The organism is Photobacterium sp. HL06 (assembly GCF_059552575.1).
In genome coordinates, this window is the sequence record NZ_CM183914.1 from 228,977 (window position 1) to 343,430 (window position 114,454).

Annotated in this window: 107 protein-coding genes, 11 tRNA genes and 10 rRNA genes (2 of these 128 cut by a window edge); 95 read left to right on the plus strand and 33 right to left on the minus strand. The window is 49.9% G+C overall.

Annotation, left to right across the window (positions count from 1 at the left end; all coding sequences use genetic code 11):
- Nucleotides 1-61 carry the 3' portion of a malic enzyme-like NAD(P)-binding protein gene (locus AC51G0_RS01070; protein WP_496300334.1) on the plus strand. Its footprint begins 1,190 nt before the window's first position, so the window shows 61 of its 1,251 coding nt (coding positions 1,191-1,251); its start codon lies beyond the left edge, outside the window; its stop codon occupies nt 59-61.
- 86 nt (nt 62-147) lie between these two features.
- Here AC51G0_RS01070 and metJ read toward each other — a convergent pair whose 3' ends face one another.
- A complete protein-coding gene (gene metJ / locus AC51G0_RS01075) occupies nt 148-465 on the minus strand; it encodes a met regulon transcriptional regulator MetJ (RefSeq protein WP_075762976.1) in 318 nt (105 codons plus the stop codon).
- Nucleotides 466-650: 185 nt separating this feature from the next.
- On the opposite strand from metJ, the gene AC51G0_RS01080 reads away from it, so the two are divergent.
- The 3 genes from AC51G0_RS01080 to metF all read left to right on the plus strand — a co-directional run bounded on the left by AC51G0_RS01080 (nt 651) and on the right by metF (nt 5,448).
- Nucleotides 651-1,820, plus strand: a complete 1,170-nt coding sequence (locus AC51G0_RS01080; protein ID WP_496300335.1) for an O-succinylhomoserine (thiol)-lyase — start codon at nt 651-653, stop codon at nt 1,818-1,820.
- Entirely contained in the window at nt 1,817-4,234 is a 2,418-nt protein-coding gene (locus AC51G0_RS01085) for a bifunctional aspartate kinase/homoserine dehydrogenase II (RefSeq protein WP_496300336.1), read from the plus strand. The genes AC51G0_RS01080 and AC51G0_RS01085 overlap by 4 nt, the downstream gene beginning before the upstream one ends.
- Nucleotides 4,235-4,545: 311 nt before the next feature.
- The gene (metF, locus tag AC51G0_RS01090) at nt 4,546-5,448 is read left to right on the plus strand and encodes a methylenetetrahydrofolate reductase (protein WP_496300337.1); all 903 of its coding nucleotides are present in this window, start codon (nt 4,546-4,548) and stop codon (nt 5,446-5,448) included.
- 91 nt (nt 5,449-5,539) lie between these two features.
- Here metF and AC51G0_RS01095 read toward each other — a convergent pair whose 3' ends face one another.
- Both AC51G0_RS01095 and ppc read right to left on the minus strand, forming a co-directional pair.
- On the minus strand, nt 5,540-6,109 hold the full coding sequence (locus tag AC51G0_RS01095; RefSeq protein WP_496300338.1) for a PadR family transcriptional regulator: 570 nt from the start codon (nt 6,107-6,109) through the stop codon (nt 5,540-5,542).
- 471 nt (nt 6,110-6,580) lie between these two features.
- Complete coding sequence (gene ppc / locus AC51G0_RS01100) at nt 6,581-9,211, minus strand: phosphoenolpyruvate carboxylase (RefSeq protein WP_496300339.1); 2,631 nt, start codon at nt 9,209-9,211, stop codon at nt 6,581-6,583.
- Between the two features lie 653 nt (nt 9,212-9,864).
- On the opposite strand from ppc, the gene argC reads away from it, so the two are divergent.
- The 4 genes from argC (at nt 9,865) to argH (ending at nt 14,901) form a co-directional block, all read left to right on the plus strand.
- Nucleotides 9,865-10,878 (plus strand): N-acetyl-gamma-glutamyl-phosphate reductase, encoded by a 1,014-nt coding sequence (argC, locus tag AC51G0_RS01105; protein ID WP_496300340.1) that lies wholly within the window; start codon nt 9,865-9,867, stop codon nt 10,876-10,878.
- A gap of 11 nt (nt 10,879-10,889) precedes the next feature.
- Nucleotides 10,890-11,669 carry an acetylglutamate kinase gene (gene argB, locus AC51G0_RS01110; protein WP_496300341.1) on the plus strand — a complete coding sequence of 260 codons (780 nt, stop codon included), beginning with the start codon at nt 10,890-10,892 and terminating at the stop codon, nt 11,667-11,669.
- A gap of 93 nt (nt 11,670-11,762) precedes the next feature.
- The gene (locus AC51G0_RS01115) at nt 11,763-12,977 is read left to right on the plus strand and encodes an argininosuccinate synthase (protein ID WP_496300342.1); all 1,215 of its coding nucleotides are present in this window, start codon (nt 11,763-11,765) and stop codon (nt 12,975-12,977) included.
- Nucleotides 12,978-13,023: 46 nt separating this feature from the next.
- Entirely contained in the window at nt 13,024-14,901 is a 1,878-nt protein-coding gene (gene argH, locus AC51G0_RS01120) for an argininosuccinate lyase (protein WP_496300343.1), read from the plus strand.
- A gap of 68 nt (nt 14,902-14,969) precedes the next feature.
- On the opposite strand, the gene AC51G0_RS01125 is transcribed toward argH, so the two are convergent.
- From AC51G0_RS01125 to AC51G0_RS01135, 3 genes are all read right to left on the minus strand, one after another.
- Nucleotides 14,970-15,239, minus strand: a complete 270-nt coding sequence (locus AC51G0_RS01125; protein ID WP_496300344.1) for a DUF3624 domain-containing protein — start codon at nt 15,237-15,239, stop codon at nt 14,970-14,972.
- Between the two features lie 137 nt (nt 15,240-15,376).
- Complete coding sequence (locus tag AC51G0_RS01130; RefSeq protein ID WP_496300345.1) at nt 15,377-16,828, minus strand: dihydrolipoyl dehydrogenase; 1,452 nt, start codon at nt 16,826-16,828, stop codon at nt 15,377-15,379.
- A gap of 120 nt (nt 16,829-16,948) precedes the next feature.
- A complete protein-coding gene (locus AC51G0_RS01135) occupies nt 16,949-17,677 on the minus strand; it encodes a glutathione peroxidase (protein WP_496300346.1) in 729 nt (242 codons plus the stop codon).
- A 172-nt stretch (nt 17,678-17,849) separates the two neighbouring features.
- Between AC51G0_RS01135 and oxyR the strand changes: the two genes are divergently transcribed.
- Entirely contained in the window at nt 17,850-18,752 is a 903-nt protein-coding gene (oxyR, locus tag AC51G0_RS01140; RefSeq protein ID WP_496300347.1) for a DNA-binding transcriptional regulator OxyR, read from the plus strand.
- 92 nt (nt 18,753-18,844) lie between these two features.
- On the opposite strand, the gene AC51G0_RS01145 is transcribed toward oxyR, so the two are convergent.
- Entirely contained in the window at nt 18,845-21,388 is a 2,544-nt protein-coding gene (locus AC51G0_RS01145; RefSeq protein WP_496300348.1) for a penicillin-binding protein 1A, read from the minus strand.
- 145 nt (nt 21,389-21,533) lie between these two features.
- Here AC51G0_RS01145 and pilM point away from each other — a divergent pair, with 145 nt between their 5' ends.
- The 9 genes from pilM (at nt 21,534) to AC51G0_RS01190 (ending at nt 30,509) form a co-directional block, all read left to right on the plus strand.
- Nucleotides 21,534-22,544 (plus strand): type IV pilus biogenesis protein PilM, encoded by a 1,011-nt coding sequence (gene pilM, locus AC51G0_RS01150; protein WP_496300349.1) that lies wholly within the window; start codon nt 21,534-21,536, stop codon nt 22,542-22,544.
- Nucleotides 22,541-23,134: a PilN domain-containing protein gene (locus AC51G0_RS01155; protein WP_496300350.1), complete on the plus strand. Its 594-nt coding sequence runs from the start codon at nt 22,541-22,543 to the stop codon at nt 23,132-23,134. The genes pilM and AC51G0_RS01155 overlap by 4 nt, the downstream gene beginning before the upstream one ends.
- A gap of 2 nt (nt 23,135-23,136) precedes the next feature.
- Nucleotides 23,137-23,733 (plus strand): type IV pilus inner membrane component PilO, encoded by a 597-nt coding sequence (locus AC51G0_RS01160; protein WP_496300351.1) that lies wholly within the window; start codon nt 23,137-23,139, stop codon nt 23,731-23,733.
- Nucleotides 23,726-24,265 carry a pilus assembly protein PilP gene (locus tag AC51G0_RS01165; protein WP_496300352.1) on the plus strand — a complete coding sequence of 180 codons (540 nt, stop codon included), beginning with the start codon at nt 23,726-23,728 and terminating at the stop codon, nt 24,263-24,265. Before AC51G0_RS01160 ends, AC51G0_RS01165 begins: the two co-directional genes overlap by 8 nt.
- Before the next feature lie 17 nt (nt 24,266-24,282).
- Nucleotides 24,283-25,995 (plus strand): type IV pilus secretin PilQ, encoded by a 1,713-nt coding sequence (locus AC51G0_RS01170; RefSeq protein ID WP_496300353.1) that lies wholly within the window; start codon nt 24,283-24,285, stop codon nt 25,993-25,995.
- Nucleotides 25,996-26,324: 329 nt separating this feature from the next.
- Complete coding sequence (gene aroK / locus AC51G0_RS01175; RefSeq protein ID WP_496300354.1) at nt 26,325-26,843, plus strand: shikimate kinase AroK; 519 nt, start codon at nt 26,325-26,327, stop codon at nt 26,841-26,843.
- A gap of 19 nt (nt 26,844-26,862) precedes the next feature.
- A complete protein-coding gene (gene aroB / locus AC51G0_RS01180) occupies nt 26,863-27,942 on the plus strand; it encodes a 3-dehydroquinate synthase (RefSeq protein WP_496300355.1) in 1,080 nt (359 codons plus the stop codon).
- Nucleotides 27,943-27,956: 14 nt separating this feature from the next.
- The gene (locus AC51G0_RS01185) at nt 27,957-29,564 is read left to right on the plus strand and encodes an AAA family ATPase (RefSeq protein WP_496300356.1); all 1,608 of its coding nucleotides are present in this window, start codon (nt 27,957-27,959) and stop codon (nt 29,562-29,564) included.
- A gap of 108 nt (nt 29,565-29,672) precedes the next feature.
- Entirely contained in the window at nt 29,673-30,509 is an 837-nt protein-coding gene (locus AC51G0_RS01190; protein WP_496300357.1) for a Dam family site-specific DNA-(adenine-N6)-methyltransferase, read from the plus strand.
- Here the strand turns inward: AC51G0_RS01190 and AC51G0_RS01195 are convergent.
- Nucleotides 30,506-30,727, minus strand: coding sequence for a DUF2970 domain-containing protein (locus AC51G0_RS01195; protein WP_496300358.1), 222 nt, complete (start codon nt 30,725-30,727; stop codon nt 30,506-30,508). The two genes, AC51G0_RS01190 and AC51G0_RS01195, sit on opposite strands and share 4 nt — an antisense overlap.
- A 152-nt stretch (nt 30,728-30,879) precedes the next feature.
- On the opposite strand from AC51G0_RS01195, the gene rpe reads away from it, so the two are divergent.
- From rpe to AC51G0_RS01235, 8 genes are all read left to right on the plus strand, one after another.
- Nucleotides 30,880-31,554 (plus strand): ribulose-phosphate 3-epimerase, encoded by a 675-nt coding sequence (gene rpe, locus AC51G0_RS01200; protein ID WP_496300359.1) that lies wholly within the window; start codon nt 30,880-30,882, stop codon nt 31,552-31,554.
- A complete protein-coding gene (locus tag AC51G0_RS01205; protein ID WP_496300360.1) occupies nt 31,554-32,243 on the plus strand; it encodes a phosphoglycolate phosphatase in 690 nt (229 codons plus the stop codon). Before rpe ends, AC51G0_RS01205 begins: the two co-directional genes overlap by 1 nt.
- A 97-nt stretch (nt 32,244-32,340) precedes the next feature.
- Nucleotides 32,341-33,357 carry a tryptophan--tRNA ligase gene (trpS, locus tag AC51G0_RS01210; RefSeq protein WP_496300361.1) on the plus strand — a complete coding sequence of 339 codons (1,017 nt, stop codon included), beginning with the start codon at nt 32,341-32,343 and terminating at the stop codon, nt 33,355-33,357.
- Nucleotides 33,358-33,493: 136 nt separating this feature from the next.
- Entirely contained in the window at nt 33,494-34,069 is a 576-nt protein-coding gene (locus AC51G0_RS01215) for an aminodeoxychorismate/anthranilate synthase component II (protein ID WP_496300362.1), read from the plus strand.
- A gap of 411 nt (nt 34,070-34,480) precedes the next feature.
- Nucleotides 34,481-35,695, plus strand: a complete 1,215-nt coding sequence (locus tag AC51G0_RS01220; protein ID WP_496301833.1) for an aspartate aminotransferase family protein — start codon at nt 34,481-34,483, stop codon at nt 35,693-35,695.
- 143 nt (nt 35,696-35,838) lie between these two features.
- Nucleotides 35,839-36,855: an arginine N-succinyltransferase gene (gene astA, locus AC51G0_RS01225; protein ID WP_496300363.1), complete on the plus strand. Its 1,017-nt coding sequence runs from the start codon at nt 35,839-35,841 to the stop codon at nt 36,853-36,855.
- A 17-nt stretch (nt 36,856-36,872) separates the two neighbouring features.
- Nucleotides 36,873-38,330 carry a succinylglutamate-semialdehyde dehydrogenase gene (astD, locus tag AC51G0_RS01230; RefSeq protein WP_496300364.1) on the plus strand — a complete coding sequence of 486 codons (1,458 nt, stop codon included), beginning with the start codon at nt 36,873-36,875 and terminating at the stop codon, nt 38,328-38,330.
- A gap of 46 nt (nt 38,331-38,376) precedes the next feature.
- Nucleotides 38,377-39,171: a DUF1338 domain-containing protein gene (locus AC51G0_RS01235; protein WP_496300365.1), complete on the plus strand. Its 795-nt coding sequence runs from the start codon at nt 38,377-38,379 to the stop codon at nt 39,169-39,171.
- A 71-nt stretch (nt 39,172-39,242) separates the two neighbouring features.
- On the opposite strand, the gene AC51G0_RS01240 is transcribed toward AC51G0_RS01235, so the two are convergent.
- The gene (locus tag AC51G0_RS01240) at nt 39,243-39,437 is read right to left on the minus strand and encodes a hypothetical protein (protein ID WP_496300366.1); all 195 of its coding nucleotides are present in this window, start codon (nt 39,435-39,437) and stop codon (nt 39,243-39,245) included.
- 249 nt (nt 39,438-39,686) lie between these two features.
- On the minus strand, nt 39,687-40,319 hold the full coding sequence (gene crp, locus AC51G0_RS01245) for a cAMP-activated global transcriptional regulator CRP (RefSeq protein WP_036801200.1): 633 nt from the start codon (nt 40,317-40,319) through the stop codon (nt 39,687-39,689).
- A gap of 272 nt (nt 40,320-40,591) precedes the next feature.
- Between crp and AC51G0_RS01250 the strand changes: the two genes are divergently transcribed.
- Nucleotides 40,592-40,996 carry an OsmC family protein gene (locus tag AC51G0_RS01250; RefSeq protein ID WP_496300367.1) on the plus strand — a complete coding sequence of 135 codons (405 nt, stop codon included), beginning with the start codon at nt 40,592-40,594 and terminating at the stop codon, nt 40,994-40,996.
- 310 nt (nt 40,997-41,306) lie between these two features.
- On the opposite strand, the gene AC51G0_RS01255 is transcribed toward AC51G0_RS01250, so the two are convergent.
- The 4 genes from AC51G0_RS01255 to AC51G0_RS01270 form a co-directional block, all read right to left on the minus strand.
- Nucleotides 41,307-42,176 (minus strand): phosphoribulokinase, encoded by an 870-nt coding sequence (locus tag AC51G0_RS01255; protein ID WP_496300368.1) that lies wholly within the window; start codon nt 42,174-42,176, stop codon nt 41,307-41,309.
- Between the two features lie 164 nt (nt 42,177-42,340).
- Complete coding sequence (locus tag AC51G0_RS01260) at nt 42,341-42,559, minus strand: YheU family protein (RefSeq protein ID WP_496300369.1); 219 nt, start codon at nt 42,557-42,559, stop codon at nt 42,341-42,343.
- Between the two features lie 380 nt (nt 42,560-42,939).
- A complete protein-coding gene (locus AC51G0_RS01265) occupies nt 42,940-43,911 on the minus strand; it encodes a hydrolase (RefSeq protein ID WP_496300370.1) in 972 nt (323 codons plus the stop codon).
- 19 nt (nt 43,912-43,930) lie between these two features.
- Nucleotides 43,931-45,331, minus strand: coding sequence for an aminotransferase-like domain-containing protein (locus AC51G0_RS01270; RefSeq protein ID WP_496300371.1), 1,401 nt, complete (start codon nt 45,329-45,331; stop codon nt 43,931-43,933).
- A gap of 128 nt (nt 45,332-45,459) precedes the next feature.
- On the opposite strand from AC51G0_RS01270, the gene AC51G0_RS01275 reads away from it, so the two are divergent.
- A complete protein-coding gene (locus AC51G0_RS01275; RefSeq protein ID WP_496300372.1) occupies nt 45,460-46,059 on the plus strand; it encodes a LysE family translocator in 600 nt (199 codons plus the stop codon).
- A 6-nt stretch (nt 46,060-46,065) separates the two neighbouring features.
- On the opposite strand, the gene AC51G0_RS01280 is transcribed toward AC51G0_RS01275, so the two are convergent.
- Both AC51G0_RS01280 and AC51G0_RS01285 read right to left on the minus strand, forming a co-directional pair.
- A complete protein-coding gene (locus AC51G0_RS01280; protein WP_496300373.1) occupies nt 46,066-46,512 on the minus strand; it encodes a TIGR02444 family protein in 447 nt (148 codons plus the stop codon).
- Between the two features lie 17 nt (nt 46,513-46,529).
- Complete coding sequence (locus tag AC51G0_RS01285) at nt 46,530-48,455, minus strand: ABC transporter ATP-binding protein (RefSeq protein WP_496300374.1); 1,926 nt, start codon at nt 48,453-48,455, stop codon at nt 46,530-46,532.
- 238 nt (nt 48,456-48,693) lie between these two features.
- Here AC51G0_RS01285 and kefG point away from each other — a divergent pair, with 238 nt between their 5' ends.
- From kefG to slyD, 4 genes are all read left to right on the plus strand, one after another.
- Nucleotides 48,694-49,263, plus strand: coding sequence for a glutathione-regulated potassium-efflux system ancillary protein KefG (gene kefG / locus AC51G0_RS01290; protein WP_496300375.1), 570 nt, complete (start codon nt 48,694-48,696; stop codon nt 49,261-49,263).
- Nucleotides 49,253-51,055, plus strand: coding sequence for a glutathione-regulated potassium-efflux system protein KefB (kefB, locus tag AC51G0_RS01295; RefSeq protein WP_496300376.1), 1,803 nt, complete (start codon nt 49,253-49,255; stop codon nt 51,053-51,055). The genes kefG and kefB overlap by 11 nt, the downstream gene beginning before the upstream one ends.
- Before the next feature lie 55 nt (nt 51,056-51,110).
- Nucleotides 51,111-51,320 carry a YheV family putative zinc ribbon protein gene (locus AC51G0_RS01300; protein ID WP_496300377.1) on the plus strand — a complete coding sequence of 70 codons (210 nt, stop codon included), beginning with the start codon at nt 51,111-51,113 and terminating at the stop codon, nt 51,318-51,320.
- A gap of 135 nt (nt 51,321-51,455) precedes the next feature.
- Nucleotides 51,456-52,022, plus strand: a complete 567-nt coding sequence (slyD, locus tag AC51G0_RS01305) for a peptidylprolyl isomerase (protein ID WP_496300378.1) — start codon at nt 51,456-51,458, stop codon at nt 52,020-52,022.
- A gap of 137 nt (nt 52,023-52,159) precedes the next feature.
- Here the strand turns inward: slyD and AC51G0_RS01310 are convergent, their stop codons facing one another.
- Together AC51G0_RS01310 and AC51G0_RS01315 are read right to left on the minus strand one after the other, a co-directional pair.
- Nucleotides 52,160-52,381, minus strand: a complete 222-nt coding sequence (locus AC51G0_RS01310) for a SlyX family protein (protein WP_496300379.1) — start codon at nt 52,379-52,381, stop codon at nt 52,160-52,162.
- A 19-nt stretch (nt 52,382-52,400) separates the two neighbouring features.
- On the minus strand, nt 52,401-53,378 hold the full coding sequence (locus AC51G0_RS01315) for a WD40 repeat domain-containing protein (RefSeq protein ID WP_496300380.1): 978 nt from the start codon (nt 53,376-53,378) through the stop codon (nt 52,401-52,403).
- 194 nt (nt 53,379-53,572) lie between these two features.
- Here AC51G0_RS01315 and fkpA point away from each other — a divergent pair, with 194 nt between their 5' ends.
- From fkpA to AC51G0_RS01510, 39 genes are all read left to right on the plus strand, one after another.
- A complete protein-coding gene (fkpA, locus tag AC51G0_RS01320) occupies nt 53,573-54,379 on the plus strand; it encodes an FKBP-type peptidyl-prolyl cis-trans isomerase (RefSeq protein ID WP_496300381.1) in 807 nt (268 codons plus the stop codon).
- Between the two features lie 240 nt (nt 54,380-54,619).
- Nucleotides 54,620-55,342, plus strand: coding sequence for a helix-turn-helix transcriptional regulator (locus AC51G0_RS01325; protein WP_496300382.1), 723 nt, complete (start codon nt 54,620-54,622; stop codon nt 55,340-55,342).
- Nucleotides 55,339-55,731, plus strand: a complete 393-nt coding sequence (gene tusD, locus AC51G0_RS01330) for a sulfurtransferase complex subunit TusD (protein ID WP_496300383.1) — start codon at nt 55,339-55,341, stop codon at nt 55,729-55,731. The genes AC51G0_RS01325 and tusD overlap by 4 nt, the downstream gene beginning before the upstream one ends.
- A gap of 24 nt (nt 55,732-55,755) precedes the next feature.
- Nucleotides 55,756-56,112: a sulfurtransferase complex subunit TusC gene (gene tusC, locus AC51G0_RS01335; protein ID WP_496300384.1), complete on the plus strand. Its 357-nt coding sequence runs from the start codon at nt 55,756-55,758 to the stop codon at nt 56,110-56,112.
- A gap of 7 nt (nt 56,113-56,119) precedes the next feature.
- Nucleotides 56,120-56,413 (plus strand): sulfurtransferase complex subunit TusB, encoded by a 294-nt coding sequence (gene tusB / locus AC51G0_RS01340; protein WP_496300385.1) that lies wholly within the window; start codon nt 56,120-56,122, stop codon nt 56,411-56,413.
- A gap of 177 nt (nt 56,414-56,590) precedes the next feature.
- Nucleotides 56,591-56,965, plus strand: a complete 375-nt coding sequence (gene rpsL / locus AC51G0_RS01345) for a 30S ribosomal protein S12 (RefSeq protein WP_128785183.1) — start codon at nt 56,591-56,593, stop codon at nt 56,963-56,965.
- 97 nt (nt 56,966-57,062) lie between these two features.
- Nucleotides 57,063-57,533, plus strand: coding sequence for a 30S ribosomal protein S7 (gene rpsG, locus AC51G0_RS01350; protein WP_496300386.1), 471 nt, complete (start codon nt 57,063-57,065; stop codon nt 57,531-57,533).
- Nucleotides 57,534-57,611: 78 nt separating this feature from the next.
- On the plus strand, nt 57,612-59,708 hold the full coding sequence (fusA, locus tag AC51G0_RS01355; RefSeq protein ID WP_496300387.1) for an elongation factor G: 2,097 nt from the start codon (nt 57,612-57,614) through the stop codon (nt 59,706-59,708).
- 101 nt (nt 59,709-59,809) lie between these two features.
- Nucleotides 59,810-60,994, plus strand: coding sequence for an elongation factor Tu (tuf, locus tag AC51G0_RS01360; RefSeq protein WP_496300388.1), 1,185 nt, complete (start codon nt 59,810-59,812; stop codon nt 60,992-60,994).
- A gap of 249 nt (nt 60,995-61,243) precedes the next feature.
- Nucleotides 61,244-61,435 (plus strand): bacterioferritin-associated ferredoxin, encoded by a 192-nt coding sequence (bfd, locus tag AC51G0_RS01365; RefSeq protein ID WP_496300389.1) that lies wholly within the window; start codon nt 61,244-61,246, stop codon nt 61,433-61,435.
- Between the two features lie 543 nt (nt 61,436-61,978).
- The gene (gene rpsJ / locus AC51G0_RS01370; protein WP_002541412.1) at nt 61,979-62,290 is read left to right on the plus strand and encodes a 30S ribosomal protein S10; all 312 of its coding nucleotides are present in this window, start codon (nt 61,979-61,981) and stop codon (nt 62,288-62,290) included.
- Between the two features lie 14 nt (nt 62,291-62,304).
- Nucleotides 62,305-62,934: a 50S ribosomal protein L3 gene (rplC, locus tag AC51G0_RS01375; protein WP_075762925.1), complete on the plus strand. Its 630-nt coding sequence runs from the start codon at nt 62,305-62,307 to the stop codon at nt 62,932-62,934.
- Between the two features lie 16 nt (nt 62,935-62,950).
- The gene (gene rplD / locus AC51G0_RS01380; protein WP_128786456.1) at nt 62,951-63,553 is read left to right on the plus strand and encodes a 50S ribosomal protein L4; all 603 of its coding nucleotides are present in this window, start codon (nt 62,951-62,953) and stop codon (nt 63,551-63,553) included.
- On the plus strand, nt 63,550-63,852 hold the full coding sequence (rplW, locus tag AC51G0_RS01385; protein WP_075762923.1) for a 50S ribosomal protein L23: 303 nt from the start codon (nt 63,550-63,552) through the stop codon (nt 63,850-63,852). The genes rplD and rplW overlap by 4 nt, the downstream gene beginning before the upstream one ends.
- An 18-nt stretch (nt 63,853-63,870) precedes the next feature.
- Nucleotides 63,871-64,695 carry a 50S ribosomal protein L2 gene (gene rplB / locus AC51G0_RS01390; RefSeq protein WP_428452907.1) on the plus strand — a complete coding sequence of 275 codons (825 nt, stop codon included), beginning with the start codon at nt 63,871-63,873 and terminating at the stop codon, nt 64,693-64,695.
- 18 nt (nt 64,696-64,713) lie between these two features.
- A complete protein-coding gene (gene rpsS / locus AC51G0_RS01395) occupies nt 64,714-64,992 on the plus strand; it encodes a 30S ribosomal protein S19 (protein WP_005302795.1) in 279 nt (92 codons plus the stop codon).
- Between the two features lie 10 nt (nt 64,993-65,002).
- A complete protein-coding gene (rplV, locus tag AC51G0_RS01400) occupies nt 65,003-65,335 on the plus strand; it encodes a 50S ribosomal protein L22 (protein WP_107283401.1) in 333 nt (110 codons plus the stop codon).
- A gap of 19 nt (nt 65,336-65,354) precedes the next feature.
- Complete coding sequence (rpsC, locus tag AC51G0_RS01405; protein WP_128786454.1) at nt 65,355-66,044, plus strand: 30S ribosomal protein S3; 690 nt, start codon at nt 65,355-65,357, stop codon at nt 66,042-66,044.
- Between the two features lie 11 nt (nt 66,045-66,055).
- Entirely contained in the window at nt 66,056-66,466 is a 411-nt protein-coding gene (gene rplP, locus AC51G0_RS01410; RefSeq protein WP_496300390.1) for a 50S ribosomal protein L16, read from the plus strand.
- On the plus strand, nt 66,466-66,657 hold the full coding sequence (rpmC, locus tag AC51G0_RS01415; protein ID WP_007469134.1) for a 50S ribosomal protein L29: 192 nt from the start codon (nt 66,466-66,468) through the stop codon (nt 66,655-66,657). Before rplP ends, rpmC begins: the two co-directional genes overlap by 1 nt.
- Entirely contained in the window at nt 66,657-66,911 is a 255-nt protein-coding gene (gene rpsQ / locus AC51G0_RS01420; protein ID WP_428452904.1) for a 30S ribosomal protein S17, read from the plus strand. The genes rpmC and rpsQ overlap by 1 nt, the downstream gene beginning before the upstream one ends.
- Nucleotides 66,912-67,075: 164 nt before the next feature.
- Complete coding sequence (gene rplN / locus AC51G0_RS01425; protein ID WP_075762918.1) at nt 67,076-67,447, plus strand: 50S ribosomal protein L14; 372 nt, start codon at nt 67,076-67,078, stop codon at nt 67,445-67,447.
- A 10-nt stretch (nt 67,448-67,457) separates the two neighbouring features.
- The gene (gene rplX / locus AC51G0_RS01430; RefSeq protein ID WP_107283396.1) at nt 67,458-67,772 is read left to right on the plus strand and encodes a 50S ribosomal protein L24; all 315 of its coding nucleotides are present in this window, start codon (nt 67,458-67,460) and stop codon (nt 67,770-67,772) included.
- A gap of 17 nt (nt 67,773-67,789) precedes the next feature.
- Nucleotides 67,790-68,329 carry a 50S ribosomal protein L5 gene (gene rplE / locus AC51G0_RS01435; RefSeq protein ID WP_075762916.1) on the plus strand — a complete coding sequence of 180 codons (540 nt, stop codon included), beginning with the start codon at nt 67,790-67,792 and terminating at the stop codon, nt 68,327-68,329.
- Nucleotides 68,330-68,344: 15 nt separating this feature from the next.
- Nucleotides 68,345-68,650, plus strand: a complete 306-nt coding sequence (gene rpsN, locus AC51G0_RS01440; protein ID WP_496300391.1) for a 30S ribosomal protein S14 — start codon at nt 68,345-68,347, stop codon at nt 68,648-68,650.
- A gap of 35 nt (nt 68,651-68,685) precedes the next feature.
- Entirely contained in the window at nt 68,686-69,078 is a 393-nt protein-coding gene (rpsH, locus tag AC51G0_RS01445; protein WP_128786449.1) for a 30S ribosomal protein S8, read from the plus strand.
- Nucleotides 69,079-69,090: 12 nt separating this feature from the next.
- A complete protein-coding gene (rplF, locus tag AC51G0_RS01450; protein WP_496300392.1) occupies nt 69,091-69,624 on the plus strand; it encodes a 50S ribosomal protein L6 in 534 nt (177 codons plus the stop codon).
- 9 nt (nt 69,625-69,633) lie between these two features.
- A complete protein-coding gene (gene rplR / locus AC51G0_RS01455; RefSeq protein WP_068330631.1) occupies nt 69,634-69,987 on the plus strand; it encodes a 50S ribosomal protein L18 in 354 nt (117 codons plus the stop codon).
- Between the two features lie 12 nt (nt 69,988-69,999).
- Complete coding sequence (gene rpsE / locus AC51G0_RS01460; protein WP_107349865.1) at nt 70,000-70,497, plus strand: 30S ribosomal protein S5; 498 nt, start codon at nt 70,000-70,002, stop codon at nt 70,495-70,497.
- Between the two features lie 5 nt (nt 70,498-70,502).
- Nucleotides 70,503-70,682, plus strand: coding sequence for a 50S ribosomal protein L30 (gene rpmD, locus AC51G0_RS01465; RefSeq protein WP_048900858.1), 180 nt, complete (start codon nt 70,503-70,505; stop codon nt 70,680-70,682).
- Nucleotides 70,683-70,687: 5 nt separating this feature from the next.
- Nucleotides 70,688-71,122, plus strand: a complete 435-nt coding sequence (rplO, locus tag AC51G0_RS01470; RefSeq protein WP_496300393.1) for a 50S ribosomal protein L15 — start codon at nt 70,688-70,690, stop codon at nt 71,120-71,122.
- Nucleotides 71,123-71,144: 22 nt separating this feature from the next.
- On the plus strand, nt 71,145-72,470 hold the full coding sequence (gene secY, locus AC51G0_RS01475; protein WP_496300394.1) for a preprotein translocase subunit SecY: 1,326 nt from the start codon (nt 71,145-71,147) through the stop codon (nt 72,468-72,470).
- Nucleotides 72,471-72,499: 29 nt separating this feature from the next.
- The gene (rpmJ, locus tag AC51G0_RS01480; protein WP_005417265.1) at nt 72,500-72,613 is read left to right on the plus strand and encodes a 50S ribosomal protein L36; all 114 of its coding nucleotides are present in this window, start codon (nt 72,500-72,502) and stop codon (nt 72,611-72,613) included.
- A gap of 145 nt (nt 72,614-72,758) precedes the next feature.
- Nucleotides 72,759-73,115 carry a 30S ribosomal protein S13 gene (gene rpsM / locus AC51G0_RS01485; RefSeq protein ID WP_107349869.1) on the plus strand — a complete coding sequence of 119 codons (357 nt, stop codon included), beginning with the start codon at nt 72,759-72,761 and terminating at the stop codon, nt 73,113-73,115.
- Between the two features lie 19 nt (nt 73,116-73,134).
- The gene (gene rpsK / locus AC51G0_RS01490) at nt 73,135-73,524 is read left to right on the plus strand and encodes a 30S ribosomal protein S11 (RefSeq protein ID WP_005370963.1); all 390 of its coding nucleotides are present in this window, start codon (nt 73,135-73,137) and stop codon (nt 73,522-73,524) included.
- A gap of 27 nt (nt 73,525-73,551) precedes the next feature.
- Complete coding sequence (gene rpsD, locus AC51G0_RS01495; protein WP_496300395.1) at nt 73,552-74,172, plus strand: 30S ribosomal protein S4; 621 nt, start codon at nt 73,552-73,554, stop codon at nt 74,170-74,172.
- Nucleotides 74,173-74,195: 23 nt separating this feature from the next.
- Entirely contained in the window at nt 74,196-75,185 is a 990-nt protein-coding gene (locus AC51G0_RS01500) for a DNA-directed RNA polymerase subunit alpha (protein WP_128786441.1), read from the plus strand.
- A 33-nt stretch (nt 75,186-75,218) separates the two neighbouring features.
- Complete coding sequence (gene rplQ, locus AC51G0_RS01505; protein WP_496300396.1) at nt 75,219-75,599, plus strand: 50S ribosomal protein L17; 381 nt, start codon at nt 75,219-75,221, stop codon at nt 75,597-75,599.
- A 91-nt stretch (nt 75,600-75,690) separates the two neighbouring features.
- Nucleotides 75,691-76,689, plus strand: a complete 999-nt coding sequence (locus AC51G0_RS01510) for a glycosyltransferase family 4 protein (protein WP_496300397.1) — start codon at nt 75,691-75,693, stop codon at nt 76,687-76,689.
- Here AC51G0_RS01510 and AC51G0_RS01515 read toward each other — a convergent pair.
- The 14 genes from AC51G0_RS01515 to AC51G0_RS01580 all read right to left on the minus strand — a co-directional run bounded on the left by AC51G0_RS01515 (nt 76,674) and on the right by AC51G0_RS01580 (nt 92,530).
- A complete protein-coding gene (locus AC51G0_RS01515; protein ID WP_496300398.1) occupies nt 76,674-78,146 on the minus strand; it encodes a SpoIIE family protein phosphatase in 1,473 nt (490 codons plus the stop codon). The two genes, AC51G0_RS01510 and AC51G0_RS01515, sit on opposite strands and share 16 nt — an antisense overlap.
- Complete coding sequence (locus AC51G0_RS01520; RefSeq protein WP_496300399.1) at nt 78,147-78,842, minus strand: P-loop NTPase family protein; 696 nt, start codon at nt 78,840-78,842, stop codon at nt 78,147-78,149.
- Complete coding sequence (locus tag AC51G0_RS01525; protein ID WP_496300400.1) at nt 78,839-80,929, minus strand: SLBB domain-containing protein; 2,091 nt, start codon at nt 80,927-80,929, stop codon at nt 78,839-78,841. The genes AC51G0_RS01520 and AC51G0_RS01525 overlap by 4 nt, the downstream gene beginning before the upstream one ends.
- On the minus strand, nt 80,926-81,705 hold the full coding sequence (locus AC51G0_RS01530) for an OmpA family protein (RefSeq protein WP_496300401.1): 780 nt from the start codon (nt 81,703-81,705) through the stop codon (nt 80,926-80,928). Before AC51G0_RS01530 ends, AC51G0_RS01525 begins: the two co-directional genes overlap by 4 nt.
- A gap of 4 nt (nt 81,706-81,709) precedes the next feature.
- On the minus strand, nt 81,710-82,018 hold the full coding sequence (locus AC51G0_RS01535; RefSeq protein ID WP_496300402.1) for an STAS domain-containing protein: 309 nt from the start codon (nt 82,016-82,018) through the stop codon (nt 81,710-81,712).
- A 62-nt stretch (nt 82,019-82,080) separates the two neighbouring features.
- Nucleotides 82,081-83,913 (minus strand): sugar transferase, encoded by a 1,833-nt coding sequence (locus AC51G0_RS01540; RefSeq protein ID WP_496300403.1) that lies wholly within the window; start codon nt 83,911-83,913, stop codon nt 82,081-82,083.
- Between the two features lie 17 nt (nt 83,914-83,930).
- Complete coding sequence (locus AC51G0_RS01545; protein ID WP_496300404.1) at nt 83,931-85,001, minus strand: glycosyltransferase; 1,071 nt, start codon at nt 84,999-85,001, stop codon at nt 83,931-83,933.
- Nucleotides 84,998-86,440 carry a GumC family protein gene (locus tag AC51G0_RS01550; RefSeq protein WP_496300405.1) on the minus strand — a complete coding sequence of 481 codons (1,443 nt, stop codon included), beginning with the start codon at nt 86,438-86,440 and terminating at the stop codon, nt 84,998-85,000. Before AC51G0_RS01550 ends, AC51G0_RS01545 begins: the two co-directional genes overlap by 4 nt.
- A gap of 2 nt (nt 86,441-86,442) precedes the next feature.
- Nucleotides 86,443-86,781 (minus strand): hypothetical protein, encoded by a 339-nt coding sequence (locus tag AC51G0_RS01555; RefSeq protein ID WP_496300406.1) that lies wholly within the window; start codon nt 86,779-86,781, stop codon nt 86,443-86,445.
- Nucleotides 86,782-86,866: 85 nt separating this feature from the next.
- Nucleotides 86,867-88,015 (minus strand): glycosyltransferase family protein, encoded by a 1,149-nt coding sequence (locus AC51G0_RS01560; protein WP_496300407.1) that lies wholly within the window; start codon nt 88,013-88,015, stop codon nt 86,867-86,869.
- Nucleotide 88,016: 1 nt separating this feature from the next.
- Entirely contained in the window at nt 88,017-88,712 is a 696-nt protein-coding gene (locus AC51G0_RS01565; RefSeq protein WP_496300408.1) for an acyltransferase, read from the minus strand.
- A complete protein-coding gene (locus tag AC51G0_RS01570) occupies nt 88,696-90,027 on the minus strand; it encodes an O-antigen ligase family protein (RefSeq protein ID WP_496300409.1) in 1,332 nt (443 codons plus the stop codon). The genes AC51G0_RS01565 and AC51G0_RS01570 overlap by 17 nt, the downstream gene beginning before the upstream one ends.
- Complete coding sequence (locus AC51G0_RS01575; protein ID WP_496300410.1) at nt 90,024-91,394, minus strand: lipopolysaccharide biosynthesis protein; 1,371 nt, start codon at nt 91,392-91,394, stop codon at nt 90,024-90,026. Before AC51G0_RS01575 ends, AC51G0_RS01570 begins: the two co-directional genes overlap by 4 nt.
- Nucleotides 91,391-92,530, minus strand: a complete 1,140-nt coding sequence (locus AC51G0_RS01580; protein WP_496300411.1) for a glycosyltransferase — start codon at nt 92,528-92,530, stop codon at nt 91,391-91,393. The genes AC51G0_RS01575 and AC51G0_RS01580 overlap by 4 nt, the downstream gene beginning before the upstream one ends.
- Before the next feature lie 154 nt (nt 92,531-92,684).
- On the opposite strand from AC51G0_RS01580, the gene AC51G0_RS01585 reads away from it, so the two are divergent.
- The 23 genes from AC51G0_RS01585 (at nt 92,685) to metA (ending at nt 112,682) form a co-directional block, all read left to right on the plus strand.
- Nucleotides 92,685-93,617: a glycosyltransferase family 2 protein gene (locus AC51G0_RS01585; protein ID WP_496300412.1), complete on the plus strand. Its 933-nt coding sequence runs from the start codon at nt 92,685-92,687 to the stop codon at nt 93,615-93,617.
- A 497-nt stretch (nt 93,618-94,114) separates the two neighbouring features.
- Nucleotides 94,115-95,667: ribosomal RNA gene (locus AC51G0_RS01590) — 16S ribosomal RNA — on the plus strand.
- A gap of 74 nt (nt 95,668-95,741) precedes the next feature.
- A tRNA-Ile gene (locus tag AC51G0_RS01595) sits at nt 95,742-95,818 on the plus strand.
- A 43-nt stretch (nt 95,819-95,861) separates the two neighbouring features.
- Nucleotides 95,862-95,937, plus strand: a tRNA-Ala gene (locus tag AC51G0_RS01600).
- Between the two features lie 293 nt (nt 95,938-96,230).
- A 23S ribosomal RNA gene (locus AC51G0_RS01605) occupies nt 96,231-99,122 on the plus strand.
- Between the two features lie 183 nt (nt 99,123-99,305).
- A 5S ribosomal RNA gene (gene rrf, locus AC51G0_RS01610) occupies nt 99,306-99,421 on the plus strand.
- Between the two features lie 485 nt (nt 99,422-99,906).
- Nucleotides 99,907-101,459 (plus strand): 16S ribosomal RNA (locus tag AC51G0_RS01615).
- 97 nt (nt 101,460-101,556) lie between these two features.
- Nucleotides 101,557-101,632, plus strand: a tRNA-Glu gene (locus tag AC51G0_RS01620).
- A gap of 1 nt (nt 101,633) precedes the next feature.
- Nucleotides 101,634-101,709, plus strand: a tRNA-Lys gene (locus AC51G0_RS01625).
- A 30-nt stretch (nt 101,710-101,739) separates the two neighbouring features.
- A tRNA-Val gene (locus tag AC51G0_RS01630) sits at nt 101,740-101,815 on the plus strand.
- 37 nt (nt 101,816-101,852) lie between these two features.
- Nucleotides 101,853-101,928: transfer RNA gene (locus tag AC51G0_RS01635), tRNA-Ala, on the plus strand.
- Between the two features lie 300 nt (nt 101,929-102,228).
- Nucleotides 102,229-105,119: ribosomal RNA gene (locus AC51G0_RS01640) — 23S ribosomal RNA — on the plus strand.
- Between the two features lie 183 nt (nt 105,120-105,302).
- Nucleotides 105,303-105,418: ribosomal RNA gene (gene rrf / locus AC51G0_RS01645) — 5S ribosomal RNA — on the plus strand.
- Nucleotides 105,419-105,792: 374 nt separating this feature from the next.
- Nucleotides 105,793-107,345: ribosomal RNA gene (locus tag AC51G0_RS01650) — 16S ribosomal RNA — on the plus strand.
- A gap of 97 nt (nt 107,346-107,442) precedes the next feature.
- Nucleotides 107,443-107,518: transfer RNA gene (locus AC51G0_RS01655), tRNA-Glu, on the plus strand.
- 1 nt (nt 107,519) lies between these two features.
- Nucleotides 107,520-107,595 (plus strand) — tRNA-Lys (locus AC51G0_RS01660).
- Between the two features lie 30 nt (nt 107,596-107,625).
- Nucleotides 107,626-107,701, plus strand: a tRNA-Val gene (locus AC51G0_RS01665).
- A gap of 37 nt (nt 107,702-107,738) precedes the next feature.
- Nucleotides 107,739-107,814: transfer RNA gene (locus AC51G0_RS01670), tRNA-Ala, on the plus strand.
- 300 nt (nt 107,815-108,114) lie between these two features.
- Nucleotides 108,115-111,005 (plus strand): 23S ribosomal RNA (locus AC51G0_RS01675).
- A 117-nt stretch (nt 111,006-111,122) separates the two neighbouring features.
- A 5S ribosomal RNA gene (gene rrf, locus AC51G0_RS01680) occupies nt 111,123-111,238 on the plus strand.
- A 50-nt stretch (nt 111,239-111,288) separates the two neighbouring features.
- Nucleotides 111,289-111,364 (plus strand) — tRNA-Thr (locus AC51G0_RS01685).
- 8 nt (nt 111,365-111,372) lie between these two features.
- Nucleotides 111,373-111,488: ribosomal RNA gene (rrf, locus tag AC51G0_RS01690) — 5S ribosomal RNA — on the plus strand.
- Together the 16S, 23S and 5S rRNA genes with 11 tRNA genes alongside form the textbook arrangement of a ribosomal RNA operon.
- A gap of 252 nt (nt 111,489-111,740) precedes the next feature.
- The gene (gene metA, locus AC51G0_RS01695) at nt 111,741-112,682 is read left to right on the plus strand and encodes a homoserine O-succinyltransferase MetA (protein ID WP_496300413.1); all 942 of its coding nucleotides are present in this window, start codon (nt 111,741-111,743) and stop codon (nt 112,680-112,682) included.
- Nucleotides 112,683-112,737: 55 nt separating this feature from the next.
- On the opposite strand, the gene AC51G0_RS01700 is transcribed toward metA, so the two are convergent.
- On the minus strand, nt 112,738-114,018 hold the full coding sequence (locus AC51G0_RS01700; protein ID WP_496300414.1) for a cation:proton antiporter: 1,281 nt from the start codon (nt 114,016-114,018) through the stop codon (nt 112,738-112,740).
- Nucleotides 114,019-114,213: 195 nt separating this feature from the next.
- Between AC51G0_RS01700 and metH the strand changes: the two genes are divergently transcribed.
- Nucleotides 114,214-114,454, plus strand: partial view of a methionine synthase gene (metH, locus tag AC51G0_RS01705; RefSeq protein WP_496300415.1) — the 5' portion only. 3,431 nt of this gene lie beyond the right edge of the window; 241 of the gene's 3,672 nt are visible here — the first part of the coding sequence; it begins with the start codon at nt 114,214-114,216; its stop codon lies beyond the right edge, outside the window.

A 114,454-nucleotide genomic window follows, 5' to 3' on the forward strand; every position in this document is an offset into this window, starting at 1 on the left:
GGCGGTTGATTCAGGTGTGGCACAGATTGAGATGCCTATCGGTTATATGGATGACAAATAAGCCATCGCATATTTGAGATACTGAAAAACCAGCCTCCGGGCTGGTTTTTTTATGTCTGAAAGTGGCAGGCTATAGAAAGGCGAGCTTTACTCGTTGATGTCTTCGTATTTAATGCCCATTTCTTCCATCAGCTCTTTGGCTTCTGCCGGCAGGTCATCCGGGCGATCTTTCCGGATGTCATCGTCAGTCGGCAGCGGCTGGCCGGTGTAGGCATGCAGGAATGCTTCACACAACAGTTCACTGTTGGTTGCGTGACGCAGGTTGTTAACCTGACGGCGGGTACGCTCGTCAGTCAGGATTTTGAGTACCTTTAATGGAATCGAAACGGTGATTTTCTTTACTTGTTCGTTTTTCTTACCGTGCTCCGCATATGGGCTAATGTATTCGCCATTCCACTCTGCCATTTTTTACCTTCTCAGCGATGTTGGATTCAATAAATATAATATGGGGGAATTTTAGCGGGATTTACTGCCATAAGCAAAGACATATAGACGTCTAGAAGTGTTGACGTCCCTGTTGATTGTGGTTAATGTTGGTGATTAAAAGTTATTCGAAAGCAGGGCTTGCCCCCCAGACAAGGAAAGTAATTATGAGTGACAAGAAGCTTGCCACCGTCGCCGTTCGTACCGGTATTGAATCAGATACTCAGCATAATGCTGTTGTTCCGCCTATTTATCTGACCTCGACCTATAGCTTCCCACAACTGGGTGAGCTTCCTCAATATGATTATTCACGTTCTGGCAACCCGACCCGAAATATGCTTGCTGATGCCTTGTCTGAGCTAGAAGGGGGAGCGGGCGGTGTCGTCACCAGTTGTGGTACGGCAGCCATTAACTTGTTGGCTTCCGCGCTGCTGGGGCCGGAAGATTTAGTGATTGCCCCGCATGATTGCTATGGCGGAACCTACCGCCTGTTCAACACTCGGGCAGGAAAAGGTGACTTCAGGGTCGAATTTATCGATCAGGCTGATCCGGCAACACTGGCAGCGGCCCTGGCGAAAAAGCCCAAGCTGGTGTGGGTTGAAACCCCGTCGAACCCTCTGCTCCGGGTCGTTGATGTGGCCGAATTGTGCGAAAAAGCCAAGCAAGTTGGTGCCTTGGTGGCGGTTGATAACACCTTCCTGTCGCCAATTTTGCAGCAACCGATAGCCCTGGGGGCTGATTTTGTTGTCCACTCGACCACCAAATACATCAACGGTCATTCTGATGTGGTGGGCGGGGTGCTGATTTCCCAAGATGCTGAGCAGGCCGAGAATATCGCCTGGTGGGCAAACTGTATTGGGGCGACTGGTGCACCGTTTGATGCCTACCTGACGTTGCGCGGGCTGCGTACGCTGGCTCCGCGAATGAAAATGCACGAGGAAAATAGCGCTCAGGTACTGGCCTATTTGCAGACCCAGCCATTGGTTGGCCAGATATACCACCCGAGCCAGCCCGAGCATCCCGGTCATGAGATAGCCATTAAACAGCAAAAAGGATTTGGCTCTATGCTCAGTTTTGAGCTGGCCGGCAGCTATCGCCAGCTAGAGGTGTTTGTCGCCGGATTGAGTTGTTTTTCACTGGCGGAATCCCTAGGGGGGACGGAAAGTCTGATAGCCCACCCGGCGAGTATGACCCATCGCGCGATGTCTGATGAAGCGCAGGCAGAAGCCGGGATCAAGCCGTCATTACTGCGCCTCTCGGTAGGCCTTGAAGACCCAAGCGATCTGATTGCCGATTTAGATCAGGCCTTCAATAAAGCCGCGGAGGTAACCGAATGAGCCAACCTGTTCAACGTCAGCTACATAAATTTGGTGGCAGCAGCCTGGCCGATCCTGATTGCTACCGCCGGGTGGCGGAAATATTGCAGGAACATTCCAACAGCGATGATCTGATTGTCGTTTCAGCGGCAGGCAAAACCACCAATAGCCTGATCTCCTGGGTCGAGCTGCTAGGCAAGGATGGCCGCCAGGCCCATGAAGCCCTGCAGGAACTGCGTTGTTTTCAGCAGGAGCTGATTAGCGAGCTCTTAACCGGTACAGAGGCTGATGAGCTGCAGACCCAGCTCCACCTTGAGCTCAGTGAATTGACTAAACTGGGCGAGCAAGGCCTGGATGAAGCCTCGATTGCCACTATTCTAGGGCATGGTGAACTATGGTCGGCACGCTTGTTGGCGACGTTGCTTGGGCAGCAGGCGATGCCAGCAACCTACCTCGATTCACGCGAGTTCCTCCGGGCTGAGCGAGCTGCCCAGCCAGAGGTTGACCGAGCCCTGTCTTGGCCGCTGCTAAAAGCGCAGCTGGCCCAGCACAGCCAGCATCGCATGGTGATCACTGGCTTTATGGCACGTAACCAGGTGGGTGAAACCGTGTTGCTGGGACGTAACGGTTCGGATTATTCCGCGACAGTCATTGGGGCGTTGGCAGAAGTGTCGAGGGTCACTATCTGGAGTGATGTTGCCGGGGTATACAGTGCCGATCCACGCAAAGTAGGGGATGCGTGCCTGTTGCCGCTGCTACGCCTGGACGAGGCTAGTGAGCTAGCCAGGCTGGCGGCACCAGTGCTTCATAGCCGGACCTTGCAGCCGGTCGCCCAGAGTGCGATTGACTTAACCTTGCGCTGCAGCCATCAGCCTGAATCGGGTTCGACGCGGGTTGAGCGGGTACTGGCTTCGGGCCGCGGTGCCAAGATCATTACCTCGCTTGATGATGTCTGCCTGATTGAATTGGATGTTGCACGATCCCATGATTTTGAGCCGATCCTGGGTGAACTGGAGCGGACCTTGCAGCGGGCCCAGCTACAGCCGCTGGCCCAGTGTGTCGAAACTGATAAGGGGCGTATCCAGCTGGCTTACACCGGTGAGGTGGTCAACGGTGTGCTGGCATTGCTGCAAGACAGCGGTATCACAGCAGAGCTTCGCCTTCGTGATGGTTTCGCTATCGTCGCTGCCGTTGGTGCAGGGGTTGTTAACAACCCGGTGCATTGCTATGGGTTTTATCATCAGCTTAAGAATCAGCCTGTTGAGTTTACGACCGAGTTAGAGTCGGGTTTGAGCCTGGTAGCAGTGCTGCGCAAGGTCGATACTGCTCCTTTGATTGAGCAGGTCCACCAGAGCCTGTTCCAGGCCCAGAAGCGTATCGGCCTAGTACTCTGTGGCAAAGGCAATATTGGTAGCCGTTGGCTGGAGCTGTTTGAGCGTGAAAAAGAGCAGCTGGAAAAACGCCACGGTATGAGTTTTACCTTAGTGGGAGTGGCAGACAGCAGCCGACACTGGATTGATTTTCAGGGGCTGGAGCCCACCCGGGCGCTGACGGCATTTGATGATGAGGCCGTCGACTCTGCTGAGGGGGAGCTGCTTAGTGTGTTATCTGCACACCCATATGACGATGTGGTGGTGCTGGACGTTACGGCCAGTGCCGAGCTGGCGGCAAAATACCCACAGATCGCGGAAAGTGGTTTGCATTTGATTTCGGCCAACAAGGTGGCAGGCTCTGCCTCGGGGCGGGATTATCATACGGTACAGGATGCTTTTGCCAAAAGTAGCCGTCATTGGCTGTATAACGCCACGGTCGGTGCCGGGTTGCCGGTAAACCACACCGTGCGTGACTTGCGCGAGAGTGGTGACGATATCATTGCCCTCTCGGGGATCTTCTCCGGTACGCTGTCGTGGTTATTCCAGCAGTTTGATGGCTCGCTGCCGTTTTCCCAACTTATAGAGCAAGCCTGGCAGCAGGGGCTGACAGAGCCGGATCCCCGCCAAGATCTGGATGGCAGCGATGTGATGCGCAAGCTGGTGATCCTAGCCCGAGAGTCCGGCCTGGACCTCGAGCCTGAGCAGGTCAAGGTTGAATCCCTGGTTCCTGAGGAGCTGGCGCCGCTGACACTGGATGGCTTTTTTGAGCAGGCTGACGTATTGGATGAACTGCTCAACGAGCGTTTGGCTAAAGCCCAGAAGGAAGGCAAGGTCCTACGCTATGTTGCCCGCCTCGATAAGAACGGCAAGGCGGCGGTCGGTGTTGAAGCCTTACTGCCGGAACATGCATTAGCGAACCTGTTGCCATGTGACAATATTTTTGCCATCGAAAGTCGCTGGTATCGTGATAACCCGCTAGTGATCCGGGGCCCTGGCGCGGGACGGGATGTCACGGCGGGCGCATTATTGTCTGATATTAACCGGCTGGCGGCGATGCTGTAGCGGGTGTAAATAAAGATGATGGTAATAGCTAGGCTAGATGATGTTGGTGCAAACCACTGTTACTAGAAAGTTATCCAGAGCTAATCACTAACCTAGCATGGAAAACCCGCATTTTGCGGGTTTTTGCTTATTTGGTCGATGTCGGTTAAGTTGAAGATCATGCAATATGAACTTGAGAAATATTCATGTTCACTTTGTTGACATTAAATTGGTTACAAGACATTCTGGAGACATATAGACGTCTAAACGGTTATTTAATGGCGTCACCATTTAGGGAGCAGGCCAGGGGCCGGAACAGAAAGGAATAGACTATGGGGTATTCACACGCAAGTCACTTAGATGCGCTTAACCAGAACATCGCCGATATCAATGGTGACATCAATGTTTCATTTGAATTTTTTCCGCCAAGCTCTGAGCAAATGGAACAAACCCTATGGAATTCTATTCACCGCCTGAAAACATTGCAGCCAAAGTTTGTGTCAGTGACCTACGGTGCAAACTCTGGTGAGCGGGACCGTACTCACTCGATCATCAAAGATATAAAAGATCAGACCGGCCTAGTGGCGGCACCGCACCTGACCTGTATTGATGCAACACGTGATGAGCTACGTACCATTGCCCGCGATTACTGGAACAATGGGATCCGCGATATCGTTGCATTGCGTGGCGACTTGCCTGAAAAAGGGGTGAAACCTGAGATGTATGCCGCAGACTTGGTAGAGCTGCTGCGCAAAGAGGCCGACTTTGATATTTCGGTTGCCGCATACCCGGAGGTTCATCCTGAGGCGAAAAGTGCCCAGGCCGATTTGATTAACCTAAAGCGCAAGGTCGATGCCGGGGCCTGCCGAGCAATTACCCAGTTCTTTTTTGATGTTGAAAGCTACCTGCGATTCCGCGACCGTTGTGTGGCAGCCGGGATTGATGTTGAGATCGTGCCGGGCATCTTACCTGTTTCCAACATGACCCAGGCCAAGCGCTTTGCGTTGGCGAATAACGTGAAGATCCCGGGCTGGCTTGAGAAGCAATACCAGGGGCTTGATGATGATTTGCTGAGCCGCCAGATGGTCGGTGCCAGTAATGCGATAGATATGGTGCGTGTATTGAGCCGTGAAGGCGTTAAGGACTTCCATTTCTATACCCTGAACCGCGCTGAGTTGACCTATGCGATTTGCCATACCCTAGGTGTCCGTGCCGAGGCCGGGATTCAGGGCTAAGCCAGAAGCCCTCTTGCTGTTTAAATGCCCCCCATTAAAAAAGCCGCTTAAAAGCGGCTTTTTTCGTTAAGGGGTCGCGCGGTTAGCCATTTTAGCTATTGAGCGCTACCTTGCTGTCAGCACTGTCCATATCTTTTAGCTCGACCAGTACTTCTTCTGCCCAGTCAATCCACGCCTGACGGTTGTGGATACCACGGCGAAGCGTAAGGCGATCAAGGCGGGACTGGCGATCCATGTTTTTGTAGTCGCCAAAATGAACCTTTTCCAGCTCGTGGTAATGGTTCATCAGGGTGTGAGACTCTTCGATCAGTCCTTCAAGCTGCTGTTGCATCGGCACGGAATTGTGCACACCGCAAACCAGCAGTTTGGCAGAGAACTCATCACGAATGGTTGGGTTGCGAGCAGGCTCCTGGAACCACTCAAATAGTGCCTGGCGGCCTAGATCGGTAATGGAATACACTTTACGATCCGGTTTGCCTTCCTGCGGTTCTAGCTTGCAGGTCACCTGATCATTGGTAGCCATCTTGTTTAGCTCTCGGTAAACCTGCTGGTGGCTTGCCTTCCAGAAGTAACCGATGCTGTGGGAAAATTCTTTGGTTATATCGTAACCGGTTGCATCGCGGCTGCTCAGCACGGTTAATATTACGTGTGGTAGTGACATCTCTTCTATCCGTTAAAATACTACAAATAAAAAACAATCAGACAGACGTTACCCTGCGCTCTTTGGCGTTTGTTATAATCGTCTTGTTGCAGTGCCTGATCGAGATCACGTAGCATACACATCAATGTGCTCTTTATCGACACTAGATAGTGATAATAACCACTTTGGGGAACGACCAATTGTTCATCTTGTGATGTTTGTCTATATCTTAAGGTTTCCGATGCACTGCAATATATTGTGATTCACCCATGTTCACAGTGCATGGGATAACTTTAGACTATGCGACTAGTTACATTGCGTCTCATTTTTGAGCCACTGTAATAAAAAAAGTGTGAAATGGATTGGTGGTATATCAAGTGCGATGAGAAGTAGAACGGGAAAAGAAGACCTATGTGAGGCACCAGAGCCTGAGATAGAAGAAAGGCCACCCGATGGGTGGCCTCTGGATTGATATCAGGTCTTGTGGCTGAATTAGCCGGTGTTACGCATGCCCGTTGCAATACCGGCAATAGTGACCATCAGGGCCTCTTCCAGCATTGGTGACGGCTCTTCTTGCTGGCGAGTACGATAAAGTAGCTCGGCCTGGAGCATATTCAGCGGCTCAACGTAGATGTTACGCAGGCGGATCGCTTCCGCACCCCATGGGTCCTGCTCCATCAGGTGAGCACTGTTCTCGACAGTCAGTACAGCCTTGATGTCTTGCTGTAGCTGATCGCGCAGCTGCTGGCCCATCGGCCATAGAGATTGCTCGGTCAGGCGCTGATCGTAGTACTCAGCAATGCCGATGTTGGTTTTGGTATACACCATTTCCAGCATTCCCAGGCGGGTTGAGAAGAACGGCCACTCACGACACATCTCTTCTAGCTGCTGGGTATGGCCTTTATCGATAGAAAACTGAATGGCTTCACCGGCTCCTAGCCAGGCAGGCAGTAGCAGGCGGTTTTGGCTCCAGGCAAAAATCCATGGGATAGCACGTAGGCTTTCTACGCCACCTTTTGGATTACGCTTGGCCGGACGTGATCCCAGTGGCAGTTTGCCCAGCTCCAGCTCAGGTGTTGCCGCGCGGAAGTACGGAACGAACTCTTCGTTGCCGCGTACGACATCGCGGTAGGCTTCACAGGACACTTCGGACAGGACATCCATCAATTCGCGCCAGTCTTGCTTCGGTGCCGGCGGTGGCAGCAGGTTGGCTTCCAGGATCGCACTGGCATACAGGCTCAGGCTGTTGACGGCAACTTCTGGCAGGCCAAGCTTGAAGCGGATCATTTCGCCCTGTTCGGTAACCCGCAGGCCGCCTTTCAGGCTGCGCGGCGGCTGGGACAGCAGGGCAGCATGTGCAGGTGCGCCCCCGCGGCCAATAGAGCCCCCGCGTCCGTGGAACAGCGTCAGTTCCACCCCGGCTTCCTCACAAACATCTACCAATGCTTCCATCGCACGGTACTGAGCCCAGCCAGCAGCCATGACACCGGCATCTTTGGCTGAATCGGAGTAGCCGATCATAACCATCTGGTAGTTTTGGATAAAGCCGCGGTACCAGTCGATATTCATCAGCTGTTTGATCACCGACTCGGAGTTATTGAGATCGTCCAAGGTTTCAAACAGCGGGCAGACATCCATTCTGAACGGACAGCCGGCCTCTTTTAGCAGTAAGTGAACGGCCAGGACATCAGAGGCCGTGCGTGCCATGGAAATGACATAGGCGCCTAATGCTTCGCGTGGTTGCTCGGCAATGGCTCTACAGGTGTCAATGACTTCCCGAACATCTGCAGAAGGCTGCCAGTCGCGTGGCAGTAGCGGGCGTTTTGAGGCTAGCTCGCGGACCAGGAAGGCGACTTTGTCTTGCTCGCTCCATTGCTCATAATCGCCGATGCCCAGGTAGCGAGTCAGTTCAGAGATTACGTCAGAGTGGCGGGTACTTTCCTGGCGGATATCCAGGCGGACTAGGTGCACACCGAAACACTTGATACGGCGAAGGACATCCAGCAGCAGGCCGTCAGCAATGATCCCCATGCCGCACTCGTGCAGCGACTGGTAACAGGCATAGAGCGGGTCCCAAAGCTGGTCGACATGGTCGATGATGCCAAAGTTCGGGACACTCAGCCCTTTGATCTTGGCATCCAGCACGTCACGGGTATTGGTCAACTTGGCACGCAGATCTTTGAGGATGGCACGATAAGGTTCGTGTTCATCGCCTGCCAGCTCACGAACCTGGTCGTTGCATTTGACCATCGACAGTTCACTGACCAGCTCCTGGATATCGGTCAGGTATAAATCTGCCGCTTTCCAGCGTGACAGTAGCAAGACTTCCCGAGTGATGGTCGAGGTAACAAATGGGTTGCCATCGCGGTCGCCCCCCATCCAGGAAGAGAATTTAACTGGAGAGGCATCAATTGGTAGGCCTTCGCCAAGGTGATTGGTCAGCTTTTCATCGAATTGGCGCAGGAATTCTGGTACCGCCTGCCACAGGGAATTCTCGACCACGGCGAAGCCCCACTTGGCTTCATCCAGCGGCGTTGGCCGCTGCTTACGGATCACATCGGAATGCCACGCTTGGGCGATGAGCTGCTCGAGGCGTTGCTCGACACGCAGGCGCTCACTGTGTGACAGTTCGCTCAGTTCCAGCTCTGACAGGCATTTGTTGATTTGCACCAGCTTGTGGATCATGGTGCGACGGGCGATTTCCGTCGGGTGTGCCGTTAGTACCAGTTCAATATTCAGATCGCGCACGGCCTGAATAGAGTCAAACTGGCTGATCTCGCTGTTATTTAGTTTGCCAAACAGGGTGTCGATTGAGTCCGGGCTGCAGATATGCTCTTCGCAGTGACGGGACACCGTATGGTACTGCTCGGCAATATTGGTCAGGTTCAGGAACTGACTAAAGGCACGCGCAACAGGGAGTAGCTGCTCATCAGGCAGGTTTTGCAACTCATCGATCAGTTTCTCACGATCATCCTGATTTCCTGCGCGGGCAGATTTAGATAACTTACGTATAGCTTCCACTTTATCTAGCAGTGGCTCGCCATGCGCATCTTTAATGGTATTACCCAGCAGGTGGCCGAGCATACTTACGTTACTTCTTAACGCGCTGTACTTTTCGTTCATATCGCTTCCATCTCGTAATTTTGTTACATCCAATTTGCTATCGCATTAGTGACAATCTATCCGCGATCCCACTTTCAGGTCAACTTTGATTACATTTAGCGGCAATAAATCGCAGCCACCTTGATATTTGTCATGATATGAAATTTGGCTTGTAACAAATTTTCGTAAAAATGAGTCATAAGGCACGAATTTCGTGTGCTCTTTGTGCATAGTGCTTTTACTTTCAGCAAAAGTAGAGTAATAGAATAATCTTATTATGCATTATGTTGCTTTTGACAGGGTGATCTGTCTATTTATTTCTTCCTTAATAGCAAGCGGCAGAAATAAGTCACCGAATTGCTACTTTTTTCACTCCTGCTGTTGACAGCATAGGGATTAATCGGTAAACATATAAATGCAAACAAGATGAATAAAAATTTAATTGCTCTTTTGTTCTCATATTGAAGCAGAACACCAGTCAAAAGAATAGTTAAAGACGTTAAATGTAGGAAGTTATTAACATGAACCAGGCGAACATTCACAATCTGAATACCCTCCGACGACGCTAAGTCTCATCCGCCTGGTGCGCTCGTGCACCCCATCATCTGCTGTATCTGCAGCAAAGTTTCAAATACCAAGTATTTACTACTTAAAGCATTAGAACGGAATTACTTATGTTGAACACCTTCATTATCGGTGCCAGCGGTTATACCGGCGCAGAGCTGGCGAAAATGGTGCACATCCATCCTCATCTCAATCTAGCAGGCTTATATGTGTCGGCAAACAGCCTTGACGCCAATAAGCCTGTGAGTGAATTACACGGTCAATTAAAAGGTATTGTGGATTTACCCCTGCAGCCGCTGAAAGATCCGGCCGCGGTTGCAGCACAGGCGGATATCGTCCTGTTGGCTACCGCTCATGAGGTGAGTCATGACTTGGCTACAACCTTTCTTTCTACTGGCTGTCAAGTGTTTGATTTGTCAGGGGCGTTCCGGGTGCAAGGGGATGACTTCTATACTCAGTACTATGGTTTTGAACACCAGCACCAGCAGTGGCTAAAACAAGCGGTTTATGGTTTGGCCGAATGGAATAGCAAGGCGATTAAACAAGCGCAGCTGGTGGCGGTTCCGGGCTGTTATCCGACGGCTTCGCAGCTGGCGCTAAAGCCGCTGCTGGAATCCAACCTTATCGATAAAAATCAGTGGCCTGTTATTAACGCGGTGAGCGGTGTTTCCGGTGCTGGCCGCAAAGCATCAATGGTCAACAGTTTTTGTGAAGTGAGCTTGCAGGCCTATGGGGTATTTGGCCATCGTCATCAGCCAGAAATTGCTGCTCACCTTGACTGTGACGTGATTTTTACCCCACACCTTGGCAGCTTCAAGCGTGGGATCCTGGCGACGATTACGGCGAAGCTGGCACCAGGTGTTGATGCCGAAGAAGTGGCTGGGGCCATGCAGCAAGCCTACCAGAAACAAACCGGCCAACATGCCGTCAGGTTGCTGGGCGAGCAAACGGCCAGTATCCAGAATGTTGTTAATACCTGTTTCTGTGATATTGGCTGGAAGGTACAGGGTCAGCACATTGTATTAACATCTGCGATTGACAACTTATTGAAAGGTGCCTCATCTCAAGCGATGCAGTGCATAAATATTCGGAATAATTTTCCGCAGTTAACGGCGTTGGTTTAGGAGGTATCACCATGAGTCAGGTTCCTTTAGTTATTAAGTTAGGTGGTGCTGTGCTGTCATGCACTGACACGCTGGAAAAATTGTTTAATGCAATCAGCCATTACCAGGAAAAGGCCCAGCGGCCATTGCTGCTGGTACACGGCGGTGGTTATCTGGTTGACGAGCTGATGGAAAAGCTGCAGCACGAAACCGTTAAGAAAGAGGGCCTGCGGGTCACACCGAAAGAGCATATTCCCTTTATTGCAGGGGCACTGGCCGGTACGGCAAATAAAGTATTGCAAGGTCAGGCGATTAAATCTGGTGTTGCTGCCGTTGGCTTGAGCCTGGCCGATGGTGGCTTGTGCCAAATCACCGAGCTGGATCCGGAGTTGGGTTCAGTGGGCAAAGCTGCACCGGGCAATAGTGAGCTGGTGAAGCTGATTATGGCCTCGGGTTATCTACCGATTGTGAGCTCCATTGGCCTTGATGCCGATGGCGAGCTAATGAATGTCAATGCGGATCAGGCTGCTGTTGCTGTTGCAGCGGCGCTGGATGCCGAGCTGGTATTGCTGTCGGATGTAAGCGGCGTTTTGGATGGCAAAGGGCATTTGATTGCCAGCCTGACCGAAGACGAAGCAGAAGCACTGATCACCCAGGCGGTGATCACCGATGGCATGGTCGTCAAGGTACGTGCTGCCTTTGAAGCAGCCAAAGCCTTGGGACGCCCGATTGAAGTGGCGACCTGGCGCTACCCGGACAAGCTGGAAGCCTTGTTCGATGGCCAGAGTATCGGCACCAAGTTCTCGGTATAAGCCGGGCGAAAACAGAATTAACTAAGTCAGAACACCCATTATTTTAAAACGCCTGAGCGGTATGACCGTCGAGCAGGCAATCAGGAGAGCATTATGAGTAAGGTAACTAAAGTCGTATTAGCCTATTCCGGCGGTCTGGATACATCAGCAATTATTCCATGGCTGAAAGAAAACTATGACTGTGAGGTTGTGGCGTTTGTGGCCGATGTTGGCCAGGGTGAGGCGGAGCTGGAAGGTATTGAAGAGAAAGCGTTGGCTTCTGGTGCATCATCTTGCTATATCGCTGATCTTAAGGCTGAAATGGTCGCTGACTATATCTATCCAAGCCTGAAAACCGGTGCAATTTATGAGGGTAAATACCTGCTAGGTACCTCGATGGCGCGTCCGATCATCGCCAAGGCGCAGGTTGAATGTGCACTGGAAGTCGGTGCAGACGCTGTTTGTCACGGCTGTACTGGTAAAGGTAATGACCAGGTGCGTTTTGAGAGTGCCTATGCAGCACTGGCCCCTCAGCTGACAGTTATTGCCCCTTGGCGTGAGTGGGATCTGCGTAGCCGTGAGGCACTGCTCGATTACCTGGCTGAGCGTGATATCCCATGTACGGCGTCACTGGAGAAGATTTATTCGCGTGATGCTAATGCTTGGCATATCTCAACCGAAGGCGGGGTGCTGGAAGATACCTGGAACCAGCCTAATGAGCTGTGCTGGGTATGGACCAAGGATCCTGAAGACGCCCCTGAAAAACCAGAGACAGTATCAATCCTGATTGATAAAGGTGAGATTGTGGCGGTTGATGGCGAAGCGATGTCACCGCTTAGTACGCTGACTTACCTTAATGAGAAAGGTGCCGAGCACGGTGTCGGCCGTATCGATATCGTCGAGAACCGTTTGGTTGGTATGAAGTCGCGTGGCTGCTACGAAACTCCGGGCGGCACGATCATGAACGAGGCTCTGCGTGCGGTAGAGCAGCTGGTTCTTGATAAGGAATCGTTTGAGTTCCGTGAGTCAATTGGCCTGAAAGCCTCGCACCTTATCTATGATGGCCGTTGGTTCACCCCGCTTTGCAAGTCATTGCTGGCTGCTGCCGATGAGCTTGCCCAAGATGTGAGCGGTGAAGTTGTGGTGAAGCTGTATAAAGGTCAAGCTACTGTGGTTCAGAAGCGCTCGCTAAACAGCCTGTACTCGGAAGAATTTGCTACCTTTGGTGAAGATGAGGTTTACGACCACAGCCATGCTGAAGGCTTTATCCGCCTGTACTCGCTAGCAAGCCGTATTCGTGCGTTAAACGAACAGAAGAAAAATAAATAACCCAAAGCATTGAGCAAGTCGAGTAGCGAAGCATAGGAGAAGTACCATGGCACTATGGGGCGGACGTTTTAGTCAGGCAGCTGACACACGGTTTAAGCAGTTCAACGATTCACTACGTTTTGATTACCGTTTGGCGGAGCAAGACATCGTTGGTTCTATTGCATGGTCAAAGGCACTGCGTCAGGTTAATGTTCTGACGGATGAAGAGCAGCAGCGGCTCGAGCTGGCACTGAATGAGCTGAAGCTGGCAGTAATGGAAGATCCGGAGCAGATCCTGCGCTCCGATGCCGAGGATATCCACAGCTGGGTCGAGCAACAGCTGATCAGCAAAGTGGGTGATTTAGGCAAGAAGCTGCACACCGGTCGTTCACGTAACGATCAGGTGGCAACGGATCTGAAACTATGGTGCCGCCAGCAGGGCCAGCAGTTGCTGCTGATGCTCGATAGGCTGCAGAACCAGCTGGTCTCGGTAGCTCGTGATCACCAGGGAACGGTATTGCCTGGCTATACCCACCTGCAGCGTGCTCAGCCAGTGACTTTTGCCCATTGGTGCTTAGCTTATGTAGAAATGCTAGAGCGTGACCATTCTCGCCTGCATGATGCGCTTGACCGCCTTGATACTTGCCCTCTGGGATCGGGAGCACTGGCTGGTACGGCCTATCCGATTGATCGTGAGGAGCTGGCCCATAGCCTGGGTTTCCACCGGGCAACCCGTAACAGCCTCGACTCAGTCTCGGATCGTGACCATGTAATGGAACTGCTGTCGACGGCCTCTATTTCTATGTTGCACCTGTCACGGATGGCGGAAGATTTGATCTTCTATAACTCCGGTGAATCGAACTTTATCGAATTGGCCGATACCGTGACATCGGGCTCGTCCCTGATGCCACAGAAAAAAAATCCGGATGCGCTAGAGCTGATCCGGGGTAAATGTGGTCGGGTGTACGGGGCGATGACCGGCATGATGATGACGGTGAAGGCATTGCCGCTGGCCTATAACAAAGATATGCAGGAAGACAAGGAAGGGTTGTTTGATGCCCTTGATAGCTGGCATGACTGCATGGAAATGGCTGCATTGTGCTTCGATGGGATCAAGGTTAATAAAGATCGGACGCTTGAAGCGGCGATGCAGGGCTACTCGAATGCCACTGAACTGGCTGACTACCTGGTAGCAAAAGGTATTCCGTTCCGTGAAGCGCACCATATTGTTGGGGTGGCGGTGGTTGCCGCTATCGCCAAGGGCTGCGCATTGGAAGAGTTGTCTCTGGCCGAAATGAAAGAGTTCTCCGAGGTCATTGATGAGGATGTGTATCCGATCCTGACTATCGATTCTTGCCTTGATAAGCGTTGTGCCCTCGGCGGTGTTGCGCCTAACCAGGTCGATTATGCTATCGGCCAGGCCGAGAAGCGTCTTGAGAAACGCTACTCGCCAGGGGTGAAGGTACGCGGTGCTCGCCTGACTGATCTCGATGCGATTGAAGGGATGGTTGCCTACTGGGCTGGCTTGGGTGAGAACCTGCCGCGGCTGCGTAATGAATTGGTGCGTGATATTGGTTCGTTTGCTGTGGCCGAGCACCATGGTACGGTGACAGGGTGTGCTTCGCTGTATGTCTATGACTCCGGACTGGCAGAAATTCGCTCGCTGGGTGTTGAAGCCGGCTGGCAGCAACAGGGCCAGGGAAAAGCGATTGTTGACCACTTGATTGAGAAAGCGGGTCAGATGGCGATTAAGAAAGTCTTTGTGCTGACGAGGGTGCCTGAATTTTTCATGAAGCAGGGCTTTATTCCAACCTCGAAATCGCTATTGCCAGAAAAGGTGATGAAAGATTGCGAGCGTTGTCCTCGCCAGCATGCCTGTGACGAAGTTGCTTTGGAAGTTCGCCTGGATCAAGAACAGGCGATTCCGACAGTGAACGTTGCCTAAGCGGCTAGTACTGCCTTCTTCTTAACAAAAGTCCGGTCCCTGGTATTTATCCTGGTGGCCGGATTTTTTTATGGGGATTGTTGCTGGCGTTCATGCTTTCCTGCTTTTTTTAGCCACAACACGAAAGCGACGACCCAGTGAGCGAGCAATAGCAGGCTGAATGCTGTGGCAGCAAAAAGAAGGGTAATGGACTCTACCACTGCGGGAGTGGGTAAATAGAAGTAAAACCAAGCTCCCCAGCTAGCAATGCTCAGTAATGTCAGCTGAGCCATACATTGGCGGCACCGACCGAGTTTTTGTTTGAATACTTGCGCAGTACGGCAGTGACGACAACCCATGAGGCAATCCGAATCGCTTTGAGGTGGACATGATTGTACACGAAAAAAGCCCTCCGGATGGAGGGCGAATCGGTAGTGCAGGAGAGTAAGTCTGTCGTTTATTTAGTATAGGGCCTGTAATGTCATAGCCCTGCCAGTTAACAACCTGGGCCGCAGTCCAGGCAGTGCTTGATCATTTCAGGACCAAGGTGCAGTTTGGCATTCAGATCGCGCAGCGCGGTACGGACACCTTCTTCAATCACCGGGTGATAGAAAGGCATATCCAGCATCTCTGCTACCGTCATTTTATTCTGATGTGCCCATGCCAGCAGGTGCGCTAAGTGCTCGGCATTCGGGCCAATCATTTCAGCTCCCAGGAAGCGGCCAGTACCGTGTTCGCCGTAGACGTGCAGTACGCCTTTGTTTCGCAGCATGACGCGAGAGCGGCCCTGGTTTTCAAATGACACTTCACCGGTTTCGAAACAGCCGCAGTTACCGAGGCGGGTGGTGATTTCTTTATATGTCTCGCCGACCATCGCGATTTGTGGATCAGAGAATACCGCAGCAATCTTAGAACGACGCAAGCCTGCTCGGATTTCAGGGAAGCGACCTGCATTATCACCCGCGATGCGCGCCTGGTCGGCAGCTTCGTGAAGCAATGGAATTTGGTTGCTTGCATCACCGGCAATAAAGATTGAGTTTACCGATGTTTGCATGGTGTAGTGATCCGCTACAGGTACACCACGAGCGTCTAGCTCTAAGCTGGTTTTTTCAATATCGAGCTTATCGACATTAGGACGGCGGCCTGTTGTTGCTAGCACATAATCAACGGTGATTTCTTTTAATTCACCGTCTTTACCCATGTACATGATCTCAACCATATCGCCGTTGCGCTTCATGCTCTCAACTTTCACATCGGCATCAAGGTAGAATTCTTCATTGAACGACGTGTTGGCATAAGCCATGACCTCAGGATCAGTGAGTGGGCCTACCTGACCGCCAATACCGAACATAATGACTTCAACACCTAAACGCTTCAGTGCTTGACCTAGTTCAAGGCCAATAACGCCCGGGCCAAATACCGCGACAGAGTTTGGCAGGTCATCCCATTCAAATACGTTGTCGTTAATGATCAGGCGATCACCAAGCTCATTCCAAATGGCAGGGTAAGCTGGGCGAGAACCCGTCGCGATGACAATGCGTTTTGCGGTGATTTGCGTATGCCCATCAACCACAAGCGTATTGTCATCGACAAATTTTGCGTAACCAATCATTTTGTCTTCTGCCGGGATTTCATCAACACCTTCCAAAACGAATCCGACAAAGCGATCACGTTCGCTTTTTACGCGAGCCATCACTTCGCGGCCATTGATCATGATTTCACCTTGTGGATGAACACCGAAACCTGGCGCTTTTTCGATTTGGTGAACGCTTTCTGCGGCTGCGATAAGGAGTTTTGATGGCATGCAACCAACGCGGGCACAAGTGGTGCCGAATGGGCCACCTTCAATCATCACAACACTATCTGTGTGTGCTTTTGCTGCACGGTAAGTACTAAGACCTGCCGTACCACCACCAATAACAGCGACATCAACATTCAAGGTTTTCATTTCGGTATCTCCGAGCAAAATTAAAAATGGCGGGACAAATAAGAGAGAAGGTCCCGCCAATGACTCATTGGTTGTATTTTTATGGGTTGTAACTGTCGTTACTCAGTAAGAGCGTACGACTTAACCTAAGAATGCTTCTAGCGCTTCGCTACCACCGATGTGTTCACCACCGATGAATACTTGAGGCACAGTGCTTTGACCAGATATTGCACGTAGGCTTACTGTTGTTGCATCTTTACCAAGTACCACTTCTTCATACTGAAGGCCTTTGTCGATTAGGTTCTGTTTTGCTTTTGCACAGAACGGACAACCAGGTTTCGTGAAGACGGTGATTGACTCTTGTAGCTTGTGCTCTGGTGCTACGTAGTTAAGCATTGTGTCAGCATCAGATACTTTGAACGGGTCGCCTGGTTCTTCGTTTTCAACAAACATTTTTTCAACAATGCCATTTTTAACCAGCATGCTGTAGCGCCATGAGCGAGCACCGAAACCCAGGTCTTCTTTGTCTACTAGCATGTCCATGCCTTTAGAAAACTCACCGTTACCATCAGGGATGAAAGTGATGTTTTCTGCTTCTTGGTCAGCTTTCCACGCGTTCATTACAAACGTATCGTTCACTGATACACACATAATTTCATCAACACCGTGCTCAGCAAATACTGATGCTAGCTCGTTGTAACGAGGTAGGTGGCTTGAAGAACATGTCGGTGTAAATGCGCCTGGCAGGCTGAATAGAACGACTGTTTTGTTTGCGAATAGCTCATCAGTTGTTACGTCTACCCACTGGTCACCTTGGCGAGTGTGGAAAGTAACCTGTGGTACTGCTTGGCCTTCTTTTGATGCGAACATACTGTTTACCTCAATAATTCATAGTTGTATAGGTGGTTATTTGTGTCTCAACCGGAGCTTACTCTTCACTGCTCCGTTTTGATGTGATGATTATGTCGATTTTGACTTGATAGCTCTAATCGTTTGCTGCTATGGTTTTGATAGTTATTTTCTATTAATAAGATATAGAGCCATGAACATCCGGGATCTTGAATATCTGGTGGCGCTGTCCGAGCACAAACATTTCAGAAAAGCAGCCGAAGCCTGTTTTGTCAGCCAGCCCACCCTGAGTGGGCAAATCCGTAAGCTGGAAGATGAGCTGGGGGTTTCATTGCTGGAGCGCACCAGCCGTCGGGTACTTTTTACCGATGCAGGCCTGAGCCTGGTCGCCCAGGCGCAAAAAGTGCTGTTGGAAGTCAAGGTGCTGACTGAGCTGGCAAGCCATCAAGGGGAAAGTATGGCTGGGCCACTGCATATCGGTTTTATTCCGACAGTAGGGCCTTATTTGCTGCCGCATATCATTCCACAGCTCAAGGCCTCTTTTCCGCAGCTTGAGTTGTTTCTCCATGAAGCGCAAACCCACCAGCTGGTTCAGCAACTGGAAGCGGGCAAGCTTGATTGCATCATTTTGGCTGCCGTAAAAGAAACAGAACACTTTATTGAGCTGCCACTTTATAACGAACCGATGATGCTGGCGGTCCCGGAAGAACATCCGTGGGCCAAGCTGAAAACACTGGAGATGGCCCAGTTACATGGTGAAACCCTACTGATGCTGGGAGATGGCCATTGTTTGCGGGATCAGGCTATGGGCTTTTGCTTTGCCGCCGGGGCACATGAAGATGGCAGTTTCAAAGCGACCAGCCTGGAAACTTTGCGCAATATGGTTGCGGCGGGAAGTGGGATCACGTTGTTGCCACAGCTGGCCACACCAAAGGAGAAGAGCCGGGACGGCGTGAGCTATATCAAGGCCTGCGATCCGGTGCCGACGCGCTTGATCACCCTTGCCTACCGTCCGGGCTCACCTTTGCGGGCGCGCTATGAAAAAATTGCCGAGTTGATTAACCAGCATATTGCTGACCGTTTTAGTGTGGAATAAATCTGGCGTACAGGGCGGGGTAAGTACTATTGGCCTTGCGGCCCGATACAAAAAGAGCGCCGGGAAGGCGCTCTTTTTTAAGGGGGGGATAATCAGAATAGTTCGTCAGAGCTGTCTGATTCGAAAATACCGTCAGAGGCTCCTTCGCCCACCTGCTCTGTCGGCTCGGTCCCTTTTTCAAAGTACTCGAACATCGAGGTGTAATCGTTGTGGTTGCTGAGCTTGCCGGTATCTCGATCAATGCGGACTTTCACGATATCAGACGGAAGCTGCTTGCGCTGTACGGGCACATCTTCCAGGGCTTTGTCCATGAATGATACCCAGGCCGGTTGCGCTGTTTTTGCACCGGCTTCACCGCCAGAGATCTGGTTTTTGTCCAGATTATTGTTCCAGGCTGATTTACCCAGTTCACGGCTGTGATCATCAAAACCGACCCAGGATGTTGCCACAATATTGGGACCAAAACCTGAATACCAGGCATCCTTTGAGCCATTTGTGGTACCGGTTTTACCGCCGACATCACGTCGCTTTAGTACCTGGCCGCGCCAGCCTGTGCCGTTCCAGCCGCTGCCGTGACGCCAGTCGCCGCCGCCCCAGATATTGCTCTCCAGCATCTCACGGATCAGGAAGGCATTTTGCTCGGAAATAACCTGCGGCGCATAGTGTGTTTGCTGCTGATCGCTTTCGATGGCACTGCCGGTATCACCCAGCTCCTGCTCGCTGATAGCGATATCGTTAACGACGGCACGGCTGGCGGCGATGTTATTGCCAGCCTGTTGCTGCTCACGTTGGCACTCGATGTTGCAGACCACATTAGGGTTGGCTTGATACACCAGGTTGCCATATGGGTCTTCAACACGTTCTATGAAGTAGGGTTCGACGTAATAGCCGCCGTTGGCAAAGACCGAGAAGCCTTGTGCCATTTCCAGCGGTGTCAGGCTACCTGCCCCGAGGGCAATTGCTTCAGCACGTGGTAGATCTTTGCGTTTGAAGCCAAAGCGAGTCAGATAGCTGATGGTTTCGTCCAGCCCGACGCTTTGCAGTACGCGTACGGCCATCACGTTCTTTGATTGTGCCAACCCTAGACGTAGGCGTGTTGGGCCATTGTAGGTTGGTGGTGAATTCTTAGGTCGCCATGCCGTACCCATGCTCTTGTCCCAGCGGTTGATCGGCGCGTCGTTAACCAAGGTTGCTAATGTCATGCCGTTGTCCAGCGCCGCCGAGTAAATAAACGGTTTGATACTGGATCCCACTTGGCGGATAGACTGGGTAGCGCGGTTAAACTTGCTGTGGATGAAGTTGAAGCCGCCGACCATGGCCTTAACAGACCCATTGTGCGGGGACACTGCCACAAAGGCTGTGTTGGCATCGGGTACCTGGCTTAATACCCATTGCTTACCTTTCTGCTGCACCCAGACTTGCTGGCCGGGTGACAGAATGTTGGCTGCCGTTTTAGGGGCCGGGCCCTGGCGGGTATCGGTGACGAACTTACGTGCCCATTTCATCCCGCTCCATTCGATGGTGTGCTCGCCACCTTTGGTTACTACCTGGGCTGTTTGGCCGCTGACAGCAGTAACAACGGCGGCCTGTAGCTCACCGTAGCTTGGCTGCTCGTTCAGGTGTCCGGTAATCTTGTTGATATCCCAAGCCGTTTGTTCTGTTTTCCATAGCGTTGCCACTGCGCCTCTGAATCCGTGCCGCTGATCGTAGCTGAGCAGGTTGTTGATTGCTGCCGTTTGGGCAGCTTGCTGTAGTTTAGGGTCGACGGTTGTGTAGATGCGCATTCCCGAGGTATAGGCATCTTCACCGTAACGCTCAACCATCCAGGCACGGGCACGCTCTGCAAAATACGGCGCGTTTAGCTCGATTTCCGCACCGTGGTAGCGGGCAACAATCGGTTCTGAGCGTGCCTGATCCAGCTCTGCTTGAGTAACATAGCCTTCAGCGGACATACGGCCCAGTACCACATTGCGTCGGGTGGTTGCGCGATCCACCGAATACAGAGGGTTCATGGTGGATGGGGCTTTTGGCAGGCCAGCAATGATCGCAATTTCACTCAAGGTTAGCTGGCTGACCTCTTTGCCAAAATAGACCTGTGCCGCGGCCCCGACACCGTATGAGCGGTAGCCGAGGTAGATTTTGTTCAGGTAAAGCTCAAGGATTTCTTCCTTGGTTAGCAGTTGCTCGATATGGATAGCGATAAAAATCTCTTTGATTTTTCGCATCAGCTTTTTCTCGTTGGAGAGAAAGAAATTTCGAGCCAGCTGTTGGGTAATGGTACTCGCCCCCTGCTTGGCCGAGCCGGAGGTGGCGACCACAAAGGCGGCACGGGCAATACCGATTGGGTCAATACCCGGGTGGTCGTAGTAACGGCTGTCTTCGGTCGCAATGATGGCATTGATCATTTGCGGCGGAATATCGTCGAGTGTCAGTGGAATACGTCGTTTTTCACCAAACTGCGAGATCAGTTTGCCATCAGCACTGAAGACCTGCATAGGTGTCTGTAATTCAACATTTTTTAGTGTTGCAACATCAGGGAGCTCTGGCTTCACATAAAGGTAGAAACCAAAAATTGTACTGACTCCAAGGATTATGCAAATCATTGCAAGGATAAGTAATCGCTTTATGAACTTCACTTGAGAATTCCTGTTACACCATCATTCGATCGTTCAATCTATTTCAACCAATAGTATAAAGATAACTTAAATAAAATTAACGCCATAGGTTGGTGTTTGTTTGAAAAATAATTTGCTTTTCCATTATCAGGGAGCATAGCACGGTATGTTTCGTAACCCACCAATAATTGGGATTGATATTGGCCATCATAGTGTCAAAGCGGTCGTGCTGAACCCAAAGAAAGAACAATTGGAACTGGCTGCATTTGCTGAGATCGTATTGCCTTCCTCTGTTATTAACGACCAGCATAGCGTCAATACGCCAGCCTTGTTGTCAGCAATACGTAAATTAAAAAAGAGTCTTCCGTTTAGCGCCAAAAAAGTGGCACTTGCCTTACCCGACAGTGCGGTCATCAGCAAAGTGATCCAGCTTGATACCAGCTTAAGTGATGAAGAAGCGGAGTTTGCCGTTACCCAGGCGCTCAGCGCATCATCGCCGTTTCCTGTTGAAGAGTTAAGCCTGGATTTCTTCCCCTTGTCGTCGGGCACCTTTCCAGAAGCTGCGATGACGGCACCGTTTCAGGTATTCGCGGCCCGGAAAGAGACTATCGATAGCCGGATAGAGGCGGTAAGAAAAGCAGGCCTGGCACCGAAGGTGGTGGAGTTACAGACCCATGCTTTATTGTGGTTGGCCGAGCATGCCACAGAGCAGGCCACGATGCAGGAACAATGGGGGATCGTAGATATCGGCAAGCGGCGAACCGAGTTTTGTGTAAAGCCACCAGGGGCTGCGGCCTACCATCGGGAAATTGCTTTTGGCACCGGGCAAATCAGCAAAGCTGGTTTTGTTGATAACGAGGGCCCGCAGGTGTTTACCCCTGAGCCTGAGCAGGCAGAAGCCTTTACCAAGCAGCTGGCCGATCATCTCAAGCGCCAGTTTCAGCTGTATAACTCCACGCATCCGCATTCGGCCCTGAAGGGGATCTGGTTGTGTGGCGGTGGCCAATATGTGGCACTGGAAGAATTGCTTGGTCGGCTACTGGGGATTGAAGTGCAATGGCTCAATCCTTTCCGCTACTTTCCCTGCAGCAAAAAGCTGGGTGAAATTGCCCGTAATAGTTATTTCAGCCAATACGCTGTGGCTACCGGACTGGCTCTGCGGGGGATCGGGCAATGATTGCACCGTTAAACCTGCTGCCTTGGCGTGAGGAAAAGCGGAAGCAGCATAAGCAGCGCTTTTTTGCCATTCTGGGTATCGCTGTGGTGACGGTAGCTGCCATGCAATGGTTATTGGCGAGCTATACCGAACAGCAAAAAGCGCTCCAGCAGGTCAGGAATCAGCAATTGCGACAAGAGATTGCGACGCTTGAACGTCAGTTAGCCTTTTTGCCTGCGTTGGATAGACAACGGGAAGCGCTCAATAAACGGCTTGGGGTTATTAGTGATATCCAGCAAGAACGAAACCGGGCAACGCACCTGCTGAGCCTGCTACCGGGCATTGTCCCGCAGGGCGTCTACCTCGACAGTGTTTCGATGAAATCCAATCGTATCGTGATCAATGGGATCGGTGACTCTAACGGTCGCCTGGCTATTTTGTTATCCAATGCTGAAGGTTCTCTCTGGCTAAAAGATGTCGCGATGCATTCCATTGTTGCAACAAAAGGTGACAAAGAGCAGGACCAGACGAAATTTAAGGCCTCGTTCACGATGGCGCAGCCCCTAGAGCCGCGCTCCGGTGTCGCCCGCAGTCAGTCAGGAGGGCTGTAGTGATGAGTGATTGGCAGGATTTGGAGCTGGATGAAATCATTGAATGGCCGTTAGTGCCGCAATGTGTTGTTGCGCTGCTATTGGCGCTGGTACTTGGAGGGGCGGGGTATTGGTATTGGTTGACCCCATTGCAGGAAGGGCTGGCACAGCTAAAGCAAACGGAGTCAGAACTTCGCACCCAGGTTGCCCGAAGAGCCAGCCAGGTGGCTGCCTTGCCAACCGTCAGGTTACAGGTTGATGATTTGCAAGAGCGATACCAGTACGTTATTGAGCAATTGCCTGAGGAAAAAGAGCTGGCCAGTCTATTGTCTGGTGTCAATGATATAGGGATCAGAAATGGGCTCGAATTTCAACGTATTGAGTGGGCTCCTCGGATCGATCACCCGCTGTATTATGAGCTTCCCATCAATATTGCCTTTTCTGGACGCTATGAAGACATCGGCAAGTTTGTTGAATCAGTAGCAAAGCTATCGCGTATTGTGACGCTTAACGATTTTGATTTAGTCCTGGTGCGCCAGAAACAGCAACAGGAACTTCTGTCGATGAAAGTCTCTGCCAGCACCTATCGCTTTAAAGTGCCGGCAGTAAGGGGTGGGTAAGTTGAAAAAGGTTTGGCTGACTCTCCTCACTAGCTTGCAGCTATTGGGTTGCCATGCAAATGACGATTCTATTCAACACTTTATCGAGCGGGCCCACAACGAGGCTCTGGCGCAGGTCGATCCCTTGGAAGAGCAATATGAATTTGTTGCCGATAAGTTTGTGATGACCACCCCCCGTGTCCCCTTTATTCGTCCGCGTCCGGAGCTGGCAGAGAATGGAGCTGGCACAGGCAAGGCATGCTGGCAGCCGGATATACACCGGGTAAGGGGCCCGTTGGAAACCTACCCGCTGGCACAGCTCAAAATGAAAGGGGTGATCGGGGATGGCCATTTGCTCTGGGCGATCATTGCTAGCCCAGAAGGAAAGCTGGTGAAAATCCGTGACGGGCACTACCTAGGGCTTAATCATGGCAAGGTTCAGACGGTGAGTCCGAAAACTGTCGAGCTCGAAGAAATTTTGCCTGACGGTGCAGGTTGTTGGCTGAAGAGGCCTATCACATTGGCATTAATTACCGCAGGCTCTGCAGTATAGAAGGAAAAGACAAAAAGATGAAAAGTAGCTTTCCGGCGCTCATTACAGCGCAGGCCATGTGCTTAGTTGTTCTCTGTTTGTGTGTTACATCGCTGGCTCTGCCTGTAGCGGCTGCTGTTGTGGATAACCAGATCACTCACATAGATTTTGAACGGGATCAAAAAGGGCGTGGGGTACTTAGCGTCGAGCTGGCCAAAGCCCAGTCCCTGGTTGATATGCGCAAGTCGGGCAAACAACTGGTTATCGATATTGTTGATGCCGCGATCCGTGACGATATGTTGTATCTGCTGGATGTGGCTGACTTTGCCACAGCCGTGCATGCGATTGAAACATTTCGAACGGAAACGGGAACGCGGCTGATCCTCAACATGACGGATCAATTTGCCTATGATTATACCCTTAATGGTACCCAGTTAAGCGTCATGGTTGCTGGCAATACCGACGATGCCATCGCCTCCCAGGGGGGAAAAGTCACCTATAGCGGCAAGCCGATTTCGATTAATTTCCAGGATGTCCCTGTTCGCAACGTGTTGCAGCTGATTGCAGAATATAATGACTTTAACCTGGTGGTCTCCGATACCGTACAGGGAAATGTGACACTTCGCCTCGATGACGTACCGTGGCCTCAGGTATTAGACATCATCTTGCAGGCCAAAGGCCTGGACAAGCGGGTGCAGGGATCAGTGGTACTCATTGCCCCGAAGCTGGAGCTGGCTCAGAGTGAGCAATTGGCCCTTGAAGCGAAGCAAAAAGAGCAAGAGCTGGCATCATTGCGTTCGGCGATCATTCAGGTTAATTATGCCAAAGCGACGGATCTCGCTGAATTGCTGCAGGGCAGTGCTGATGGCATTAGTATGCTCTCAGGACGGGGCTCATTGCATGTTGATGCTCGAACAAATTCCTTGATTGTGAATGACCTGGCTGAAAGTATAGAGAATGTCAGGGATATTGTTTCAGCGCTGGATATTCCGGTAGAGCAGGTCCATATCGAAGCCCGGATTGTATCGATAAACGAAAAAGATATCGATGAGATTGGGGTTCGCTGGGGGCTGCTGAGCAGCAGTGGCAATACCACGATCGGCGGATCGATTGAGAGTAACCTAAATTCAGCGGGGCTGCTGGACGGCGAGGCGACAGTGGACAACTTTCTGAATGTGAACCTGGCGGCGACTCAGGCAGGCGCGTCGAGTATTGCGTTCCAGGTTGCGAAAATGGGCGACATCTTGTTGGATCTCGAGCTGTCAGCCTTGCAGGCTGAGCGGAAAGCGGAAATCATTTCCAGCCCGCGTCTAGTGACCACCAATAAACAAATGGCCTATATTGAGCAAGGGACAGAAATTCCTTACCTGGAAGCCTCGTCGAGTGGGGCGGTATCCGTGGGCTTCAAGAAGGCAGTATTGAGCTTGATGGTAACGCCGCAGATCACACCGGACGGTAAGTTGGTGCTGGATCTGGTTGTAACCCAAGATAAACCCGGAGAAATCGTCAGTACCGGCACCGGTGAGGCTGTTGCGATTGATACCCAGCGAATTGGTACCCAGGTATTGGTGGAAAATGGGGAAACGGTCGTTCTGGGCGGGATCTACCAGCACCAAATCAATAACTCGGTGAGAAAAGTCCCTTTGCTGGGCGATTTACCGGTACTGGGTGCGCTGTTTCGCCACAAATTGGAAGAGCTGGCTAAGCGAGAGCTGCTGATTTTCGTGACCCCGAAGATAGTCCTGCAGTAAAATTGGCGTTTTGTGCGTTATTCCTGCTCGGTTGTGCAACATAAAGGAGTCGTGCTTTGTAACGGGCTGTGTAACAGCTAACTTATTGTGTTTACTACTTACTTTGCTCGTTTTTTACAAAAAATATGACTTTGTTTCTGCCCGCATCGCTGTCTCAAGGTTAATTAAATTGGTAATGAGGCGCTCTAGCTATTGCCAAATGATGTCGAGTCCTGAGATAATTTTCGGTCTTATCACGAATTAAATGTGAGGAAGTTGGCGCCTCGGGCTTATTTATCGATAGCCTGCGGGCGGTGTCGTTTTATTAACCGCGCGTAAAATTGCTAAAAATGGCTGAAAAACGAAATATTTTCCTAGTTGGCCCAATGGGTGCCGGCAAAAGCACTATTGGTAGACACCTTGCTCAGCAGCTACATATGGAATTCTTTGACTCTGATTCTGTCATTGAAGACCGTACTGGAGCCGATATCAGCTGGGTATTTGATGTTGAAGGTGAAGACGGTTTCCGTGTTCGCGAAGAGGGCGTGATCGATGACCTGACCCAGGAGCAAGGTATTGTTCTTGCGACAGGTGGTGGTTCCGTTAAAAGTAAAGATAACCGCAACCGCCTTTCTGCTCGCGGTATTGTCGTATATCTTGAAACTACCATTGAAAAACAATTAGCACGTACTCAGCGTGATAAAAAGCGTCCTCTGCTGCAAACAGATGCGCCACGTGAAGTACTTGAAGCGCTTGCTGAAGAGCGAAATCCTTTGTATGAAGAGGTTGCAGACTACGTAGTGCGAACTGACGATCAGAGCGCTAAAGTGGTTGCAAACCAAATCATCAAGATGCTTGAAGAGCGTTAACCACAAAGAGAAGCTGACCATGGAACGGATCAACGTCAATTTAGGTGACAGAAGCTACCCAATCTCAATCGGCGCCGAGTTATTTAATGACCCGGCGTTGTTTTCCTCTGCCATCAGTGCCGGTCGACGTGTTGTCGTGGTCAGTAATGAAACGGTGGCGCCGTTGTATGCCGATAAGGTGATGGCGACCATCCGCTCACTACAATGTGATGTTGCATTGTTATCATTGCCTGACGGCGAGCAATACAAAACCCTCGATACATTTAACCAGATCATGACGTTCTTGCTGGAAGGCAATTACGGCCGTGATGTGGTGATTGTTGCGCTCGGTGGTGGGGTGATTGGTGACGTAGTGGGCTTTGCTGCTGCAAGTTATCAGCGTGGTGTTGATTTTATCCAGGTACCGACCACATTGCTGTCACAGGTGGATTCTTCTGTCGGTGGTAAAACCGCAGTGAATCACCCGTTGGGAAAAAATATGGTGGGGGCTTTCTACCAACCCAAAGCGGTTGTGATTGATAACCATTGCTTGAAAACATTGCCTGAGCGCGAGTTTGCAGCTGGTATGGCTGAGGTGATCAAGTACGGTATTATTGCTGACTATGACTTTTTTGTCTGGTTAGAGCAAAATATTGAAAAATTACAGGCATTAGATAACGATGCCCTGTGCTATGCCATCGGACGCTGTTGCCAAATCAAAGCTGATGTGGTGGCTGCGGATGAGAAAGAGTCTGGTGTACGGGCATTGCTGAATTTAGGCCATACCTTTGGTCACGCCATTGAAGCTGAGATGGGTTATGGTAACTGGCTGCACGGTGAAGCCGTGTCGGCAGGTACCGTACAGGCAGCGCAGACCGCCTGCCTTCATGGCCTATTGTCACAAGATGATGTCCAGCGAATTACCCACTTGCTCGAACGGGCTAACTTGCCTGTTAAAGCCCCGGGAACGATGGACTTTGATTGTTATATGAAGCACATGATGCGGGATAAAAAAGTATTGTCAGGCCAGTTAAGGCTGGTATTGCCGACGGCTATCGGTAGTGCCGAGGTCGTTGCTGATGTACCACACGATATTCTACGTCGTGTGATCCATGCTTAACGTTGTGAATCACCATGACTCGTGACACCCCAGTCGCAATGTTGGATCTGGATAGCCAGATCCAACTCCTTTCCCGCATTCAGTTTTTAACCCGTTTTAGTTCTAACCTGATCCAGGTAACCGGCCGTGAAGGTGCGGGCAAAACCTGGTTGGCACAACGCTACCTGGAACAATGGGCAGATAGCAGCAACCAGACGCTATTGCTTTGCCATCCATCGCAGACCGACAGCCAGCACCGCTCAATTATACTCAAGCAGCTTGTTGCCAAACCTGTATTCAATGAGCAGGATCCACTGCAGCAAAGTGTCGAGCGGATGCTTGGCGGCGGCGTTGCCAACCTGCTGCTGGTGATCGATGATGCCCATTTGCTTAGTGCGACCCTTGTTGCTGAATTATGGGCATTAGTACAAATGGCACAGGCAGAGCCTGGCTGGCAGATCAATGTGCTGCTCTTTAGCCAAACAGGGCGGCTTGATAAATATTTGGGTCAGGTTTCCCATGGCCAGGGGGGGACGCCTCTTGAGCTGGAAATTACTGATTTCAGCGAACAAGAAGTACAAACTTTTGTCGAAGTGATGTTTGCCAGCGATCAGCTGGATGCAAATGGAAGACGGTCGCTCAGAGAGAGGGCGGGAGCAATGCCACCGACTCCGGGGGCGCTGGTGCAATTAGATCATACGGAGCAGACAACGATGTCAGGTTCACCGTCACGTAAATTATCCTCTTTGGCGTTATTGGCCATCTTGCTTGTTGTGGTGACAGCCGGGGTGGTGTTTTTGTTTTTCCCAGCCAGCGAGCAAGGGTCAGTAACTGTACAGGGCGATAGCCCGCCGCAGGCGACTGAAGATCGCCAGGGGCCGGTACTGTCGACAGGTCGTTTTGATGAGCAGGAGATAGAGCTGCTGCCTTTGCCGGAGCTAGAGGAAGCCATACCTCTGGTAGAGAAGCCAGTTGTTGATACGGTTAGCGATGACTCTCATCGCTTGCCTCCAGAAATGTCACTGGAAGGCCTGACAGTTGGTCGTAGCGATGATAGCCAGCGGGTTGTGGTGCCATCGGATGTGGTGGATGCGATGATATCGGAGCAGGCATTGGGGGGCAGTGGAGAACAAGCCGTTGCCGATCAGGTTGTGGTTGAGCAGGCTAGTGTCGCCCAGACGGATACCGAGCAAGCTGCTGTTGAAGAACTTCAGCCTGCGCAAGCTCTAGAACAAACCGAGAATGAACCCGCCGCTGTTGTTAGCGCACCAGCCTCCACGCCTGTGGCCGATGAATCGGTGGCGGTTACCCCTGAGGCACAACCAGATGTTCAGCCGGAAAGCACCAACCCGGGAGCGGAGTTGAAAACGATTGATCAACGCCATTATGCATTGCAGCTGGCTGCGCTCAGATCCCTGTCGGCAGCCAATAATTTTATTGCAGAGTACCAGATCGTTCAGATAGCCAGTATTTATGAAACCCGCCGTGATGGTGAGCCATGGTTTATCGTTATCACTGGCGATTACCCGGATATGCTCTCGGCACGCAGGGCTGAAACTCGGCTTCCGGAAAGGTTGCAGGTCGTTCAGCCATGGGTGAAGTCTTACGCTCAGATCCACCGTGAAATTGATCGAGTGAAATAACCACAGCTATTAGCAGATATTTACGTGAATTGGTATCAGACTCGGTGTGAAATGAGGTACAATCCGCCACCTTTCGTAGCAATATCGGTTCTGGTGGTGGTTAGCTGAATGAAAAAGCATCGTGCATTCCTTAAGTGGGCTGGAGGCAAGTACTCTCTGGTCGAGGAAATCGAGCGTCATCTGCCACCTGCGCGTAAGTTGGTCGAGCCTTTTGTCGGGGCTGGATCTGTATTCTTGAACACTGATTTTGAGCAATACCTACTGGCTGATATCAACCCGGATCTGATTAACCTTTATAATCTTCTGAAAGAACAGCCTGAGACGTACATCAAAGACGTTAAGGCCTTATTCACACCAGAGTACAACCAGAAAGGGGCGTACCTGGAAATCCGCGAGGCCTTTAACAAAACCGATGATCCCTATTTGCGATCCCTGTATTTCTTGTACATGAACCGCCATGGCTTTAATGGCCTGTGCCGCTATAACAAGAAAGGGGGGTTCAATGTCCCATTTGGCTCCTATAAGAAACCGTACTTCCCGGAAGAGGAGATGTACTTCTTTGCCGAAAAAGCCAAACGTGCCACTTTTGTTTGTGAAGGCTATCACCAGACGTTTTCCCGCGCCCGCAAGGGATGCGTGATTTACTGTGATCCTCCCTATGCACCCCTGTCGACTACTGCGAACTTTACCTCTTATGCGGGGAATGGATTTAGCCTAGATGATCAGGCTGCACTGGCTGATGTGGCAGAGAAGGCGGCGACAGAGCGAGAGATCCCAGTGCTGATATCAAACCACGATACCACCTTAACCCGTCGTCTTTATCACGGGGCTGAGTTATCCGTAGTGAAAGTAAAACGCACCATCAGTCGCAATGGCAGCGGTCGCAATAAAGTCGATGAGCTCTTGGCTTTGTTTACATCTAAAGATACACAGCCAGAAAGTTAATGTGTTGCGGTAACCGAAAGGGTTATCGTAATTAACACTGCGACAAAAAACACAATAGCAATGATCCCACCAATAATAAAAGGCAGAGGGCTGCGCTGCTTAAAGTCTATTTGACGGTTGCTCTCTGACTGCACACCGAATAATGCGGCGGCAACGCTAAGTGCGATATTACTTTTCTTTTTTTGTACGGTGGGTGGTGCTTTTCCATCTTGTTTCATCTGTTTTTCTTCCCTGTTTTACAATCATCCTTCTTTGTCTTTCAAGCATAGTCACAAAACCGAACGAGATCCGTTAAGACATCGTTAATCGGATCGGGTAGAATTGCGCCGATTTTACCGACCGTATCGTATGTATCGTATAGAGGCTGAACATGAAGGACTTTTTGATCGCTCCATCTATCCTATCTGCAGATTTCGCACGTCTTGGTGAAGATGTTGAGAAAGTATTAGCTGCAGGTGCAGATGTGGTTCATTTTGATGTGATGGATAATCACTATGTGCCAAACCTGACTTTTGGTGCGCCAATATGTAAAGCATTACGTGACTACGGCATTACAGCGCCGATTGACGTTCACCTAATGGTAAAACCGGTTGATCGTATTATCCCGGATTTTGCTAAAGCGGGTGCCACCATGATTACTTTCCACGCTGAAGCAACAGAGCACCTGGATCGTACCTTGCAGCTGATCAAGGAGCACGGTTGCCAAGCGGGTGTAGTCTTCAACCCTGCAACACCGCTTCATCACCTTGATTATGTGATGGACAAAATTGACATGATCCTATTGATGTCGGTGAATCCTGGCTTCGGTGGTCAGTCTTTCATTCCGAACACGTTAGACAAGCTACGTGAAGTACGTAAGCGCATCGAGGCTTCTGGCCGTGACATTCGCCTGGAAATTGATGGCGGCGTCAAGGTTGACAATATCCGTGAAATTGCGGAAGCGGGTGCAGATATGTTTGTGGCGGGCTCTGCGATTTTCAGCCAGCCTGACTACAAAGCGGTTATTGACGAAATGCGTGCCGAGCTGGCCAAGGTCGAGCGTTAATGGCGCACTTCAAAGGCATTAAGTTTATTGCTTTTGATCTGGACGGGACGCTGCTTGACAGCGTTCCTGATCTAGCAGAAGCGGCAGACAAGACGATGCGTGCCCTAGATCGCCCAGGAGTGTCGGTTGAGCAGGTGACAACCTGGATTGGTAACGGTGCTGATGTACTGATTGGCCGTGCTTTGAGCCGTAGCCTTGAGGTGGATCCACAGCTGGACCCGGCATTACACAAAGAAGCGCGCCAGTTGTTTGACCGCTATTACGATGCTGGCGGCCATCAGCAAAGTACACTCTACCCTGGCGTAAAAGAAACCCTTGCTGCCTTTCACCAAGCAGGTGTACCGATGGCCATCGTGACCAATAAGCCGGCCCAGTTTGTCCCGCACTTGCTAGAGCAACACGGTATCAGCGACTATTTCGTGGATGTGATCGGCGGCGATACGTTCCCGCTTAGAAAGCCAGATCCCTATGCGCTGCACTGGCTGATGGAAAAACATTGCCTGGCCGCGACTGACATGCTGATGGTGGGCGATTCCCGCAATGATATCTTGGCGGCAAAAGCAGCAACATGTTATGTTGTCGGACTGACCTATGGTTACAATTATGGTCAGCCAATTAGTGACAGTGAACCGGATATTGTACTGGATCACTTTAGTCAACTGGCAGAAGTCGTTAAACTAGACAGCTAGTACGGTCAGGTTCGTGTTTACCTGGCAATAAGTTTTGAATATTAGCCAGCGGCACTCGTGCCGCTGCTTATCTTTAGTGACATAGGAAAATCCCATCATGAGTAAACCCATTGTATTAAGTGGCGTACAGCCTTCTGGCGAATTAAGTATTGGTAACTATATGGGTGCGCTGCGTCAGTGGGAACAGATGCAGGATGATTACGATTGCCAGTACTGTGTGGTTGACCTTCATGCAATCACAGTCCGTCAGGATCCGGCAGCACTGCGTGAAGCCACCCTGGATGCACTGGCACTTTGCCTCGCTGTGGGCGTTAGCCCTGAGAAGAGCACCTTGTTTGTTCAGTCCCACGTTCCTGAGCATGCTCAGCTGGGCTGGGTGCTGAACTGCTATACCCAGATGGGTGAGCTAAACCGTATGACGCAGTTTAAAGACAAGTCTCAGCGTAATGCGGATAACATTAATGCCGGTCTGTTTAGCTACCCGGTATTGATGGCGGCAGACATTCTGCTTTATGGCGCGAACCAGGTACCTGTGGGGCACGATCAGAAGCAGCACCTAGAACTCGCTCGTGATATCGCTACGCGCTTTAATAATCTTTACGGTACTGATGACAAAACCATTTTCCAGGTACCAGAACCGTACATCCCACCAGTGGGTGCGCGTGTGATGAGCCTGCAGGATCCGTTGAAGAAGATGTCAAAATCGGATGACAATCGTAACAACGTAATTGGTCTGCTGGAAGATCCTAAGGTGATCACCAAGAAGATCAAACGTGCAGTGACAGACTCAGACGAGCCGCCACGTGTTGTATTCGATATCGAAACCAAGCCGGGCGTATCTAACTTGATGGGTATCATGTCAGGTGTAACAGGCAAAAGCCTGGAAGAGATCCAAAATGAATACGCTGACAAGATGTATGGCCACCTGAAGAAAGACACAGCCGAAGCGGTAGTGGCGATGCTTGACCCACTTCAGGCGCGTTACAAAGAGTACCGTGAAGACCGTGCATTCCTGGATCAGGTAATGAAGACGGGTGCAGAGAAAGCATCAGCACGCGCAGCAACCGTCCTGGCGAAAGTCTACGATGCCGTCGGTTTTGTGCCTCGCCCGTAATCAGTATTACGTTAGAATCTTACTCGAAACCGGCCATCTGGCCGGTTTTTTAATACCAAACTGACTAATCATCGCTTGCCTTTCTCATTTCCTATAGCAAAATAGATCGCCAAATCACCCTGGAGCTGATGTATCAATGCTGCTGATTATCGACAATTATGATTCTTTCACTTACAACCTGTATCAATACTTTTGTGAGCTGGGCGCCGAAGTGAAAGTCGTGCGTAATGACGAGATTGATATAGCAGGCATTGAAGTTTTGTCCCCTTCCCATTTGGTGATCTCGCCAGGACCATGCACCCCCAATGAAGCCGGTATTTCGCTACAGGCGATCGAACACTTTGCCGGTAAGCTGCCTATTTTGGGTGTTTGCCTTGGCCACCAGTCGATTGCCCAAGTGTTTGGCGCAAAAGTGGTGCGGGCCCGCCAGGTGATGCATGGCAAGACCTCGCCAGTGGTCCACACTGACCGCAGTGTTTTTGCTGCGCTGAATAATCCGCTGACGGTGACTCGTTACCATTCGCTGGTGGTACAGGCAGATACGCTGCCTGACTGCTTTGATGTGACCGCCTGGACCGAGCGTGATGGCAAGTTTGATGAAATCATGGGGATTGCCCATAAGAGGTTGCCTATCGAGGGGGTGCAATTTCACCCTGAAAGCATTCTGACCGAGCAGGGTCACCAGTTGCTGGCTAACTTTCTTCGTCGCTGATGCAGTGGAAAAGGATTGCAGCAGGATTTTATGCTGCATAATGTCCTAACGTAGTCATTCCTCTACTCATCATGTTGCGGGGTTTTCTCTGTTTACCGAAGAGGCTAACCCTGCAAACTGTCTTATTTCCGCGATCCTTATCACCTTTCTTAACATTTATTTATCGTTTTTTCGAAACCCCTATCAGCAATCTTATGCACTTGCTGAGTGGCTGCCTGCCTTTATTTCCTATGCGGAAAAACACTTTTATCCAATGTGCTGTTAATAAATCCCCCTCAAACCCGCATAAATATGTATTCAACAGAGAGTTAGCCAACCCAAATAAAGCATAAAAAAAATATTCTGCTATTGGAATTGGTTAATAAAATGTAAATACTATGCTTAAGACGCAATACACAGAAGGAAAGGATGATGGCAATGGAGCACAAAGTAGGACGTCAGTTGTTTGATGAGGTAATGGTACCTTGTTACTCCCCAATGCAGATCGTACCGGTGAAAGGCCAGGGTGCGCGTGTATGGGACCAGGACGACCGGGAATATATTGATTTTGCCGGTGGTATCGCAGTGAACTGCCTGGGACATTGCCATCCAGTTATGGTCAATGCGCTCAAGGAGCAGGCCGACAAGCTGTGGCATTTGAGCAATGTCATGACCAATGAACCGGCGCTGCGCCTGGCGAAAAAACTGACCGAACACAGTTTTGCCGAGAAGGTGTTCTTTGCTAACTCTGGTGCCGAGGCTAACGAGGCGGCCCTGAAACTGGCCCGCCGTTACGCGGCTGATAAATTTGGCCCGGAAAAATCCGAGATCATCTCATTCCAGCAGGGCTTCCATGGCCGAACTTTCTTCACGGTAACCGTGGGTGGCCAGGCGGCCTACTCCGATGGCTTCGGCCCGAAACCGGGTGATGTGACCCACCTGGTATACAACGACTTATCGAAGCTGGCTGAGCATATGTCAGAGCGTACTTGTGCGGTGATGATGGAGCCGTTGCAGGGCGAGGGCGGGATCATTTCACCGACCCAGGAATTTATCCAGGGCGTACGCGAGCTATGCGATAAGCACAACGCACTGCTGATCTTTGATGAAGTCCAGACCGGTAATGGCCGTACGGGTGATTTCTATGCCTACCAGGGGCTGGGCGTAACCCCGGATATCCTCAGCACCGCGAAGTCGCTGGGCGGCGGTTTCCCGATTGGTGCCATGCTAACCACCTCAGAGCTGGCGACTCACTTGAAAGTGGGCACGCACGGTTCTACCTATGGCGGTAACCCGCTGGCTTGTGCTGTAGCAGAAGCGGTGGTGGATGAAGTGACCAAGCCGGAAGTGCTGGCTGGCGTTAAACAACGTGAGCAGTGGTTCCGTGAGGCACTAGATCGTATCAATGCCAAATACCCAATTTTTGACGAAGTACGCGGCAAAGGCTTGCTGCTTGGCGCGGCTCTGAACAATGAGTGGCAGGGGCGTGCCCGTGACATCCTGCTTGCCGCTGGCGAAGAAGGCCTGATGGTCTTGGTAGCGGGAGCCAACGTGGTGCGCTTTACGCCATCACTGGTGATCGACAAGGCCGATATCGATGAAGGTATGGCGCGTCTTGAGCGTGCGATTGCCAAGCTTCACCAGTAAAGCCTATCTAAGTCTTGCAGCGACTGGCAGGAGCCTGGTCGCTGCACTTGCCTGTTTTTCTGAAAATTCGAAGGCAATAAATACACTATTTGAAAACGATTAGTTAGCGGTCCTTGCCGCTACCTGCATCAGGAGGGAGTTCGATGCTGGTTATACGTCCTATTACTGAAGCCGATTTACCAGCGCTAATGCAATGCGCTGAAGAGTCCGGTCATGGTTTTACTTCACTACCGGTCAATGAAGAGATCCTACGCAACAGGATTGAGCATTCGGTTGAAAGCTTTGCCAAAGCCGTTACCAAGCCGGGGCCGGAAGGCTACCTGATGGTGGCAGAAGATACCGAGACTGGAGAGATTGCGGGTACAACAGCAATAGAAGCCGCTATCGGGCTGGATAATCCCTTTTATACCTATCATCTGAGTACTGTTGTTCACTCATCCCGCCGCCTAGATGTTCACAACGTGGTGAAAGTGCTGACATTCGGCAATGACTACACGGGTGTAAGTGAGCTGTGTACCTTGTTCTTGCGTCCGGAGTGGCGTCAGGGGCTCAATGGTCGCCTGCTGTCGAAGTGCCGTTTTATGATGATGGCCGAACACCCGGAGCGTTTTGATACTACCGTGATCGCAGAAATGCGCGGTGTTTCCGATGAAGAAGGCCATTCACCGTTCTGGGAGTGGCTCAAAGATCATTTCTTCTCGATTGACTTTACGCTGGCCGATTACCTGACCGGGATTGGCAAGAAGGGCTTCATTGCTGATCTGATGCCGAAGCTACCGATTTATGTCAATTTGCTGAGCCCGGAAGCCCAGGCGGTAATTGGCGAGGTCCATGAGAAGACCCGTCCGGCCCTGCGCCTGCTGGAAAAAGAAGGGTTCAGCTGCCGCGGTTATGTCGATATTTTTGATGCTGGCCCAACGGTTGAGTGTGATATTCGCAATATTGAATCGGTGCGTCATTCACAGCGCTGTACGGTCGCGATTGGCGAGCCGGGCAATGGCAGAGATTGCATCATCGGTAACGCTTCGTTTGAAAACTTCCGTGCCGTCGTCGGCAAGGTAGCGCTTGATAGCGAGAACGAAGTGGCGTTGATGAGCGCCGACATGGCAGAAGCATTGCAGGTACAAAACGGTGATCAGGTTCGCCTGATTGCGCAATAACAGGACGGGAGAACATCATGACACAATGGATTGCGGGAAACTGGCAGGCAGGTAATGGCGAATCGATGCAGTCACTGAACCCCTTTAGCGGTGAGGTGATCTGGCAGGGACAAGGTGCGACTGCCGAACAGGTTGAGCAAGCGGTCGCCAGTGCCCGTCAGGCACTTCTGAGCTGGCGTAAAACTGCGCTTAGCGAGCGCCAGGCCATCGTTGAGCGTTTTGCCGAGCTGGTAAAAGAAAACAGTGAACATATCGCGCACACTATCGCTGAAGAAACCGGTAAGCCGTTGTGGGAAACCCGAACGGAAGCAGGGGCGATGGTGGGTAAAATTGCAATCTCGTTGCGTGCCTATAACGAGCGTACCGGCAATAAGCAGAAAGAAGTTGCAGGGAGCCAGGCGGTATTGCGTCACCGTCCGCTGGGTGTCATGGCGGTTTTCGGCCCTTATAACTTCCCGGGCCACCTGCCAAATGGCCATATTGTGCCTGCGCTTCTAGCGGGGAATACGGTGGTATTCAAACCGTCTGAGCTGACGCCGAAGATTGCCGAAGAAACCATGAAACTGTGGCAGCAGGCTGGCTTGCCTGACGGGGTGATTAACCTGGTGCAGGGTGCGCGTTCTACGGGCGAGGCATTGGCAGGCTCCACCGGCATTGATGGCCTGTTGTTTACCGGCAGTGCCAATACTGGCCATATCCTACACCGTCAGTTTGCTGGACAACCAGGCAAGATGCTGGCACTTGAGATGGGCGGCAACAACCCGATGGTGATCTCAAATGACTATGGCGAGCTGGAAGCAACTGTCTACACTATTATTCAGTCGGCCTTTATCAGTGCCGGCCAGCGTTGTACCTGTGCCCGCCGCCTGTACCTGCCGCAAGGTGAAAAAGGTGACGAACTGCTTAAGCGCTTGGTAGCAGCCACGGCACAGCTCAATATTGATGGGCCGTTTGCCGAGCCTCAGCCATTTATGGGGCCGCAAATATCTGAAGCGGCGGCGGATGGCATCATCCGTGCACAAGCCAACCTGGTAAGCTTTGGGGGCGAGCTGCTGCTTGAAGCCAAGCGTGGCCAGGGGGCGATTGTAACCCCGGCTATAATTGAAGTGAGCCAGATTGCAGAGCTTCCAGATGAAGAATATTTTGGTCCGCTGCTGCAGGTGGTTCGCTACCAGGATCTGGAGCAGGCGGTGACGCTGGCCAATGACACCCGGTATGGTTTGTCTGCAGGCCTGGTATCGACCAGTGATGAGGAGTGGCAGTACTTTATTGACCATATCCGTGCCGGCATCGTGAATCGTAACCGTCAGTTGACAGGTGCGAGTGGTGATGCACCGTTTGGTGGGCCAGGAGCGTCCGGTAACCTACGACCGAGTGCGTACTATGCCGCTGACTATTGCGCTTATCCAATGGCATCGATGGAAGGTGAGCAAACTGAGTTACCGGCACAGCTGTCACCGGGCATCACGCTGTAAGTACTGAATGTTGCTATTTATCTATCAATAAGGGGATTGCATCATCATGGAAAGGGTCGAACAACTGTTTAACGCGCTGTGGCAAGATTATACCCAGCGACTATGTCCATCAGCGGCTCAGGTGCATGATCTGCTGGAGGAAGGCGAGCCCCTGCTCAATGACCATATCGCCCTGCGGACATTTAATTTACCCCAGGTCGGGCTCGATCGCCTGGCCGCACCGTTTATTGCTATTGGCTATAAACCTTGTGGCAAATATCACTTCGAGGCGAAGAAGCTTTATGCCGAGCATTTTGAGCACCCTAACCCACTGGCACCGAAGGTGTTTATCAGTGAGTTAATGGTAGGGCAATTCTCGTCATTGCTGCAGCAGACGGTACGCGATTTGGTGAACCAGGTACCGGAAGCGGCGATGCACGATCCCGCTTTTCTGTACGGTGGGCGGCTATGGGATCTGGATTTTGCCACCTATGAACTCCTGGCGGCAGAAAGCGAATATGCCGGATGGCTGGCGGCTCATGGATTTGGTGCTAATCATTTCACGGTTAGCATTAATCAGCTGGAGCAGTTTACCGAAATTCACGAAGTGAACCATCTGCTGCGCCATAATGGCTTTTTAATCAACGAGTCGGGCGGAGAAGTGAAAGGTAGCCCTGAAGTAATGTTGGAGCAATCTTCAACCATGGCTGATCGGGTATCGGTAAACTTCACTGATGGCGTACGGGAAATCCCAGGTGGCTTCTATGAGTTTGCCAAACGCTATCCAATGGCGGATGGAGAGCTCTACCGGGGTTTTGTTGAGGCCTCGGCCGATAAGATTTTTGAAAGTACCAATCAATAATCCAATATCTACATAAGATCCCTATATCCACGGTAGCGACTGGTTACCGTGGATATTTTTTTAGGTCGGTATTAGTGCTGGCTATCAAGCGGTGGCACCCAGGAGGTATCATGATCCTGGTGGCGGTTTGATGGGTCAAATGATGTTTGCTGCTCCAGGTAGTGGCGCTGATCACTGAAACCGGTAAGCTCGACAGTCGTAGGTAGGGTATGTATTACGGCTGGTGGCGTCGTGCCGGCGTTGGGTGCAAAGCGTTCGATATCCATATCATTACATTCCATGTTATCCCGTTCGTATCTGATACCATTTCCTCAACCGTTGGATCAGACCGCGAGGTGAATACAATTCATATGCACAATGTAGCATTAATGAGGAGGAGTGCAAGGGGACTATCGTGACCGTGGCTGCAATTTATGTTTAAGGCCGCTGTAATTATGTCTGCCGGGTATGATGGCGAATACAAAAAAAGCCGCATAATGCGGCTTTTTATCATTTTAGCTCACTGAGCTAGAGGTTTAGCGAGTACCGTATACGACGATAGTCTTACCGTGAGCTGAAATTAGATTCTGCTCTTCCAGCATCTTCAGGATACGACCGACTGTTTCACGTGAACAGCCAACAATCTGGCCAATTTCCTGGCGAGTGATCTTAATCTGCATACCGTCAGGGTGAGTCATCGCATCAGGCTGCTTCGCAAGGTTCAGCAGTGTCTGTGCGATACGGCCTGTTACATCCAAAAATGCTAGGTCACCGACTTTCTGGCTTGTCACTTGTAGACGACTAGCCATCTGAGCTGAAAGGCGCATCAGGATGTCAGGATTTACCTGAATCAGCTGGCGGAATTTCTTGAATGAAATCTCAGCGACTTCACAAGGTGTTTTCGCGCGAACCCAAGCTGTACGCTCCTGACCTTCTTCGAACAGGCCTAGTTCACCGATGAAGTCACCTTGGTTAAGGTAAGACAGGATCATTTCCTTGCCTTCTTCATCCTTGATCAATACGGCAACAGAACCTTTGACGATGTAGTAGAGAGTTTCTGCTTTCTCACCCGCATGAATCAAAGTACTCTTTGAAGGGTATTTATGAATGTGGCAATGGGAAAGAAACCACTCTAGAGTTGGATCTGTTTGAGGTTTACCTGGAACCATATTACTAACTTCCTCTGCGTTTGTTGCCCAACAACGACATCCCTATAATTTGAGGCTGGGCCTAACAATAGAATTGTTCGCCGTCTAGGATATTCAGTCAGCCGCTGGGCTGCAAGCTCACGTGAATAATTAGTTCAGAGTTTATCTGTTTTCGGCGCGTATTTCTTGATATTGATCTATCTGAAATAGGCATTTTGTAGTCATAAGTGTGCACATGATCACACAGTTGTGAGTTAGTGCCAAATCCCCCTGTTTGAAGTAAGGAGAAAGCTATGCAATCACGAGTGAAATGGGTCGAAGAGATGACTTTTCTAGGCCAGTCAAATTCTGGCCACAGCGTCGTCATGGACGGTAATGGGGGGGAGAAAGCACCTAGCCCGATGGAAATGGTACTGATGGCGGCGGGAGGTTGCAGCTCTGTGGATGTTGTCGATGGATTAAAATCTGCCGGACAGAAGATCACAGCCTGTGAAGCCCAAATTTCTTCCGAGCGCCGCGAGCAGGCTCCGCGAATTTTCACCTCGGCCAATATTCATTTTGTGGTCACGGGCCATGAGCTTGATGACGCCCTGGTGGCAAAAGTGGTTGCGGATTCGCTGCAGAAGTACTGTTCGGTCTGCCTGATGTTGGGTGAAGGGGTGGAGATGACGCACTCTTACGAAGTTATCACTGCGTAATGACTTCGGGAAGCGTATTACACTTCGTGTAAGAGGCGAGGGCGCTTCGCTTCGAGACGCGTGGAGAAGGCTTGCCTTGGCGTCGTCAGGTGACACTTTCCGTGAAGCGTAAGCGGATAAAATCGCTCTCCAAGCTATTATTTTCTGAAAATTAAAAAGCGAGAGTTTGTTGACGCTCGCTTTTTGGTTTCTACAATCTGCGCCGCTTCCCGCTTCCCGCTTCCCGCTTCCCGCTTCCCGCTTCCCGCTTCCCGCTTCCCGCTTCCCGCTTCCCGCTTCCCGCTTCCCGCTTCCCGCTTCCCGCTTTGCTTTACCCAATCTTCCCCGTCTCGATCAGCTGCTGGAGCAGTGGTCGCATGATCAGCTCCATCGCAAAGCTCATTTTGCCGCCCGGCACGACCAGAGTATTGTGGCGCGACATAAAGGATCCCTGGATCATCGATAGAAGATAAGGAAAGTCGACGTTCTTTATCCCGCGAAAACGGATCACTACAAAGCTTTCATCCAGGCTGGGAATGGCCTTGGCGCTGAGAGGGTTTGAAGTATCAACCGTCGGCACCCGCTGGAAGTTGATATGGGTGCGTGAGAACTGCGGGGTAATGTAATTGAGGTAGTCGTCCATCGAGCGGACGATTGATTCCATTACGGCTTCGCGGGAGTGGCCACGATCACGGGTGTCCCGGACGATTTTCTGGATCCACTCTAAGTTCACAATCGGTACCATGCCGATAAGCAAATCGACATGCTGGGCGACATTGGTCTCACCGTCGACGACACCGCCATGCAGGCCTTCGTAAAATAACACATCGGTATTTTCCGGCAGCTCCTGCCATGGGGTAAAAGAGCCGGGCATCTGGTTGTAAGGGACGGCCTCGTCAAATGTATGAAGGTAACGGCGGAACTTACCACTGCCATCATCACCATATTGACGGAAAAACGTTTCCAGTAACGGAAAGTCATTAGCCTGGGGACCAAAGTAGCTAATGTGCCGGCCTTGTTCTTTGGCCTTGCGGATCTCGACATCCATCTCCGGGCGGGTAAAGCGATGAAAGCTGTCCCCTTCCAGCCAGGCGGCATTAATGCTCATCATATTGAACATTTTACGAAAAGCTTCAGAGGTGGTGGACGTACCTGCACCTGAAGACCCTGTTACTGCAATAATCGGATGTTTTGCAGACATGACAAACCCTGTCGTTAACATTAACGGAAAGAGTTATTAACAGGCTAGGGGAGGAAGGTCAAGCAGAACCCGGGCTTAGAAGCCAAAAATGATACCGCTGCCCAATATGGTCATCCATAATTATTGGCAGCGCTCGTTGTCTAAGAATCTATTTAGGCGCTTATTCAGGATCTCATCTCGTGGCGTAGCTTGATGTCGACTGATTCATGGAGTTCGGAAAAGACGATCACAGCCTCGCCGGATGCAAGCTGCTGGCGGACATGCTGCACTTTTTGCTCCATCGTCAGCTCGCTCTCACCATAGTCGGTGCCTTCTCGCAGGACAAAGTGTTCAATCAGGTTTGTCAGGGTCTCTGGGTCAATATCTTGCCAGGGAATAATCATAGCGGGTTTCTAATGTTGTGGGAGATGGGCTGATTATATTGTTAATTTAGTAAATTGTAGAGCGGTTCTATGGCCCTGAGGCTCTATGGATAAACAGTTTCGAGTAACTAGGTTCTGGTGGAGCGAAAAGAAAAATGTTTGAGCCTCAATTTTAGATCGTAAAGTGTGCCTGTAGGACCATAGGACCATAGGACCATAGGACCATAGGACCATAGGACCATAGGACCATAGGACCATAGGACCATAGGACCATAGGACCATAGGACCATAGGACCATAGGACCATAGGACCATAGGACCATAGGACCATAGGACCATAGGACCATAGGACCATAGGACCATAGGATCATAGGGTTCAAGCTTTCTTTCTACGACTCTGCGCTAGTCTCTGGCAACTTTTTCAAACCACTCCGGTACCGTCTCTTCCAGCCAAAAACGCGGATTGCGCCACGAGCCGGAGACAAAACCGACATGGCCACCAAAGGGACTCAGGTGATAGTCGATATTATCAGGCAGAGGCTGGGTCGGGATCACGGCTGAGGTCATAAACGGGTCGTCGGCGGCATGAATGATCCGCAGCCGGGCTTTGACCTGCTGAAGTTTCCCAATGCCGCTGCAGCGCTGGTAATAGTCGGCGGCATCCTTGAAGCCATGCAGAGGAGCTGTTACCTGCTCGTCAAACTGCCACAGCGAGCTGATTTGCTGTACCTGCTGTGCTGGCAGAGGCATTTCATCTGGCAGAGCATCAATTTTAAGGCTGAGGTTTCTTTTCATCGAGCCTAACAGGTATTGCTGGTAGACCCTAGAAAACCCTTGCTGGATCCGATCCGAGCATGAGGCGAGGTTTAATGGCGGGGATATCACCTGTGCCGCTTCAAGCTCTGAACATACTCCCTTTTCAGCCAGATAGTTAACCAGCATATTGCCACCGAGCGATACCCCGACGGCAAAAAACGGAGTGTCAGGATACTGCCTACGTAGCCAGTCAATGAAAAAAGCCGCATCTGAGGTTTCACCTGAATGGTAGCCGCGTGGCTGACGGTTTATTTCTCCGCTACAGCCACGAAAGTGCATCATGACACCCAGCCAGCCCTGCAGGCTGGCTGCATGTAGTAATCCGTTGGCATAAGGGCTGTGGAAGCTGCCTTCAAGGCCGTGAAACAGGATCATAATGGGTTGGTTGGCCGGATGCTCCGCGGCAGGAGCTGTCCAGGCTAAATCCAGAAAATCACCATCCGGTGTTTCAATCCGTTGTTCTATCGGCGTAAACAGAGGCTTGCGGCGAAGAAAGCGTGGCAGCAAAGTTTGTAAGTGAGCGTTACGTAGCCCGCTTGCGGGCTCAAAAGGCATCATCGGCAGCTATTCCTTCTGGCTACAGGGGAAAGTCGTTCATCGGATCTTTTTCTAGCAGCTCTGCCAATATTTGCAAGCCCTGTTCCAGCTTCTGGTGGGTAAAAGGTGCGCTAATGGCCAGCCGGACTGCCGGGGGAATGGTTGCGCCTGGTGGGGTAAACATTTCAGCCGACTTGATAATCACCCCATGTTGCTCTGCTGCCTTGACGAAATCGCTGAGGCGCCAATAGTCTGGTAGTGTCAGCCAGACATGAAAGCTGCCTGTCGTGTGCTGGACTGCAAAGCGGCCCAAATGCCGGGTGACTAGCTGTTGGCGCTGGGCGATATCATGGTGTATTTGCTGCAGCACCCGATCGGCATCGCCTTTTTGGATCAGCTCACAGGCCAATCCTGTGAGTAGCGGGCTGATCATCAGGCTGTGATTGTGCAGGGCGGTATTGAGCCGCTGCTGAAGCTTTTGCGGGACTTGGATATAACCCAGCCGTAATCCCGGTGCCAGGCATTTTGACAGCCCGCCAATGTGGATCACCTGCTCTGGGGCGAGGTTGAGCATGGGCGCCGGGCGTTGCTGCGGCAGCAGGCCATTGACATCATCTTCAACCAGTAACACTTGATGCTGGCGGCAGATAGCCAGGATCTCCTCACGGCGCTGCTCGCTCATGGTGGCTGTGGTTGGGTTCTGTAGTGTCGGGGTGCAGTAGAGCATCCGCGGCTGGTACTGGCGGCAGGCGGCTTCAAGGCTGGCCGGTATGATCCCTTCATGGTCAAGTTCAACTGGCTTGACACTGACTTGCTGCTGCCTGGCGAGGCTGAGAAACCCTGGGTAGGTGACTTGTTCAACCAGCAGGGTATCACCCTGGCGACAAAATGCAGACAGGATCAGCTGGGCGGCATGCTGCCCCCCTGAGGTGAAGTGCATGCGATCAGGATCAATATCGAGGCCTTTGCCTTGCAGCCAGCGAGCAATCACCTGGCGGTGCGTACCCAGCCCTTGCGGATCATGGTATAGCATCATCTGGTTGAGCTGCTCAGGATGACGGGACAAGCTGGCCATTGCCTGCTTCAGCATCTCCGCGCGATCAATACAGGGTGGGATATTGTGGCCAAGGTTACAGGTTTCCTCTTCCTGGGCGGAGTAGTTATATACCCAGCTAGGAGTATCGTGCTGGCAGACAAAAGTCCCGGCTCCGACTCGCGCTTCTACCAGCTCCCGCCGCTCAGCCTCGGCATAGGCCCGGGTAACAGTACCGACAGTCACCTTGAGTTGGTCCGCCAGGGCGCGATGGGTCGGCAGCTTGTGCCCGGCTGGCAGTTTTCCCGATGCGATATGTTGCTCAATGGCATCGGCGATCTGGCGGTAAAGTGGTTCACCTTTGTGAGTGTCGGTTGAAGGTGTCAGTACAATGTTCATGATTGTCATGGTGACAATAAACCTTTTGATCTGGATAAATCCTGCTGTTAGGGTTCATTTTGTACGATTTAGCAGGCTTGATCAATGTGAATCGCCAATTGTACCGATACAATTTGATAGGGAGGCGTTTGAGAACAATGTGGGAATGGCAATTTATCATTTCATTGGCTGCGTTTGCGGCAACCATGACAGGGACGCCGGGGCCGAATAATTTGATGGTGACGGCATCGGGGGCCAATTTTGGTTACTGGCGGACATTGCCCCATATGATGGGGATTGGCACGGGCCTGGTCTCTATGATTGTGCTGGTGGCGGCAGGACTCGGGGTCATGTTCACCCGTTTTCCATTCCTGCATGAGCTGCTGCGTTGGGTCGGCAGTGCTTACCTGTTGTATTTGGCCTGGAAGATCGCCTCGGCCAGCTCTGCTATCCGCACCGATCAACAAAACAGTCGGCCAATGACGTTTTGGGCTGCGGCAATGTTCCAGTATGTGAATCCGAAAGCATGGATGATGTCGGTGACGGCAATCAGTACCTTCACGGTTGCGGGGGAACTATATTGGCAATCTGCGGCGCTCGTTGCCGGGATCTTTTTTGTGGTGTGTTTTCCGAGTGTTTCAATATGGGCTAGCTTTGGCACCTTGATTGGCCGCTGGTTGCATAGTGCCAAAGCTCGCAGGGTGTTTAATTCGGTAATGGGAACGCTGACGGCTGGCTGCGTGGTGATGATCTGGTAGTGCCTGTTATGGCAGGGCTTGAAGCTGGGGCAAGAGTGTTGATGCACCGAGCTGTTGGCAATAACGGGCAAGGTTGCCATTTGTAGCTGGCTCGGGGCTAGGGTATGTGAAGTGATTGAGCTGTTCGATCAGATCATGCTGCTGGCTTTTTTCCAGCTCCAGTTCGAAAGCCAATAGCTGTTGGTACCCGGCTTGATCCAGCTGTGGTTTTAACTGCTTACGCATAGTGCGATATTGCTGCAACCGGGTATCGCTAGATCTGAGCCCGGTAACTAGTGCATTGATCTTTGGATCAGCCAGGCTGATATGCTGCGTATCCAGCCAATGCAGCAATAGGGCAAGATTCACGTTGCCCTGGTAATCATTCTGCAGAGCCAAACAGGCTGGTTGGACGCCAGCCCGAGCATAGTGGCTCAGGCTGAACTGCCAATAGTCCTGCTTGCTTAGTTGCAAGGAACGAGGTGTTGGTATTAGCTGCCGCTATTGAGTTGGCTTTCCATTTCTTCCAGCTCTTCCTGCAGCTCCATCCATTCCATTTCCACCTCTTCAAGCGATGATTTTGCATCTCCCTGGCGTTTTAGCTGCTCGTTCAGGCGCACTTTGTTTTCTGCTTCATAGATCGCAGGTTCAGACAGCTGCGTCTCTGCATCCGCGACCTCTGCGGACAGCTTTTCCATCTGTTTGTCCAGCTTGTCGATTTTCTTACGCAGTGGTGCAGTTTGTTTGCGAAACTCTGCTTCTAGTCGTTTCTGCTCTTTGCGCGATGCTGCGCTGTTGTCCTTGGTTGTTTCTGGTTTGCTGTCCTGTAATTCGCGACGTTCGTTTCGCTGTTGCTCGGTCAGCCACTTGTGGTAGTCATTAAGATCACCGTCAAATGGCATTACGTGGCGATCGTGCACTAGGTACAAATCGTCAGTTGTCGCCCGCAGCAGGTAGCGGTCGTGGCTGACAATGACCATCGCGCCTTCATACGATTGCAGGGCGAGCGTCAGGGCTTGGCGCATATCCAAATCAAGGTGGTTGGTCGGTTCATCAAGCAGTAGCAGGTTAGGGCGCTGCCAGACAATCAGAGCCAGTACCAGGCGGGCTTTTTCACCACCGGAAAACGGGCCGACTTTATCGAGGGCCTTGTCACCAAGGAAACCGAAGCTGCCCAGATAATCACGGAGTTGTTGTTCGGTTGCCTGCGGGGCAATACGCGCCAAGTGTTGTACCGGCGTATCATCAAGACGCAGGGTTTCCAGCTGATGCTGGGCAAAGTAGCCAATCTTAACGCCTTGCGAGTAGGTCAGATCACCCGCTTGTGCTGGCAGCTCGCCGGACAGCAGCTTGATAAGGGTCGATTTACCGGCACCGTTGCGGCCTAACAGGCCAATCCGGCTCCCCGGGACAAGGTTAAGGCGGATTTTCTCTAGGATCAGGTTGTCACCGTAACCAGCCGCGACCTGATCCATCATCATGATGGGATTAGGCAGGGCAGACGGTTCTCTGAACTCGAAACTAAACGGGTTATCGAATTGGGCCGGTAGCACCTTTTCCATTCGCTCCAGCGCCTTGATCCGGCTTTGTGCCTGGCGTGCCTTGCTAGCCTTGTAACGGAAGCGGTCAATATACGACTGCATATGTGACATCTGCTTTTGTTGCTTCTGGTACATGGCCTGCTGCAGGACAAGCTTTTCCGCCCGTTGGTTTTCAAACGATGAATAGTTACCGGTGTAGCTGTTCAGGGTCTGATTCTCGATATGGATGATGCGGCTGACGACCGGGTCAAGGAAGTCACGGTCATGGGAGATCAGAACCAGCGTACCGCGGTAGTTCTGTAGCCATTTTTCCAGCCACATCACGGCATCCAGATCCAGGTGGTTGGTTGGTTCATCGAGTAGCAGCAGATCAGAGCGGCATAGCAGGGCCTGGGCGAGGTTCAAACGCATTCGCCAGCCACCCGAGAACTGGGTGAGGTTCCATTGCATTTGTTCTTGCGAGAACCCCAGGCCATCGAGTAGCTCTGCCGCGCGGGCATTGATGCTGTACCCGCCAATGGTATCCAGCTTGCCGTGGAGCTCGGCAACTTTGGTGCCGTTGTTCGCCTCTTCAGCGGCAGCTAAATCATGTTCTAGCTGACGGTACTCACGATCACCGTCGATAACATATTCAATGGCACGGCGCTCCAGCGCTGGTGTCTCCTGCGCAACCCAGGCGAGCTCCCAGTTGGCTGGGAACTGGCAGGTACCTGCGTCTACGCTCAATTCACCTTTTAGTAATGCAAATAAGGTAGATTTACCACAACCGTTCTTGCCCACAAGGCCGACTTTGTCGCCGGGGTGAATGGTGGCAGTGGCGTTATCGAGAAGGGCTTTACCGCCTCGTAAAAGCTGAATGTCCGAAAAGGTAATCATCGACAGTGTCGGGGTAGCCCCGCTCCGCAAAATAAAGTACACGAAATGAGCGGCAGTCTATACCAAACGGCCACTGACTGCTAACTCGATGATTATGGCCGGGCTATATTGAGAACGATATGATTATGAATGTAGATTCAGGCGATCCGCTTGAGTAACAATTATGTATGATGTGTATAGAGATAATGATAGACGTTGCGCCTGAAGGAATAATCCGCAGGAAGCTGTAAGGGAAACTATGACCATACCAGGACGGCCAAAAATTTTGGTGATTTATGCCCATCCGGATCCCCAGGAGTCGGTGGCTAATCGCGAGATGCTAAAGGGGATCGATAATCTTGAGCATGTGACAGTACATGACTTATATGCCGCTTACCCTGATTTTTTTATCGATATTAATCATGAGCGGGATCTACTCCGCCAGCATGACATTATTGTCTTTCAACATCCCCTCTATATGTATTCCTGCCCCGCTTTACTCAAAGAATGGATGGACGTGATATTGAGCAAGGGCTTTGCCCATGGTGACGGAATCGAGACCAAAGGCAAGTACTGGCGCTCGGTGATCACCACAGGCGGAGCCGCTGAGGCCTATACACCGGACGGCTATAACCGCTGTAGCATCGCTGACATTTTAAAGCCCTTCGCACTGTCTGCAGATTTATGCCAGATGGAATGGCTAGAGCCGCTAGTATTGCACTGGGCCAGGCGGATCCCGGCGCAGGAGCTTGAGCAACATGTTCAAGACTACCGTCACTGGTTGATCGCCCCGCTTGGTAGCGGCAAGGAGGCTGAATATGGCCAGTGATGTACTGTCAGTCAGTGTGGTATTTCTCGCCGCGGCAGTCGTCGCGGTGCCAATTGCCCAGCGGCTGGGGCTGGGCTCGGTACTGGGTTACCTGTTGGCGGGGATTGCCATTGGCCCGTGGGGGCTTCGCCTGATCTCTGATGTTGATGCTATTTTGCATTTTTCCGAGTTCGGGGTTGTTCTGCTGCTGTTCTTGATCGGGCTTGAGCTCAATCCCAAGAAACTGTGGCAGATGCGCAAGCCTATCCTTGGGCTGGGTGGTGGCCAGGTGGTGGTGACTAGTGCGGTTATTGCGGCTATCGTCATGGCCTGCCGCTCGTTTTTGCCTGAGATCAGCTGGCGGGATGCTGTTGTGGTCGGTATGGGGCTGGCGCTGTCTTCCACGGCCATCGCACTGCGGGTTATCGAAGAGCAGAATCTCGACGGTAGCGAAACGGGGCAGTCGGGTTTTGCCGTGTTGCTGTTTCAGGATATTGCGGTGATCCCGATGCTGGCAGTACTACCAGTATTGGCGGGAGGTGGCGGCGGCAGCTGGCTTGATTTCGCCTGGATGATCGGCGGTATTTTGGCGTTGCTGGTTGGTGGGCATTTCCTCCTTCGGCCATTGTTTCGCTGGGTGGTGGTGAGCGGGGTGCGTGAGCTATTCAATGTCGCTGCGTTGCTTCTGGTGATTGGTATTGCCCTAGGCATGCAGTCGCTAGGTTTATCGATGGCATTAGGTACTTTCCTGGCCGGCGTGCTGCTGGCAGAAAGTGAGTATCGCCATGAGCTGGAAATTGCTATTGAGCCGTTTAAGGGATTATTGCTGGGGCTGTTTTTTATCTCGGTGGGTATGGCCGTCAATCTCGGGTTGTTGCTGGAATACCCGTTGCAGATCCTGGCTGCTGTTTTTGCGCTGATCAGTGTTAAAGGGCTGTTGTTATATGGCTTGGCACGTTTATTTGGGATCCGGGCTAAATCTCGCAGCCAGATGGCTGCAATCCTCAGTCAGGGCGGTGAGTTTGCCTTTGTTTTGTTTACCGCGGCATTGGGGGAAGGATTGCTGGGGGCTCAATTGTCGGCGTTTTTGTTGGTGGTGGTCAGTCTATCGATGATGACGACCCCATTGCTCTTATTGTTGCAGGCTAAATGGTTTGCCCGCACGTTTAAGGCCGAGGAGGAAGAGCTTGAGAGCGATGTGATTGACCGTGAGCCCCGGGTGATCATTACTGGTTTCGGTCGTTTCGGCCAGGTTGTTGGTCGGTTGTTATTTGCCAATAAGATCCGGGTGACAGTATTGGAGCGAGATCCGAGCCAGATCCAGTTTCTGCGTAAGTTTGGCTATAAAGTGTATTACGGCGATGCGACTCAGCTCGATTTGCTTCGGGCGGCGGGTGCCGACAAAGCTGAAGCCATTATTATCTGTACCGATGAGCCCGATGAGGTGATGGAAGTGGTTGCCCTGTGCCAGCAGTATTTTCCTAAGCTTAAAGTGCTGGCGCGTGCAAGAAGCCGGGTTGAAGCACATCAATTACTTAGTCACGGTGTTGATAACTTCTCGCGGGAAACTTTTGCTGGGGCCCTTGATTTAGGCCGTCAGGCCCTCATATCTTTGGGTATGCACCCGTATAAAGCCAAGCGGGCTGAAGCACACTTTCGTAAACTCGATACTACAGCCTTGCAGGATTTGTTGCCGCAGCATTCTGAGGATGTTCATCTGGCATCACGATCGAAAGAAGCCCGTAAAGAGCTGGAAGAAATTTTTGACCGTGAAATGCGTGGTGAGCGTGAACGGCATAATGGTTGGGACTAGTCCGAGGTTGTTATGAATGCATGTCATAACAACCCGTTGTAAGGGAATGGGTAGAATGGCAAAGAAACGATTTATTGCCGGTGCCGTGTGTCCGGAATGTAAAAAACAAGACACGCTGCGCTGGTGGCAAGAAAACGACGTTGAGATGGTTGAGTGTGTGGAATGTCACCACACCGACCGCCGCGTTCCGCAGGCTGTAGCGGAAAGTGAACAGCTTTCGCAGCAGACCAAACAGCAAGTGATAGGGATCTTTAAACCCCAATAGCGAGCAGATATTGGCATCAAGGTGCCTTTATCCGTTATGATGCAGGGGCAGATTTATATTGAGTACCGTTTCATCGTGATTTGAGCCTGCAGCCCAGTCACGATGAAACGGTACTATCTACATATCGGAGTAAACATGAAAGTCGCTAAAGACATCGTAGTAAGCCTAGCTTATCAAGTGAAAACTGAAGAAGGCGTGGTTGTTGATCAGTCAACAGCTGAAGCACCACTAGATTACCTTCACGGTCACAACAACTTGATTGTTGGTCTGGAGAAAGCACTAGAAGGTCGCGAAGCGGGCGAAAAATTTGAAGTGACTGTTGCTCCTGAAGATGCATACGGTGAGCACGTAGAAGAAATGGTTCAGCGTGTGCCTGCTGACGTATTCCAGGGTGTTGATGAAATCACTGTGGGTATGCGCTTCCTGGCAGATACTGACCAGGGTCCAATTCCTGTTGAAGTAACAGAAGTCGACGGTGACCACGTGGTTGTTGATGGTAACCACATGCTAGCGGGTCAGACCCTGACATTTAACGCTGAAGTTGTAGCGGTACGTGCGGCAACAGAAGAAGAAATCGCTCACGGTCACATCCATCAGGGTGGCGGCTGTTGTGGTGGCGGTAGCTGCGGCGACCACGACCATGAGCACGAGCATAAAGAAGAAGGCGGTTGCGGTGAAGGCGGCTGTGGCTGTTCTCACTAAGAAGCTCTCTTCTTAAGAACTGATAAAAACGGGAAGCCTAGGCTTCCCGTTTTTTTGCTTTGCAAAAGGCTTCGCCTTGGAAGCGTATTTACACTTCGTGTAAGAGGCGTGGGTGCTTCCTGCTTCCGCCGAAGGCTCTAATAATGCGGCGGCGGTGTCTCTTCAGATTCATCGGCCATATTCGATGTCTGCATTCCTTTCACTTTACCAACCATAAATTTCAGCTGTACTCGCATCTCGTCGATTAAAAACTGCTGTGCGGTCAGCGCCTGGTTCAAATCATCAATAGTCTGTTCCTGGAAGGCCTGCTTCATCTCCAGCTCGTCAATTTGAGCCTGTAATTTCTCAATGTCAGTCATAGGGCGAATTCGTCCGGTGTTAATCTGTGGTCCAAGCCTGGGCAATGCCGGCGGATGTGCCGGATATAACCTGTCCGTCAGGAGTAATGGCGACATCATACACCACTGCTGCCGGTGGTCGAGTATCTTGTTGCGGGGCCGCTTCCCAGCGGCCGAGGTTGTCGCCGGTCGCTGTATCCCATAATTCAATGCGTCTTGCCGGAGTACCTGTTGCCAGCTGGCTGCCATCATCGGAGAAGCGGGCGCTGGATAAATTTTGCTGGCGCAGGCGAACAGCCAGCGCGGCTTGTTTCTCACCGCTGCTGAGATCCCAGATAAAGGCGTCGTTGCCGCCGTCTGCGGTTAAGGCCAGCTTACCGTCTCGTTGCAGGGCCACTCGGCTGATCCGCGAAGTATGTTCAAATTGATAGATGATCTGACCGTTGCGGGTATCCCACAGATAGGCGAAATAGTCATTGCCGCCAGATAGGGCAAATTGACCGTTAGCCGAAAGTGCCACTGAATTAACTTTTTCTTGGTGGGCAAGGAACTCTAGTCGACGTCCGCTGCCCAAGTCGATGTAAAGGGCTTTACCGTTCGATAATCCCAGCAAGATGTGCTGGCCGTTACTGGCGATATCGACATCACGGATGACCCCGTCCGAGATAGACCAAAGGCCATCTGATTGACCCCATGCGAGATCCCAAACTGCAAAATTTTGTGCTGTTGCGGTAATGGCGTAGCGACTGTTGTCAGAAATTTTACTGGTGAGAACGGTATTGTGATGTGGGTCTTGAGAACCAAAATCAGCTAACTTTTTGTTTTGCTGTAAGTCCCAGAGCACGATACCTTGTTGAGTTGAGTGCAAAATAGCAAAACGGCCGTCTCGGCTAAGGCTAAAACTGGTTGCGCCCTCGGGAGCGATATCCCAGCGTTTGGCCTCTGAGCCCGAAAAAAAGCAGCCCGTCAGGGTAATCAGTGCCAAAATAATGCTAATGACTTGTATTTTTTTGTGCATTAAGGTCTGGTTCCGGTTTGTTTTGCTAATAGATTGAGTGAGAACAATCGTATTAAGTCACTGATTAAAAAATAGGATTAGCAGTGACTTAATACGATTGATATTAGTATATTGATATAGCGAGCTTTTCACAGTAATGCTGAATAGCCGATTATAAAAATGAGGCATTCCCTCATCGATTGATGGAGAAATACATGAAACCTGTTCTAAAGATGTCTGTTTTGGCTGCGACAATCCTACTAGCGGTAGGCTGCCAAGATGAAAAAGCGGCTGAAGCAAAACCTGCAGAACCTGCAAAGGTAGAGCAGGTTGCATCTGATGCAGCCGCGCCAGCTGCGTTTGCCTCTGAAGATGAGAAAGCGGCATATGCAATTGGTGCGTCACTGGCACAATATCTGTCGGCGAACCTGGAACAGCAAAAAGAGCTAGGTTTGGATCTGGATCGTGAACAGGTGCTGGCTGGCGTCAGCGATGTGTTTGCTGGCAAGAGCCGCCTGACACCTGAAGAAACGCAGCAGGCGCTTCAGGCACTGGACAAGCGTGTGTCTGACATGGTGGCGGAACAAGCGAACGCAGAAGCTGAGAAAAACATCAAAGCGGGCGAAGAATATCGTGCTGAATTTGAAAAACAAGCCGGTGTCGTGAAGACAGATTCTGGCCTATTGTACCAGGTGGAGACCCAGGGTGAAGGCGACAAGCCAGCCGCCACTGATACCGTTAAGGTTCACTACAAAGGTATGCTAACCGATGGCACCGAGTTTGATAGCTCTTACAAGCGTAACCAACCGGCAACGTTCCCGCTAAACCAGGTGATCCCAGGCTGGACAGAAGGTGTTCAGTTGATGCCTGTCGGCTCTAAGTTCAAGTTCGTTATTCCGCCAGAGTTGGCATACGGCTCACAGGCTAACCCAAGCATCCCGGCAAACTCTACCTTGGTGTTTGAAGTTGAGCTGCTTGATATTGTCAAAGCACAGCAGCCAGCGGAAGAAGTGACACAGTAATTGATCGCTGATGACGGCTTTTGGGTACCTATAAGCCTGTCAATGACTACATAACCCGGCATCTGCCGGGTTTTTTCTATTTAAATTGCGATTGCGCCAGCCAGATAAATGTTCAGGCAGGTGTCAATATTCTGATAAACTTGCAAGCAAGATTTGAATTAATACCCATTGTATTTATTTTCATTATTCCAAGTGGTGGTGAAACTAAATAAATAGGGTTTAGCAAGGAAAATATGACAAGTGGTATCTACAGATAACTTTGGCCCAGAAGTCATGGTTGAAAGTGACTTAATTGAGCCGCGTGCATTCAGCGAACATGATTACATCATCCTGCGTTCCTATGAGGCTGTGGTTGATGGATTGGCTGCGCTGATTGGTCCTTTTTGTGAAATCGTGCTGCATTCATTAGCGGATCTGAATACATCGGCCATTAAAATCGCCAACGGTGAAAATACCGGACGTAAGGTCGGCTCGCCGATCACCGATCTGGCCCTGCGTATGCTGCGTGATATTGAAGGCTCGGAACGTAACTTTTCCCGCGCTTACTTTACCCGTGCCAAGGGTGGCGATCTGATGAAGTCGATCACTATTGCGATCCGCAATGGCGAGGATCGGGTGATTGGCCTGCTCTGTATCAACATCAACCTGGATGCACCTTTCTCCCAGATCCTGCAATCGTTTATGCCGACCGATGAGGCCAAGCAGGCAGCGTCGACTGTCAACTTTGCCAGTGACGTTGATGAGCTGGTGGATCAGACCGTTGAACGTACGATCGAAGAGATCAATGCTGATAAGAATGTTTCGAATAATGCCAAGAATCGCCAGATCGTGATGGAGCTGTACGATAAGGGTATTTTTGATATTAAGGATGCTATCAACCGGGTGGCAGAGCGGCTGAACATTTCCAAGCACACAGTTTATCTCTATATTCGCCAACGCAAGACCGAGGACGGCGAAAAATGACCTTGAATTATGTGCTGGTGGTTGATGGTCCGGCATATGGTACGCAGGCTGCCCGTTCGGCTTTTCAGTTTGCCGAGGCGCTGATTGAACAGGGGCACCAGTTGTCACGCGTGTTCTTTTACCAGGACGGTGTCCATAATGGTTCGGCGCTGTTGGCCCCGGCCTCCGATGAGTTTGACCTAGTAGCAGGCTGGCAGCAACTGGCGCAAGCCAATCAGGTTGAACTGCAGACCTGCGTTGCCGCGGCACTGCGCCGTGGGGTGGTCAGCGAGCAAGAAGCACAGCAAAACCAACTGCCGGGCCATAATCTGGCTCAGGGGTTCGAGCAGGCAGGGCTTGGCGGCCTTGCTGAGGCCATGTTAACCGCTGATCGCGTTATTCAGTTTTAAGCCCTTATCACTCAAGAGAGTCCAATGAAATCGCTAGGCTTTGTATTTCACAGCGCACCGCATGGCACCAGTAGTGGGCGGGAAGGGCTGGATGCCATATTGGCCACCTCGGCCTATAGTGAAGATCTTCATGTATTTTTTATCGGTGACGGTGTTTTTCAACTATTGAAAAACCAGCAACCTGAGCAGGTGCTGTGCCGCGATTATATTGCCACCTTTAAAATGCTTGAACTTTATGACATTGAAAATATCTATGTCTGCCAACACTCATTAATAGAGCGTAACATTGATAGCAATGAGATCGTGATTGCGGCTGAATTGCTCAGTCAGTGCGATATTACTGTCAAACTACATCAGTGTCAGCGTATTCTAAGTTTCTGAGGCCGTTATGCTCCATATCATCTCAACATCCCCTTTTCACACCCAAGCCCTACAACGTTGTCTACGCTATATAAGCCCGGACGACGAAATTTTGCTGATTCAGGATGCGGTATTTGCCGGAATTGAAAAAAATATCTGGTGTGAGGCAATAAAAAAATCAGGTGTAAAAATATATTTACTGGAAGCCGATCTCATTGCCAGAGGGTTATTGTTAAAAGCTGACATCTCTTGCAAAGTTGTTGATTATAAAGAGTTTGTACTCCTGACGGTTAAGCATGAAACTCAGATGAAATGGGCGTAAACTTCTTAATAACGCTGTATGATATTCTGGTTTTTCTCACTGTTTAAGAAATGATCACCTGATTGATTGTTGTATATATCTTGACACCTAAATGTGCGATGAATAAAATTTCGCGTCCTCCTGTTGTTGGGAGGCGGATTTTTCACATTTACGAAAGTAATTTTCAGGAGCTATTTAATGGCAACTATTAACCAGTTGGTACGCAAGCCACGTGAAAAGCAAGTTGTTAAAAGCAACGTGCCTGCACTAGAAGCGTGTCCACAGAAGCGTGGTGTATGTACTCGCGTATATACTACTACTCCTAAAAAACCGAACTCCGCACTACGTAAAGTATGTCGTGTTCGTCTAACTAACGGCTTTGAAGTTACTTCATACATCGGCGGTGAAGGTCACAACCTTCAGGAGCACTCAGTTGTTCTTATCCGTGGTGGTCGTGTTAAAGATTTACCAGGTGTGCGTTACCACACCGTTCGTGGTGCACTTGACTGTGCAGGCGTTAACGACCGTAAGAAAGGTCGTTCTAAGTACGGTGTTAAGCGTCCTAAGTCTTAATGGATTCCGTTAAGTAAGGCCAAACATTTAAATTATTTTAATTTTGAAGAAACTGAAAAGTTTTGGATAACCTGAAGAAGACAACGGAGATACATCCATGCCACGTCGTCGCGTAATCGGTCAGCGTAAGATCCTTCCAGATCCAAAGTTCAAATCTGAGCTGCTGGCAAAATTCGTTAACATCCTAATGGTTGACGGTAAAAAATCTACTGCAGAAAAAATTGTTTACACTGCACTAGAAACTATGGCTGAGCGTTCTGGTGAAGAACACCTATCAGTATTCGAAAAAGCTCTTGAAAATGTACGCCCTGCGGTAGAGGTTAAATCTCGCCGTGTTGGTGGTTCAACTTACCAGGTGCCTGTAGAAGTACGTCCAGTACGTCGTAACGCACTAGCTATGCGTTGGTTGGTTGAAGCTGCGCGTAAGCGTGGTGAAAAATCTATGGCTCAGCGTCTAGCAGGTGAAATGCTTGATGCGGCTGACAACAAAGGTTCTGCTGTTAAGAAACGTGAAGACGTTCACCGTATGGCAGACGCGAACAAAGCGTTCGCACATTACCGCTGGTAATAACGACTGGGCGCAGCAAGCAATGCTTGCTGCGCCTAAACCATACTCTAAGGTTAACCTTAGTAAGAGGATACAGCCGTGGCTCGTAAAACGCCTATCGAGCGCTACCGTAACATCGGTATCTGTGCTCATGTTGACGCCGGTAAGACAACAACTACCGAGCGTATTCTGTTTTATACAGGCCTATCTCACAAAATTGGTGAGGTTCACGACGGCGCTGCAACCATGGACTGGATGGAGCAGGAGCAGGAACGTGGTATCACTATCACATCTGCTGCTACTACGACATTTTGGCGTGGTATGGAAGCTCAGTTTCCAGAGCACCGCATTAACATCATTGACACCCCAGGACACGTTGACTTCACTATCGAAGTAGAACGTTCTTTGCGTGTACTTGATGGTGCAGTTGTAGTTTTCTGTGGTTCTTCGGGTGTTGAGCCTCAGTCTGAGACTGTATGGCGTCAGGCCGATAAATACGAAGTTCCGCGTATGGTTTTCGTCAACAAGATGGACCGAGCTGGTGCTGACTTCCTACGGGTAGTTGATCAGATCAAGAATCGTCTTGGTGCGAATCCAGTGCCAATCCAGCTTAATATTGGTGCTGAAGAAGAATTTAAAGGTGTCGTTGACCTCATCAAGATGAAGACCATCAACTGGTCGGAAGAAGATCAGGGTACAACGTTCACTTATGAAAACATTCCAGCAGACATGCAAGACCTTGCTGATGAATGGCGCATGAACTTAGTTGAATCAGCTGCTGAGGCATCTGAAGAGCTAATGGATAAATACCTTGAAGAAGGTGAACTGTCTGAAGAAGATATCAAGGCAGGTCTACGTCAGCGTACATTAAACAACGAAATCGTACTTGCGACTTGTGGTTCTGCATTCAAGAACAAAGGTGTTCAGGCAGTACTAGATGCCGTTATCGATTACCTACCATCTCCGACGGAAGTGAAAGCTATTCGTGGTGAAGATGAGCTAGGTAATAGTGTTGAGCGTCACTCATGCGATGAAGAACCATTTTCAGCGCTAGCGTTCAAGATCGCAACCGACCCATTCGTTGGTAACCTGACATTCATGCGCGTTTACTCGGGTGTTGTGAACTCTGGTGATTCAGTCTACAACTCTGTTAAAGAGAAGCGTGAACGTTTCGGTCGTATCGTACAGATGCACGCGAACAAACGTGAAGAGGTCAAAGAAATTCGCGCCGGTGATATCGCCGCTGCGATTGGTCTCAAGAACGTCACTACTGGTGACACGCTATGCGATCAAGATAACAAAGTAATTCTTGAACGTATGGAATTCCCGGAACCAGTAATTCAGATCGCGGTAGAGCCACGTTCTCAAGCTGATCAGGAAAAAATGGGTATCGCACTAGGTAAACTAGCTGCTGAAGATCCATCTTTCCGTGTAGAAACCGATAATGAGTCTGGCCAGACACTAATCTCTGGTATGGGTGAGCTTCACCTAGACATCATCGTTGACCGTATGAAGCGTGAATTCAGCGTGGAATGTAACGTGGGTAAACCTCAGGTTGCATACCGTGAAACCATTCGTGGTGCCACTGAAGTTGAAGGCAAGTTCGTACGTCAATCGGGTGGGCGCGGTCAGTACGGTCACGTATGGCTTAAGATCGAGCCGTCGGAGCCTGGTGAAGGCTTCGTCTTCGTTGATGATATTGTGGGCGGTGTCGTACCGAAAGAATATATTGGTGCGGTATCTAAGGGCGTTGAAGAGCAGATGAACAATGGTGTGCTTGCTGGTTACCCAGTAATGGACGTCAAGGCGACTCTGTATGATGGCTCTTACCATGATGTTGATTCCAACGAAATGGCGTTTAAGATCGCAGGTTCAATGGCATTCAGGAAAGGTGCGCTAGATGCGAACCCAGTTATTCTTGAGCCAATGATGAAAGTTGAAGTAACAACACCAGAAGATTGGATGGGTGATGTTGTTGGTGACCTTAACCGTCGCCGCGGCATGATCGAAGGTATGGATGACGGACCAGCAGGTCTGAAAATTATCCGTGCTCAAATACCGCTTTCTGAGATGTTCGGTTACGCAACGGATCTTCGTTCTGCTACTCAAGGTCGAGCTTCTTATTCTATGGAATTCAGCGACTACGCTGAAGTGCCAAAGAATGTTGCTGACCGAATTATTGCAGCACGCTCTTAATTTGAATATTGCGTCAGCTGCCGTTGACGCATAAAATACAAACTTCGGACGCGTCCCCTAACCTAGTAGGGGGCGTATCTTAACTAGGAAGGAACACGATTGTGTCTAAAGAAAAATTTGAACGCGTAAAACCGCACGTTAACGTTGGTACAATTGGCCACGTCGATCACGGTAAAACAACTCTAACTGCTGCTATCTGTACTACACTTGCAAAAGTGTACGGTGGTCAAGCTAAAGACTTCGCATCTATCGATAACGCTCCAGAAGAGCGCGAGCGTGGTATCACAATCTCTACTTCTCACGTAGAGTACGATACTCCAACTCGTCACTACGCACACGTTGACTGCCCAGGACACGCCGATTACGTTAAAAACATGATCACTGGTGCTGCGCAGATGGATGGTGGTATCCTAGTTGTTGCTGCAACTGATGGCCCTATGCCACAGACGCGTGAGCACATCCTTCTTGGTCGCCAGGTTGGTATCCCTTACATCATCGTATTCATGAACAAATGTGACATGGTTGATGATGAAGAGCTACTAGAACTAGTAGAAATGGAAGTTCGTGAACTTCTTTCTGAGTACGAATTCCCAGGTGATGACTGCCCAGTAATCATGGGTTCTGCTCTAGGCGCTCTAAACGGCGAGAAAGAGTGGGAAGACAAGATTGTTGAACTAGCTGAAGCTCTAGATAACTACATCCCAGAGCCAGAGCGTGCAATCGATCTACCATTCATCCTTCCTATCGAAGATGTATTCTCAATCCAGGGCCGTGGTACTGTTGTAACTGGTCGTGTTGAGCAAGGTATCATCACTGTAGGTGACGAAGTTGCTATCGTAGGTATCAAAGACACTACTACTACTACTTGTACTGGTGTTGAGATGTTCCGTAAGCTTCTTGACGAAGGCCGTGCTGGTGAGAACGTTGGTGTTCTTCTACGTGGTACTAAGCGTGACGAAGTTGAGCGTGGTCAGGTTCTTGCTAAGCCAGGTTCAATCACTCCACACACTACTTTCACTTCAGAAATCTATGTTCTTTCTAAAGATGAAGGCGGTCGTCACACTCCTTTCTTCAAAGGTTACCGTCCACAGTTCTACTTCCGTACAACTGACGTAACTGGTACTATCGAGCTACCAGAAGGCGTTGAAATGGTAATGCCTGGTGATAACATCTCTATGACTGTTACACTAATCTGCCCAATCGCAATGGACGAAGGTCTACGCTTCGCTATCCGTGAAGGTGGCCGTACAGTTGGTGCTGGTGTTGTTGCTACAATCGTTGCTTAATTTTAAGTAACCATTGAACAACTGATAAAAGGGAGCTTAGGCTCCCTTTTTTGTGCCTGCCATTTTTAGAATGAAGTAAATCACTGCTTTATAGTGCCTTGTTAGGTGGACATTGCTGTGTATATATTTTTAAAAGGGTATTCCTCTATAGCTAATAACAGATCTATCTAAAAGCGGTGCAGTTTTACGTGGTAATGGAAACCATTCTCGTTTATATTGCTTCAATCAACTTTGAAAGATGGAATTGAAATGTACGTTTGCCTATGCCACGGGATTTCCGACAAGAAAATAATGAAGCTGACACAGGAACACGGGATCACTGATGTTCGTGGTATTCGCCAAATTACCCCACTTGGCTCGCAATGTGGCAAATGTATCAGAAGTGCTAAGGAAGTCATCGAAGAGACCGTCGCGGTTACCACCCTTAAAAAAGCCAGTTAGTTTCCTTATTGGCTGGTATCCCAATTTCAATAACTCTTGATAATCCCACTCTGTTTGCTACTCATCTGTCACGACGGTAAAGATGAGTATCATAAGCTCGGACAGGAGAGGGCAGTTAACGCTGAAGATAACAAGGTGGCACCCTCTTTCGCTTGACACGAGTACGCTTATATTAAAATAGTTCACGCTTCACGCTTCACGCTTCACGCTTCACGCTTCACGCTTCACGCTTCACGCTTCACGCTTCGACGCTTCTCGCATATGATTATTTTTCCAACAGGGGTTGCGCTTAAAAGTGTGATCTGTATAATGCACCGCACTGTCTCATTGAAGACGGTTGTGAACCAATAAGCACCGAGGAAAAAATCGTTATTAATAACGGTTTTACAATGTACACTCTGACTTATGTTCGCAGTCATTAGATTGACTGACAATGTATCCAAACGGGATACTACGTTCACATAAATCAATCGGCATTCCCTCGTCTTATCGAGTGTGAGTGGCGATATTGTTTGTGTAATTTTTTATTTGGAGCTCTGTCTCATGCAGAACCAACGTATTCGTATCCGCCTAAAGGCGTTCGATCACCGTTTGATCGACCAGTCTACTGCGGAAATCGTTGAAACAGCTAAGCGTACTGGCGCGCAGGTTAAGGGTCCAATCCCACTACCTACTCGCAAAGAGCGTTTCACTGTTCTTATTTCTCCACACGTTAATAAGGACGCACGTGACCAGTACGAAATCCGTACTCACAAGCGCCTTATCGACATCGTTGAGCCAACAGACAAAACTGTTGATGCTCTTATGCGTCTAGATCTAGCTGCTGGCGTTGACGTCCAGATCAGCCTAGGTTAAGGGGAGATAAGAGAATGATTGGTCTAATCGGTCGTAAAGTGGGCATGACCCGCGTATTTACCGAAGATGGCGTTTCTATCCCAGTAACTGTGGTTGAAGTTGAAGCAAACCGCGTTTCTCAGGTTAAATCTGTAGAAACTGACGGCTACAACGCAATCCAGGTAACTACTGGTACAAAGAAAGCTAACCGTGTTTCTAAGCCAGAAGCTGGCCACTTTGCGAAAGCAGGTGTTGAAGCGGGTCGCGGTCTTTGGGAATTCCGTCTAGAAAACAATGAAGAGTTTGCTGTTGGCGCTGAGCTAAACGTTGAACTTTTCAATGACATCAAAAAAGTAGACGTTACTGGTACATCTAAGGGTAAAGGCTTCCAGGGTGGCGTTAAGCGCTGGAACTTCCGCACTCAAGATATGACCCATGGTAACTCCTTGTCTCACCGTGCACCGGGTTCAATTGGCCAATGTCAAACTCCAGGTCGCGTATTTAAAGGCAAGAAAATGGCTGGTCACATGGGTGCTGAGCGTGTAACAACTCAGAACCTAGAGATCGTACGTGTTGACGCTGAGCGCAATCTGCTTCTTATTAAAGGTGCAGTACCAGGTGCTACAGGTGGCAACGTGATCGTAAAACCAGCTGTTAAAGCGTAACGTCAAGGAGTTAGTAATGGAATTGGTAGTCAAAGGCGCTGATGCGCTAACTGTCTCCGAAACTACTTTTGGGCGTGATTTCAACGAAGCGCTAGTACATCAGGTAGTTGTTGCATACGCAGCAGGTGCTCGTCAAGGTACTCGTGCTCAGAAAACTCGTTCTGACGTTTCTGGTGGTGGTGCTAAACCATGGCGCCAGAAAGGTACAGGTCGCGCTCGTGCAGGTACAATTCGTAGCCCACTATGGCGTACAGGTGGTGTAACTTTTGCTGCTCGTCCTCAGGACCACAGCCAAAAAGTTAACAAAAAAATGTACCGCGGTGCTATGAAGAGCATTCTTTCTGAGCTAGTTCGTCAAGAGCGTCTAATCGTTGTTGATAACTTCTCTGTAGAAGCACCAAAAACTAAAGAGCTAGTAGCTAAGCTGAAAGAGCTTGAGCTTACTGATGCTCTAATCGTAACTGGCGATTTAGATGAAAATCTATTCCTTGCAGCACGTAACCTATACAAAGTAGACGTACGTGATGCAGCGGCAATCGACCCAGTTAGCTTGATTGCTTTCGATAAAGTTGTGATGACTGCTGCTGCAGTTAAGCAGGTTGAGGAGATGCTAGCATGATCACTGAAGAGCGTATTTTAAAAGTTCTACGTGCTCCGCACATCTCTGAAAAAGCGACCATGGCTGCTGAAAACGGTAACACTATCGTATTCAAAGTAGCGATGACAGCAACAAAGAAAGAGATCAAAGCAGCAGTTGAAAAACTGTTCGAGGTTGAAGTTAAGTCTGTAAATACTCTTGTAGCCAAGGGTAAGACCAAGCGTCAAGGTATGCGTGAAGGCCGTCGTAGCGACTGGAAAAAAGCGTATGTTATCTTGAAAGAAGGTCAAGACATCGACTTCGCTGGTAGTGCAGAGTAAGGCTAGGAGCAAAGAAGAATGGCTATTGTAAAATGTAAGCCGACTTCCCCAGGTCGTCGCCACGTAGTAAAAGTGGTTAACTCTGACCTGCATAAGGGTAAGCCGTACGCACCACTACTAGAGAAAAAATCTAAGTCAGGTGGTCGTAACAATAACGGTCGTATCACAGTACGTCACATCGGTGGTGGTAACAAGCAACACTACCGCATGATCGATTTCAAACGTACTAAAGATGGCATCCCAGCGAAAGTTGAGCGTCTTGAATACGATCCAAACCGTAGCGCAAACATTGCTCTAGTTCTGTACGCAGACGGTGAGCGCCGCTACATCATTGCACCTAAAGGTCTTCAGGCGGGTGATACCATCCAGTCTGGCGCAGATGCTGCTATCAAAGTTGGTAACACACTACCAATGCGCAACATCCCAGTAGGTTCAACAGTACACTGTGTTGAACTTAAGCCTGGTAAAGGTGCTCAGCTGGCTCGTTCAGCTGGTGCATACGCTCAGATCATTGCACGTGCAGGCACTTATGTGACTCTACGTCTACGTTCTGGTGAAATGCGTAAAGTTCTTGCTGAAGGTCGTGCGACTCTAGGTGAAGTTGGTAATGCAGAACACATGCTACGTGAGCTAGGTAAAGCTGGTGCTTCACGCTGGCGCGGTGTTCGTCCAACTGTACGTGGTGTTGTAATGAACCCAGTAGATCACCCACACGGTGGTGGTGAAGGTCGTACATCAGGCGGTCGTCACCCAGTTACACCTTGGGGTGTTCCTACTAAGGGTTACAAGACTCGTAAGAACAAGCGTACCGACAAGTACATCGTACGTCGTCGTAACAAGTAATTATAAAGAGGATACGCCATGCCACGTTCTCTCAAGAAAGGTCCATTTATTGACCTACACTTGCTGAAGAAGGTAGAGAAAGCGTTGGAAAGCGGTGACAAAAAGCCTGTTAAGACTTGGTCCCGTCGCTCAATGATCATCCCTCAGATGATCGGTTTGACCATCGCTGTCCATAATGGTCGTCAGCACGTTCCTGTTTTCGTTTCTGAAGAAATGATCGGTCACAAGCTAGGCGAATTTGCACCAACACGTACTTATCGCGGCCACGCTGCAGATAAGAAAGCTAAGAAGCGCTAAGGAGTAAGTAATGGAAGCTATCGCTAAACATCGCTTTGCTCGCATTTCGCCGCAGAAAGCTCGTTTGGTTGCAGATCAACTGCGCGGTAAGCCAGTTGCTCAAGCTCTAGAAATTCTTCAATTCAGCAACAAGAAAGCTGCTGAGCTGATCAAGAAAGTTCTAGATTCTGCTATCGCTAACGCAGAACACAACGAAGGCGCAGACATTGATGATCTTAATGTCGCTAAAATCTTCGTTGACGAAGGTCCTACCATGAAGCGTATTATGCCTCGTGCTAAAGGCCGTGCCGATCGCATCTTGAAGCGTTCTAGCCACATCACTGTTGTTGTAGCAGACCGCTAAGAGATTAGGAGAGAAAGCAATGGGTCAGAAAGTACATCCTAATGGTATTCGTCTAGGCATCGTTAAGCCTTGGAATACCACTTGGTTTGCTAACAGCCAAGAGTTCGCTGACAACCTAGACGGCGACTTCAAGGTACGTCAGTTCCTTACTAAAGAACTGAAAAAAGCGTCTCTATCACGCATCGTTATCGAGCGTCCTGCTAAGAGCATCCGTGTGACTATTCACACTGCTCGTCCAGGCGTAGTAATCGGTAAGAAAGGTGAAGACGTTGAGAAACTACGCGCTCGCGTTGCTAAGATCGCTGGTGTTCCAGCTCAGATCAACATCGCTGAAGTACGTAAGCCAGAGCTAGACGGTCAACTAGTTGCAGATAGCATCGCTTCTCAGCTAGAACGTCGTGTTATGTTCCGTCGCGCTATGAAGCGTGCAGTTCAGAACGCTATGCGTCTTGGCGCTAAAGGTATCAAGGTTCAAGTAGGTGGTCGTCTAGGCGGCGCTGAAATCGCACGTTCAGAGTGGTACCGTGAAGGTCGTGTACCTCTACACACTCTTCGTGCTGACATTGATTACGCAACTTCTTCGGCTCACACCCAATACGGTGTAATCGGCGTTAAAGTTTGGATCTTCAAAGGTGAAGTTCTAGGCGGTATGCCAATTGAAGAGCCTAAGGCTGACAAGCCTAAGAAGCAGCGCAAAAGCCGTAAATAAGGAGTTTATTGATGCTGCAACCTAAACGCACTAAATTCCGCAAGACTTTCAAAGGTCGTAACCGCGGTTTAGCGAACGGTACTGATGTAAGCTTTGGTTCTTTTGGTCTTAAAGCAGTTGGCCGTGGCCGTTTGACTGCTCGCCAGATCGAAGCAGCTCGTCGTGCTATGACTCGTCATATCAAACGTCAGGGCCAAGTTTGGATTCGTGTATTCCCAGACAAACCTATCACATCTAAGCCTCTTGAAGTTCGTCAAGGTAAAGGTAAAGGTAACGTAGAGTACTGGGTTGCACAGATTCAACCAGGTAAGGTTCTTTATGAGATGGATGGTATTCCTGAAGAACTAGCGCGTGAAGCATTTAACCTTGCTGCACGTAAGCTACCAATCAAGACTACATTCGTAACTAAGGCGGTGATGTGATGAACGCACAAGATCTGCGCGCTAAAAGCGTTGAAGAACTGAATGCTGAGCTTGTGAACCTGCTACGTGAACAGTTCAACCTGCGCATGCAGGCTGCTACTGGTCAACTACAGCAGACTCACACTCTGAAAGCAGTACGTCGCGATATCGCACGTGTTAAAACCGTTCTGACTGAGAAGGCTGGCGCATAATGAGCGAACAAATTCGTACTCAGCTTGGTCGTGTTGTTAGCGACAAAGGCGACAAGTCTATTGTTGTTGCAATCGAGCGTAAAGTGAAGCACCCGATCTACGGTAAGTACATCACTCGCACGACTAAACTTCACGCACATGACGAAAACAACGAGTGTGGCCTAGGCGACACAGTTGAAATTCGTGAGTGTCGTCCACTGTCTAAGACTAAGTCTTGGACACTGGTACGCGTAGTTGAAAAAGCTCGCGTTTAAGCGAACTTAGCAACTTACTAATACAGCGGCCCTGGAAATATTTAGGGCCGTTTATTTTTTGTCTACCCATCGGTCGAAAATGGTGTTATTATTCGCCGCCTTTGAAAGAAAAGGTCTTCCGACCCGAGATGGGTCCAGACGTTTAAAATAAGCGGAGCACTAACATGATCCAAATGCAAAGTACGCTTGACGCAGCCGATAACTCCGGCGCTCGTCGCGTAATGTGTATTAAGGTTCTGGGTGGTTCTCACCGCCGTTACGCACACATCGGTGATATCATCAAGATTACTGTGAAAGAAGCAATTCCTCGCGGTAAAGTTAAGAAAGGTGATGTTCTGAAGGCGGTGGTTGTTCGCACCCGTAAAGGCGTTCGTCGCCCAGACGGCTCTGTCATTCGCTTCGACCGTAATGCTTGTGTATTGTTGAACGACACTACAGAGCAACCAATCGGTACTCGTATCTTTGGCCCAGTGACGCGTGAACTTCGTAATGCGAAATTCATGAAAATCGTTTCACTAGCGCCAGAAGTACTGTAAGGAGTAAAAAATGGCAGCTAAAATCCGTCGCAATGACGAAGTTATCGTTCTTACCGGTAAAGATAAAGGTAAGAAAGGTAAAGTAACTAAGGTTCTAGCAACCGGTAAAGTTATCGTTGAAGGTATCAACCTTGTTAAAAAACACCAGAAGCCGGTTCCGGCAATGGGTGTACAGGGTGGCATCGTTGAACAAGAAGCAGCTATTGATGTTTCTAACGTTGCAATCTTCAATGCTGAAACTGGTAAAGCGGACCGTGTAGGCTTCCGATTTGAAGACGACAAAAAAGTTCGTTTCTTTAAATCTAATAGCGTAACGATCAAGTAACTTTGGAGTAGTACACTATGGCGAAACTGCATGATTACTACAAAGAGACTCTAGTAAAAGAACTTGCTGAAAAGTTTGAATACCAGAGTATCATGCAAGTCCCAAGGATCGAAAAAATCACACTTAACATGGGTGTGGGTGAAGCGATCAACGACAAGAAGCTTCTAGAGAATGCTGCTGCTGACATGACTGCTATCGCAGGTCAGAAGCCGCTTATCACTGTAGCACGCAAGTCTGTTGCTGGCTTTAAGATCCGTGAGGGCTACCCTATTGGCTGTAAAGTAACCCTGCGTGGCGAGCGCATGTGGGATTTCTTCGAGCGTCTAATTTCAATTGCTGTTCCTCGTATTCGTGATTTTCGTGGTCTAAACCCGAAATCATTCGATGGACGTGGTAACTACAGCATGGGCGTTCGTGAGCAGATCATCTTCCCAGAAATCGATTACGATAAAGTAGATCGTGTACGTGGTCTTGATATCACTATCACAACATCTGCGAAATCTGACGAAGAAGCTCACGCTCTACTATCTGCTTTTAACTTCCCATTCCGTAAGTAAAAGTAAGGGTTACATATGGCTAAAGAATCAATGAAGGCACGCGAAGCTAAACGTGCCAAGCTTGCAGTTAAGTTCGCTGAAAAGCGTGCAGCACTTAAAGCTCTAATTAGTGACGTGAATGCGTCTGAAGAAGATCGCTGGAATGCAGTGCTTAAACTTCAGTCACTACCACGTGATTCTGCGAAGTCTCGTCAGCGTAACCGCTGTTGTCAGACTGGACGTCCACACGGCTACCTACGTAAATTCGGTCTAAGCCGTATCAAGGTTCGTGAAGCTTGCATGAAAGGCGAGATTCCGGGTCTGCGTAAGGCTAGCTGGTAATTAGTTGCCAATTTAGAATCACGGAGTATTGACTTATGAGCATGCAAGATCCGATTTCGGATATGCTGACCCGTCTTCGTAACGGTCAGGCAGCGAAAAAAGTTGCTGTTAAAATGCCATCTTCTAAGCAGAAAGTTGCAATCGCAGCGCTTCTAAAAGAAGAAGGTTTCGTGGCTGACTACACTGTTATCGGTGAAGTTAAGCCAGAGCTAGAAGTTACTCTTAAGTACTTCGAAGCGAACCCAGTTATCGAGCAAATCCAACGTGTATCACGTCCTGGTCTGCGCATCTACAAGAAAAAAGATGCTCTACCATCAGTGATGGGTGGCCTTGGTATTGCTGTTGTATCCACTTCCAAGGGTCTTATGACCGACCGCGCTGCTCGCAAAGCGGGTCTTGGCGGTGAGATTATCTGCTACGTAGCATAATAGGAGTAGGAAATGTCTCGTGTTGCAAAAGCACCTGTAGTTATTCCTGCCGGCGTAGAAGTTAAACTCAACGGTCAGGAAATCACTGTTAAAGGCGGTAAAGGCGAACTAGTTCGCGTTATCAACGAAGCAGTTGTATTGTCCCAGGAAGAAAACACCATCACTTTCGGTCCACGCGAAGGCGTTGCTAACGCTTGGGCACAAGCAGGTACTGCTCGTGCACTAGTGAACAACATGGTTGTTGGTGTTACTGAAGGCTTTACTAAGAAGCTTACTCTTAAAGGTGTTGGTTACCGTGCGAACGTTGCTGGTTCGACTGTTAACCTAACCCTAGGCTTCTCGCACCCAGTTGCGCATGAACTACCAGCCGGTGTCAAAGCTGAATGCCCATCACAAACTGAAATCGTACTAACTGGTACTGATAAGCAGGTGATTGGTCAAGTAGCGGCAGATATCCGCGCTTACCGTAGCCCTGAACCTTATAAAGGTAAAGGTGTTCGTTACGCCGACGAAGTCGTGCGTACTAAAGAAGCTAAGAAGAAGTAAGGTAACACTATGGATAAGAAAGCATCTCGTATCCGTCGTGCGACCCGAGCACGTCGTAAGATTGCTGAACTGGGCGCAACTCGCCTAGTTGTACACCGTACTCCACGTCACGTGTACGCTCAGGTAATCGCACCAAATGGCTCTGAGGTTATCGCTGCCGCTTCTACCGTAGAAAAAGCGATTCGCGAGCAGGTTAAGAGTACTGGTAACAAAGACGCTGCTGCAGCTGTAGGTAAAGCTATTGCTGAGCGCGCGATTGAAAAAGGCATCTCTAACGTTGCATTCGATCGTTCTGGTTTCCAATACCACGGCCGTGTAGCTGCACTAGCAGAAGCTGCTCGTGAAGCTGGTCTGAAATTCTAAGGTAGGCGGAAGATGGCTAACGAAAAAACACAATCAGATTTGAATGAAAAGCTGATCGCTGTTAACCGTGTATCTAAGACGGTTAAAGGCGGACGCATTTTCAGCTTTACTGCACTAACAGTAGTTGGTGACGGTAACGGTCGCATCGGTTTTGGTTACGGTAAGGCACGTGAAGTTCCTGCTGCAATCCAGAAAGCGATGGAAAAAGCACGTCGTAACATGGTTACTGTTGCGCTAAACGACGGTACTCTACACCACGCTGTTAAAGGCCGCCACACTGGTTCTAAAGTGTACATGCAGCCTGCATCAGAAGGTACTGGTATCATCGCCGGTGGTGCAATGCGTGCAGTGCTAGAAGTTGCGGGTATCCGTAACGTACTAGCTAAAGCATACGGCTCTACAAACCCAATCAACGTTGTTCGCGCAACAATTGATGGTTTGAGTGGCATGAACTCTCCAGAAATGATCGCAGCTAAGCGTGGTCTTTCTGTTAAAGAAATTCTGGAGTGATCGACATGGCTAAGACTATTAAAGTAACACAGACAAAGAGCTCTATCGGTCGTTTACCGAAGCATAAAGCATCTTTGCGTGGCCTAGGCCTTCGTCGCATCAACCACACTGTTGAACTTGAAGATACTGCTTGCGTACGCGGCATGATCGCTAAAGTTTACTACATGGTTAAAGTAGAGGAGTAATCAGAATGCGTTTGAATACTCTATCGCCAGCTGCAGGTTCTAAGCCTTCAGCTAAGCGCGTGGGCCGTGGTATCGGTTCCGGTCTGGGTAAAACTTGTGGCCGTGGTCACAAAGGTCAGAAATCACGTTCAGGTGGTTCTGTACGTCCAGGCTTCGAAGGCGGTCAGATGCCTTTGAAACAGCGTCTACCAAAATTCGGTTTTACTTCTCGTAAGAGCTTGGTAACAGCTGAAGTTCGTCTAGCTGAGCTAGCGAAAGTTGAAGGTGACGTAGTAAGTCTTGAAACTCTAAAGGCTGCGAATGTAATCACTAAGGACATTAAGTTCGTGAAAGTTGTACTTTCTGGTGAGATCGCTCGCAACGTTACAGTTAAAGGCGTACGCGTGACTAAAGGCGCTAAAGCTGCAATCGAAGCTGCAGGCGGTAAAATCGAGGAATAATTAACTCGAGGATGAGGTACAGATGGCTAAACAACCAGGACAAGATTTTCGTAGTGCACAAGGTGGCCTAGCAGAGCTTAAGACTCGCCTGCTATTCGTATTAGGTGCTATCTTAATTTTCCGAGCGGGCTCTTTTGTGCCTATTCCTGGTATTGACGCTGCTGTACTTGCCGATCTGTTCGAACAGCAAAAGGGTACCGTCATTGAACTGTTTAACATGTTCTCTGGCGGTGCACTTGAGCGTGCTTCCATCTTGGCACTGGGTATTATGCCGTATATTTCGGCCTCTATTATTATCCAGTTGCTAACGGTTGTTCATCCGGCATTAGCCGAGTTGAAAAAGGAAGGGGAGTCTGGCCGTCGCAAGATTAGTCAGTACACCCGTTACGGCACGCTTGTGTTGGCAACCTTCCAAGCAATTGGTATTGCAACGGGGTTACCAAGTATGATCCCTGGCCTGGTTCTTAATCCAGGTCTAGGATTTTACTTTGTCGCGGTAGTGAGTTTGGTTACCGGTACCATGTTCTTAATGTGGTTAGGTGAACAAGTTACTGAGCGTGGCATTGGTAACGGCATTTCGGTAATTATCTTTACCGGTATCGTTGCTGGTTTGCCGCCAGCTATTGGACAGACTGTAGAGCAAGCACGTCAAGGTGAATTGCACGTACTTCTTTTACTGTTAATTGCAGTTATTTCTTTCGCTGTGATTTATTTTGTAGTGTTCATGGAGCGTGGTCAGCGTCGTATCGTCGTTAACTATGCCAAGCGTCAACAGGGCCGTCGTGTCTTTGCCGCACAGAGCACTCACCTGCCGTTGAAAATCAACATGGCAGGGGTTATTCCAGCGATTTTTGCATCAAGTATTATTCTGTTTCCGGGTACGCTGGCTCAGTGGTTCGGTCAGAATGAAAACCTAGGCTGGCTAAGTGATGTTTCACTGGCACTAAGCCCAGGACAGCCACTTTATGTGATACTTTTTGCTGCTGCGATTATTTTCTTCTGTTTCTTCTATACCGCGTTGGTGTTTAACCCTCGCGAGACAGCTGATAACTTGAAGAAGTCTGGTGCGTTCGTACCTGGTATTCGCCCGGGTGAGCAGACCGCGAAATATATAGATAAAGTGATGACACGCCTAACCCTTGCGGGAGCGTTGTATATAACCTTTATCTGTCTGATCCCCGAGTTTATGATGATTGCATGGAATGTCCGCTTCTATTTCGGCGGTACATCGCTACTGATTGTAGTTGTAGTTATTATGGACTTCATGGCTCAAGTTCAGACACATCTGATGTCTCAACAATATGAGTCTGTTTTGAAAAAGGCTAATCTTAAAGGCTCAGGCCGCTAAGACTGGTTATCCATTTACGGAGTTTAGCAATGAAAGTTCGTGCTTCCGTTAAGAAAATCTGCCGCAACTGTAAAGTTATCAAGCGCAACGGTGTTGTGCGTGTAATTTGCGTTGAGCCAAAGCATAAACAACGCCAAGGTTAATAAGCAGAAATATTTCTTGCAAATTGAAGGTAGGTTGGCTAAATTAGCCAACCAATCTTTTGTGTGTGCAAAAGAATTGTTCCACCGCTGCGTATCCTAAACGGGCTCTGCAGCGGTTATTCTTGTAAAGTACTAGGAGTGAATAGTGGCCCGTATTGCAGGCATTAACATTCCTGATCAGAAACATTCTGTAATCGCTCTAACAGCGATCTACGGCATCGGTAAAACCCGCTCTCAAGCTATTCTAGCTGAAGTAGGTATTGCTGAAGATGTTAAGATCAGTGAACTGACTGAAGAGCAGATCGATCTACTGCGTGATGGTGTAGCTAAGTACACTGTAGAAGGTGATCTACGTCGTGAAGTATCCATGAACATCAAGCGTCTTATGGACCTTGGTTGTTACCGTGGCCTTCGTCATCGTCGCAGTCTACCACTACGTGGACAGCGTACTAAAACCAACGCTCGTACCCGTAAGGGTCCGCGCAAGCCGATCAAAAAATAATCGGATAAGGTAGAGTACAATGGCAAAACAACCAACTCGCGCTCGTAAGCGCGTACGCAAGCAAGTAGCTGATGGCGTTGCGCATATTCATGCTTCTTTCAATAACACAATCGTAACCATTACTGACCGTCAAGGTAACGCTCTATCTTGGGCTACTGCAGGTGGTTCTGGTTTCCGTGGTTCTCGTAAATCTACTCCGTTCGCTGCACAGGTTGCTGCTGAGCGTTGTGGTGAAATGGCCAAAGAATATGGCGTTAAGAACCTGGAAGTTATGGTTAAGGGCCCTGGTCCTGGTCGTGAGTCTACAATCCGCGCTCTAAACGCAGCGGGTTTCCGTATCACTAACATTGTTGATGCGACTCCGATCCCTCATAACGGTTGTCGTCCACCTAAGAAACGTCGCGTATAACGTTTCTAGGAATATTGGAGAAAGAACATGGCAAGATATTTGGGTCCTAAGCTGAAGCTTAGCCGTCGCGAAGGTACTGACTTATTTCTTAAGTCAGGTGTACGCGCGATTGATACCAAGTGTAAAATCGATAACGCACCGGGCATGCATGGTGCGCGTCGCGGTCGTCTATCTGATTACGGCGTTCAGCTTCGTGAGAAGCAGAAAGTTCGTCGTACATATGGCGTACTAGAAAAACAATTCCGTAACTACTACAAAGATGCTGCTCGCCTTAAAGGCAACACAGGTGAAAACCTGCTTCAGCTTCTTGAAGGTCGTCTAGATAACGTAGTTTACCGCATGGGCTTTGGTGCAACTCGCGCTGAATCACGTCAGCTGGTAAGCCACAAAGCGATCCTAGTTAACGGTACAGTCGTAAACGTTCCTTCTTTCAAGGTAGCGGCAAACGACGTTGTTAGCATTCGTGAGAAAGCTAAGAACCAAGCACGCATTAAAGCAGCTCTAGAAGTTGCTACTCAGCGTGAACTACCGACTTGGGTCGAAGTAGACAGCAGCAAACTAGAAGGTACTTTCAAGCGCCTTCCAGAACGTTCTGATTTGTCTGCCGACATCAACGAACACCTGATCGTCGAGCTTTACTCTAAGTAAAGCTATAGTTAAGAGAGGACACAATGCAGGGTTCTGTAACAGAATTTCTTAAGCCGCGTCTTGTTGATATTGAACAAGTTAATACGACGCACGCAAAAGTAACTCTTGAGCCACTAGAGCGCGGTTTCGGCCACACTCTAGGTAACGCTCTACGTCGTATTTTATTGTCTTCAATGCCGGGTTGTGCCGTAACTGAAGTTGAGATCGACGGTGTGTTACACGAGTACAGCACCAAAGAAGGAGTACAGGAAGATGTTCTTGAGATCCTTCTAAACCTTAAAGGTCTAGCCGTTAAGGTTGAGGGTAAAGACGAAGTTATCCTTACTCTGAACAAATCTGGTGCAGGCCCTGTTGTTGCAGGTGACATCACCCACGACGGTGATGTTGAGATTGCGAACCCAGAACACGTAATCTGCCATCTAACTGATGACCATGCTGACATCAGCATGCGCATCAAGGTAGAACGTGGTCGTGGCTATGTACCAGCGTCTGCTCGTATTCACACAGAAGAAGATGAGCGCCCAATTGGTCGTCTGCTAGTTGATGCAACTTTCAGCCCAGTTGACCGTATCGCATACGCAGTAGAGGCAGCACGTGTTGAACAACGTACTGACCTAGACAAGCTTGTTATCGATATGGAGACAAACGGTACGCTTGATCCTGAGGAAGCTATTCGCCGCGCAGCAACAATTCTTGCTGAGCAGCTGGATGCATTCGTAGATCTACGTGATGTACGAGTTCCTGAAGAGAAAGAAGAGAAGCCGGAGTTCGATCCGATCCTACTGCGTCCTGTAGACGATCTTGAACTAACTGTTCGCTCTGCTAACTGTTTGAAAGCAGAAGCGATCCATTACATCGGTGATCTTGTTCAGCGCACTGAGGTTGAGCTTCTTAAAACGCCAAACCTTGGTAAGAAGTCTTTGACAGAAATCAAAGACGTACTGGCATCACGTGGTCTGTCTCTAGGTATGCGCCTAGAAAACTGGCCGCCAGCATCAATCGCTGAAGATTAATAGTTACTGATATCTAGTTAGAAGGATTAGGTCATGCGCCATCGTAAGAGTGGTCGTCAACTCAACCGCAACAGCAGTCATCGCAAAGCGATGTTCAGCAACATGGCTAGCTCTCTGGTACGTCACGAACTTATCAAGACTACCTTGCCTAAGGCAAAAGAGCTACGTCGCGTAATTGAGCCATTGATTACCCTAGCTAAGACAGACAGTGTTGCTAACCGTCGTCTTGCATTCGCACGTACTCGTGATAACGAAGTTGTTGCGAAACTATTTAACGAATTAGGTCCACGTTTTGCTCAACGTCCGGGCGGTTACACTCGCATTATGAAATGCGGTTTCCGTACTGGCGATAAAGCCCCTATGGCTTACATTGAGCTAGTAGATCGTCCTGAAACTCAGGAAGCTGCTGAATAAGCACTAGCACGTTAAATTAAAAGAGGCCGAGTCTTAGACTCGGCTTTTTTTTTGCATAATTTTTACCATCTACAGCGTGGGAGGGTTATGTATGGTTTTCTTATTGGTCGACAGTTCTGGTTTTGGTGGTATAGAAAGCCATGTCCAGCAACTGGCGTTGCTCATCCAACAGCAAAATGTTGCTGTTGAAGTTGTCTTTATCCGCCGTTATCCCGCCCACCCCCAATATGCCTCATTAACACAACATCAGATCCCTTTCCGTTTTTTATCAGATAGCTCCAGCTATGAATTCTTTCATGCGCTTACCCACAGGGATGTTATCCATGCTCATGGTTACAAGGCATCACTGATTGCCAGGCTGTATCGCTTGCTTGCTCCTTACCATCTAGTGACGAGCTTTCATGCCGGTGAGGCGGTTTCAGGCAGACTTGCGATCTATGAGGGATTAAACCGTTTTACCAGTTTCCTTTCTCGTAACATTGCCGTTAGCCAGCGGATCCAGAACACCATCCCTTTCAACTGCGAATTGCTCCGCAATTTCATTTCTGCCCTTCCTCGTATTCACCAAAGGCAGCGTCATGCTATGTTGCAGGTTGGGTTTGTCGGGCGGTTGAGCCTTGAGAAAGGCATTGATCGGTTTGCCCTGTTGAGTCGGCATCACCCTAGCTGTCAGTTTCATGTCTTTGGTCATGGGGGGCTCGCGTCAATCATAGAGGAACAGCCCACTATTAATTGGCACGGCGCTGTTGATTCAATGAGCGGGTATTGGTCGCAGTTGGATTTACTTGTCCTTAGCTCCCGGGCAGAAGGATTGCCGATGGCGGCACTTGAAGCTATGGCTCATGGCGTGCCGGTTATCGCGACCAATGTGGGGGAGCTAGAAAGCCTATTGCCATCGAGAAGCCTCGTTGCTGAGCCTCAGTGGGAGCTGCTTTCTGTGTTAATCGATGATCTTGATCTTGCCGGAGATGTTGCCTGGCAACAACTGTCACAGTCTTCACAGCATCGTGTGGCTAGCCATTTTTGTGCCGACAGCCGATGGCCTCAGTTGGCTGAGATATACCAGCTAAATCGCTATATTTCTTCATGAACGCCATGCAGTATCGTGACTACACTGCAGTCATCTGTAGGGGTTTGCGGGGTGCGTTGCCATAAATAGTGGTGCCGCTGATGTGGAGCTAAGGCCCGAATCTTGCGAAGCTCGTATTCTGGCCATTGCCCTTCATAGAACCCGTCGCTATAACAGTGAAGGCTGTCTCCTTCTGAAAGTTGAACTTGCCTGTATGTAACTTCTAGATCCTCGAATAACCCCAGTAAGCCCATCCCTGCCTCGATAACCTGATATTCACGATTGAACAAAATGGGGTTTGGCATCCCCGCATTATAGATGGTTAGCTTGTTATCGGCCGAGAGGTGTAAAATGATAATACAAATCAGGTTGCTCGTTTCGCTGGTTTGGTAGAGGTAGCTATTGAGTGACGCGCAGAGTTGCCGTGGTGAAATTTCAGAGTTGTACAACAGGCCGATGATAAAACCGAAGCATACCGAACCATTAACTTTTGCGGCCAGCCCATGTCCCATCTGATCACCGAGAATGATCAGCTGTGAACCATCTGCTAGCTGCCGCTGCATCACAAAATCCCCACCGATTTGAGGTTGCTGGTTGATGAGTAGCTGCAGTGGAGCGGGTAGCGGCTGAATAGCCGTATGGCTGGTGTTAGGGGTGAGCTGCTGCTGTAGCTGGGTTTCGAAGGAAGTGGTTAAGTGATTGTGGCGCTCAAGCACACGGTCTAAGACGCTTAACAGGTGGGGCTTGGTGATAGGCTTTGCCAAGAAGTCATCGATACCTGACTGTGCGGCGGTACTGAGTGTATTGTTCATTGTGTCACCAGACAGAAAAATGAACGGTAGCATTTGGTGGCGTCCTATCGCCGCCACCTCGTTGCGAAAGTCAAAGCCATTAATTTCCGGCATATGTAAATCGGCAAGAGCTAAATCACAGTGGTTGTTGGTGAGCCAAAGCAGTGCTTCACTGGCCTGGCTGAACAGGGCGAGTTGATAATCCTGCTCAAGGAAACTGGCCAGTAAAGCCAGTTGGCTGTGGCTATCATCGACAATGACGATTTGGCGCTGCTGTTTTTGTTTGGGGAGCCGAAAGCATATTTGGTTGTATTCTTGATGGCTTTGGTACTCAAAATTGGGGAAAGTCGCCTGGATCAGAGCGAGTCCCATTCCATTTTCAATCACGCTATCTGGCAGCTCTACAGCTTCCAGCCGCGCCTTCAGTTCAGCCCAGGCAGACCCGTCATCTTTGATTATAAAATAATGGTGCTGCCCTGATTTTCCGTAGCTGATAGTGACGTTGTTTGCTACCTCAGCTTGGTGATCAAGCAGGTTCGTGCAGTACTCGCTGCAAACCAGTTTGATATTCTGGATCAGTTCTGGGGTGAGGTTCAGAGCCTTGCCTTTGTCTGCCAAGACACTGCGGATAGGTTTCAGGTTGCCATAGCTAAGCGTAAACTGGCGTTGAAAAAGGGTCTGAATCATCTATTGATACTTTCCTAGCAGCAGTGGGTTATGCTCCAGATAGCGGATCAAGCTGCGTTTGATCCGATTGGGGAACCAGCGGGCCTTGCCGTTGAGTACCCGAATAATTTCCTGGGCGAGGGAAGGGTTATGCTTGTCATTGATCAGTGTTCCAAGTAAGTGGATACCGCCTTGCTCCAGCTTTTTCATGCTGGTTAGCAATTCGCTTTCCGTGGTTTGTGCCGCGGCAAGGCAGAGAATGGAAGCGTCACTATGATGACTGATTGCAGTGATAGGCAAGTTTTGCCAGTTGGCTGTGCTAATTGTACCGATATCACAGACGATATAGTGATAGTCCTTTTTCCAGCGCTCTATTGCGCTGGCGAGTATTTGCGGTTGGCGAAGATCGAGAATAGTACGCTGGCTGCTGGGCTGGGGCAAAATATCGAGCTGGGGAGCAAGATGGATTAATGCTTCTGGCTCTCCCGTTCCATCGCTATGCCATGGACTGGCAGGGTAGCCTTGCCCGGATCCGGACAGATCAAGATCGATCAACAATACTTTGTTCTGGTCCTCGGCACAGCGTCTGGCCAGCCACTGACATTGGGTTGATGTTCCACACCCTGAACTGGCACCCGCCAAGGTAATGACCCGGGCATCCAGTTGATGGATCTTGTGGAAAAGCTGGTCGAACTCCACACTTAGCCATGGCTTCATAGTGCTGCTCCTAGGGCGATGAGGGTGAACAGCCCCAGAACGTCACGCAGCCCCTGTCGCCATTGTTCACCGATAGAGTCACTTCTATTGGGGACGTAAACCGTATCGCCGGGGCGAAGTAGGGGGAGCGGGTAGTTACCAGGGTCGATAACATAGTCTCGCAGATTGAAGGTTTGTGCCTGATCACCACAGCAGGAAGTATTCACGATCATGATCCGCTCGATATAGGCCTCGTCAGATGGACCTCCTGCTTCGGCCAGAAGATCAAGGATACTCATCTGGTTATTGAAGGTATAGCGGCCGGGTTTGTTGACCGATCCCATCAGTCTTACCACTCGCTCGGCGGGGTTATCCAGCCAGTTGCCTTCTTGCTTGGGGAGGTAGATGACATCTCCTGGCACGACTACAGGCAGTAGGCTTTCATCTCCGGTTTGAAAGTACAAAGACAGGTTGAGTTTGGTGACTTTGGCATGACTGCCACTTCGGTGGCTGATCCGGATCTGGCGAAGATCGGCATTACCATTGGGGCCGTCTGCAGCCGAAAGGATATCAAGGAAACCGAGTTCGCGGTTGAAGGCATAGCGACCCGGTGCCCCGACTTGACCGAAGACATAAATAGAGTCATCGGCGGACTGGCGGATCCAGCTGGATTTGTTGTCCGTAGGATCGTGGGGCAGCTCGTCGATAATGATCGTGTCGCCGGCTTCAAGCCGGGGTAACTGGGTAAAGCTGCCGCCCTCGTTGATAAAATTATCCAGATCGAAATAGATCACATTGTCCGATATTACCTGGTTTTCCCGCAGCAAGCGGATATTACTGAGATTGGCCTGCTGCTTGGGGCCACCGGCATGGGCTAGGACATCGAGAAAACCCATGCTGTCATTCCACTCGAAGCGGCCGGGATTGTTGACCGCTCCGATGATCTTGATGGCACGCTCATTGGTTACCTTGAGCCAGGACTTTTCGTTGAAGTCGATTTTTTCCGGGATGAAAATGACATCGCCAGGCTGGATAGGGGGGAGCGGGTACTGGCTGGGCTTGCGGGTGTACTCGACGAGGTTAATGCTGACCGGGGCCTTAATATTACTGAGCAGCTTGATATGTGTGGTATCAGCAAAGCGGGTTGGCCCGCCAGCATTGGCAAGTACATCGATAAAGCCGGTACCGGGAGAGCTTTCATACGCGCCGGGTGCCTTGACTTCCCCCATAACATAGACGGTTCGTGAGGTGGTATTGATGTCTTCGACTTCGATCGGTGCAAAAATTGTCGTGCCCGGCTTGATTGGAGGTAGATCGCTGGTATCTCCGGTATCAAGGTAGGCTTTTAGGTCAAACTGATAAGGAACACTGTCTGTTATTACCCGTATTTTGGTGACATCGGCGTAGCGGGTAACACCATCAGCTCGCATTAGGGCATCCACAACGGTCATATCCGGTTTGAAACTAAAGGTGCCGGGATTACGCAGCTCACCGAAAATGGTGATCCCTTGCTCTTCGTCAGCATCACCACCTTCGCGTAGCGAGGCGGCATCAAACTTGACCTCGATATTGCCGAGCAGGGGAGAGGTGGGAACAAAAATGGTATCACCGCTTTTAAGGGCCGGGAGCAGAGAGGGCTCACCGGAGTCAAGGTATGACTTGTAATTGAAAACCTGCGTGTTGTCATTTCGGATGAGCCTGAACTGATCCAGCTGTGCCCCGGGCCTTGCTCCTCCGGCTGCAGCGACAGCCATTTGGATGTTGCTGCCGGGTTTGAGCGAGACCATGCCAGGTTGCTCAACATAACCGAGCACGCGGATCCGGATCAGGTGCTCCATGATACTGAGCTCGAATTCATCCAGGTTTCGGTAGACAGCACTCAACCTTCTCCTGATCCGCTGCTCGGCTTCTTCGACGGTTAACCCAGCTACGGTGATCAGCCCAACCTCAGGAAGCCGGAGCTGTCCCTGATCATCAATGGTAAAGGGAGTGTCAAAAGCGCTCTCACCGGGTAGCTGCAGGTAAATGCGATCACCGGGGGTCAGGGTTGTTCCCCATGCCGGAGCGATGATGAACAGAAGCAGCAACAGCGGTAAGCGTTTTCTCATAGCGACTCCCGAACTGCATGCCAATCTTGCAGCGAGTAAACGCGGTGCATTGAGCGGGTATGGTGTTCGACAAGTACTTTTGCATTCACCTTTCGGTTACTGAGCCGCTGGGTGCGAGAGCGGGGATCTTCGATTGATTTCTCTTCTCCTGCGCTAAAGATGGTTACCTGGTTGGCATCTACGCCTTGTTCGATCAAATAACGTCGCACAGCCTCAGCGCGCCTCATGCCTAGCTGGTAGTTGCTTTGGTTAGTGCCGATGGTGTCGGTATGGCCTGTAAGTTGGAGATGCCAATGGCTCTGGCGCTTTAATATTGAAGCAGCACGGCGTAGTGCTTGCTGGTAATCGGGCAATAGTTTGGCGCGATTAAACGCAAACTGGTTGTCTATTCGCATTAGCAGCAGAAATTTATCCCTGAGCTCTATTTCTGAGTAACGGGGATTGAGGCACTGGGTGTGGTATTCCAGCCAGTCCATTTGGCGCTGGATCTTGCCAAACTGGGTTTGGTATTCCAGCAGGGTAATATCGGCGTCATCGCTGAATCCGGCTTTTGCCTCCTGACGGGCTTTGCTGTACAGATTTTCCAGCTGTTGGTACTGACCGGGAAGACAGATTTTTGCTCCCCGGGTAGCCAAGAGTTGTAGCTCGAAATCATGGTGTTCCAGCTCCAGCCATTGATCCATGTCCGGCGGGGTGTAGGGATTCTCGCTGGAGGTAGGCCAGGTTGTACAGCCACTGATCGTCAGGATCAGAAATAGGCTCGGCAGTTTGTCCATAGTATTACAACTCCGCAGAAGTGATCAGTGGGATCACCTTGTCTATCCGTAACATTTGCATCAGCTGTCGTGGCTGTCCGTTGACATTGAGTAGGCGTAATTTTTTGCCTCTGCTTTTCAATCGTTTGTATAAGAAAACAATGGCACCTATTCCGCAGGAGTCAATAAATTGTATTTGTGTCATGTCGAGTACCAACTCGTCTTCTTCAGTTTGGCTCAACGACTCAAATTCCGGCTCCATTTCTCTGGCGATATGGGCATCAAACTCATCATGTATCGGTAATGTGATTACAGCTCCTGTTATTGCTTGCATACTAACCTCTCGTCTGGAAATAATCTGAACCTGTTAGTAAGCAATACAAGTGATATGCCAACTTATTGCCCGCGTTTGGATACCATGATGTAAACAGTTTTGAAAATGATATAGAGATCCATTCTAAGCCATTGAAATGGAGAGCCTAACGCCACTGCGTAAGCATGGTCCCAAGCGATCTTGTTTTTCACGTCATCAAGGCAGCTATCATAGCCCTGGTTCACCTGTGCCAGGCCGGTTATTCCAGGGCGCAACCCTGCCGTCCTTTCCAGGTAAAACGGCAATGCATTTTGCAAATCGCCACACATTTCAGGACGCTCAGGTCTCGGGCCGATTAAAGACATATCCCCCCTTAATACATTGATAAATTGGGGAAGTTCATCCAACCGGGTTGCTCGCAGGAAGCGACCGATACGAGTGATACGAGGATCATTCTGGGTTGCCCATACGGCACCTGATTGGGTTTCGGCATTATGGGTCATGGTGCGGAACTTAATGACTTTAAATAGCTCAGCCTTGTCTTCGGTGATCCGGCCAACCCTTAGCTGGTGGTAGAAGGCCGGTCCAGGTGAGTCGAGCTTGATAAGGATTGCCAGCAGGGGCCAAAGTGGCAGAGTAAGAAGAAAACCCGTCATGCTGAGAATGATATCGCTGCTGCGTTTCAGAAGCTGTGTTGACTGGGTTTGGTAATTCGACAAAGGAGGCCGATGGCGCCAGCCCTGACGGAACTGGCCGCCTAGGTAGCGGAGCATACCGAGTAGTGAAGAGAAATATCCCCCAATAAAATAGTGCAGCTTATCTGTTGGGCGGCTATGGATACCGGCAAGGGGAAGCAGAGCCGATAGGTAGACGAAGCATTGCAGTGCTAATAACCCTTTGGCCAATAACACACCTTGTAAGGCCATGAGAGAACTCAGCGCTAAATAGGCCAATAAAATAAAGGGCATGACCGTTCGCAATCCCTTGCCCGAGCTAAATAACCAACGTGCCCTGTGATGACGGCTTTTGAGGAGAAAGCGGCAGCGTATGAGTTGCTGCAGGTTGCCGGCACCTATACGCTGGCGGCGCTGGTGGTTGTGCTGGTTGTTGGTCGGGGTGAGTTCGACGCTGTTTATACTCTGATTGAAAAAGACATTATAGCCTTGCTTGATCACCATCATCGGTAGCATGAAGTCATCATTGATGGTGTCTTCCGGAAGAGGCGCAAACAGTTGAGAGCGCATGATGTAAAAAGCACCATTGCCTCCCATGACATTACCAAGGCGTGATTCGGCATAACGGATGTTATTCTGCCATTGCCAGTACTGCTCTTCACCCGGGGTCGCTTCAGCCAACAGGTAGCAACAGGTCATCGCACCGGTTTGCGTGTCATGAAAACTTGCCGCGGCCTGCTTTAATGCATCAATGGAGATCAATGCCGACACATCACTTAAGGCGATGAGCTCTGCCTGCGGTTTAGCGAGCGCCATCAGCTGGTTGATTCGGGCGAGTTTGCCATGGTTATTGGCTTCCTCAATTGTGTGTAGCTGGATCCCCGCGGCTTTAAATTTGTCTTGCCAGGCTTCGATTATCTTTGCGGTCTTATCGGTACAGCCATCACAGCAAATCCATATGGAAAGTTGCTCAGGCGGGTAATCGAGCATCAGGAGGTTGGCCAGTTTGGCTTCTATGCATTGCTCTTCGTTATGAGCCGGCATTACCAGGGCGATTGAAGGGAACTGCCTATTCCTTTCACTTGTTAGAGGATCGCCTGCTGACTTGTGGTTAGCTGAACTAGCGCTGGGGGTATCAGGGCTGCGGCGTCGACCAAACCAGATCATCATGCTGGTGTAGATCACATGGTGATAGACGATGAGCAGGGTAAGAAATACTAATAAAATCCATTCGAACACCATCGTTATCTCCCTCTATTTTAATGTGCCAATGATTCATACGTTGCTGCCATCACCCGAACATCAGCCAAGTCGCGAATGTATTGCACATTGTGCTCACAATGGACTGCAGCGTTACGTAGGCCTTTTGTTATTGCCCTGGCAAGTGGCTTCGGTTGGTCAGGTTCGAGCAGTTGCCCGCTCTGTGGACAAAGCAGATCCGGTATGCCTCCAACCGCCGTTGCTACGACGGTTTTGCCACAGGCCTGGGCTTCAAGAAGCGCCAGGGGTAACCCCTCCTGGCGGGAGGGCATACAAAAAATATCAATGGCCCGGTAAAAGTTACGCATATTGGCGCAGTGTCCGAGCCAGTGAATACGATGGGAGATATCAAGCTGTTTGGCTTTTTCAAGCAATGATGGTTGTTCCGGGCCGCCGCCCGCGATGGCAAGCTGGTGGTCGATAGGAAGGTGAACCAGTGCCTTGAGCATGGTGTCGATGCCCTTTTCCGGCACTAACCGGCCAGCACAACCAATGATGATTTTATCTGTTGGAAGTTGTAGGAATTGCCTGGCGAGTTGCTGGCTGCCGGGAGAAAAGTGTTGAGTATCGATACCATTGATGATGACATGATTGGCTTTGATCCCGTAGTGTTCCAGTTGCTGGGCGACCCGAGGGGCATCGGCTATTAATTGAATATTGGTACCTTTTAACAGCCAGCGAGTAATAAGACGCTGTTTGGCACTTTGCAAATGCCAACTATCATGCTCAGTCTGGATATGGGTGAGGGAAAGTCCGATGGTAGCAAGCCGAGAATACAGTAATGGACCAAGGTGGTGGGAATGAACAACCTTGGCTTGGAGCTGTTTGATGAGCTGTCGCAATTTGAAAACAGTGTTGAGATCTCGGCCTTGTGCTTTGTTGAGAAAGAACAGGCGAGAGGCCAAGGGCTGTAATTCTGGCCAGGCAGCCATTGCCGACGTTTTGTCACCTTCCAAGGCTACTACGTATACCTCATGGTTCGGGGAGGCAAACCGCAGTAAATTGAGTACCAGTCTTTCAATACCACCGGGGCTTAGGTGTTGGACAACTTGTAGCGTGACATGCTTCATAATGAACTCCCTGGGAAGTTTGGGACCCGGGTGAGTACCGGTACCTGGGTGAGTCGGTTGATTTGTGTGGTTTGATACAGCCGGGTATCTAATAGCTGTACCGCGCAGGCCAGAGACAAGCCGAGTCCGAGTCCTGCACCAATGCCGAGGAGGAAATTGAGCCACCATGGCCAGTTAAGAGGGCGATGAGGCTTGACTGGGCGATCGATAATCTTCAGCTTGTCTGGCTCTTCGAAACGGCCGAGTTGACCGGTGACTTTTGCCATCTCATAACGTTCCAGAAGCTGGTTGTAGATCCTGGATTTGACGTCATAGTTACGTTGCAGGATCTTGAGCTGCTTCTCTAAGGTGGCGAACTCTGCTCTTTTGCTTTGTAGTTGGGTTGCTTGTGCCCGTAGCAGTTTCAACTCTTCAGCCAGGGATTGGATTTGGCTTTCAGCATGTTGAAGTTTTTCAAATTGGCTGAGCAATATTGGCTGGGTGTTGTTGTCACGGTTTTGAGTGTTGTTTGCGACTCGTTGCCACAGCTGGCTTACTTCCTGGGCACTGAGAGATTGCTGCTCGTCAACGAGCCGTGAGCGTTCTTGCTTCAGGCGGCCCAATTGACGTAACACGGCTTTGACGGAAGAGTGACGGTCGGTATAGCTGGCTCGCAGAATGGCCAGCTCAGCTTCGGCTTTGATAATTTCTTCTTCTAACATACCGACGACCGGGTTGGTGCTTGCGAGGCGCTGAAAGAAATTATCGCGTTGATTTTTAGCATGTAACAGCTCTAATTCTGTTTCCTGAATGAGTGAATTCAGCCGTGCATCATTTTGGACTTTAATACCCTGTAGTTGGGGTAGGTTATCGGCATGCTCTGCTTTGAATAAGGCGAGATCGCTTTCTGCTTGTTCAAGATCTTGCTGGGTTGATTCGAGTTGTTTCTGGAGGAACATTTCAGAGCCATCTATCGAGGCCCGTCCAGGTGCGCGTAGCTTATCAAGAAAAATTTCAGCCACTTTGTTCAAAATAATCGGCATTTCATCTGGCGTTGGCCAGTTTAGCCCGAGCTGAACTAAATCATTGCCAACTAAGGTAACAGTGAGGCTGCGGTTTAAACTGCCAATGACACCTTCAACTTGGGCTCTGCTAGCCGCGGGCGCCAGTTTCAGCTCGACAGCAACTTGTTCCAATACCGAGTGGCTATGGAGCAATACCCGTAGTGCCTTAATGCGCTGTTTTAGGTTCATTGAAATGGAGAGATCTTCAAGAAACGGGTTCAGCATGGCGGCTTCCTGAACCAAAATGGTGGTTTGGGCATAATATCGCTTGGCTTTAACGAAGCTGCCTGCTGTCATTAGCAATGGCATGACAAGTACCGGGATCAGGATCAGGTATCTGTGATTCCACATGGCATGGAGCAAGGGATAAAGCTTTGCAAATAACTTATGCCGCATGACTACTGCCTTTTAAGGATCAGTGTATCGGCCGTTTGTTTAGGCGCATATTCCAGCCGTAATGGGATCTCCCTGGCGTTTGAAATTTGGCTGACAGCCTGGCTACGCTTTTGCCCGTGCATAAGAGCCTTGAAAGGGTCATCTAGATCTGCCGGTGCCACAAAGGCTGTTAGCTGGTGGTATGGGTTGCTATCGAGAAAATCAGCGATCTTTCTGTTTTGCTCTGCAGTCAGCGAGATTTGCTCCGGGCTGAAAAATAAAGTGAGCTCTTGAGGGAGGTGACTCGTACTGGTACAGCCCCAAAAAAAGAGGCAGCTGATTAGACAAATAATCCTTTTCATCTAGTTACCCTTTTTGTAAGTCGGAATATAAGAGTAGTAGCAAAAAAGATGCCTAGAGTTAGATAAATTGTAATTAGCCGTCTGTTTATTTGGACACTAATCTTTCTTTAACCAGTGTGACCACTGTCTTGGCACGGTTACTCCAGCTTTCGTTGGCAACACGGGTACTTGTTTGGTGGGCATAAACTTGGCGAGCATTGATACTAAGCTGGCAGTTATGATCGATAGCATTCAGCCATTCTTGTAGAGTAGTGGCAGTGGTTACCCATGGTCGATAGGGTTGAACGGCTGGAAAGTCCGAGCTAATTACCGGGCAGCCAGCTGCCAGATACTCCCTTAATTTTAGCGGGTTGCAGGCCCGAATTTGCTCATTGTCCTTGAAGGGCAAAATAGCCATTGTCCAGTGTTGCAGATAACCGGCCAGCTGGTGGTGAGGCTTGGCGGGTAGCAGGTGGATGTTGTGATTATGACCGAGCAGGGAAATATCAATATCAACAGGCCCTACGAGGTAGAAGTTGATATCGGGGCGGGTGTTAGCCAGCTGGTATAACAGATCCTGGTCGAGCCAATTATTCAGGCTACCGTAAAAGCCAACACTGGGCCGGGAGGTCTCGATGTCAACAGGGCAGGGCATAGGGTTTGCAAATTGCGATATTGCAACCCCATGGGGAAGTAGCCAGGTTTTATCTGTCGGAAATTTTTGTTGTAAAGCCGGGCTGCAGGCCAGAATGATGTCAGCTCTGTCGATGAGCCGCTGCTCTGCTTGAGCCACATAGTGGTGATCAACGCCGGCGAGAGCGGAAAAATCATCACCGCAGTAATAGATCACCAGATCGCTGTCGCAAATATCCAAGTAGTCTACGGCACTAGGCAAGGCTGCCCAGATGATCCGGGGGCTCTTTTTACGCCTGAGCTGCTGGCTGAGAATGACGTTATTGAGTTTTTGAATGAGTGAGTGTTGGGCTAACGGCCATACCAAGGGCTTGATGATTGCGGTAGGTGTTTGGGGAATATCATGTTCCTTGGTTACAGCCGACACTAATGCCGAGCGATGACATAAACTAGACTGCAGCTTTTCTTTGACTCTGTTGATATCACGCCAGGTTAATTTTGGCTGACGCAACCCGATTGAATTAATCCAGATCACTTCATAACTGTCCATCAAGGCTGTCAAAATATGCTGGCTGCTCGATGGGTGACGGCCCCAGTCTTCACCAAAGACGAGAAATTCCATATCAGTACTCCAGTGTTTTGATGACGCGAGCCGGATTCCCGCCTGCGAGAACGCCCGGTGGAATATCTTTGGTAACGACACTTCCGGCAGCCACGACACTGCCAGCACCTATGGTGACACCGGCCATTACCATTACTCCGGTACCGAGCCAAACATCATTGCATAGATGAATATCCCCGATTTGCTGTTCGGTATCGGGTTTGCCGATAGCGCGGGCATGTGGATCCATGGGATGGCCGGGAAAACCTGCCAGGAAGACTTTACCGGCGAGACGGACATTATCATCAAGCTGAATTTTAGTCCCGACAGCTAAGGTGTTCTGCCAACCGATGTCGACGTTGTTGCCGACAATTAATTGAGGGGGGTGTGCCCCCCATACCCTTCCACATAACGTCGAGACACCAGAGAGGCGGCATTGCTCTCCCAGGCTGATTTTTAGCTCGCCTAGTACTTGTGGCATACCGCAATCTAGCTGCAATTGACGGGGACTTTGTTCAAGCCGGGAAATGAACATTGGGGTGAAATAACACTTTTGCAAAATGCAATGAATGGTGTTTTTGGTTGCAAGGTGCAGGTGGTAAAGCAAGGTGTGTAGGACGGGAATACAAGGCAGGTAGCTTGCTCGAGCTCTTTGCAGTAGTGACTTGAGGGAAATAATCTGGTTTGGGTTGAGGTGTTGTTTAATGAGGGTGCGCATGTTTTTCCTCCTGGATGAGCGTTAACCTATCTAAGGCCAGCAGTAGGCCTATTAGGATGTAGAGAGGCCAGGTTGTTCCTTGGGTTAAAAAGGTGCCACTGACGCAAAATGACAACATGCCAAGCCAGAGCCCTTGGGCTAGCGGTTTCATCTCATGATTTTCCAGCCGTTTTAGTAGCCGGTAACTGACTTTCAGGGCACCAATAACCATAAGCAGAAACAGTACCAACCCGGCAAAGCCCATTTCAGCCGTGATTTGCAGCCAGGTACTGTGTACGGCATGGTTCTTACCGTCCCAGTGTGGTGAATAGAAATAGTAGTTGTAATAAAAGTTATTCAGTCCCACACCAGTAAATGGGTTGGATATCGCCATATTGATAGCTGCTTGCCAGGCATATATCCGTCCCATTGCTGATTCGTCGACCCCCGACTCGGCTGCCCCGCCAGAGGCCCGATCGCTGATCCCGGCAAATAAAACCAAAGCAATCAGTCCAATACTGCTGAAAATAATAGGCATGACGATAGAACGGCTCTTTAATAAGGTCAGCGCGAAGATCCCGCTCGAAATCCCCAGTAAGCCGCCCCTGCTTTGGGTTGCCAGCACACTCATGAGCAGAATTAGCAGAATGATTGCCGTGAGCACTCGTTGCCACATATGGCCATGAAAGGTGTAGGCCAGGGCAAAAGAGACCGGAAACTGAAGAACCAGCGCCAGATCGTTAGGATCGCCCAGCATAGAGCCAATATTTCGGCCGATGGTTACCCGTGTGCCTTCCACAAGGCCGATACCATTGGCTTTGTTGTAAAGCGCCAGCAACCCGATACATAGACCGCTTAGCAGTAGAAGGACAGGGATGACTTTTAGCTGGGAGAGCTTGGTCGGTAACCAGCTAATGGCAAAAACCATGATGAAAATTTTGATGAAGTTGCCGTTGAAGTTGGCAAAGGCCTCGCCACGGTTGCTGGCCATCAGGCAGGAGAGCAGTACCCATACACTGAATATCACTAGTTGGGTGTGCAGGTTTTGCCATGTGATAGTTTCGCGTTTGAGCCACAATTGCCACCCTAGTCCGGCTAGGCTCGCCAGGGCAAGAAGCTGTGGAATCCGAAAGGGCATCAGAAGAGGGAAGGCTTCGTGGATCCTAAAATAAGAAAAGATGATAAAGCCAACGCAGACTAAAAAAGCCTGACTGATAACAAAAGGTAGCGCAAATAAGACGCCAACAAGTAGCACCAAGTTACCTTGCTGAAACCAGGCAAGGTAGATCAGGAAAGTACTGGTGAAAGCAAGAAACAGCTGATTGCGTCGGCTCATGGCAATTTATATTCCAGAAAAACAGGTCTGTGCTTTTTCAGCCACGGCCAGCCGACTTGTACGATCAGCATGAAGATCAGGAGTGCTTCATAGAAGGGCATGTTCCAGTTGTGGACGATTAAGAGGATCGTAATTAAGGCGTAGCTGAACAGTAATCGACGCATTGGATAGGGAAGTGCTAACCGGCGTTGGCTCCAGATGTAAAATAGGCACAACCGGATGACCTGTAAAAGAATGCCTCCCCAAAGTAATGCATATAATCCCAGGTTTGGTAATACCAAGAACAATAGGGTGAGGGAAAGGACGGCGCTGATCAGGCTGATGATCATAACACTCTGCCCCTTTTTTTGCTGGTAACAGCCCATATTGAGCAGTGTACTGGCATGCTTGAACATCAGCATCACACCTAGCAGAGGAATGATATTAGCGCTGGCCTGGAAATCTTGAGGTAACCAGTAGGTAAGAAAAATAGGGCCGATAGTGATCACGCCAGCCGTGACAAGGCAGCCAAGCTGACAGCCAGTGACACTGATCAGGGCAGCTTGTTGGCGCTGTTCGCCTGTGCTGACCAAGGCAAACCGTTTGGGAAACCACCAAAGCGAAAAAGGCTCAAGTAGTAAACTGGCTGCCATTGCCCATTGTATGGCGATTGCATAAGGTGCAAGCTCTGTCAGGCTCAGGGAATGGGCGATAGCCCAGCGCTCAGCACCGAGAGTAATAAACCCCAGCATGCCTGAAAAGGTAATCGCAAAACCATAACGTAGCATTAATTGCTGGTGGCTGGGCTTGGGTGAGGGAAATACCTTGCACAGCAGTAGTAACTGGAGGCTCTGGGCGACAAGGCCAGCAAGCATGATGCCGGTGATCCCCATTGATGGTGCGAGTAAGAAAATCCCCCCACCTTGAACTACGGCAAACAAGACTTGGGCAGAAACAAATAATCCTGCACGATTGTTAAGCCGGAGTATTGCGAATGGAACGGTGCAAAGGGTATTGATAAATAGAGTGATGATCAGGCAGCGTAGGGCTAGCAGCGGTGGTTGTCCAGGAAGAAGCTGGTGGATTAAGGGGGCAACGATAAGGGCAAGTATGGTCAGCGTGCCGCCAAATGCCAAAATCAACCAGAGTGCACCGCTAACAATATCCTGCTGGTTATGTTGTGCGTCATGAGCAAAACGATAGATAGCGTCAGTCAGTCCGAGGGCTAGAAAGAGTGAGACAAAAATTGCAAATGTCACCAGCACATCGAGGCGGCCATATTCTTCGGTGCCCAGCCACTGAGTAACAAAGGGCTGTAACATCAAACCAACGAGTTTGCTGAGGATCAGGCCTATCGCATACGTAGCTATGGTGGAGAGCGATTTCATAGCGCCTCCACTTTCTCTGATAACAAGTTCGCTTGCCGTGAGGCTGTGAATAGGGTCATCACTCGGTTGAAAGCATATGCTCGTTGCAAATTCAGATCAGCAAGACTGCGAGTGAGGTGGTATTGCATCGCTGTAGCCAGGCTGTGAGGATCGTCCATTGGAACTTGAAAACCGCTTTCTCTATCTAGGATCTCACAACAACCTGACAAATTACTGGTGATCACGGGAAGCCCTAGGGCCATGGCCTCCTTTATAACCAAAGGGCCGGTATCTTTGTCCCCGTTAGGAGCAACAGTAAACGGTACAACGAGAGCTTTATAATTGCAGGCATGTTGGTGGTACCAACTTGTTTCCCGACTGCCAAAGAAGGTCACCAGGTGGCTTAGCCCCAGCTCACTGACCCTCTGTTTTAGTGCAGGAAGAAGAGGGCCATCTCCCACAATATCTAAGGTTGCTTCTGGCGTTAGTTGGTTGAGGGCCGTTAAAACGGTATCGAGCCCCTTTTTTTCAACCAATCGACCAATAAAAAGGAAGTCTTTATGAGGTCGCCAAGGCTGAGTGAGAGGGGAGTAGTCGGGTTCATGGACGCCACAAGGAATATGATAAACCGGCTTCACCGTTGCAAGTTGCAGTTCGTTTTGCATCTCTTTAGTCACGGCGCAGATAAAGTCAGCAGCCTGCAATTTACACGGTAGATCTTGTGGAGCGGAATAGATATCTGCACCATGGCCAACAAAAGAGACAGGAATATTCAGTATTCTTGCTGCGACAATCGCCGTCGCTGCACTGTGCCAGGCAAAATGGGCATGGAGGTGTTCACAGCGATCTTTTTCTGCCAGGTATGCCAGCTGTAGCCCTTGACGCAATAGCGATAGATAGCCAAAGCCTTGTTGCTTGCTAATGAAAGAATGGCAGCGATAGGCATTCCATACATTGCGAAGCGGGTACTTGGGTGCATCCGATAGGTAAGTGCAGTGCTTTTTTAAGTAAGCATCTGCAGGTTGGAACTGTTCATTGGCGCTGAAGGCATAGGGTTTTACTTTGTGGCCAAGAGCCATCATGGCTCGCATTTCAACGCCAACAAATGTCTCTGACAGTGTTGGAAAACTAGGAATGACATAACCAATCTGTTTCATCCTATCGCCCTCTCTCTTACTTCGGTAAATAGTGTTGCTAATACCACCTACCTTCCAATTTTGGTGCCAATGTTGAGACCAATACTGGTTGGCTTAGGGCTTGCATAGGCTCAGAGCTTATTAGGTAGGTTCTTTAGATTTAAGGAGAGTTAACATGGAACAGACGCCAAGTATTAGTGTAGTGATCCCGAATTATAATTGTCTTTCTACCCTGCCACGGGCCATTGATAGTATCCGGAACCAAGCTTGTAAAACCGAAATAATTGTCGTTGATGATGGTTCAAACGATGGTTCTCGTGAGTGGTTAGAACGGCAGGGCGATATCAAGGTGATATTCACGCAGCGAGCGGGTGCGTCAAATGCCAGAAATTTAGCAATTCAGCATTGTAGTCATGAGCTCATTGCATTTTTGGATGCTGATGACTATTGGTTGGAAGGGAAGTTGTCTCGCCAGTTAGCTTTGCACATTATGCATCCTGAAGTGGTACTTAGCTTTAGTGACTATATGCATATATCTCAATCTGGTGAAGCGATCATTGAGTGCTTTAACTTTTGGCCGCGATTTAAAAAGATCATGGAAGAGCAGCATCAGTTAAGTGTATTTACGAATTTCACACCGACGATCTTTGCTGAGAATATAGTAGGTACCAGTACGGTCATGGTTAAGAAACCTTCTTTAATTATGGCTGGGGGGTTTGATCCAACGCTACAGTCAGCATCCGATTGGGATTTGTGGTTGAAAGTGGCGCAGCAAGGTTCGATAGGGGTCCTAAATAGGCCGCTTTGCCACTACACCTCAGACAGGGAAGGCGCCATTAGCCGAGATCAGGAAAAGCGGCTTTATGCAATGAGGCAAATTTTAAATAAACACGCGAGTGCTGTTAAAACACAGCCATTGGCGCTCATGGCTGGATACTTACGATGGATAACGGGTAAAGCCGAGTGTAACCGGATCCAAAAAGCCTACCTATCGGCGATGCTTCAGGAGCTTTTCGTTTTTTGTTTTCAGCCACAATGGTGCCGGGTTAAAGCCGCTGGTGGAGATATATTAAGGTTATTGTCGTTAAAGCAAGCAAAGATGCATTAGTTGGGTGTTTATTGTTCGGGCGTTTGCTTTTTTTATATTTTTGCTTGCCAACCTGAAACAACGCCCTATAATGCCGCCTCACCGACACGGAGAGCTGCTTCTAGCAAGGAGTAAGCATCTAATCGGAAGGATGAAAAAACTAGGAAATGAGTTGTAAAAAGTGTTTGACACGACAACTTGATTCGTTAGAATGACCGTCCTCTTCAATGAGAGAGCGAAACACTGAAAAGTGATTGCTTTCCACATTGAAGGATTGTTCTTTAACAATTTGACCATGCAATCTGTGTGGGCACTCGTGAAAAAGTTAAGTCGAAAGATTTATCAATGAACTGAGTGACCAAGAGCTAGAAATAGTTCGATTGCTTTTTTGTTTCACTTTTTATTAGAAAGTGAAAATAAGAAAGCGGCACAGTCAATTCGAGTTCTCGTTACTAGCTTCTAGTAATGGCAACTCAATCAGTATTCATTGAGCCGTTCCGGAAGGAACAACAAAACTTTAATTGAAGAGTTTGATCATGGCTCAGATTGAACGCTGGCGGCAGGCCTAACACATGCAAGTCGAGCGGCAGCGACAACATTGAACCTTCGGGGAATTTGTTGGGCGGCGAGCGGCGGACGGGTGAGTAATGCCTGGGAATATGCCTTAGTGTGGGGGATAACTATTGGAAACGATAGCTAATACCGCATAATGTCTACGGGCCAAAGAGGGGGACCTTCGGGCCTCTCGCGCTAAGATTAGCCCAGGTGGGATTAGCTTGTTGGTGGGGTAATGGCTCACCAAGGCGACGATCCCTAGCTGGTCTGAGAGGATGATCAGCCACACTGGAACTGAGACACGGTCCAGACTCCTACGGGAGGCAGCAGTGGGGAATATTGCACAATGGGGGAAACCCTGATGCAGCCATGCCGCGTGTATGAAGAAGGCCTTCGGGTTGTAAAGTACTTTCAGTCGTGAGGAAGGGTGTGTAGTTAATAGCTGCATGCCTTGACGTTAGCGACAGAAGAAGCACCGGCTAACTCCGTGCCAGCAGCCGCGGTAATACGGAGGGTGCGAGCGTTAATCGGAATTACTGGGCGTAAAGCGCATGCAGGCGGTCTGTTAAGCAAGATGTGAAAGCCCGGGGCTCAACCTCGGAACAGCATTTTGAACTGGCAGACTAGAGTCTTGTAGAGGGGGGTAGAATTTCAGGTGTAGCGGTGAAATGCGTAGAGATCTGAAGGAATACCGGTGGCGAAGGCGGCCCCCTGGACAAAGACTGACGCTCAGATGCGAAAGCGTGGGGAGCAAACAGGATTAGATACCCTGGTAGTCCACGCCGTAAACGATGTCTACTTGGAGGTTGTGGCCTTGAGCCGTGGCTTTCGGAGCTAACGCGTTAAGTAGACCGCCTGGGGAGTACGGTCGCAAGATTAAAACTCAAATGAATTGACGGGGGCCCGCACAAGCGGTGGAGCATGTGGTTTAATTCGATGCAACGCGAAGAACCTTACCTACTCTTGACATCCAGAGAAGTTACCAGAGATGGTTTCGTGCCTTCGGGAACTCTGAGACAGGTGCTGCATGGCTGTCGTCAGCTCGTGTTGTGAAATGTTGGGTTAAGTCCCGCAACGAGCGCAACCCCTATCCTTGTTTGCCAGCGCGTAATGGCGGGAACTCCAGGGAGACTGCCGGTGATAAACCGGAGGAAGGTGGGGACGACGTCAAGTCATCATGGCCCTTACGAGTAGGGCTACACACGTGCTACAATGGCGTATACAGAGGGCTGCCAACCAGCGATGGTGAGCGAATCCCACAAAGTACGTCGTAGTCCGGATTGGAGTCTGCAACTCGACTCCATGAAGTCGGAATCGCTAGTAATCGTAGATCAGAATGCTACGGTGAATACGTTCCCGGGCCTTGTACACACCGCCCGTCACACCATGGGAGTGGGCTGCACCAGAAGTAGATAGCTTAACCTTCGGGAGGGCGTTTACCACGGTGTGGTTCATGACTGGGGTGAAGTCGTAACAAGGTAGCCCTAGGGGAACCTGGGGCTGGATCACCTCCTTACCTAAAGACTTGCTGTTTTATGCAGTGTCCACACAGATTGCCTGGTTAAAATGTAAAAGAACGTGAAAAGACTTGGGTCTGTAGCTCAGGTGGTTAGAGCGCACCCCTGATAAGGGTGAGGTCGGTGGTTCAAGTCCACTCAGACCCACCACTTTCTTCCCAAAGAAAGTGTGTGACAGTCTTTTTAATACGTTGGGGCTATAGCTCAGCTGGGAGAGCGCCTGCCTTGCACGCAGGAGGTCTGCGGTTCGATCCCGCATAGCTCCACCACTCTTTAAACGTACTTCTCTTGAAAGACAGAGATATATAGTACTTTTAAAAAGTGGACACCTTTTCGAAGGTCAACACATGTTCTTTAACAATCTGGAAAGCTGACTAGTAAATTCAATTTTTACAATTGAATTAAAATGTTCTTCTTTATGAAGAACGAGTTCTCAAGCAAACACATTCAAGTGTCTTGTGTAGAGTCCGGCGAAAAACCAATGTCTCCCTGCTCTTTCATGTAGAGAAGGAGAGACACAAACCTTGGTTGTTTGAACATACGAAACCTCTTGGGGTTGTATGGTTAAGTGACTAAGCGTACACGGTGGATGCCTTGGCAGTCAGAGGCGATGAAGGACGTATTAACTTGCGATAAGCCCAGTTTAGGCAGTAAAAGCCACTTGAGACTGGGATTTCCGAATGGGGAAACCCACTGGCATAAGCCAGTATCGCTACGTGAATACATAGCGTAGCGAGGCGAACCGGGGGAACTGAAACATCTAAGTACCCCGAGGAACAGAAATCAACCGAGATTCCGGCAGTAGCGGCGAGCGAAACCGGATTAGCCCTTAAGCTAGTTGCATGTTAGGCGAATGTGCTGGAAAGCACAGCAGTAAAGGGTGATAGCCCCGTAGCCGACAGCGCGCTTTTAGTGAAATCGAGTAGGACGGGACACGTGATATCCTGTCTGAACATGGGGGGACCATCCTCCAAGGCTAAATACTCCTGACTGACCGATAGTGAACCAGTACCGTGAGGGAAAGGCGAAAAGAACCCCTGTGAGGGGAGTGAAATAGAACCTGAAACCGTGTACGTACAAGCAGTAGGAGCACCTTCGTGGTGTGACTGCGTACCTTTTGTATAATGGGTCAGCGACTTAATTTTAGTAGCAAGGTTAACCGTATAGGGGAGCCGTAGGGAAACCGAGTCTTAACTGGGCGCATAAGTTGCTAGGATTAGACCCGAAACCAGGTGATCTAGCCATGGGCAGGTTGAAGGTGAGGTAACACTTACTGGAGGACCGAACCGACTAATGTTGAAAAATTAGCGGATGACTTGTGGCTAGGGGTGAAAGGCCAATCAAACCTGGAGATAGCTGGTTCTCCCCGAAAGCTATTTAGGTAGCGCCTCGGACGAATACTACTGGGGGTAGAGCACTGTTAAGGCTAGGGGGTCATCCCGACTTACCAACCCTTTGCAAACTCCGAATACCAGTAAGTACTATCCGGGAGACACACGGCGGGTGCTAACGTCCGTCGTGGAGAGGGAAACAACCCAGACCGCCAGCTAAGGTCCCAAAGTTATAGCTAAGTGGGAAACGATGTGGGAAGGCTCAGACAGCCAGGATGTTGGCTTAGAAGCAGCCATCATTTAAAGAAAGCGTAATAGCTCACTGGTCGAGTCGGCCTGCGCGGAAGATTTAACGGGGCTAAGCTATACACCGAAGCTGCGGCAATGCAGTTTACTGCATTGGGTAGGGGAGCGTTCTGTAAGCCGTTGAAGGTGAATCGTAAGGTTTGCTGGAGGTATCAGAAGTGCGAATGCTGACATGAGTAACGATAAAGGGAGTGAAAAACTCCCTCGCCGGAAGATCAAGGGTTCCTGTCCAACGTTAATCGGGGCAGGGTAAGTCGACCCCTAAGGCGAGGCCGAAAGGCGTAGTCGATGGGAAACAGGTTAATATTCCTGTACTGCTTATAACTGCGATGGGGGGACGGAGAAGGCTAGGTGGGCCAGGCGACGGTTGTCCTGGTTCAAGGGTGTAGGCTGTATTCTTAGGTAAATCCGGGAATACTTAAGGCTGAGACCCGATGTCGAGTCACTACGGTGATGAAGTCATTGATGCCATGCTTCCGGGAAAAGCCTCTAAGCGATAGGTTGTAAGCAATCGTACCCCAAACCGACACAGGTGATCAGGTAGAGAATACCAAGGCGCTTGAGAGAACTCGGGTGAAGGAACTAGGCAAAATGGTACCGTAACTTCGGGAGAAGGTACGCTCCTGGCGGTGAAGTCCCTTGCGGATGGAGCTACTGGGAGTCGCAGATACCAGGTGGCTGCAACTGTTTATTAAAAACACAGCACTGTGCAAAATCGAAAGATGACGTATACGGTGTGACGCCTGCCCGGTGCCGGAAGGTTAATTGATGGGGTTAGACTTCGGTCGAAGCTCTTGATCGAAGCCCCGGTAAACGGCGGCCGTAACTATAACGGTCCTAAGGTAGCGAAATTCCTTGTCGGGTAAGTTCCGACCTGCACGAATGGCGTAATGATGGCCACGCTGTCTCCACCCGAGACTCAGTGAAATTGAAATCGCAGTGAAGATGCTGTGTACCCGCGGCTAGACGGAAAGACCCCGTGAACCTTTACTACAGCTTGGCACTGAACATTGACCCTACATGTGTAGGATAGGTGGGAGGCTTTGAAACCATGTCGCTAGATATGGTGGAGCCGTCCTTGAAATACCACCCTTGTAGTGTTGATGTTCTAACGTCGCCCCCTTATCGGGGGTGCGGACAGTGCCTGGTGGGTAGTTTGACTGGGGCGGTCTCCTCCCAAAGAGTAACGGAGGAGCACGAAGGTGGGCTAATCACGGTCGGACATCGTGAGGTTAGTGCAATGGCATAAGCCCGCTTGACTGCGAGAATGACAATTCGAGCAGGTGCGAAAGCAGGTCATAGTGATCCGGTGGTTCTGAATGGAAGGGCCATCGCTCAACGGATAAAAGGTACTCCGGGGATAACAGGCTGATACCGCCCAAGAGTTCATATCGACGGCGGTGTTTGGCACCTCGATGTCGGCTCATCACATCCTGGGGCTGAAGTCGGTCCCAAGGGTATGGCTGTTCGCCATTTAAAGTGGTACGCGAGCTGGGTTTAGAACGTCGTGAGACAGTTCGGTCCCTATCTGCCGTGGGCGTTGGATGATTGAAGGGGGCTGCTCCTAGTACGAGAGGACCGGAGTGGACGAACCTCTGGTGTTCGGGTTGTCACGCCAGTGGCATTGCCCGGTAGCTAAGTTCGGAATCGATAAGCGCTGAAAGCATCTAAGCGCGAAGCGAGCCCTGAGATGAGTCATCCCTGATACTATAAGTATCCTAAAGGGTTGTTGGAGACTACGACGTAGATAGGCAGGGTGTGTAAGTGCTGCGAGGCATTGAGCTAACCTGTACTAATTGCCCGTGAGGCTTAACCATACAACACCCAAGGGGTTTTTCACTGAAATCGTTCCCGGAATGCCGGACCAAGACGATTATCAGTATTGCCTACATCCATGTAGGTATGGACTCCACGAAGCACTTGAATGGTGCTGAGAACAACTAGTTAACTTTCCCAGATTGCTATTTATCGCCTTTGGGCGGTGAATAAAACAGAATTTGCTTGGCGACCATAGCATTATGGACCCACCTGATCCCATGCCGAACTCAGTAGTGAAACGTAATAGCGCCGATGGTAGTGTGGGGTCTCCCCATGTGAGAGTAGGACATCGCCAGGCTCCTAATTTTGATTTCACTTTTTTAAAAGTGGATGACAGAAAACGAGAGCCCGTTGGCAACAACGGGCTTTTATTTCGCTCTTACCGAACACGGTGTGAGCGGAGTCAATATAAGGTTTTTGCTCTTTAATCGAATGATTAAAAAGATGAAAATTTTATCTTGACTTAAAAACAGAGAAGCGTATTATACGCGTCCTGACTTGCTGAAGCGCAACGCGCCAAGGCATTGAAAGTCAACGTTCTTTAACAATTTGACCATGCAATCTGTGTGGGCACTCGTGAAAAAGTTAAGTCGAAAGATTTATCAATGAACTGAGTGACCAATACAAATAACTACGGTTATTTGGCACAGTCAATTCATTACCATTCTCTTCTCTATATGAAAAGAATAATGGTAATAGCTTTAAAATTACTTTCTTGCTTCGGTAAGAAACAGTTTTGAAGTCAGTATTCATTGAGCCGTTCCGAAAGGAACAACAAAACTTTAATTGAAGAGTTTGATCATGGCTCAGATTGAACGCTGGCGGCAGGCCTAACACATGCAAGTCGAGCGGCAGCGACTTAGCTGAACCTTCGGGGGACGCTAAGGGCGGCGAGCGGCGGACGGGTGAGTAATGCCTGGGAATATGCCTTAGTGTGGGGGATAACTATTGGAAACGATAGCTAATACCGCATAATGCCTACGGGCCAAAGAGGGGGACCTTCGGGCCTCTCGCGCTAAGATTAGCCCAGGTGGGATTAGCTTGTTGGTGGGGTAACGGCTCACCAAGGCAACGATCCCTAGCTGGTCTGAGAGGATGATCAGCCACACTGGAACTGAGACACGGTCCAGACTCCTACGGGAGGCAGCAGTGGGGAATATTGCACAATGGGGGAAACCCTGATGCAGCCATGCCGCGTGTATGAAGAAGGCCTTCGGGTTGTAAAGTACTTTCAGTCGTGAGGAAGGGTGTGTAGTTAATAGCTGCATGCCTTGACGTTAGCGACAGAAGAAGCACCGGCTAACTCCGTGCCAGCAGCCGCGGTAATACGGAGGGTGCGAGCGTTAATCGGAATTACTGGGCGTAAAGCGCATGCAGGCGGTCTGTTAAGCAAGATGTGAAAGCCCGGGGCTCAACCTCGGAACAGCATTTTGAACTGGCAGACTAGAGTCTTGTAGAGGGGGGTAGAATTTCAGGTGTAGCGGTGAAATGCGTAGAGATCTGAAGGAATACCGGTGGCGAAGGCGGCCCCCTGGACAAAGACTGACGCTCAGATGCGAAAGCGTGGGGAGCAAACAGGATTAGATACCCTGGTAGTCCACGCCGTAAACGATGTCTACTTGGAGGTTGTGGCCTTGAGCCGTGGCTTTCGGAGCTAACGCGTTAAGTAGACCGCCTGGGGAGTACGGTCGCAAGATTAAAACTCAAATGAATTGACGGGGGCCCGCACAAGCGGTGGAGCATGTGGTTTAATTCGATGCAACGCGAAGAACCTTACCTACTCTTGACATCCAGAGAAGTTACCAGAGATGGTTTCGTGCCTTCGGGAACTCTGAGACAGGTGCTGCATGGCTGTCGTCAGCTCGTGTTGTGAAATGTTGGGTTAAGTCCCGCAACGAGCGCAACCCCTATCCTTGTTTGCCAGCGCGTAATGGCGGGAACTCCAGGGAGACTGCCGGTGATAAACCGGAGGAAGGTGGGGACGACGTCAAGTCATCATGGCCCTTACGAGTAGGGCTACACACGTGCTACAATGGCGTATACAGAGGGCTGCCAACCAGCGATGGTGAGCGAATCCCACAAAGTACGTCGTAGTCCGGATTGGAGTCTGCAACTCGACTCCATGAAGTCGGAATCGCTAGTAATCGTAGATCAGAATGCTACGGTGAATACGTTCCCGGGCCTTGTACACACCGCCCGTCACACCATGGGAGTGGGCTGCACCAGAAGTAGATAGCTTAACCTTCGGGAGGGCGTTTACCACGGTGTGGTTCATGACTGGGGTGAAGTCGTAACAAGGTAGCCCTAGGGGAACCTGGGGCTGGATCACCTCCTTACCTAAAGACTTGCTGTTTTATGCAGTGTCCACACAGATTGCTTGGTCGAAATGTAGAGAGCATTCAAGTTGCCCAACAACTTGGATAGAAACACTTAGTCCCGTTCGTCTAGAGGCCTAGGACACCGCCCTTTCACGGCGGTAACAGGGGTTCGACTCCCCTACGGGACGCCAAGGGTCGTTAGCTCAGTTGGTAGAGCAGTTGACTTTTAATCAATTGGTCGCAGGTTCGAATCCTGCACGACCCACCATTTCCTCCTTCGGAAATGTAAAACTACGGAGGGCGATTAGCTCAGTTGGGAGAGCACCTCCCTTACAAGGAGGGGGTCACTGGTTCGAGCCCGGTATCGCCCACCACTCTTTCTTTTAGAAAGAACTCAGAAATACCCTCGATGGGGCTATAGCTCAGCTGGGAGAGCGCCTGCCTTGCACGCAGGAGGTCTGCGGTTCGATCCCGCATAGCTCCACCACTCTTTAAGCGCATTTCTTGAAAAAGAAGTGAGTGTGTTTAAAAAGTGGATATCGAAACCTATTTATTTAGGTAGAGAAGTACACATGCTCTTTAACAATCTGGAAAGCTGACTAGTAAATTCAATTTTTACAATTGAATTAAAATGTTTCATCGAGAGATGAAACGAGTTCTCAAGCAAACACATTTAAGTGTCTTGTGTAGAGTCCGGCGAAAAACCAATGTCTCCCTGCTCTTTCATGTAGAGAAGGAGAGACACAAACCTTGGTTGTTTGAACATACAGACCTCTTGGGGTTGTATGGTTAAGTGACTAAGCGTACACGGTGGATGCCTTGGCAGTCAGAGGCGATGAAGGACGTATTAACTTGCGATAAGCCCAGTTTAGGCAGTAAAAGCCACCTGAGACTGGGATTTCCGAATGGGGAAACCCACTGGCATAAGCCAGTATCGCTACGTGAATACATAGCGTAGCGAGGCGAACCGGGGGAACTGAAACATCTAAGTACCCCGAGGAACAGAAATCAACCGAGATTCCGGCAGTAGCGGCGAGCGAAACCGGATTAGCCCTTAAGCTAGTTGAGCGTTAGGCGAATGTGCTGGAAAGCACAGCAGTAAAGGGTGATAGCCCCGTAGCCGACAGCGCGCTCTTAGTGAAATCGAGTAGGACGGGACACGTGATATCCTGTCTGAACATGGGGGGACCATCCTCCAAGGCTAAATACTCCTGACTGACCGATAGTGAACCAGTACCGTGAGGGAAAGGCGAAAAGAACCCCTGTGAGGGGAGTGAAATAGAACCTGAAACCGTGTACGTACAAGCAGTAGGAGCACCTTCGTGGTGTGACTGCGTACCTTTTGTATAATGGGTCAGCGACTTAATTTTAGTAGCAAGGTTAACCGTATAGGGGAGCCGTAGGGAAACCGAGTCTTAACTGGGCGTACAGTTGCTAGGATTAGACCCGAAACCAGGTGATCTAGCCATGGGCAGGTTGAAGGTGAGGTAACACTTACTGGAGGACCGAACCGACTAATGTTGAAAAATTAGCGGATGACTTGTGGCTAGGGGTGAAAGGCCAATCAAACCTGGAGATAGCTGGTTCTCCCCGAAAGCTATTTAGGTAGCGCCTCGGACGAATACTACTGGGGGTAGAGCACTGTTAAGGCTAGGGGGTCATCCCGACTTACCAACCCTTTGCAAACTCCGAATACCAGTAAGTACTATCCGGGAGACACACGGCGGGTGCTAACGTCCGTCGTGGAGAGGGAAACAACCCAGACCGCCAGCTAAGGTCCCAAAGTTATAGCTAAGTGGGAAACGATGTGGGAAGGCTCAGACAGCCAGGATGTTGGCTTAGAAGCAGCCATCATTTAAAGAAAGCGTAATAGCTCACTGGTCGAGTCGGCCTGCGCGGAAGATTTAACGGGGCTAAGCTATACACCGAAGCTGCGGCAATGCAGTTTACTGCATTGGGTAGGGGAGCGTTCTGTAAGCCGTTGAAGGTGAATCGTAAGGTTTGCTGGAGGTATCAGAAGTGCGAATGCTGACATGAGTAACGATAAAGGGAGTGAAAAACTCCCTCGCCGGAAGATCAAGGGTTCCTGTCCAACGTTAATCGGGGCAGGGTAAGTCGACCCCTAAGGCGAGGCCGAAAGGCGTAGTCGATGGGAAACAGGTTAATATTCCTGTACTGCTTATAACTGCGATGGGGGGACGGAGAAGGCTAGGTGGGCCAGGCGACGGTTGTCCTGGTTCAAGGGTGTAGGCTGATGGTTTAGGTAAATCCGGACCATCTTAAGGCTGAGACCCGATGTCGAGTCACTACGGTGATGAAGTCATTGATGCCATGCTTCCGGGAAAAGCCTCTAAGCGATAGGTTGTAAGCAATCGTACCCCAAACCGACACAGGTGATCAGGTAGAGAATACCAAGGCGCTTGAGAGAACTCGGGTGAAGGAACTAGGCAAAATGGTACCGTAACTTCGGGAGAAGGTACGCTCCTGGCGGTGAAGTCCCTTGCGGATGGAGCTACTGGGAGTCGCAGATACCAGGTGGCTGCAACTGTTTATTAAAAACACAGCACTGTGCAAAATCGAAAGATGACGTATACGGTGTGACGCCTGCCCGGTGCCGGAAGGTTAATTGATGGGGTTAGACTTCGGTCGAAGCTCTTGATCGAAGCCCCGGTAAACGGCGGCCGTAACTATAACGGTCCTAAGGTAGCGAAATTCCTTGTCGGGTAAGTTCCGACCTGCACGAATGGCGTAATGATGGCCACGCTGTCTCCACCCGAGACTCAGTGAAATTGAAATCGCAGTGAAGATGCTGTGTACCCGCGGCTAGACGGAAAGACCCCGTGAACCTTTACTACAGCTTGGCACTGAACATTGACCCTACATGTGTAGGATAGGTGGGAGGCTTTGAAACCATGTCGCTAGATATGGTGGAGCCGTCCTTGAAATACCACCCTTGTAGTGTTGATGTTCTAACGTCGCCCCCTTATCGGGGGTGCGGACAGTGCCTGGTGGGTAGTTTGACTGGGGCGGTCTCCTCCCAAAGAGTAACGGAGGAGCACGAAGGTGGGCTAATCACGGTCGGACATCGTGAGGTTAGTGCAATGGCATAAGCCCGCTTGACTGCGAGAATGACAATTCGAGCAGGTGCGAAAGCAGGTCATAGTGATCCGGTGGTTCTGAATGGAAGGGCCATCGCTCAACGGATAAAAGGTACTCCGGGGATAACAGGCTGATACCGCCCAAGAGTTCATATCGACGGCGGTGTTTGGCACCTCGATGTCGGCTCATCACATCCTGGGGCTGAAGTCGGTCCCAAGGGTATGGCTGTTCGCCATTTAAAGTGGTACGCGAGCTGGGTTTAGAACGTCGTGAGACAGTTCGGTCCCTATCTGCCGTGGGCGTTGGATGATTGAAGGGGGCTGCTCCTAGTACGAGAGGACCGGAGTGGACGAACCTCTGGTGTTCGGGTTGTCACGCCAGTGGCATTGCCCGGTAGCTAAGTTCGGAATCGATAAGCGCTGAAAGCATCTAAGCGCGAAGCGAGCCCTGAGATGAGTCATCCCTGATACTATAAGTATCCTAAAGGGTTGTTGGAGACTACGACGTAGATAGGCAGGGTGTGTAAGTGCTGCGAGGCATTGAGCTAACCTGTACTAATTGCCCGTGAGGCTTAACCATACAACACCCAAGGGGTTTTTCACTGAAATCGTTCCCGGAATGCCGGACCAAGACGATTATCAGTATTGCCTACATCCATGTAGGTATGGACTCCACGAAGCACTTGAATGGTGCTGAGAACAACTAGTTAACTTTCCCAGATTGCTATTTATCGCCTTTGGGCGGTGAATAAAACAGAATTTGCTTGGCGACCATAGCATTATGGACCCACCTGATCCCATGCCGAACTCAGTAGTGAAACGTAATAGCGCCGATGGTAGTGTGGGGTCTCCCCATGTGAGAGTAGGACATCGCCAGGCTTTAATTTCGACTGACCTCGTCAGAGGTGAGTCACCATAAGGTTTTAAGTGAAAACTTAGAATATTATGTTGACTTTCAAAGTGGAAAGCGTATTATACGCCTCCTGCTTCAGCGTTAAACGCTTGAAAGCAAAGCTCTTTAACAATTTGACCATGCAATCTGTGTGGGCACTCGTGAAAAAGTTAAGTCAAAAGATTTATCAATGAACTGAGTGACCAAGAGCTAGAAATAGTTCGATTGCTTTTTTGTTTCACTTTTTATTAAAAAGTGAAAGTAAGAAAGCGGCACAGTCAATTCGAGTTCTCGTTACTAGCTTCTAGTAATGGAAACTCAATCAGTATTCATTGAGCCGGTCGAAAGACCAAAAAAACTTTAATTGAAGAGTTTGATCATGGCTCAGATTGAACGCTGGCGGCAGGCCTAACACATGCAAGTCGAGCGGCAGCGACAACATTGACCCTTCGGGGGATTTGTTGGGCGGCGAGCGGCGGACGGGTGAGTAATGCCTGGGAATATGCCTTAGTGTGGGGGATAACTATTGGAAACGATAGCTAATACCGCATAATGCCTACGGGCCAAAGAGGGGGACCTTCGGGCCTCTCGCGCTAAGATTAGCCCAGGTGGGATTAGCTTGTTGGTGGGGTAACGGCTCACCAAGGCAACGATCCCTAGCTGGTCTGAGAGGATGATCAGCCACACTGGAACTGAGACACGGTCCAGACTCCTACGGGAGGCAGCAGTGGGGAATATTGCACAATGGGGGAAACCCTGATGCAGCCATGCCGCGTGTATGAAGAAGGCCTTCGGGTTGTAAAGTACTTTCAGTCGTGAGGAAGGGTGTGTAGTTAATAGCTGCATGCCTTGACGTTAGCGACAGAAGAAGCACCGGCTAACTCCGTGCCAGCAGCCGCGGTAATACGGAGGGTGCGAGCGTTAATCGGAATTACTGGGCGTAAAGCGCATGCAGGCGGTCTGTTAAGCAAGATGTGAAAGCCCGGGGCTCAACCTCGGAACAGCATTTTGAACTGGCAGACTAGAGTCTTGTAGAGGGGGGTAGAATTTCAGGTGTAGCGGTGAAATGCGTAGAGATCTGAAGGAATACCGGTGGCGAAGGCGGCCCCCTGGACAAAGACTGACGCTCAGATGCGAAAGCGTGGGGAGCAAACAGGATTAGATACCCTGGTAGTCCACGCCGTAAACGATGTCTACTTGGAGGTTGTGGCCTTGAGCCGTGGCTTTCGGAGCTAACGCGTTAAGTAGACCGCCTGGGGAGTACGGTCGCAAGATTAAAACTCAAATGAATTGACGGGGGCCCGCACAAGCGGTGGAGCATGTGGTTTAATTCGATGCAACGCGAAGAACCTTACCTACTCTTGACATCCAGAGAAGTTACCAGAGATGGTTTCGTGCCTTCGGGAACTCTGAGACAGGTGCTGCATGGCTGTCGTCAGCTCGTGTTGTGAAATGTTGGGTTAAGTCCCGCAACGAGCGCAACCCCTATCCTTGTTTGCCAGCGCGTAATGGCGGGAACTCCAGGGAGACTGCCGGTGATAAACCGGAGGAAGGTGGGGACGACGTCAAGTCATCATGGCCCTTACGAGTAGGGCTACACACGTGCTACAATGGCGTATACAGAGGGCTGCCAACCAGCGATGGTGAGCGAATCCCACAAAGTACGTCGTAGTCCGGATTGGAGTCTGCAACTCGACTCCATGAAGTCGGAATCGCTAGTAATCGTAGATCAGAATGCTACGGTGAATACGTTCCCGGGCCTTGTACACACCGCCCGTCACACCATGGGAGTGGGCTGCACCAGAAGTAGATAGCTTAACCTTCGGGAGGGCGTTTACCACGGTGTGGTTCATGACTGGGGTGAAGTCGTAACAAGGTAGCCCTAGGGGAACCTGGGGCTGGATCACCTCCTTACCTAAAGACTTACTGTTTTATGCAGTGTCCACACAGATTGCTTGGTCGAAATGTAGAGAGCATTCAAGTTGCCCAACAACTTGGATAGAAACACTTAGTCCCGTTCGTCTAGAGGCCTAGGACACCGCCCTTTCACGGCGGTAACAGGGGTTCGACTCCCCTACGGGACGCCAAGGGTCGTTAGCTCAGTTGGTAGAGCAGTTGACTTTTAATCAATTGGTCGCAGGTTCGAATCCTGCACGACCCACCATTTCCTCCTTCGGAAATGTAAAACTACGGAGGGCGATTAGCTCAGTTGGGAGAGCACCTCCCTTACAAGGAGGGGGTCACTGGTTCGAGCCCGGTATCGCCCACCACTCTTTCTTTTAGAAAGAACTCAGAAATACCCTCGATGGGGCTATAGCTCAGCTGGGAGAGCGCCTGCCTTGCACGCAGGAGGTCTGCGGTTCGATCCCGCATAGCTCCACCACTCTTTAAGCGCATTTCTTGAAAAAGAAGTGAGTGTGTTTAAAAAGTGGATATCGAAACCTATTTATTTAGGTAGAGAAGTACACATGCTCTTTAACAATCTGGAAAGCTGACTAGTAAATTCAATTTTTGCAATTGAATTAAAATGTTTCATCGAGAGATGAAACGAGTTCTCAAGCAAACACATTTAAGTGTCTTGTGTAGAGTCCGGCGAAAAACCAATGTCTCCCTGCTCTTTCATGTAGAGAAGGAGAGACACAAACCTTGGTTGTTTGAACATACAGACCTCTTGGGGTTGTATGGTTAAGTGACTAAGCGTACACGGTGGATGCCTTGGCAGTCAGAGGCGATGAAGGACGTATTAACTTGCGATAAGCCCAGTTTAGGCAGTAAAAGCCACTTGAGACTGGGATTTCCGAATGGGGAAACCCACTGGCATAAGCCAGTATCGCTACGTGAATACATAGCGTAGCGAGGCGAACCGGGGGAACTGAAACATCTAAGTACCCCGAGGAATAGAAATCAACCGAGATTCCGGCAGTAGCGGCGAGCGAAACCGGATTAGCCCTTAAGCTAGTTGCATGTTAGGCGAATGTGCTGGAAAGCACAGCAGTAAAGGGTGATAGCCCCGTAGCCGACAGCGCGCTTTTAGTGAAATCGAGTAGGACGGGACACGTGATATCCTGTCTGAACATGGGGGGACCATCCTCCAAGGCTAAATACTCCTGACTGACCGATAGTGAACCAGTACCGTGAGGGAAAGGCGAAAAGAACCCCTGTGAGGGGAGTGAAATAGAACCTGAAACCGTGTACGTACAAGCAGTAGGAGCACCTTCGTGGTGTGACTGCGTACCTTTTGTATAATGGGTCAGCGACTTAATTTTAGTAGCAAGGTTAACCGTATAGGGGAGCCGTAGGGAAACCGAGTCTTAACTGGGCGTACAGTTGCTAGGATTAGACCCGAAACCAGGTGATCTAGCCATGGGCAGGTTGAAGGTGAGGTAACACTTACTGGAGGACCGAACCGACTAATGTTGAAAAATTAGCGGATGACTTGTGGCTAGGGGTGAAAGGCCAATCAAACCTGGAGATAGCTGGTTCTCCCCGAAAGCTATTTAGGTAGCGCCTCGGACGAATACTACTGGGGGTAGAGCACTGTTAAGGCTAGGGGGTCATCCCGACTTACCAACCCTTTGCAAACTCCGAATACCAGTAAGTACTATCCGGGAGACACACGGCGGGTGCTAACGTCCGTCGTGGAGAGGGAAACAACCCAGACCGCCAGCTAAGGTCCCAAAGTTATAGCTAAGTGGGAAACGATGTGGGAAGGCTCAGACAGCCAGGATGTTGGCTTAGAAGCAGCCATCATTTAAAGAAAGCGTAATAGCTCACTGGTCGAGTCGGCCTGCGCGGAAGATTTAACGGGGCTAAGCTATACACCGAAGCTGCGGCAATGCAGTTTACTGCATTGGGTAGGGGAGCGTTCTGTAAGCCGTTGAAGGTGAATCGTAAGGTTTGCTGGAGGTATCAGAAGTGCGAATGCTGACATGAGTAACGATAAAGGGAGTGAAAAACTCCCTCGCCGGAAGATCAAGGGTTCCTGTCCAACGTTAATCGGGGCAGGGTAAGTCGACCCCTAAGGCGAGGCCGAAAGGCGTAGTCGATGGGAAACAGGTTAATATTCCTGTACTGCTTATAACTGCGATGGGGGGACGGAGAAGGCTAGGTGGGCCAGGCGACGGTTGTCCTGGTTCAAGGGTGTAGGCTGTATTCTTAGGTAAATCCGGGAATACTTAAGGCTGAGACCCGATGTCGAGTCACTACGGTGATGAAGTCATTGATGCCATGCTTCCGGGAAAAGCCTCTAAGCGATAGGTTGTAAGCAATCGTACCCCAAACCGACACAGGTGATCAGGTAGAGAATACCAAGGCGCTTGAGAGAACTCGGGTGAAGGAACTAGGCAAAATGGTACCGTAACTTCGGGAGAAGGTACGCTCCTGGCGGTGAAGTCCCTTGCGGATGGAGCTACTGGGAGTCGCAGATACCAGGTGGCTGCAACTGTTTATTAAAAACACAGCACTGTGCAAAATCGAAAGATGACGTATACGGTGTGACGCCTGCCCGGTGCCGGAAGGTTAATTGATGGGGTTAGACTTCGGTCGAAGCTCTTGATCGAAGCCCCGGTAAACGGCGGCCGTAACTATAACGGTCCTAAGGTAGCGAAATTCCTTGTCGGGTAAGTTCCGACCTGCACGAATGGCGTAATGATGGCCACGCTGTCTCCACCCGAGACTCAGTGAAATTGAAATCGCAGTGAAGATGCTGTGTACCCGCGGCTAGACGGAAAGACCCCGTGAACCTTTACTACAGCTTGGCACTGAACATTGACCCTACATGTGTAGGATAGGTGGGAGGCTTTGAAACCATGTCGCTAGATATGGTGGAGCCGTCCTTGAAATACCACCCTTGTAGTGTTGATGTTCTAACGTCGCCCCCTTATCGGGGGTGCGGACAGTGCCTGGTGGGTAGTTTGACTGGGGCGGTCTCCTCCCAAAGAGTAACGGAGGAGCACGAAGGTGGGCTAATCACGGTCGGACATCGTGAGGTTAGTGCAATGGCATAAGCCCGCTTGACTGCGAGAATGACAATTCGAGCAGGTGCGAAAGCAGGTCATAGTGATCCGGTGGTTCTGAATGGAAGGGCCATCGCTCAACGGATAAAAGGTACTCCGGGGATAACAGGCTGATACCGCCCAAGAGTTCATATCGACGGCGGTGTTTGGCACCTCGATGTCGGCTCATCACATCCTGGGGCTGAAGTCGGTCCCAAGGGTATGGCTGTTCGCCATTTAAAGTGGTACGCGAGCTGGGTTTAGAACGTCGTGAGACAGTTCGGTCCCTATCTGCCGTGGGCGTTGGATGATTGAAGGGGGCTGCTCCTAGTACGAGAGGACCGGAGTGGACGAACCTCTGGTGTTCGGGTTGTTACGCCAGTAGCATTGCCCGGTAGCTAAGTTCGGAATCGATAAGCGCTGAAAGCATCTAAGCGCGAAGCGAGCCCTGAGATGAGTCATCCCTGATACTTTAAGTATCCTAAAGGGTTGTTGGAGACTACGACGTAGATAGGCAGGGTGTGTAAGTGCTGCGAGGCATTGAGCTAACCTGTACTAATTGCCCGTGAGGCTTAACCATACAACACCCAAGGGGTTTTTTGGACTCCACGAACGCTTGAATGTAAGCGCGAGAACACTAGTTAACTTTCCCAGATTGCTATTTATCGCCTTTGGGCGGTGAATAAAACAGAATTTGCTTGGCGACCATAGCATTATGGACCCACCTGATCCCATGCCGAACTCAGTAGTGAAACGTAATAGCGCCGATGGTAGTGTGGGGTCTCCCCATGTGAGAGTAGGACATCGCCAGGCTCCAAATTTTGAAATTTGCTCCAAAAGCAGGTTTCGACGCAGAATTGCGTGCTGGTATAGCTCAGTTGGTAGAGCGCACCCTTGGTAAGGGTGAGGTCCCCAGTTCAAATCTGGGTACTAGCACCACTAATTTGTTCAGCGACAATAGCATAATGGTCCCACCTGATCCCATGCCGAACTCAGAAGTGAAACATTGTAGCGCCGATGGTAGTGTGGGGTCTCCCCATGTGAGAGTAGGTCATTGCTGAACTTCCTTTCAAAACCCAGCCTATGGCTGGGTTTTCTCGTTTCTGGCGTTTAAAATATCTTTATTAATTTTTCTCATCTTCTATCCATTATCTACAATTCTTTTAATACTCTTTCCCTTGCACCTTAGACTAAATTTATATAGTTTTATTTAGAAATCTGGACGTCTAAACATCTTAATGCAATTGTTCGCCTGATGGTGATAGCCTTAAAGAAGATAGTTTCGTTCGGTATAACGTTTAAGGAGTAAACCAAAATGCCGATTAAAATTCCTGACCAATTACCAGCAACAGATATCTTGCGCAGCGAGAATATCTTTGTGATGTCGGAAGCTCGCGCAGCGAGTCAGGAAATACGTCCACTGAAAGTATTGCTGTTGAACCTGATGCCGAAGAAAATTGAGACGGAAACTCAGTTTTTGCGCCTACTGTCAAACAGCCCTCTGCAGGTTGATGTGGAGCTATTACGGATAGATAATCGCCCAACCAAAAACACACCGACAGAACATTTAGATACGTTTTACCGTCAGTTTGAGATGGTCAAAGATCGTAACTATGATGGCCTGATTGTAACGGGAGCGCCTCTGGGGCTCGTACAGTTTGAGGATGTCCTTTACTGGGAGGAGATCCAGACAATTATGAACTGGGCTAAGGAGCATGTGACATCAACGATGTTCGTATGCTGGGCTGCTCAGGCAGGTTTGAAGTTGTTGTATGATTTACCAAAGCGTACTCGAAGAGAAAAGCTATCAGGGATCTATTTCCATCAAACGCATGATTGCCATCATCCAATGCTCCGTGGCTTTGATGACTCATTTTTAGCTCCGCATTCTCGATATGCTGACTTTTCACCTGAGTACCTGGCTGAGCATACCGATCTCGATATTTTGGCGACATCTGAGCAGGCTGGGGTCTATTTGGCGACAACGAAAGATAAGCGAAATGTTTTCGTCACTGGTCACCCCGAATATGATGTTAATACCCTGCACAACGAGTACTTGCGTGATTTAGGAGAAGGGATGGAGCCGAGTATTCCGGTGAATTACTATCCGGGGGATGACCCACAGAATCCACCAGTCGCTAGCTGGCGTAGCCATGGTCATTTGCTATTTTCTAATTGGCTCAACTACTGTGTTTATCAGCAAACGCCATATGATTTGGCCCACTTCTCGGAAGCAAACTTTACCAAAGATGATTGATTGCTTAAAAGAAGATAAAAAAAGACCTGCAACGCAGGTCTTTTTCGTTTCAGGTCTATTGGTTTTCTGCTTCCCACACTTTGGCTTTGTGGATGAGAGGGGTAATGGTTGAACCTTGGATTAGAATCGAAAATACGACGACAGCGTAGGTCATCACCAGAATGACTTCTCGGACATCAATGCTCTTTTCAGGAATAACGGTAATGCCTGCCGGTATTGCCATTGCCATCGCTAAGGCAAGGCCGCCCCGAAGTCCGCCCCAGGTTAGAATTTTCACCGAGTGCGGGTTATAGTCACGGTAACGCTCGAAGCCCATATATGACAGCTTGATACTTAAAAAACGGCTGAGCAGCACCAATGGGACCGCTGTGACCATCAGAACCCAGTCTTCCTGATGAAAGCTGAACTGTAGCATACTCATACCAATAAGCAGGAAAAGCACGCCATTGAGGAATTCGTCGACGAGCTCCCAGAAGTGATCGAGGTGATCTTCACTTTCTTTGGAAAAGCCGATATAGCGGGTCCAGTTACCAATCATGATTCCGGAAACCACCATGGCAAGTGGTCCAGATACATGGATAACATCCGCGAAGACATAGCCTGCAGTTGGAATACCTAAGGTCAGTAGTAGCTCCATCGAATGATCATCGGTGGAGCTGATCAGGTAATGGAATAACAGGCCAAGGACAAAGCCATAGGCTATTCCCCCAACCGCTTCCTGCAAGAACAGCTGGCCAACCCCTAATACTGTAGGCGCTTCGCCGCCGAAGGCGATGGTGAACAAGGTGACGAAAATAACGAGTCCAAAACCATCGTTAAACAGTGATTCACCTTCAATTTGGGTCGAGATACGTCGCGGAGCATCGAGTTTTTTGACGATAGCCAATACAGCGATTGGGTCGGTAGGAGAAATCAGCGAACCAAAGATCAGGCAGTAGATCAGATCAAGCTGAATACCGAGGAGCTGACAGATCCCCCATAATGCAAAGCCAATGAAGAAAGTTGAAAAAAGGGTCGCCGCCAAGGCCAGTACCGTGATTTCCCACTTTTGATCTTCGAGATTGGGCAATTTTATCCCCAACCCGCCGGCGAACAGCAAGAAACCTAGGATCCCTTTTAGCAGAAAACTCTCAAAGTTAATTTCGCCAAGTTGCTCGGCTGCGATATCTTCAAGGTGGAACCAGCCATTTTGACCTGCGATAACAATGCCCAGTGACAATACCAATGCACCGGCAGTGATGGCGATAGTTGTCTGCATTTTTCCTATTTTGCTGTTTATAAATGCAATTACCATTGCAGCGGCAGCAAGGAAGCAGAGGGTGCTATAGACCGACATGCGTCAACCTCAATGTGGTTAAGAGTAAAGAGTGAAATTGTGACAAAATATAAATCCATCACGTGATGATAGCTATAGAAAACTTTCCTAGATTCTGCCTTTGTTTTGGTGTCGAAAACAACTTTAGACGTCTAGATTTCCATATGGACTGTGGTAGGATGTTATTCAGCTGTAAAATTAGAGAAGGGAAGTAGTGTGGTGTTAAAGGGCAAGGAATTATTACAGAAGCGATTAGAGCAGCAGATCCTGATCATTGATGGTGGCATGGGTACCATGATCCAGGGCTATAAGCTGGAAGAAGATGATTATCGTGGAGCACGGTTTGCAGATTGGCATTCCGATCTTAAAGGTAACAATGATTTATTGGTACTGACACAACCCCAATTGATCAAAGATATTCATGCTGCGTACTTAGAGGCTGGTGCGGATATTCTGG

Excerpts from the sequence above, each read along its gene's own strand:
- metJ (WP_075762976.1), bottom strand. The coding sequence starts at position 465 with ATGGCAGAGTGGAATGGCGAATACATTAGCCCATATGCGGAGCACGGT.
- AC51G0_RS01080 (WP_496300335.1), top strand. The coding sequence starts at position 651 with ATGAGTGACAAGAAGCTTGCCACCGTCGCCGTTCGTACCGGTATTGAA.
- AC51G0_RS01085 (WP_496300336.1), top strand. The coding sequence starts at position 1,817 with ATGAGCCAACCTGTTCAACGTCAGCTACATAAATTTGGTGGCAGCAGC.
- metF (WP_496300337.1), top strand. The coding sequence starts at position 4,546 with ATGGGGTATTCACACGCAAGTCACTTAGATGCGCTTAACCAGAACATC.
- AC51G0_RS01095 (WP_496300338.1), bottom strand. The coding sequence starts at position 6,109 with ATGTCACTACCACACGTAATATTAACCGTGCTGAGCAGCCGCGATGCA.
- ppc (WP_496300339.1), bottom strand. The coding sequence starts at position 9,211 with ATGAACGAAAAGTACAGCGCGTTAAGAAGTAACGTAAGTATGCTCGGC.
- argC (WP_496300340.1), top strand. The coding sequence starts at position 9,865 with ATGTTGAACACCTTCATTATCGGTGCCAGCGGTTATACCGGCGCAGAG.
- argB (WP_496300341.1), top strand. The coding sequence starts at position 10,890 with ATGAGTCAGGTTCCTTTAGTTATTAAGTTAGGTGGTGCTGTGCTGTCA.
- AC51G0_RS01115 (WP_496300342.1), top strand. The coding sequence starts at position 11,763 with ATGAGTAAGGTAACTAAAGTCGTATTAGCCTATTCCGGCGGTCTGGAT.
- argH (WP_496300343.1), top strand. The coding sequence starts at position 13,024 with ATGGCACTATGGGGCGGACGTTTTAGTCAGGCAGCTGACACACGGTTT.
- AC51G0_RS01125 (WP_496300344.1), bottom strand. The coding sequence starts at position 15,239 with ATGGGTTGTCGTCACTGCCGTACTGCGCAAGTATTCAAACAAAAACTC.
- AC51G0_RS01130 (WP_496300345.1), bottom strand. The coding sequence starts at position 16,828 with ATGAAAACCTTGAATGTTGATGTCGCTGTTATTGGTGGTGGTACGGCA.
- AC51G0_RS01135 (WP_496300346.1), bottom strand. The coding sequence starts at position 17,677 with ATGTTCGCATCAAAAGAAGGCCAAGCAGTACCACAGGTTACTTTCCAC.
- oxyR (WP_496300347.1), top strand. The coding sequence starts at position 17,850 with ATGAACATCCGGGATCTTGAATATCTGGTGGCGCTGTCCGAGCACAAA.
- pilM (WP_496300349.1), top strand. The coding sequence starts at position 21,534 with ATGTTTCGTAACCCACCAATAATTGGGATTGATATTGGCCATCATAGT.
- AC51G0_RS01155 (WP_496300350.1), top strand. The coding sequence starts at position 22,541 with ATGATTGCACCGTTAAACCTGCTGCCTTGGCGTGAGGAAAAGCGGAAG.
- AC51G0_RS01160 (WP_496300351.1), top strand. The coding sequence starts at position 23,137 with ATGAGTGATTGGCAGGATTTGGAGCTGGATGAAATCATTGAATGGCCG.
- AC51G0_RS01170 (WP_496300353.1), top strand. The coding sequence starts at position 24,283 with ATGAAAAGTAGCTTTCCGGCGCTCATTACAGCGCAGGCCATGTGCTTA.
- aroK (WP_496300354.1), top strand. The coding sequence starts at position 26,325 with ATGGCTGAAAAACGAAATATTTTCCTAGTTGGCCCAATGGGTGCCGGC.
- aroB (WP_496300355.1), top strand. The coding sequence starts at position 26,863 with ATGGAACGGATCAACGTCAATTTAGGTGACAGAAGCTACCCAATCTCA.
- AC51G0_RS01185 (WP_496300356.1), top strand. The coding sequence starts at position 27,957 with ATGACTCGTGACACCCCAGTCGCAATGTTGGATCTGGATAGCCAGATC.
- AC51G0_RS01190 (WP_496300357.1), top strand. The coding sequence starts at position 29,673 with ATGAAAAAGCATCGTGCATTCCTTAAGTGGGCTGGAGGCAAGTACTCT.
- AC51G0_RS01195 (WP_496300358.1), bottom strand. The coding sequence starts at position 30,727 with ATGAAACAAGATGGAAAAGCACCACCCACCGTACAAAAAAAGAAAAGT.
- rpe (WP_496300359.1), top strand. The coding sequence starts at position 30,880 with ATGAAGGACTTTTTGATCGCTCCATCTATCCTATCTGCAGATTTCGCA.
- AC51G0_RS01205 (WP_496300360.1), top strand. The coding sequence starts at position 31,554 with ATGGCGCACTTCAAAGGCATTAAGTTTATTGCTTTTGATCTGGACGGG.
- trpS (WP_496300361.1), top strand. The coding sequence starts at position 32,341 with ATGAGTAAACCCATTGTATTAAGTGGCGTACAGCCTTCTGGCGAATTA.
- AC51G0_RS01215 (WP_496300362.1), top strand. The coding sequence starts at position 33,494 with ATGCTGCTGATTATCGACAATTATGATTCTTTCACTTACAACCTGTAT.
- AC51G0_RS01220 (WP_496301833.1), top strand. The coding sequence starts at position 34,481 with ATGGCAATGGAGCACAAAGTAGGACGTCAGTTGTTTGATGAGGTAATG.
- astA (WP_496300363.1), top strand. The coding sequence starts at position 35,839 with ATGCTGGTTATACGTCCTATTACTGAAGCCGATTTACCAGCGCTAATG.
- astD (WP_496300364.1), top strand. The coding sequence starts at position 36,873 with ATGACACAATGGATTGCGGGAAACTGGCAGGCAGGTAATGGCGAATCG.
- AC51G0_RS01235 (WP_496300365.1), top strand. The coding sequence starts at position 38,377 with ATGGAAAGGGTCGAACAACTGTTTAACGCGCTGTGGCAAGATTATACC.
- AC51G0_RS01240 (WP_496300366.1), bottom strand. The coding sequence starts at position 39,437 with ATGGATATCGAACGCTTTGCACCCAACGCCGGCACGACGCCACCAGCC.
- crp (WP_036801200.1), bottom strand. The coding sequence starts at position 40,319 with ATGGTTCCAGGTAAACCTCAAACAGATCCAACTCTAGAGTGGTTTCTT.
- AC51G0_RS01250 (WP_496300367.1), top strand. The coding sequence starts at position 40,592 with ATGCAATCACGAGTGAAATGGGTCGAAGAGATGACTTTTCTAGGCCAG.
- AC51G0_RS01255 (WP_496300368.1), bottom strand. The coding sequence starts at position 42,176 with ATGTCTGCAAAACATCCGATTATTGCAGTAACAGGGTCTTCAGGTGCA.
- AC51G0_RS01260 (WP_496300369.1), bottom strand. The coding sequence starts at position 42,559 with ATGATTATTCCCTGGCAAGATATTGACCCAGAGACCCTGACAAACCTG.
- AC51G0_RS01265 (WP_496300370.1), bottom strand. The coding sequence starts at position 43,911 with ATGATGCCTTTTGAGCCCGCAAGCGGGCTACGTAACGCTCACTTACAA.
- AC51G0_RS01270 (WP_496300371.1), bottom strand. The coding sequence starts at position 45,331 with ATGACAATCATGAACATTGTACTGACACCTTCAACCGACACTCACAAA.
- AC51G0_RS01275 (WP_496300372.1), top strand. The coding sequence starts at position 45,460 with ATGTGGGAATGGCAATTTATCATTTCATTGGCTGCGTTTGCGGCAACC.
- AC51G0_RS01285 (WP_496300374.1), bottom strand. The coding sequence starts at position 48,455 with ATGATTACCTTTTCGGACATTCAGCTTTTACGAGGCGGTAAAGCCCTT.
- kefG (WP_496300375.1), top strand. The coding sequence starts at position 48,694 with ATGACCATACCAGGACGGCCAAAAATTTTGGTGATTTATGCCCATCCG.
- kefB (WP_496300376.1), top strand. The coding sequence starts at position 49,253 with ATGGCCAGTGATGTACTGTCAGTCAGTGTGGTATTTCTCGCCGCGGCA.
- AC51G0_RS01300 (WP_496300377.1), top strand. The coding sequence starts at position 51,111 with ATGGCAAAGAAACGATTTATTGCCGGTGCCGTGTGTCCGGAATGTAAA.
- slyD (WP_496300378.1), top strand. The coding sequence starts at position 51,456 with ATGAAAGTCGCTAAAGACATCGTAGTAAGCCTAGCTTATCAAGTGAAA.
- AC51G0_RS01310 (WP_496300379.1), bottom strand. The coding sequence starts at position 52,381 with ATGACTGACATTGAGAAATTACAGGCTCAAATTGACGAGCTGGAGATG.
- AC51G0_RS01315 (WP_496300380.1), bottom strand. The coding sequence starts at position 53,378 with ATGCACAAAAAAATACAAGTCATTAGCATTATTTTGGCACTGATTACC.
- fkpA (WP_496300381.1), top strand. The coding sequence starts at position 53,573 with ATGAAACCTGTTCTAAAGATGTCTGTTTTGGCTGCGACAATCCTACTA.
- tusD (WP_496300383.1), top strand. The coding sequence starts at position 55,339 with ATGACCTTGAATTATGTGCTGGTGGTTGATGGTCCGGCATATGGTACG.
- tusC (WP_496300384.1), top strand. The coding sequence starts at position 55,756 with ATGAAATCGCTAGGCTTTGTATTTCACAGCGCACCGCATGGCACCAGT.
- tusB (WP_496300385.1), top strand. The coding sequence starts at position 56,120 with ATGCTCCATATCATCTCAACATCCCCTTTTCACACCCAAGCCCTACAA.
- rpsL (WP_128785183.1), top strand. The coding sequence starts at position 56,591 with ATGGCAACTATTAACCAGTTGGTACGCAAGCCACGTGAAAAGCAAGTT.
- rpsG (WP_496300386.1), top strand. The coding sequence starts at position 57,063 with ATGCCACGTCGTCGCGTAATCGGTCAGCGTAAGATCCTTCCAGATCCA.
- bfd (WP_496300389.1), top strand. The coding sequence starts at position 61,244 with ATGTACGTTTGCCTATGCCACGGGATTTCCGACAAGAAAATAATGAAG.
- rpsJ (WP_002541412.1), top strand. The coding sequence starts at position 61,979 with ATGCAGAACCAACGTATTCGTATCCGCCTAAAGGCGTTCGATCACCGT.
- rplC (WP_075762925.1), top strand. The coding sequence starts at position 62,305 with ATGATTGGTCTAATCGGTCGTAAAGTGGGCATGACCCGCGTATTTACC.
- rplD (WP_128786456.1), top strand. The coding sequence starts at position 62,951 with ATGGAATTGGTAGTCAAAGGCGCTGATGCGCTAACTGTCTCCGAAACT.
- rplW (WP_075762923.1), top strand. The coding sequence starts at position 63,550 with ATGATCACTGAAGAGCGTATTTTAAAAGTTCTACGTGCTCCGCACATC.
- rplB (WP_428452907.1), top strand. The coding sequence starts at position 63,871 with ATGGCTATTGTAAAATGTAAGCCGACTTCCCCAGGTCGTCGCCACGTA.
- rpsS (WP_005302795.1), top strand. The coding sequence starts at position 64,714 with ATGCCACGTTCTCTCAAGAAAGGTCCATTTATTGACCTACACTTGCTG.
- rplV (WP_107283401.1), top strand. The coding sequence starts at position 65,003 with ATGGAAGCTATCGCTAAACATCGCTTTGCTCGCATTTCGCCGCAGAAA.
- rpsC (WP_128786454.1), top strand. The coding sequence starts at position 65,355 with ATGGGTCAGAAAGTACATCCTAATGGTATTCGTCTAGGCATCGTTAAG.
- rplP (WP_496300390.1), top strand. The coding sequence starts at position 66,056 with ATGCTGCAACCTAAACGCACTAAATTCCGCAAGACTTTCAAAGGTCGT.
- rpmC (WP_007469134.1), top strand. The coding sequence starts at position 66,466 with ATGAACGCACAAGATCTGCGCGCTAAAAGCGTTGAAGAACTGAATGCT.
- rpsQ (WP_428452904.1), top strand. The coding sequence starts at position 66,657 with ATGAGCGAACAAATTCGTACTCAGCTTGGTCGTGTTGTTAGCGACAAA.
- rplN (WP_075762918.1), top strand. The coding sequence starts at position 67,076 with ATGATCCAAATGCAAAGTACGCTTGACGCAGCCGATAACTCCGGCGCT.
- rplX (WP_107283396.1), top strand. The coding sequence starts at position 67,458 with ATGGCAGCTAAAATCCGTCGCAATGACGAAGTTATCGTTCTTACCGGT.
- rplE (WP_075762916.1), top strand. The coding sequence starts at position 67,790 with ATGGCGAAACTGCATGATTACTACAAAGAGACTCTAGTAAAAGAACTT.
- rpsN (WP_496300391.1), top strand. The coding sequence starts at position 68,345 with ATGGCTAAAGAATCAATGAAGGCACGCGAAGCTAAACGTGCCAAGCTT.
- rpsH (WP_128786449.1), top strand. The coding sequence starts at position 68,686 with ATGAGCATGCAAGATCCGATTTCGGATATGCTGACCCGTCTTCGTAAC.
- rplF (WP_496300392.1), top strand. The coding sequence starts at position 69,091 with ATGTCTCGTGTTGCAAAAGCACCTGTAGTTATTCCTGCCGGCGTAGAA.
- rplR (WP_068330631.1), top strand. The coding sequence starts at position 69,634 with ATGGATAAGAAAGCATCTCGTATCCGTCGTGCGACCCGAGCACGTCGT.
- rpsE (WP_107349865.1), top strand. The coding sequence starts at position 70,000 with ATGGCTAACGAAAAAACACAATCAGATTTGAATGAAAAGCTGATCGCT.
- rpmD (WP_048900858.1), top strand. The coding sequence starts at position 70,503 with ATGGCTAAGACTATTAAAGTAACACAGACAAAGAGCTCTATCGGTCGT.
- rplO (WP_496300393.1), top strand. The coding sequence starts at position 70,688 with ATGCGTTTGAATACTCTATCGCCAGCTGCAGGTTCTAAGCCTTCAGCT.
- secY (WP_496300394.1), top strand. The coding sequence starts at position 71,145 with ATGGCTAAACAACCAGGACAAGATTTTCGTAGTGCACAAGGTGGCCTA.
- rpmJ (WP_005417265.1), top strand. The coding sequence starts at position 72,500 with ATGAAAGTTCGTGCTTCCGTTAAGAAAATCTGCCGCAACTGTAAAGTT.
- rpsK (WP_005370963.1), top strand. The coding sequence starts at position 73,135 with ATGGCAAAACAACCAACTCGCGCTCGTAAGCGCGTACGCAAGCAAGTA.
- rpsD (WP_496300395.1), top strand. The coding sequence starts at position 73,552 with ATGGCAAGATATTTGGGTCCTAAGCTGAAGCTTAGCCGTCGCGAAGGT.
- AC51G0_RS01500 (WP_128786441.1), top strand. The coding sequence starts at position 74,196 with ATGCAGGGTTCTGTAACAGAATTTCTTAAGCCGCGTCTTGTTGATATT.
- rplQ (WP_496300396.1), top strand. The coding sequence starts at position 75,219 with ATGCGCCATCGTAAGAGTGGTCGTCAACTCAACCGCAACAGCAGTCAT.
- AC51G0_RS01510 (WP_496300397.1), top strand. The coding sequence starts at position 75,691 with ATGGTTTTCTTATTGGTCGACAGTTCTGGTTTTGGTGGTATAGAAAGC.
- AC51G0_RS01515 (WP_496300398.1), bottom strand. The coding sequence starts at position 78,146 with ATGATTCAGACCCTTTTTCAACGCCAGTTTACGCTTAGCTATGGCAAC.
- AC51G0_RS01520 (WP_496300399.1), bottom strand. The coding sequence starts at position 78,842 with ATGAAGCCATGGCTAAGTGTGGAGTTCGACCAGCTTTTCCACAAGATC.
- AC51G0_RS01525 (WP_496300400.1), bottom strand. The coding sequence starts at position 80,929 with ATGAGAAAACGCTTACCGCTGTTGCTGCTTCTGTTCATCATCGCTCCG.
- AC51G0_RS01530 (WP_496300401.1), bottom strand. The coding sequence starts at position 81,705 with ATGGACAAACTGCCGAGCCTATTTCTGATCCTGACGATCAGTGGCTGT.
- AC51G0_RS01535 (WP_496300402.1), bottom strand. The coding sequence starts at position 82,018 with ATGCAAGCAATAACAGGAGCTGTAATCACATTACCGATACATGATGAG.
- AC51G0_RS01540 (WP_496300403.1), bottom strand. The coding sequence starts at position 83,913 with ATGGTGTTCGAATGGATTTTATTAGTATTTCTTACCCTGCTCATCGTC.
- AC51G0_RS01545 (WP_496300404.1), bottom strand. The coding sequence starts at position 85,001 with ATGAAGCATGTCACGCTACAAGTTGTCCAACACCTAAGCCCCGGTGGT.
- AC51G0_RS01550 (WP_496300405.1), bottom strand. The coding sequence starts at position 86,440 with ATGCGGCATAAGTTATTTGCAAAGCTTTATCCCTTGCTCCATGCCATG.
- AC51G0_RS01555 (WP_496300406.1), bottom strand. The coding sequence starts at position 86,781 with ATGAAAAGGATTATTTGTCTAATCAGCTGCCTCTTTTTTTGGGGCTGT.
- AC51G0_RS01560 (WP_496300407.1), bottom strand. The coding sequence starts at position 88,015 with ATGGAATTTCTCGTCTTTGGTGAAGACTGGGGCCGTCACCCATCGAGC.
- AC51G0_RS01565 (WP_496300408.1), bottom strand. The coding sequence starts at position 88,712 with ATGCGCACCCTCATTAAACAACACCTCAACCCAAACCAGATTATTTCC.
- AC51G0_RS01570 (WP_496300409.1), bottom strand. The coding sequence starts at position 90,027 with ATGAGCCGACGCAATCAGCTGTTTCTTGCTTTCACCAGTACTTTCCTG.
- AC51G0_RS01575 (WP_496300410.1), bottom strand. The coding sequence starts at position 91,394 with ATGAAATCGCTCTCCACCATAGCTACGTATGCGATAGGCCTGATCCTC.
- AC51G0_RS01580 (WP_496300411.1), bottom strand. The coding sequence starts at position 92,530 with ATGAAACAGATTGGTTATGTCATTCCTAGTTTTCCAACACTGTCAGAG.
- AC51G0_RS01585 (WP_496300412.1), top strand. The coding sequence starts at position 92,685 with ATGGAACAGACGCCAAGTATTAGTGTAGTGATCCCGAATTATAATTGT.
- metA (WP_496300413.1), top strand. The coding sequence starts at position 111,741 with ATGCCGATTAAAATTCCTGACCAATTACCAGCAACAGATATCTTGCGC.
- AC51G0_RS01700 (WP_496300414.1), bottom strand. The coding sequence starts at position 114,018 with ATGTCGGTCTATAGCACCCTCTGCTTCCTTGCTGCCGCTGCAATGGTA.